The 115,343-nt window shown below is 62.8% G+C and carries 91 protein-coding genes and 7 tRNA genes (2 of these 98 cut by a window edge); 61 read left to right on the top strand and 37 right to left on the bottom strand.

Features of this window, described 5'->3' with window-relative positions; all coding sequences use genetic code 11:
- Nucleotides 1–333: the 3' end of an MATE family efflux transporter gene (locus QD208_RS05870; RefSeq protein ID WP_279836124.1), read on the top strand. It extends 1,047 nt beyond the left edge of the window; the window shows 333 of its 1,380 coding nt (coding positions 1,048–1,380); its start codon lies beyond the left edge, outside the window; the stop codon is at nt 331–333.
- 183 nt (nt 334–516) lie between these two features.
- Here QD208_RS05870 and QD208_RS05865 read toward each other — a convergent pair whose 3' ends face one another.
- Together QD208_RS05865 and QD208_RS05860 are read right to left on the bottom strand one after the other, a co-directional pair.
- Nucleotides 517–804, bottom strand: a complete 288-nt coding sequence (locus QD208_RS05865) for a pyrimidine/purine nucleoside phosphorylase (protein WP_166018755.1) — start codon at nt 802–804, stop codon at nt 517–519.
- Nucleotides 805–907: 103 nt separating this feature from the next.
- Nucleotides 908–1,741 (bottom strand): pyruvate, water dikinase regulatory protein, encoded by an 834-nt coding sequence (locus tag QD208_RS05860; RefSeq protein WP_043331317.1) that lies wholly within the window; start codon nt 1,739–1,741, stop codon nt 908–910.
- A gap of 395 nt (nt 1,742–2,136) precedes the next feature.
- On the opposite strand from QD208_RS05860, the gene ppsA reads away from it, so the two are divergent.
- Together ppsA and QD208_RS05850 are read left to right on the top strand one after the other, a co-directional pair.
- The gene (gene ppsA / locus QD208_RS05855; protein WP_043331316.1) at nt 2,137–4,524 is read left to right on the top strand and encodes a phosphoenolpyruvate synthase; all 2,388 of its coding nucleotides are present in this window, start codon (nt 2,137–2,139) and stop codon (nt 4,522–4,524) included.
- Between the two features lie 417 nt (nt 4,525–4,941).
- Nucleotides 4,942–6,234 carry a dicarboxylate/amino acid:cation symporter gene (locus QD208_RS05850; protein ID WP_213113965.1) on the top strand — a complete coding sequence of 431 codons (1,293 nt, stop codon included), beginning with the start codon at nt 4,942–4,944 and terminating at the stop codon, nt 6,232–6,234.
- A gap of 91 nt (nt 6,235–6,325) precedes the next feature.
- Here the strand turns inward: QD208_RS05850 and rraA are convergent, their stop codons facing one another.
- Nucleotides 6,326–6,826, bottom strand: a complete 501-nt coding sequence (rraA, locus tag QD208_RS05845; RefSeq protein ID WP_043331314.1) for a ribonuclease E activity regulator RraA — start codon at nt 6,824–6,826, stop codon at nt 6,326–6,328.
- A 347-nt stretch (nt 6,827–7,173) separates the two neighbouring features.
- Between rraA and QD208_RS05840 the strand changes: the two genes are divergently transcribed.
- The gene (locus QD208_RS05840; protein ID WP_107336268.1) at nt 7,174–7,794 is read left to right on the top strand and encodes a porin family protein; all 621 of its coding nucleotides are present in this window, start codon (nt 7,174–7,176) and stop codon (nt 7,792–7,794) included.
- Nucleotides 7,795–7,936: 142 nt separating this feature from the next.
- Here QD208_RS05840 and acnB read toward each other — a convergent pair whose 3' ends face one another.
- Nucleotides 7,937–10,540 (bottom strand): bifunctional aconitate hydratase 2/2-methylisocitrate dehydratase, encoded by a 2,604-nt coding sequence (gene acnB / locus QD208_RS05835; RefSeq protein WP_279836209.1) that lies wholly within the window; start codon nt 10,538–10,540, stop codon nt 7,937–7,939.
- Nucleotides 10,541–10,960: 420 nt separating this feature from the next.
- On the opposite strand from acnB, the gene QD208_RS05830 reads away from it, so the two are divergent.
- The 3 genes from QD208_RS05830 (at nt 10,961) to QD208_RS05820 (ending at nt 16,277) form a co-directional block, all read left to right on the top strand.
- On the top strand, nt 10,961–11,455 hold the full coding sequence (locus QD208_RS05830; RefSeq protein ID WP_279836114.1) for a DUF1289 domain-containing protein: 495 nt from the start codon (nt 10,961–10,963) through the stop codon (nt 11,453–11,455).
- Nucleotides 11,456–11,471: 16 nt separating this feature from the next.
- Nucleotides 11,472–12,284, top strand: coding sequence for a tRNA-(ms[2]io[6]A)-hydroxylase (locus QD208_RS05825; protein ID WP_279836113.1), 813 nt, complete (start codon nt 11,472–11,474; stop codon nt 12,282–12,284).
- Between the two features lie 78 nt (nt 12,285–12,362).
- The gene (locus QD208_RS05820; RefSeq protein WP_279836111.1) at nt 12,363–16,277 is read left to right on the top strand and encodes an AAA family ATPase; all 3,915 of its coding nucleotides are present in this window, start codon (nt 12,363–12,365) and stop codon (nt 16,275–16,277) included.
- A 101-nt stretch (nt 16,278–16,378) separates the two neighbouring features.
- Here the strand turns inward: QD208_RS05820 and QD208_RS05815 are convergent, their stop codons facing one another.
- Nucleotides 16,379–17,152: a UDP-2,3-diacylglucosamine diphosphatase gene (locus QD208_RS05815; RefSeq protein ID WP_054555497.1), complete on the bottom strand. Its 774-nt coding sequence runs from the start codon at nt 17,150–17,152 to the stop codon at nt 16,379–16,381.
- 152 nt (nt 17,153–17,304) lie between these two features.
- The gene (locus tag QD208_RS05810) at nt 17,305–17,799 is read right to left on the bottom strand and encodes a peptidylprolyl isomerase (RefSeq protein WP_043331309.1); all 495 of its coding nucleotides are present in this window, start codon (nt 17,797–17,799) and stop codon (nt 17,305–17,307) included.
- A gap of 238 nt (nt 17,800–18,037) precedes the next feature.
- Here QD208_RS05810 and QD208_RS05805 point away from each other — a divergent pair, with 238 nt between their 5' ends.
- On the top strand, nt 18,038–19,717 hold the full coding sequence (locus QD208_RS05805; RefSeq protein WP_279836108.1) for a glutamine--tRNA ligase/YqeY domain fusion protein: 1,680 nt from the start codon (nt 18,038–18,040) through the stop codon (nt 19,715–19,717).
- A gap of 202 nt (nt 19,718–19,919) precedes the next feature.
- Nucleotides 19,920–21,302, top strand: a complete 1,383-nt coding sequence (gene cysS / locus QD208_RS05800; protein ID WP_279836208.1) for a cysteine--tRNA ligase — start codon at nt 19,920–19,922, stop codon at nt 21,300–21,302.
- A gap of 121 nt (nt 21,303–21,423) precedes the next feature.
- Here cysS and mtnN read toward each other — a convergent pair whose 3' ends face one another.
- A complete protein-coding gene (gene mtnN, locus QD208_RS05795; protein ID WP_153636285.1) occupies nt 21,424–22,134 on the bottom strand; it encodes a 5'-methylthioadenosine/S-adenosylhomocysteine nucleosidase in 711 nt (236 codons plus the stop codon).
- An 85-nt stretch (nt 22,135–22,219) separates the two neighbouring features.
- A complete protein-coding gene (gene folD / locus QD208_RS05790; RefSeq protein ID WP_153636284.1) occupies nt 22,220–23,089 on the bottom strand; it encodes a bifunctional methylenetetrahydrofolate dehydrogenase/methenyltetrahydrofolate cyclohydrolase FolD in 870 nt (289 codons plus the stop codon).
- Between the two features lie 607 nt (nt 23,090–23,696).
- Here folD and QD208_RS05785 point away from each other — a divergent pair.
- From QD208_RS05785 to QD208_RS05740, 10 genes are all read left to right on the top strand, one after another.
- Nucleotides 23,697–23,773: transfer RNA gene (locus QD208_RS05785), tRNA-Pro, on the top strand.
- An 86-nt stretch (nt 23,774–23,859) separates the two neighbouring features.
- A tRNA-Arg gene (locus tag QD208_RS05780) sits at nt 23,860–23,936 on the top strand.
- Between the two features lie 94 nt (nt 23,937–24,030).
- Nucleotides 24,031–24,105: transfer RNA gene (locus QD208_RS05775), tRNA-His, on the top strand.
- 68 nt (nt 24,106–24,173) lie between these two features.
- A tRNA-His gene (locus QD208_RS05770) sits at nt 24,174–24,248 on the top strand.
- A gap of 315 nt (nt 24,249–24,563) precedes the next feature.
- On the top strand, nt 24,564–25,916 hold the full coding sequence (gene tig, locus QD208_RS05765; protein ID WP_153636283.1) for a trigger factor: 1,353 nt from the start codon (nt 24,564–24,566) through the stop codon (nt 25,914–25,916).
- 122 nt (nt 25,917–26,038) lie between these two features.
- Nucleotides 26,039–26,659 (top strand): ATP-dependent Clp endopeptidase proteolytic subunit ClpP, encoded by a 621-nt coding sequence (gene clpP / locus QD208_RS05760; RefSeq protein WP_043331300.1) that lies wholly within the window; start codon nt 26,039–26,041, stop codon nt 26,657–26,659.
- A gap of 84 nt (nt 26,660–26,743) precedes the next feature.
- A complete protein-coding gene (gene clpX, locus QD208_RS05755; RefSeq protein ID WP_043331299.1) occupies nt 26,744–28,033 on the top strand; it encodes an ATP-dependent Clp protease ATP-binding subunit ClpX in 1,290 nt (429 codons plus the stop codon).
- A gap of 232 nt (nt 28,034–28,265) precedes the next feature.
- Nucleotides 28,266–30,674, top strand: coding sequence for an endopeptidase La (gene lon / locus QD208_RS05750; protein ID WP_107336273.1), 2,409 nt, complete (start codon nt 28,266–28,268; stop codon nt 30,672–30,674).
- 177 nt (nt 30,675–30,851) lie between these two features.
- A complete protein-coding gene (locus tag QD208_RS05745; RefSeq protein ID WP_043331296.1) occupies nt 30,852–31,124 on the top strand; it encodes an HU family DNA-binding protein in 273 nt (90 codons plus the stop codon).
- Between the two features lie 277 nt (nt 31,125–31,401).
- Complete coding sequence (locus QD208_RS05740; protein ID WP_153636282.1) at nt 31,402–33,216, top strand: SurA N-terminal domain-containing protein; 1,815 nt, start codon at nt 31,402–31,404, stop codon at nt 33,214–33,216.
- A gap of 218 nt (nt 33,217–33,434) precedes the next feature.
- Here the strand turns inward: QD208_RS05740 and QD208_RS05735 are convergent, their stop codons facing one another.
- On the bottom strand, nt 33,435–34,391 hold the full coding sequence (locus QD208_RS05735) for a LysR family transcriptional regulator (RefSeq protein WP_052384231.1): 957 nt from the start codon (nt 34,389–34,391) through the stop codon (nt 33,435–33,437).
- A gap of 264 nt (nt 34,392–34,655) precedes the next feature.
- Here QD208_RS05735 and QD208_RS05730 point away from each other — a divergent pair, with 264 nt between their 5' ends.
- The 3 genes from QD208_RS05730 to QD208_RS05720 all read left to right on the top strand — a co-directional run bounded on the left by QD208_RS05730 (nt 34,656) and on the right by QD208_RS05720 (nt 38,688).
- Complete coding sequence (locus QD208_RS05730; RefSeq protein ID WP_153636281.1) at nt 34,656–35,654, top strand: NADP-dependent oxidoreductase; 999 nt, start codon at nt 34,656–34,658, stop codon at nt 35,652–35,654.
- A gap of 427 nt (nt 35,655–36,081) precedes the next feature.
- The gene (locus QD208_RS05725; RefSeq protein ID WP_107336276.1) at nt 36,082–37,233 is read left to right on the top strand and encodes an iron-containing alcohol dehydrogenase; all 1,152 of its coding nucleotides are present in this window, start codon (nt 36,082–36,084) and stop codon (nt 37,231–37,233) included.
- A gap of 225 nt (nt 37,234–37,458) precedes the next feature.
- Nucleotides 37,459–38,688: a GTP-binding protein gene (locus QD208_RS05720; RefSeq protein ID WP_279836104.1), complete on the top strand. Its 1,230-nt coding sequence runs from the start codon at nt 37,459–37,461 to the stop codon at nt 38,686–38,688.
- A 29-nt stretch (nt 38,689–38,717) separates the two neighbouring features.
- Here QD208_RS05720 and QD208_RS05715 read toward each other — a convergent pair whose 3' ends face one another.
- The 4 genes from QD208_RS05715 to queC are packed head-to-tail and all read right to left on the bottom strand — an operon-like array spanning nt 38,718 to nt 41,345.
- On the bottom strand, nt 38,718–39,005 hold the full coding sequence (locus QD208_RS05715) for a YkgJ family cysteine cluster protein (RefSeq protein WP_153636279.1): 288 nt from the start codon (nt 39,003–39,005) through the stop codon (nt 38,718–38,720).
- A complete protein-coding gene (locus QD208_RS05710; protein ID WP_279836102.1) occupies nt 39,002–39,901 on the bottom strand; it encodes a 6-carboxytetrahydropterin synthase in 900 nt (299 codons plus the stop codon). The genes QD208_RS05715 and QD208_RS05710 overlap by 4 nt, the downstream gene beginning before the upstream one ends.
- 8 nt (nt 39,902–39,909) lie before the next feature.
- A complete protein-coding gene (gene queE / locus QD208_RS05705) occupies nt 39,910–40,602 on the bottom strand; it encodes a 7-carboxy-7-deazaguanine synthase (RefSeq protein ID WP_107336280.1) in 693 nt (230 codons plus the stop codon).
- Nucleotides 40,602–41,345: a 7-cyano-7-deazaguanine synthase QueC gene (gene queC / locus QD208_RS05700; RefSeq protein ID WP_043331289.1), complete on the bottom strand. Its 744-nt coding sequence runs from the start codon at nt 41,343–41,345 to the stop codon at nt 40,602–40,604. The genes queE and queC overlap by 1 nt, the downstream gene beginning before the upstream one ends.
- Nucleotides 41,346–42,078: 733 nt before the next feature.
- Here queC and QD208_RS05695 point away from each other — a divergent pair.
- Nucleotides 42,079–43,806 (top strand): GGDEF domain-containing phosphodiesterase, encoded by a 1,728-nt coding sequence (locus QD208_RS05695; protein ID WP_052384227.1) that lies wholly within the window; start codon nt 42,079–42,081, stop codon nt 43,804–43,806.
- Between the two features lie 236 nt (nt 43,807–44,042).
- Here the strand turns inward: QD208_RS05695 and QD208_RS05690 are convergent, their stop codons facing one another.
- Nucleotides 44,043–45,005, bottom strand: coding sequence for a LysR family transcriptional regulator (locus QD208_RS05690; protein ID WP_043331288.1), 963 nt, complete (start codon nt 45,003–45,005; stop codon nt 44,043–44,045).
- A 374-nt stretch (nt 45,006–45,379) separates the two neighbouring features.
- Between QD208_RS05690 and QD208_RS05685 the strand changes: the two genes are divergently transcribed.
- The 4 genes from QD208_RS05685 to QD208_RS05670 all read left to right on the top strand — a co-directional run bounded on the left by QD208_RS05685 (nt 45,380) and on the right by QD208_RS05670 (nt 50,448).
- Nucleotides 45,380–46,789 (top strand): MATE family efflux transporter, encoded by a 1,410-nt coding sequence (locus tag QD208_RS05685; protein ID WP_339842960.1) that lies wholly within the window; start codon nt 45,380–45,382, stop codon nt 46,787–46,789.
- 410 nt (nt 46,790–47,199) lie between these two features.
- On the top strand, nt 47,200–48,459 hold the full coding sequence (locus tag QD208_RS05680; RefSeq protein WP_153636276.1) for a D-amino acid dehydrogenase: 1,260 nt from the start codon (nt 47,200–47,202) through the stop codon (nt 48,457–48,459).
- Between the two features lie 149 nt (nt 48,460–48,608).
- A complete protein-coding gene (locus QD208_RS05675; protein ID WP_153636275.1) occupies nt 48,609–48,992 on the top strand; it encodes a RidA family protein in 384 nt (127 codons plus the stop codon).
- 229 nt (nt 48,993–49,221) lie between these two features.
- Nucleotides 49,222–50,448 carry a LysR family transcriptional regulator gene (locus QD208_RS05670; protein ID WP_153636274.1) on the top strand — a complete coding sequence of 409 codons (1,227 nt, stop codon included), beginning with the start codon at nt 49,222–49,224 and terminating at the stop codon, nt 50,446–50,448.
- A 134-nt stretch (nt 50,449–50,582) separates the two neighbouring features.
- Here QD208_RS05670 and QD208_RS05665 read toward each other — a convergent pair whose 3' ends face one another.
- From QD208_RS05665 to phhA, 3 genes are all read right to left on the bottom strand, one after another.
- A complete protein-coding gene (locus QD208_RS05665) occupies nt 50,583–51,776 on the bottom strand; it encodes an amino acid aminotransferase (protein ID WP_153636273.1) in 1,194 nt (397 codons plus the stop codon).
- A gap of 1 nt (nt 51,777) precedes the next feature.
- A complete protein-coding gene (locus QD208_RS05660; RefSeq protein WP_054555480.1) occupies nt 51,778–52,116 on the bottom strand; it encodes a 4a-hydroxytetrahydrobiopterin dehydratase in 339 nt (112 codons plus the stop codon).
- A gap of 90 nt (nt 52,117–52,206) precedes the next feature.
- Nucleotides 52,207–53,088, bottom strand: coding sequence for a phenylalanine 4-monooxygenase (gene phhA / locus QD208_RS05655; RefSeq protein ID WP_279836095.1), 882 nt, complete (start codon nt 53,086–53,088; stop codon nt 52,207–52,209).
- Nucleotides 53,089–53,539: 451 nt separating this feature from the next.
- Between phhA and QD208_RS05650 the strand changes: the two genes are divergently transcribed.
- Together QD208_RS05650 and QD208_RS05645 are read left to right on the top strand one after the other, a co-directional pair.
- Nucleotides 53,540–55,093: a sigma-54-dependent transcriptional regulator gene (locus QD208_RS05650; protein ID WP_043331281.1), complete on the top strand. Its 1,554-nt coding sequence runs from the start codon at nt 53,540–53,542 to the stop codon at nt 55,091–55,093.
- A gap of 335 nt (nt 55,094–55,428) precedes the next feature.
- A complete protein-coding gene (locus QD208_RS05645; protein ID WP_052384225.1) occupies nt 55,429–55,950 on the top strand; it encodes a MarR family transcriptional regulator in 522 nt (173 codons plus the stop codon).
- Between the two features lie 164 nt (nt 55,951–56,114).
- On the opposite strand, the gene cfa is transcribed toward QD208_RS05645, so the two are convergent.
- Both cfa and QD208_RS05635 read right to left on the bottom strand, forming a co-directional pair.
- A complete protein-coding gene (cfa, locus tag QD208_RS05640; protein ID WP_153636271.1) occupies nt 56,115–57,293 on the bottom strand; it encodes a cyclopropane fatty acyl phospholipid synthase in 1,179 nt (392 codons plus the stop codon).
- 516 nt (nt 57,294–57,809) lie between these two features.
- Entirely contained in the window at nt 57,810–58,187 is a 378-nt protein-coding gene (locus QD208_RS05635) for a hypothetical protein (RefSeq protein WP_043331278.1), read from the bottom strand.
- A 415-nt stretch (nt 58,188–58,602) separates the two neighbouring features.
- Between QD208_RS05635 and fdhA the strand changes: the two genes are divergently transcribed.
- Nucleotides 58,603–59,811 (top strand): formaldehyde dehydrogenase, glutathione-independent, encoded by a 1,209-nt coding sequence (gene fdhA, locus QD208_RS05630; protein ID WP_153636270.1) that lies wholly within the window; start codon nt 58,603–58,605, stop codon nt 59,809–59,811.
- Between the two features lie 231 nt (nt 59,812–60,042).
- Nucleotides 60,043–61,281: an acetylornithine deacetylase gene (argE, locus tag QD208_RS05625; protein WP_242007671.1), complete on the top strand. Its 1,239-nt coding sequence runs from the start codon at nt 60,043–60,045 to the stop codon at nt 61,279–61,281.
- 42 nt (nt 61,282–61,323) lie between these two features.
- Here argE and QD208_RS05620 read toward each other — a convergent pair whose 3' ends face one another.
- Complete coding sequence (locus QD208_RS05620) at nt 61,324–62,262, bottom strand: LysR family transcriptional regulator ArgP (RefSeq protein ID WP_153636269.1); 939 nt, start codon at nt 62,260–62,262, stop codon at nt 61,324–61,326.
- A 135-nt stretch (nt 62,263–62,397) separates the two neighbouring features.
- On the opposite strand from QD208_RS05620, the gene QD208_RS05615 reads away from it, so the two are divergent.
- Together QD208_RS05615 and hppD are read left to right on the top strand one after the other, a co-directional pair.
- A complete protein-coding gene (locus QD208_RS05615) occupies nt 62,398–63,003 on the top strand; it encodes a LysE/ArgO family amino acid transporter (protein WP_043331275.1) in 606 nt (201 codons plus the stop codon).
- Between the two features lie 358 nt (nt 63,004–63,361).
- A complete protein-coding gene (gene hppD / locus QD208_RS05610) occupies nt 63,362–64,441 on the top strand; it encodes a 4-hydroxyphenylpyruvate dioxygenase (protein ID WP_153636268.1) in 1,080 nt (359 codons plus the stop codon).
- A 126-nt stretch (nt 64,442–64,567) separates the two neighbouring features.
- Here the strand turns inward: hppD and QD208_RS05605 are convergent, their stop codons facing one another.
- Nucleotides 64,568–65,056, bottom strand: coding sequence for an Lrp/AsnC family transcriptional regulator (locus QD208_RS05605; protein WP_043331273.1), 489 nt, complete (start codon nt 65,054–65,056; stop codon nt 64,568–64,570).
- A gap of 557 nt (nt 65,057–65,613) precedes the next feature.
- On the opposite strand from QD208_RS05605, the gene QD208_RS05600 reads away from it, so the two are divergent.
- Nucleotides 65,614–67,338, top strand: coding sequence for a 2-isopropylmalate synthase (locus QD208_RS05600; protein WP_043331272.1), 1,725 nt, complete (start codon nt 65,614–65,616; stop codon nt 67,336–67,338).
- Between the two features lie 457 nt (nt 67,339–67,795).
- The gene (gene gltS / locus QD208_RS05595; RefSeq protein WP_043331271.1) at nt 67,796–68,986 is read left to right on the top strand and encodes a sodium/glutamate symporter; all 1,191 of its coding nucleotides are present in this window, start codon (nt 67,796–67,798) and stop codon (nt 68,984–68,986) included.
- Between the two features lie 272 nt (nt 68,987–69,258).
- On the opposite strand, the gene QD208_RS05590 is transcribed toward gltS, so the two are convergent.
- A complete protein-coding gene (locus tag QD208_RS05590; RefSeq protein WP_054555474.1) occupies nt 69,259–70,755 on the bottom strand; it encodes an SLC13 family permease in 1,497 nt (498 codons plus the stop codon).
- A 523-nt stretch (nt 70,756–71,278) separates the two neighbouring features.
- Here QD208_RS05590 and galE point away from each other — a divergent pair.
- The 15 genes from galE to ihfA all read left to right on the top strand — a co-directional run bounded on the left by galE (nt 71,279) and on the right by ihfA (nt 88,522).
- Nucleotides 71,279–72,301: a UDP-glucose 4-epimerase GalE gene (gene galE, locus QD208_RS05585; protein WP_054555473.1), complete on the top strand. Its 1,023-nt coding sequence runs from the start codon at nt 71,279–71,281 to the stop codon at nt 72,299–72,301.
- A gap of 200 nt (nt 72,302–72,501) precedes the next feature.
- Nucleotides 72,502–73,329 (top strand): 3'(2'),5'-bisphosphate nucleotidase CysQ, encoded by an 828-nt coding sequence (gene cysQ / locus QD208_RS05580; protein WP_107336293.1) that lies wholly within the window; start codon nt 72,502–72,504, stop codon nt 73,327–73,329.
- Between the two features lie 79 nt (nt 73,330–73,408).
- Nucleotides 73,409–75,259, top strand: coding sequence for a sulfatase-like hydrolase/transferase (locus tag QD208_RS05575; protein WP_172978707.1), 1,851 nt, complete (start codon nt 73,409–73,411; stop codon nt 75,257–75,259).
- Between the two features lies 1 nt (nt 75,260).
- Nucleotides 75,261–76,613 carry a UDP-glucose/GDP-mannose dehydrogenase family protein gene (locus tag QD208_RS05570; RefSeq protein ID WP_153636266.1) on the top strand — a complete coding sequence of 451 codons (1,353 nt, stop codon included), beginning with the start codon at nt 75,261–75,263 and terminating at the stop codon, nt 76,611–76,613.
- Nucleotides 76,610–77,743: a glycosyltransferase family 4 protein gene (locus tag QD208_RS05565; protein WP_153636265.1), complete on the top strand. Its 1,134-nt coding sequence runs from the start codon at nt 76,610–76,612 to the stop codon at nt 77,741–77,743. The genes QD208_RS05570 and QD208_RS05565 overlap by 4 nt, the downstream gene beginning before the upstream one ends.
- Before the next feature lie 231 nt (nt 77,744–77,974).
- On the top strand, nt 77,975–78,487 hold the full coding sequence (locus QD208_RS05560; RefSeq protein WP_082388255.1) for a DUF2489 domain-containing protein: 513 nt from the start codon (nt 77,975–77,977) through the stop codon (nt 78,485–78,487).
- A gap of 20 nt (nt 78,488–78,507) precedes the next feature.
- Nucleotides 78,508–79,662, top strand: coding sequence for an amidohydrolase (locus tag QD208_RS05555; protein WP_153636264.1), 1,155 nt, complete (start codon nt 78,508–78,510; stop codon nt 79,660–79,662).
- A 277-nt stretch (nt 79,663–79,939) separates the two neighbouring features.
- Nucleotides 79,940–80,815 (top strand): OmpA family protein, encoded by an 876-nt coding sequence (locus QD208_RS05550; RefSeq protein ID WP_043335655.1) that lies wholly within the window; start codon nt 79,940–79,942, stop codon nt 80,813–80,815.
- 338 nt (nt 80,816–81,153) lie between these two features.
- A complete protein-coding gene (gene thrS, locus QD208_RS05545; RefSeq protein ID WP_153636263.1) occupies nt 81,154–83,052 on the top strand; it encodes a threonine--tRNA ligase in 1,899 nt (632 codons plus the stop codon).
- Between the two features lie 34 nt (nt 83,053–83,086).
- Nucleotides 83,087–83,626, top strand: coding sequence for a translation initiation factor IF-3 (infC, locus tag QD208_RS05540; protein ID WP_082388253.1), 540 nt, complete (start codon nt 83,087–83,089; stop codon nt 83,624–83,626).
- Between the two features lie 100 nt (nt 83,627–83,726).
- Nucleotides 83,727–83,921, top strand: coding sequence for a 50S ribosomal protein L35 (gene rpmI, locus QD208_RS05535; protein WP_043335648.1), 195 nt, complete (start codon nt 83,727–83,729; stop codon nt 83,919–83,921).
- A 45-nt stretch (nt 83,922–83,966) separates the two neighbouring features.
- Nucleotides 83,967–84,320 carry a 50S ribosomal protein L20 gene (gene rplT, locus QD208_RS05530; RefSeq protein ID WP_043335644.1) on the top strand — a complete coding sequence of 118 codons (354 nt, stop codon included), beginning with the start codon at nt 83,967–83,969 and terminating at the stop codon, nt 84,318–84,320.
- 358 nt (nt 84,321–84,678) lie between these two features.
- A complete protein-coding gene (gene pheS, locus QD208_RS05525) occupies nt 84,679–85,698 on the top strand; it encodes a phenylalanine--tRNA ligase subunit alpha (protein WP_166018712.1) in 1,020 nt (339 codons plus the stop codon).
- Between the two features lie 56 nt (nt 85,699–85,754).
- On the top strand, nt 85,755–88,139 hold the full coding sequence (pheT, locus tag QD208_RS05520) for a phenylalanine--tRNA ligase subunit beta (protein ID WP_279836079.1): 2,385 nt from the start codon (nt 85,755–85,757) through the stop codon (nt 88,137–88,139).
- A 26-nt stretch (nt 88,140–88,165) separates the two neighbouring features.
- Nucleotides 88,166–88,522 carry an integration host factor subunit alpha gene (gene ihfA, locus QD208_RS05515; RefSeq protein ID WP_107336300.1) on the top strand — a complete coding sequence of 119 codons (357 nt, stop codon included), beginning with the start codon at nt 88,166–88,168 and terminating at the stop codon, nt 88,520–88,522.
- Between the two features lie 137 nt (nt 88,523–88,659).
- Here ihfA and QD208_RS05510 read toward each other — a convergent pair whose 3' ends face one another.
- A complete protein-coding gene (locus QD208_RS05510; protein ID WP_279836077.1) occupies nt 88,660–90,054 on the bottom strand; it encodes a potassium transporter TrkG in 1,395 nt (464 codons plus the stop codon).
- Entirely contained in the window at nt 90,051–90,704 is a 654-nt protein-coding gene (locus QD208_RS05505; protein ID WP_043335637.1) for a TrkA family potassium uptake protein, read from the bottom strand. The genes QD208_RS05510 and QD208_RS05505 overlap by 4 nt, the downstream gene beginning before the upstream one ends.
- Before the next feature lie 463 nt (nt 90,705–91,167).
- On the opposite strand from QD208_RS05505, the gene QD208_RS05500 reads away from it, so the two are divergent.
- Nucleotides 91,168–92,631 (top strand): sodium-dependent transporter, encoded by a 1,464-nt coding sequence (locus QD208_RS05500; protein ID WP_279836076.1) that lies wholly within the window; start codon nt 91,168–91,170, stop codon nt 92,629–92,631.
- Between the two features lie 143 nt (nt 92,632–92,774).
- Here QD208_RS05500 and lapB read toward each other — a convergent pair whose 3' ends face one another.
- From lapB to QD208_RS05485, 3 genes are all read right to left on the bottom strand, one after another.
- Nucleotides 92,775–93,953, bottom strand: a complete 1,179-nt coding sequence (lapB, locus tag QD208_RS05495) for a lipopolysaccharide assembly protein LapB (protein ID WP_043335632.1) — start codon at nt 93,951–93,953, stop codon at nt 92,775–92,777.
- Nucleotides 93,954–94,259: a LapA family protein gene (locus tag QD208_RS05490; protein WP_279836074.1), complete on the bottom strand. Its 306-nt coding sequence runs from the start codon at nt 94,257–94,259 to the stop codon at nt 93,954–93,956.
- Nucleotides 94,260–94,500: 241 nt separating this feature from the next.
- Entirely contained in the window at nt 94,501–94,797 is a 297-nt protein-coding gene (locus tag QD208_RS05485) for an integration host factor subunit beta (RefSeq protein WP_043335630.1), read from the bottom strand.
- Between the two features lie 269 nt (nt 94,798–95,066).
- Between QD208_RS05485 and QD208_RS05480 the strand changes: the two genes are divergently transcribed.
- Both QD208_RS05480 and QD208_RS05475 read left to right on the top strand, forming a co-directional pair.
- Nucleotides 95,067–95,342 carry a succinate dehydrogenase assembly factor 2 gene (locus QD208_RS05480; protein WP_043335628.1) on the top strand — a complete coding sequence of 92 codons (276 nt, stop codon included), beginning with the start codon at nt 95,067–95,069 and terminating at the stop codon, nt 95,340–95,342.
- Entirely contained in the window at nt 95,302–96,141 is an 840-nt protein-coding gene (locus tag QD208_RS05475; RefSeq protein WP_279836073.1) for a hypothetical protein, read from the top strand. The genes QD208_RS05480 and QD208_RS05475 overlap by 41 nt, the downstream gene beginning before the upstream one ends.
- Nucleotides 96,142–96,177: 36 nt before the next feature.
- On the opposite strand, the gene nadB is transcribed toward QD208_RS05475, so the two are convergent.
- From nadB to QD208_RS05460, 3 genes are all read right to left on the bottom strand, one after another.
- Nucleotides 96,178–97,884, bottom strand: a complete 1,707-nt coding sequence (gene nadB, locus QD208_RS05470) for an L-aspartate oxidase (RefSeq protein ID WP_279836071.1) — start codon at nt 97,882–97,884, stop codon at nt 96,178–96,180.
- Complete coding sequence (locus tag QD208_RS05465) at nt 97,881–99,230, bottom strand: FUSC family protein (RefSeq protein WP_279836070.1); 1,350 nt, start codon at nt 99,228–99,230, stop codon at nt 97,881–97,883. The genes nadB and QD208_RS05465 overlap by 4 nt, the downstream gene beginning before the upstream one ends.
- A gap of 352 nt (nt 99,231–99,582) precedes the next feature.
- Nucleotides 99,583–100,515 (bottom strand): peroxiredoxin-like family protein, encoded by a 933-nt coding sequence (locus tag QD208_RS05460; RefSeq protein ID WP_279836068.1) that lies wholly within the window; start codon nt 100,513–100,515, stop codon nt 99,583–99,585.
- A gap of 71 nt (nt 100,516–100,586) precedes the next feature.
- Here QD208_RS05460 and QD208_RS05455 point away from each other — a divergent pair, with 71 nt between their 5' ends.
- Nucleotides 100,587–101,978 (top strand): class II fumarate hydratase, encoded by a 1,392-nt coding sequence (locus QD208_RS05455; protein ID WP_279836066.1) that lies wholly within the window; start codon nt 100,587–100,589, stop codon nt 101,976–101,978.
- Between the two features lie 104 nt (nt 101,979–102,082).
- Here QD208_RS05455 and glpD read toward each other — a convergent pair whose 3' ends face one another.
- Both glpD and QD208_RS05445 read right to left on the bottom strand, forming a co-directional pair.
- Complete coding sequence (gene glpD / locus QD208_RS05450; RefSeq protein ID WP_279836063.1) at nt 102,083–103,585, bottom strand: glycerol-3-phosphate dehydrogenase; 1,503 nt, start codon at nt 103,583–103,585, stop codon at nt 102,083–102,085.
- 592 nt (nt 103,586–104,177) lie between these two features.
- Nucleotides 104,178–104,969, bottom strand: coding sequence for a DeoR/GlpR family transcriptional regulator (locus tag QD208_RS05445; protein WP_213114877.1), 792 nt, complete (start codon nt 104,967–104,969; stop codon nt 104,178–104,180).
- 470 nt (nt 104,970–105,439) lie between these two features.
- Between QD208_RS05445 and glpK the strand changes: the two genes are divergently transcribed.
- The 6 genes from glpK (at nt 105,440) to QD208_RS05415 (ending at nt 109,342) form a co-directional block, all read left to right on the top strand.
- On the top strand, nt 105,440–106,972 hold the full coding sequence (gene glpK / locus QD208_RS05440) for a glycerol kinase GlpK (protein ID WP_131432463.1): 1,533 nt from the start codon (nt 105,440–105,442) through the stop codon (nt 106,970–106,972).
- Between the two features lie 2 nt (nt 106,973–106,974).
- The gene (locus tag QD208_RS05435) at nt 106,975–107,697 is read left to right on the top strand and encodes an MIP/aquaporin family protein (protein ID WP_249330616.1); all 723 of its coding nucleotides are present in this window, start codon (nt 106,975–106,977) and stop codon (nt 107,695–107,697) included.
- Nucleotides 107,698–107,913: 216 nt separating this feature from the next.
- On the top strand, nt 107,914–108,636 hold the full coding sequence (locus QD208_RS05430) for an aquaporin family protein (RefSeq protein WP_279836059.1): 723 nt from the start codon (nt 107,914–107,916) through the stop codon (nt 108,634–108,636).
- A 388-nt stretch (nt 108,637–109,024) separates the two neighbouring features.
- Nucleotides 109,025–109,101: transfer RNA gene (locus tag QD208_RS05425), tRNA-Val, on the top strand.
- Nucleotides 109,102–109,138: 37 nt separating this feature from the next.
- Nucleotides 109,139–109,215, top strand: a tRNA-Val gene (locus QD208_RS05420).
- Between the two features lie 50 nt (nt 109,216–109,265).
- Nucleotides 109,266–109,342 (top strand) — tRNA-Val (locus QD208_RS05415).
- A gap of 114 nt (nt 109,343–109,456) precedes the next feature.
- Here the strand turns inward: QD208_RS05415 and QD208_RS05410 are convergent.
- From QD208_RS05410 to QD208_RS05390, 5 genes are all read right to left on the bottom strand, one after another.
- A complete protein-coding gene (locus QD208_RS05410) occupies nt 109,457–110,506 on the bottom strand; it encodes an alpha/beta hydrolase (RefSeq protein ID WP_279836056.1) in 1,050 nt (349 codons plus the stop codon).
- Between the two features lie 164 nt (nt 110,507–110,670).
- Nucleotides 110,671–111,159, bottom strand: a complete 489-nt coding sequence (locus tag QD208_RS05405) for a GAF domain-containing protein (RefSeq protein ID WP_131432461.1) — start codon at nt 111,157–111,159, stop codon at nt 110,671–110,673.
- A 207-nt stretch (nt 111,160–111,366) separates the two neighbouring features.
- A complete protein-coding gene (locus QD208_RS05400) occupies nt 111,367–112,185 on the bottom strand; it encodes a MetQ/NlpA family ABC transporter substrate-binding protein (RefSeq protein ID WP_043335679.1) in 819 nt (272 codons plus the stop codon).
- A gap of 160 nt (nt 112,186–112,345) precedes the next feature.
- On the bottom strand, nt 112,346–112,999 hold the full coding sequence (locus QD208_RS05395; protein ID WP_107336314.1) for a methionine ABC transporter permease: 654 nt from the start codon (nt 112,997–112,999) through the stop codon (nt 112,346–112,348).
- On the bottom strand, nt 112,980–114,023 hold the full coding sequence (locus QD208_RS05390; RefSeq protein ID WP_107336315.1) for a methionine ABC transporter ATP-binding protein: 1,044 nt from the start codon (nt 114,021–114,023) through the stop codon (nt 112,980–112,982). Before QD208_RS05390 ends, QD208_RS05395 begins: the two co-directional genes overlap by 20 nt.
- Nucleotides 114,024–114,735: 712 nt before the next feature.
- Between QD208_RS05390 and QD208_RS05385 the strand changes: the two genes are divergently transcribed.
- On the top strand, nt 114,736–115,343 hold the 5' portion of the coding sequence (locus tag QD208_RS05385) for a riboflavin synthase (protein ID WP_054557313.1). 4 nt of this gene lie beyond the right edge of the window; the window shows 608 of its 612 coding nt (coding positions 1–608); its start codon is at nt 114,736–114,738; the stop codon falls past the right edge of the window.

Raw genomic sequence — 115,343 nt, 5'->3', positions numbered from 1 at the left:
CTCGGGCTTGGCGGTGAGTGGATCGCGGCGCGCTTCGCCGAGAGTCAGGAGGTCGCGGGGCTGGTCAGCACCTATCTGTGGCTGATACCCGCCGCCCTCGGGGCCCAGGGCGTGATCATTCTCGCCAATTCCAGCCTCAATGCGCTGCACAAGCCACGCCGCGCGATGATGCTCTCGCTGGTGCGTCTGTTCGCCTTGCTGGTGCCGCTGGCCTGGCTTGGTGGCGCCCTGTATGGCGTGATCGGCATCTTTGCCGGGGTGGCGACCAGTTACCTGTTGATGGGCGGCATCAGTTATCTGGCGCTGCGTTCGGTCCTCAGGCAGCGCGCCTGAGCCTGGTAGCGAGAGGACAGTCGTCGTGACGAAAAAAGCCGCCGTGGCCCGAGAGGGTACGGCGGCTTTTTCATGTCTGGCTTTCAGCGCCTTGGGCGGCTGTTTTCCAGTGCCCCAGGCGTCTTTTTCCCAGTGCCCCAGGCGGCTGTTTTCCAGTGCCTTAGGCGGCTGTTGCCCAGTGCCTTAGGCGTCTTCGTACTTGCACAGATAGGCGGATTCGACCGTGGTGCGTACCTCGAAGCTCTGGTTGGCTTCGACGATGAAGCTTTCACCGGCGGCGAGCTGATACCACTCTTCCGCGCCCGGCAGCAGTACCTGCATGTCGCCGCTGATCAGGGTCATGTATTCGCGTTGGCTGGTTGAGAACACGAATTCGCCGATGGCCATCACGCCGACCGTGGCAGGAAGGTCTGCGCTCTGGAAGGCGATGGAGGCCACCTGGCCGTCGAAGTAGTGGTTGGTGTTGAACATGGGAGGATTTCCTGGGTGAGTAGCGCTGTTGTTGTGGTCGATGTGTCTAGACGTGTTCGACGTGTGTTGTTGTGTTCGACTTGTGATGATCTGGCCGTCGGGGTCAGCGCGGTGAGAAGCGGCGCGCCAGGCCGGTCTCGGCGATCATGCGCGTCGAGATCTCTTCGATCGAGAAGCGCGTGGTATCGATGTAGGGCACCTTGGAGCGGCGGAAGAGTGCCTCGGTCTGCTCGACTTCCTGCAGGCACTGATCGATCGAGCAGTAGCGGCTGTTGGGGCGACGCTCGGTACGGATGGCGGCCAGACGGCGCGGGTCGATGGTCAGCCCGAACAGCTTGTGACGATATTGTGCCAGTGAGGCGGGCATCTTGAGGGTGCCGGACTCGTCCAGATCATCCTCGGTCAGCGGGTAGTTGGCCGCGCGGATACCGAACTGCAGCGCCAGATACAGCGAGGTCGGGGTCTTGCCGCAGCGTGAGACGCCGATGAGGATGACGTCGGCCTTGTCGTATTGATGTGTGCGCGCGCCATCATCGTTGTCGAGGGCGAAATGCACGGAATCGATGCGATTCATGTAGACGTCGTCCTGCCCGATGGAGTGGGTCTTGCCGACGCTGTAGGACGAGTGGGTGTCCAGCTCCTCTTCCAGCGGCTTGAGGAAGGTCGAGAAGATGTCGACCTTGAAGCCGGAGGATTCGGAGATGATGTCGCGGATGTTCTGGTCGACGATGGTGTCGATGATGATCGGGCGCTCGCCGTCATTGGCATGCGCGCTCTCGATGGCCTTGACCAGTGCCGTCGCCTTTTCGGCCGAATCGATGTAGGGCTTGGTCACCATGCGGATGTCGGTATTCTCGAACTGGGCGAGCAGACTGCGCCCCAGTGTCTCGGCGGTGATGCCGGTGCCATCAGAAATGAAGAAGGCGGTTCGGGTCATGACGGGCACTCGTGAAGAACGAATCGAAGACACCAGCCCGCTCAGGCTGTTGCCCCGTGAAGACCCCAAGTGTCGGTGTTCACTGTCGAGCTTGCAATATCCGGCACAGGGCCAGTGGCGCGATATGAGAAATCCCGTGTTCCCGTTCTCTACAAAAGCGCCGCATGACTACATTCCTGTAGCGGCCGTTCCTGGCTTGTCGACATGTTCGCCGACGATGGCGACAGAACGTCTGAAACAGGCTCAGGGTTGTAGTCCTCCTCCACTGACTAGCCGGTTAGACCAATGGCTAATACTAGAGAGAGCTTGTTAGGGTGGCGTCATTGCTGAACGGAAGGCGGTTCATCGTCCTCCATCGGTCATTCGTTTCCATCCATTGGTACCAGGGGGTTCCCTTGTCACAGCAAGCCACATCCGAATACGTCGTCGATTTCGATCAGCTCGGCATGAACGATGTTGATCGCGTTGGCGGCAAGAACGCCTCGCTCGGTGAGATGATCTCCAATCTGGCCGATGCCGGTGTCACCGTGCCCGGCGGCTTTGCGACTACCTCCTATGCCTATCGCGAGTTTCTGGCCCACGAAGGCCTCGACAAGCGTATCAATGCCGCCCTCGATGCCCTCGATGTGGATGACGTGGTCGAACTGGCGCGCGTCGGTGCCGAGATTCGTCAGTGGATCATCGACACGCCGCTGCCGCCGGCCTTCGAGGCCGAGATGGAACGTGCCTATGCCGAGCTTCAGGCCAGGCACCCGAACCTGAAGGTCGCCGTGCGCTCCTCCGCTACCGCGGAAGACCTGCCGGATGCCTCCTTCGCCGGTCAGCAGGAAACCTTCCTCAACATCGAAGGCTTCGACAACATCAAGCGTGCGGTTCACGAGGTGTTCGCGTCACTGTTCAACGACCGCGCCATCTCCTACCGCGTGCACAAGGGCTTCGACCACTCATTGGTCGCGCTGTCTGCCGGCGTACAGAAGATGGTGCGCTCCGAGACGGCCGCTTCCGGCGTGATGTTCACCCTGGACACCGAATCCGGCTACCGCGACGCCGTCTTCGTCACCGGCTCCTGGGGCCTGGGCGAGACCGTGGTGCAGGGCGCGGTCAATCCTGACGAGTTCTACGTCCACAAGACCACGCTGGCCGCCGGCCGCCCGGCGGTACTGCGCCGCAACCTGGGCTCCAAGCTGATCAAGATGGTCTACACCGACGACACCAGTGCGGGTCGCTCCGTCGAGACCGTCGACGTGCCGGTGCCGGACCGCCACCGTTTCTGCATCAGCGATGCCGATGTCGAGGCACTGGCGCGCCAGGCCATGATCATCGAGAAGCACTACCAGCGTCCGATGGACATCGAATGGGCGCGTGATGGCGACGACGGCAAGCTCTACATCGTCCAGGCGCGTCCGGAAACGGTCGTCAGCCAGGAAGAGGGCGGCAACCTCGAGCGCTTCCAGCTGCGCGAGAAGGGCCGCACTCTGGTCACCGGGCGTGCCATCGGCCAGCGTATCGGCCAGGGTGCGGTGCGCGTGATCGACAACCCGGAGCAGATGGACAAGGTGCAGGTCGGCGACGTGCTGGTCACCGACATGACCGATCCGGACTGGGAGCCGGTCATGAAGCGCGCCTCCGCCATCGTCACCAACCGTGGCGGACGTACCTGCCACGCGGCGATCATCGCGCGTGAGCTGGGCATTCCGGCCGTGGTCGGCTGTGGCGACGCGACCTCGGTGCTCGCCGAAGGCCGCGAAGTGACGGTCTCCTGCGCCGAAGGCGATACCGGACACGTCTATGACGGTATCCTCAACTTCGATCGCACCGTCACCAGCGTCAACGAGATGCCGGAGATTCCGTTCAAGATCATGATGAACGTCGGCAACCCGGACCGCGCCTTCAGCTTCTCGCGTCTGCCGAATGCCGGCGTGGGCCTGGCGCGTCTCGAGTTCATCATCAACCGCATGATCGGCGTGCACCCCAAGGCGCTGCTCGACTACGCCACCCTGCCCATCGATCTGCAGCAGACCATCGATGCGCGCACCGCCGGCTACGCAAGCCCGGTCGACTTCTACGTCGACAAGCTGGTCGAGGGCATCTCCACCCTGGCGGCCGCCTTCCATCCGCAGAAGGTCATCGTGCGCATGTCGGACTTCAAGTCCAATGAGTACGAGAACCTGATTGGCGGCAAGATGTACGAGCCGGGCGAAGAGAACCCGATGCTGGGCTTCCGTGGCGCCTCACGCTACGTGTCCGACACCTTCCGCGACTGCTTCGATCTGGAATGCCGTGCCCTCAAGCGCGTGCGTGACGAGATGGGGCTGACCAACGTCGAGATCATGGTGCCCTTCGTGCGCACCACCGGCGAGGCGGAGCAGGTCATCAAGCTGCTGGGCGAGAATGGTCTGGTGCGTGGCGAGAACGGCCTGCGCGTCATCATGATGTGCGAGCTTCCGACCAACGCGCTGCTGGCGGATCAGTTCCTCGAGCACTTCGATGGCTTCTCCATCGGCTCCAACGACCTGACCCAGCTGACCCTGGGACTGGATCGCGACTCCGGCATCGTCGCTCACCTCTTCGATGAGCGTAACCCGGCGGTCAAGCAGCTGATGTCGATGGCGATCCGTGCCTGCAAGGCGCAGGGCAAGTACGTCGGCATCTGTGGTCAGGGCCCGTCGGACCATCCGGAGCTGGCCAAGTGGCTGATGGAAGAGGGCATCGACAGCGTCTCCCTCAACCCGGATTCCGTGCTGGAAACCTGGTTCATGCTGGCGGACAAGGAGCTGGTGTAACCCAGGCTTCCCAGGATGGTGACCTGACGCGCTGAGGCGCAGATGGTCGTTGTCACCCAGGGCGCCCATCGCACTCAATGTGCGGTGGGCGTTTTTCGTTTCGTGCCTGAAACCTGAATGATTGGTCAGTTCAGGCATTAGACCAATGGGGGAGAAAGCAGCACAAAGGCGTCAGTTGGTAACAAATAGCAACAAAATGATCTCGATTGCGCGACTAAATGATTATCTTTCTACCTTATGTAAAAAAGGCAGTCATTTATAATCCCAGCCACCCCGCTGACCACAATATCCATGGTGGCGATGAATCCATGGTGACTATGAATTCATGGTGACTATGACGGCAGGCCTCACCGGTAGCCAGCACTGCGGTGGCACGCAACAACCGACCTTTCAGACACAATCCAAGGTAGTCGTAACGTGAAACAGTCTTTATGGAAAAACATCGGCGTCCAGGTAGTCATCGCCATGATCCTGGGTGCAGGTGTCGGGGCGTACATGGGCGAAGACGCCTCGATGTTCGCGCCACTGGGTGAGCTGTTCATTCACCTGATCAAGATGCTGGTCGTGCCGCTGATCGCGGTCTCCATCGTGTCGGGAGCCGCCAATCTGGGCGACAGCCCTTCTGCCGGCAAGATCGGTATCTCCACCTTCGCCTTCTTCATGCTGACCTCTGCCGTGGCCGTGATGCTGGCGCTGGTGATGGGGCATGTCTTCCAGCCGGGCAGCGGGGTGGACCTGGAAAGCGCCAAGGGCATGTTCTCCAATGCCTACGCTGACAAGGGCAGCGTGCCGGGCGTGATGGACACCATTCTGGGCATGGTGCCGACCAATATCTTCGGGGCACTCACCGATGCCAATATCCTGCAGATTCTGGTGTTCTGCCTGTTCCTCGGCATTGGCCTGTCCAAGACCGGTGAGCGTGGCAAGCCGCTGATCGAAGGCCTGAACACCGTCATTGAAGCCTTCGTGTGGATGATCAACGTGGTGATGCTGATCGCGCCGATCGGCGTCTTCGGCCTGATGGCGGACGCCGTCGGCACCTTCGGCTTCGATGTACTGACGCTGGTGATGAAGCTGTTCCTCGTCTACATGGGCGCCATCCTCATCTACGGCTTCGTGTTCTACCCGCTGGTGGTCAAGTTCGGCTCTGACGTGCCGCTGGGCCGCTTCATGTCCGCGATGAAGAAGCCGCAGGCCGTCGCGCTGTCCACGGCGTCCTCCATGGCGACCCTGCCGGTCAACATGGAAGTCTGCGAGAAGGAGCTGGGCCTCAAGAACGCCACCTCTGCCTTCGTGCTGCCGCTGGGCGCGACCATCAACATGAGCGGCAATGCCATCTATTACGGGCTGGTGGCGATGTTCTTCGCCCAGGTCTTCAATGTCGACCTCGGCTTCTCCGCCTACGCCGCCATCGTGTTCACCGCGACTCTGGGTGCCATCGGTCAGGCCGGGGTGCCGGGGCCGTCCTTCCTGGTGGTCGCCGTACTGCTGGCCGCCGGTATTCCCATCGAGGGCCTGCCGCTGCTGTTCGCGCTGGATCGTATCTTCGACATGACGCGCACCGCGCTCAACATCACCGGTGACGCTGCCTGCGCCGCCGTGGTGGACCGCTTCGCGCGTGCCGATGATGCGGCTGCGGCCTCTCAGGCCAGTGCTCAAGCCGGCTCACAGACCGACTCATCCAACGTAGAGCCTGCCAGCACTCGCTGAGTCCGCGACCTTGAACGCGAAACGCCCCCGCAACCTGCCTGGTTGCGGGGGCGTTTTCATTGCGGCGTGCACCGCGGCGCGAGACGGCGACTCAGGGAGTCGGCTGGGTACGGATCAGCGCTTCCTTGGCGGTGATGACGCCATTGTTGTCGGCGTAGAGATAGTCGCCCGGCACGATGGTGACGCCGGCGAAGGTGACCGGGATATCGCGCTGGCCTTCGCCGCGCTTGATGCTGGGGCGCGGGTAGCAGCCCAGTGCCTGCACGCCGAGATTGGTGGCGTGGATCTCATCCACATCGCGGATGCAGCCATACATGATCACGCCGGCCCAGCCACTCTTGGCGGCCTGTTCGGCGAGCATGTCGCCCAGCATGGCGCAGCGCATCGAGCCGCCGGCATCGACGACCAGGACGCGGCCTGCGCCGGGCTCCGCGACGGCTTCCTTGACCAGCGAGTTGTCCTCGAAGCACTTGATGGTCACGACTTCGCCGCCGAAGGACTCGACGCCGCCGTAGTTGATGAACAGTGGCTCGAGCACCTGCACGTCGGGGAACTCATCGCAGAGGTCGGGGGTGGAGATGGGATGCGTCATGTCGGATTCCTTGTGCTGGGCGGCCGGGGCAGGCCGCTTGAGGGACGGAGCGCTTTGATTGCTGCAATGCCACAACCCCGAGAATGCCCGATACGCCAGGGCTTTGCATCTGTGCGAAGGGCTAAGCGGGCCTCGGGCACGCGCAAGCGGGGGGAGCGGGAAGGTCATGAGGACATGTTGCTGACTGGCGACGTGACAAGTAGTCAAAACGCCACTCTTGAAACACTGTTCTATATCTACCACGATGCTCCTGCAACCCATGACAGGCGCGGTCTTGTCGTCAGTACCTGGCCGTCAGTACCTGGCCGGCAGCTGCCTGTGCCACCCATTGGATCAAGGAGCAATACATGAGCAAGTCACGTCTTCTGGCCGCCCCGTTGGCTACCGTTTCCTTCGCCGCTCTCGCTCTGGCGCTCAGTGGTCACGCTCAGGCGGCAGGCAATGCCAGCGAAGGGCTCTACATCGGTGCCGGTACCGGCTTCTCCAGCCTGGAGAACGATGATTCCGATGAGGCCGGTGACTTCATCGAATCCGGCAGCGATGACTTCGATGTCGATGATGACGACAACGTCTACAAGGCCTTCGTGGGCTATCAGTACAATCCGTACTTCGCCACTGAGGCCTTCTACACCGACCTGGGGACTGTCCAGCTCAAGGGCAATGACTTCAGCAATACCGATCTCGAGTCCAAGGCCTACGGTGTCAACGTGGTGGGTATCCTGCCCATCGGTCAGTACTTCTCGCTGTTCGCCAAGGCGGGGATGGCGAAGTGGGAGACCGATGTCGATGGCAATCTGGGCAATTCCAGCGTCGATCTGAAGGACAACGACGGCTTTGATCCGGTCTATGGTGCCGGTGCACAGGTCAATCTGGACCCGTTCCTGATCCGTGCCGAGTACGAGCGCTATGACTTCGACAGCGATTATCAGGTAGATGCCTTCACCGCCTCGGTCGGCTACAAGTTTTGAGGCAGGGCGCTTGCACCACTGAGCTTGTCGCAGGCATGAAAAAACGGGCCGTCCCTTGAGGGGCGGCCCGTTTCGTTGTCTGGCTGACGCCAGTGCTGCTGTCAGAGGGGAGTCATGCAGTGGCGCATGACTCCCCGCCTGATCAGGCTTCTTGGGTGACCGGAATCACGTTGGAAGCGGCGTTCTGGAACTCTTCGATCTCATGGAAGTTCAGGTAGCGATAGATCTCGCCCGCCATGGCATCGAATTCGCCCATGTAGCCCTGATATTCCTCGACGGTCGGCAGACGACCGGCCACGGCCGCGATGGCCGCAAGCTCGGCAGAGGCCAGGAAGACGTTGGCGCCGTCGCCCAGACGGTTCGGGAAGTTGCGCGTGGAGGTGGACACCACGGTGGACTTGGCAGCCACACGTGCCTGGTTACCCATGCACAGTGAGCAGCCCGGCATTTCCATGCGCGCGCCGGCACGGCCGTAGATGCCGTAGTAGCCTTCCTCGGTCAGCTGGTGCTGGTCCATCTTGGTCGGCGGTGCCAGCCACAGCTTGGTCTTCAGGCTACCGGCCGGCTGCTTCTCGAGCAGCTTGCCTGCGGCGCGGAAGTGACCGATGTTGGTCATGCACGAGCCGATGAAGACTTCGTCGATCTTCTGACCGGCGACGTCGGACAGCAGACGGGCATCGTCGGGGTCGTTCGGCGCACACAGTACCGGCTGGTCGATCTCGGCGAGGTCGATCTCGATGATCTCGGCGTATTCGGCGTCCTTGTCGGCACGCATCTGGCTCGGGTTGGCCAGCCACTCTTCCATGCCCGCGATACGACGCTCGATGGTACGGGCATCGCCGTAACCGTTGGCGATCATCCACTTGAGCAGGGTGATGTTGGACTTCAGGTACTCGGTCACGCTCTCGTCGGACAGCGTGATGGTACAACCGGCGGCGGAACGCTCGGCAGAGGCGTCGGAGAGCTCGAATGCCTGTTCGGCCGTCAGATCTTCCAGACCTTCGATTTCCAGAATGCGGCCAGAGAAGGCGTTCTTCTTGTTGGCCTTGTCGACGGTCAGCAGGCCCTGCTTGATGGCGTACAGCGGGATGGCGTGGACCAGGTCACGCAGGGTGATGCCCGGACGACGTTCGCCCTTGAAGCGCACCAGGATGGATTCCGGCATGTCCAGCGGCATCACGCCAGTGGCGGCGGCGAAGGCCACCAGGCCAGAACCCGCCGGGAAGGAGATGCCCATCGGGAAGCGGGTGTGGGAATCACCACCGGTGCCGACGGTGTCCGGCAGCAGCATGCGGTTCAGCCACGAGTGGATGATGCCGTCGCCCGGACGCAGGGAGACGCCGCCGCGGTTCATGATGAAGTCGGGCAGGGTGTGGTGAGTCTCGACATCGACCGGCTTCGGGTAGGCAGCGGTGTGGCAGAAGGACTGCATCACCAGGTCGGCCTGGAAGCCCAGACATGCCAGATCCTTCAGCTCGTCGCGGGTCATCGGGCCAGTGGTGTCCTGGGAGCCGACGGTGGTCATCTTCGGCTCGCAGTACATGCCCGGACGCACGCCTTCCAGGTTGCAGGCCTTGCCGACCATCTTCTGTGCGAGGGTGAAGCCCTTGCCGGTGTCCTTCGGCTGCTCCGGCAGGCGGAAGACGTCAGACGCCTCCAGACCCAGCTCGGTACGCGCCTTGTCGGTCAGACCGCGACCGATGATCAGCGGGATACGGCCGCCAGCACGCACTTCGTCCAGCAGGACCTGAGTCTTGAGGGAGAAGGTGGAGATGACTTCGTCGGTGTCGTGACGGCAGACCTTGCCTTCGTACGGGTAGATGTCGATGACATCGCCCATGGCCATCTTCTCGACGTCCATCTCGATGGGCAGGGCGCCGGCATCTTCCATGGTGTTGAAGAAGATCGGGGCGATCTTGTTGCCGATGCAGAAACCGCCGGCGCGCTTGTTGGGCACGAACGGGATGTCGTCGCCGAAGAACCACAGCACGGAGTTGGTGGCGGACTTGCGTGAGGAGCCGGTACCGACCACATCACCGACGTAGGCGACCGGGAAGCCCTTGGCCTTCACTTCCTCGATCTGGGCCAGCGGGCCGACGACGCCATCTTCCTGCGGGTTGATGCCTTCACGCGGGTTCTTGAGCATCGCGTTGGCGTGCAGCGGGATGTCCGGACGTGACCAGGCGTCAGGCGCCGGAGACAGGTCATCGGTGTTGGTCTCGCCCGGCACCTTGAAGACGGCCAGCGAGATCTTCTCGGCCAGCGCCGGCTTGGACAGGAACCATTCGGCGTCGGCCCAGGACTGCAGCACGGCCTGGGCGACGGCGTTGCCGGCCTTGGCGCGGTCAGCGACATCGTGGAAGGCGTCGAACATCAGCAGGGTGTGCTTGAGCTGTTCGCCGGCTTCCTTGGCCAGGCTTTCGTCGTCCAGCAGCTCGACCAGCGTGGCGATGTTGTAGCCGCCCTGCATGGTGCCGAGCAGCTTGACGGCATGTGTCTTGTCGATCAGCGGAGAAGCGGCTTCGCCACGTACGATGGCGGTCAGGAAGCCAGCCTTGACGTAAGCGGCTTCATCAACGCCCGGGGGAATGCGATTGGTGAACAGATCGAGGATGAACTCTTCTTCACCGGCCTGCGGATTCTTGAGCAGTTCGACCAGTTCTGCGGTCTGCTCGGCAGTCAGCGGCTTTGCCGGAATGCCCTGCTGGGCGCGTTCTTCAACCTGTTGACGGTAGGCTTCAAGCACGTGGGAGACCCTCATCTGTAATCGTGTCGAAATGCGCGGGCCAGTCGTCTTGAAGACGCAGGGCGGGGCACCTCGAGGCTTCTTGCGGGTAATTCAAGCGTCTTATTGCGAGCGAATCAGGCGCTACGGGGCGAATGCGAGTCTACTCAACTTTGTCGACAATGTTAAGGAGCGCCCAGTGGCGGGGGCTGAGACTTTGGTCGCCTATTACGGCATAACATTCTGATATTTCATCTGATTGTCAGGAAATCACGCTGAGCAAACACTATGCGGCAACCCTGATGACGCGCTGATGACGCCCAGCGCAGTGCTGACAAGAGGCCCTTTGGGCACCGACGGCGCGATGCTGTCGGCTCTCAGGTACGCACGGTATGATGGGGGTTACCCCGAATCACACTTTCCGCCTCCCCCGAGGGCAACATGAGCCGTATTCTTTCTCCTTGCGTAGGTGTCTGCTCCACTACGGTCGGCGATAGCGTCTGTCGCGGCTGCCAGCGTCATGATCATGAGATCCTGGCCTGGTTCGGCTATGACAGTGACCAGCGCGCCAAGCGCATGCTGGCACTGGATGAGCTGCGAAGTCAGGTCGCCGCCCGCTGGCTGCGCGTCGCCGATGACGCCATGCTGGCCGAGCAGCTGACCCGCCATAGCATCCGTTTCCGTGCCGATCAGTCGGCGCTGTCACGCGCCGTTGAGCTGCTGCGCGTCGGGCGCACCCGCATCAAGGACCTGTCGGCATATGGCATCGCACCACTGGCCCATGCGCGAGAACTTGAGCCCGAACAGCTTTTTGCCCATATAAACGATGAAATCATGGTGGAAGCGGCAAAGCGTGCCGATAATGATATGAACTCCGTCGTTGAGGTGTCTCCTGTCAGTCAGCAGCAGACGCAAGCGAGCGAGACAAAAGACTGACGTGACAATGAATTCAATGACCGACGTGACCGAGCGCAATGTGATTGCGCCTGAGCAGAGCAAGCAGCATGATGATGTTCATGCTGGGCGGTATGGCGAGAGTGAGGCTGGGGCGCGCGTGATCGCAGCGTCGCAGGGGCCAAGCGATGAAGATACCGATGCCTTGCTGCCGGCGTCGCTGCTGGCCTTTCTACCCTGCAGGACGCCCCTGAGCTGGGTCGAGGCGGCGCTTGAGAATCCGGAGCTTTTGCTGATCGACCATGCGCAGTGCGAGAAGAAAGCCGCCTCCACTGCCATGAGCCTGATGTACCGCTACGTGAACCGGCCACTGCTGTTGACCAAGATGTCACAGCTGGCGCGCGAAGAGCTGCTGCACTTCGAGCAGGTGGTCGGGCTGATGGAGAAGCGGGGCATCGTCTATCGGCATATCAAGGCCTCGCGCTATGCCGAAGCCCTGCGCCAGCAGGTCAGGGACGAAGACCCGCAACGCCTGGTGGACATCCTGCTGATCGGCGCCCTGATAGAGGCAAGGTCGTGTGAGCGCTTCGCGCGCCTCATCCCGTATCTGGAACCAGAGCTTGCAAAGTTCTATCGCACTTTGGTTAAGTCAGAAGGACGTCACTATGAGGATTACCTCATGTTGGCAGAGCAATACACCAATGAACCACTGGAACCCCGTCTCGCGGTGCTACGTGAAGTGGAACGAGAGCTGATTGAAACCCCCGACGCTGTCTTCCGCTTCCACAGTGGTCAGCCGAGCGCACGACGGGCAGCGCGCGCCTCGGCCAGGGTGGGTCGGGACGCGATGGATCAAGGCACGAGAGACTAAGGCAAGGATCAAGGACAGGGGATCACCGGCGCCGTGGCAGGGCTGGCGTTTCGTTCGCGACTTTGAAATGGATGACACATGACGCAGGAAACATCTGGTCAAGCTCAACTGGCACTGCTGGGACATTTCCAGCTGACGTTGGGTGATGACACGCTGACTCAGTTCAGCTACGACAAGGTCAAGGCGCTACTTCTGCATCTGCTGCTGCATGATCAGGCCGTCTCCCGTGCCGGGTTGGCGGAGTTGCTCTGGCCGGATCAGGGGCTGTCCTCCGGACGGACCAACCTTCGCCACGCCTTGCACTGTCTGCGTCAGAGTCTCGGCGAAGAGGCCGACAACCTGTTGACGGTGTCGCGCCAGACCATCGCGCTCTCGCTGCCGGAGCACTGGGAGCTTGACCTCGACGAGCTCAACGGCCTGCTGCTGGCACCGCCCTCCGTCGCCACCCTGGGGGAGATTCTCACCCTGTATCGTGGCGACCTGGTCGAGGAGCTTTCCTTGACCCAGTGCCCTGACTTCCAGCGCTGGATGATCAAGGTGCGTGGCGAGTGGCGTCAGCGCGTCATCCAGTTCGCCGAGCGGGTGCTGGCCACGGACGAGCCGCTGCCCGATGACGTGCTGCGCACGCTGGTCAGTCGCTTCTCCGGTTACGGCCCCTTCCATGAGCGTCTCGTGCGTCAGCTGGCCGAAGGCGGCCAGTCGGCCGCGGCCCATGAGCAGTTCAATGCCTTCCTGCAGCAGCTGGCGCTCTCCGGTCAGCAGCCGGACCCCGGCTTCCTGCAACTGGCGCGCTACTGGTCCGATGGCAAGAGCGAGACCATGAGTGCCATGACGCCGCAGGGCGCCATCTCACGGACCCTGTCGCTGGACAGCGCACCGCTGCGCGAAGAGGAAATCGATCACCGTCAGCTGTCGGTCATGGCCATTCGCCTGAGCGTCAAGGACAGTCATCGTGACCGCGTCTGGGCGCGTGCCTGCCTGACGCTGCAGATCGAGCTGTTGCGCTGGCTGGAGCAGCAGTGTCATCACCTGGGCGGCTTCTGGCTGCCGGGCGCCACGGGTGGCGTGGGCCTGGCATGCTTCGGTACCCACGGCCCGGCGCATCAGCTCGCCGAGCTGGTCGCGCTCTATGAGCACTGCAGCAAGGCGATCCCCGACGAGATCGCCAAGCTGTGGGACGGCGAAGGCAAGCCGCCGGCCTTCTCGCTGTCGGCGGGCCTGCACTCCGGTCAGGTCATCTACCTGCCGGAGCGCCAGCTGGCCGACCCGCTGGGGCAGGTCACGCAATATTCCCTCGAGTTGATGACCGCCGCCGAAGGCAGCGAGCTGGTGATCTCCCAGGAGGCCAGTCAGCACATGCCGCCGGCACTGGACCTGCAGCCCCGCTTGACCTCGCGCCTGTTGGCCGCTGACGGTCGCGTGCGTCTGCGTGCGCTGGTGCTGGGCAGCAGTGTCGCCACTCGCGAATCCTCGCTGCCGACCTTGATCGGTCGCGAGGGCGAGCTGCGTCGTCTGCGCGATGCGCTGGCCCGCGCCAGCATCGGCCTGCGCCAGAGCGTGCTGGTCAGTGGCAACTCCGGCATGGGCAAGTCGGCCTTGATGGTCAATTTCCGTCAGCTGGAGCAGAGCCAGGATGTCGGACTGTGCTGGATGCCGACCACGCGTCTCTCGCAGCTTGAGCCCTACAGTGTCGTGACGGCGCTGATTCGCTGGCGTCTGGACGGCAATATCGATCGCGAAAGCGTCGAGCAGCTGTTCGAGTCTTCCGAGGCGTTGCAGGGCATCAGCGAGGAAGTGCGTCGCTCCTTCCACGCGGTGCTCGGCACGGCGGAAGATACTGCCGAAGACGAAGTGCTGATCCAGTCCAGCGAGACGGTCGAACGCGTCGTGCGCGTGCTGCATCTGGTGATCGAGAAGTCAGCCAGCCTGCGTCCGCTGGTGATGATGATCGATGACCTGCAGTGGCTCGACGAGCCGTCGCTCAAGGTACTGGCTGGCCTGCAGGCGCGTCTGCCGATCAACATCGGCTTCATGCTGGCCGCGAGCCACAACGGTCGCGACAGCCTGGCGGTCAAGCTCAACTGGGACCAGCACATCGCACTGGGTCGCCTCGATCCGATGCAGGTCTCACGCCTGCTGTCGCATCTCTCGCGTCGCTATCGCCTGCACCTGAGTCCGCGCATGCGCAGTCAGCTCATCGAGCGCTGCGATGGCGTGCCGCTCTACCTGCAGGAAATCTGCCGTCGTCTCGACATGGACCGCCGCGAAGGGCGTCCGGTGCAGCTCGACGAGTTGCCCAAGGGCCTGATCGGCCTGCTCTCCAGTCGTATCGATCAGCTGGAAGAAGGGCGCGATGTCGCCCACGCCGCCGCGGTATTGGGGCGTGTCTTCAAGCTGAGCTTCGTGCGCCAGAGCTGTGAGTTCGAGGAGGGCCGCCTCAAGCGCGCCATCGAGAACATGCAGCGCCTGGAGATCATCGAGGCATGCAGCAGCGACAGTGAATTCGACTACCAGTTTACCCATCAGCTGATCCAGGAAGCGGCCTATCTGTCGTGTCCGCGGGATGTGCGGCGCCGGATTCACCATCAGGTGGTCGCGCTGATCGAGGACAAGTATCCCGCCTGGATCAGTCGTCACCCCGGCTACTTCGCCGTTCACCTGCGCAAGTCGCAGAACTTCAGCCGTGCCGCGCGTTACTTCGAACTCTCGGCGCGCGAGGCGCTCAAGATCAGCGCCAACCGCACCGCGCTCAAGATGGCGGACAACGGCCTGGCCTGCCTCAAGCATGTCGATGGTCAGGAAGAGCGCGAAGTCAGCCTGCTGACGGTACGTGGCCAGTCCGGTTTTGCGCTGGAAGGCCATGGCTCACGCATCGCCCACGAGAGCTTCGTGCAGGCACGCAACCTGCTCAGCAGCCCGGCGCTGGTCGAGGACGACGAGCCGGACCTCGAGCAGGCCTTCATCGTCAAATGGGGCCTGTGGGTCGGTTGCAGCGAGCGTCATGCCCACGCCGATGCCTTCGCGTTGGCCTCCGGCCTCAGCGAGCTGGCGGAAGAGCTTTCCGATGATCGCTATCGTCGCCTGGCCGATTATGCGCGTGCCCACTGCGAGTTCTGGGCCGGTCGCGTGCGTGTGGCGGGCGAGCACCTGGATGAGATCGATCCGGTCAACCATCCGATGGTGCTCGAATGGCTGCCGTTCAGCGATCACCCGCAGGTGGCGGCCTCCTGTCTGCAGAGCTGGACATCGTGCCTGCGCTGCGACTACGTGAAGGCCGAGCAGCAGGCCGAGGCGGCGATTCGCATGGCCGAGCAGATCGGTCAGCCCGGTTCGCTGGCGATGGCGTTGATGTTCTCCACCTCCCTGTATCGCCAGCTGGGCCACACCCATCTGGCGACCCAGCGCGCCGAGCGGGCCCTGGAAGTGACGCGTTCAGCGGACCTTCACCTGTGGCACATGGCAGCGCATGGTGTGCTGGGCTGGGCGCGGGCGATGAATGGCGACCGCGATGGCCTGTCCATGCTGCAGTCGAGCATGAACGAGTTCGCGGAGCTGACCGGACGCGAGCGTCATCAGCGCCCCAACCTGTGGTACATGGATGCCGTGATGGCGCTGGGCGAGAACGCTGCCGCTGAGGAATACATGGAGAAAGTGCTGCTGGTCGCCCAGGAGCGCAATTCCTTCTACCTGTCAGAAGTCAGCTATCTGGTCGCGAGCCTGCGCAGTGCTCAGGGGCTGCCGCTGGAGAAGGTACGCTCCCTGATCGAGCAGGGGCTGTCCTACTCCATCGAGCAGGAAAACACTCACCATGAAGCCATGGGGCTTGCCACCTGGCTGCGTCTGGTCGATGCCCATGATGCCGAGCGGTGTCAGCGTCTGAAGGTGTTGCTGGAAGAGCTTCCGAGCGCCGATGCCCCCGCGGTACTGGGCTGGCATCAGCTGGTGGAGATCGCCGAGGGGCGTGCGCGCCGCAAGGCATCGTCACCGGCCTGAGCGAAGCGTCTGGCGCAGCGAAGCGCCTGATACTGTGAGAGCGTAAGAAAAAAGCCCCGCTGCCGTGATCGGCAGCGGGGCTTTTTGGTGTGTGCAAGCGATCAGCCGTGGGTGATCGCATCCACCAGCGGCAGCGCAAATTCACGCAGCTCCGGCCCCTGGCCACGGGCGATGATGTCGAAGGCCTGAGTCGGGCGCCAGTCGCCGAGCACGATGCGGCGCGCCGGCTCGCCATCGATCTCGAGTTCATGCACCGCCGGGCGATGCGTATGGCCATGGATCAGCGTGCGCACGTCGTGCTCACGCATCTCGCGCACCACTTCCTCGGGCGTGACGTCCATGATCGCCTCGTCCTTCTCGCTGTTGGTCTCGCCGGACTGCATGCGCAGTGACTGGGCCAGCGCCAGACGCTGCTCCAGCGGCATGGCCAGAATCTGCGCCTGCCACTGAGGGTCGCGGGTCATGGCGCGGAACTTCATGTAGGCCTCGTCGCGGGTGCACATGCTGTCGCCGTGCATCAGCAGCACGCGCTCGCCGTCCAGCTCGATCACGCTCGGGTCGGGTAGCAGCGTCACGCCGGCCTCGGCCGCGAAGGTCTCGCCGACCAGGAAGTCGCGATTGCCGTGCATGAAGAAGATCGCGGTGCCGCGCTCGGCGATGCGCTTGAGCGCAGCGCTCATGCTGTCGGTGAAATCGTTGCGATAGTCATCGCCGACCCAGACCTCGAAGATGTCACCCAGCAGGAACAGACGCTCGACGGCAGGCTGGCAGGTTGCCAGGCGTGCCAGATAGTCGAGGAAGCCCTGGGCGATCTCGGGCGTGTCGGGTTGCAGATGCAGGTCGGAGATGAAGAGGGTGGTGGCAGTCGTGTTCATGGTCGGGGTCCGCGAAGGTGGGCGGTCAGCAGGGCATCGCAAGGGCGCACTGCCGTGGGAGTTCATAACGCAAACCGCCCAGCCTGGCACTCGCGATCACGAGGCAAGGCCGGGCGGCAGGCACGCCTTGCGGCGTGATCAGGCGAAATCGCTTATTCGGTGATTTCAGCGCTGGTGATGATCACGTCTTCTGCCGGCACGTCGGCGTGGCCGTCGCGACGGGTGGTCTTGACCGCTTCGATCTTCTCGACCACGTCCATGCCTTCGACGACCTTGCCGAACACGCAGTAACCCCAGCCCTGGCTGGTCTTGCTGGTGAAGTTCAGGAAGTCGTTGTCATTGACGTTGATGAAGAACTGGGCGCTGGCGGAGTGCGGGTCCATGGTGCGAGCCATGGCCACGGTGCCGCGGTCGTTCTTGAGGCCGTTGTCGGCTTCGTTCTCGATCACGCCATTGGTCGGCTTCTGGTTGAAGTCGGTGTCAAAGCCACCGCCCTGAACCATGAAACCCGGAATGACGCGGTGGAAAAGGACATTGCTGTAGTGGCCTTCACGCACGTACTGCTCGAAGTTGGCCGCGGTCTTCGGGGCCTTCTCGTGGTTGAGTTCGAGGGTGATATCGCCGTAGTTGGTGTGAAGAACGATCATTCGGGCTTCCCGGTCATCTGTCTTGCTCAAGTGTCAGGCAGGCGCGGCTTCATGGCATCGCCTGCGGGCGTCGCGCTATAATAGCGGCTTTGCATCCAGACACGAAAGCCTGAGCGGGCGGCAGGCGCGTGGATGCAGCCCCGATCATCCGTCTTGTTGTCCTTGCGCACGTTCGTTCAACCACATGACGACCCGCAATACGACGCCCAGGAACCACACAGAGGTGCAGCGAAACTTCATGAGTACCGAGACCCAGAGCGCCCCGAACTTCGTGCTTAACCAGATCCGCGAAGAACTCGAGGCCGGCCGTGCCGATAAGGTTGTCACGCGTTTCCCGCCGGAGCCCAACGGCTTCCTGCATATCGGGCACGCCAAGTCGATCTGTCTGAACTTCGGTCTGGCGCAGCAGCTCGGTGGCGATTGTCACCTGCGCTTCGATGACACCAACCCTGCCAAGGAAGAGCAGGCCTATATCGACGCCATCAAGGAAGACGTCGAATGGTTGGGCTTCGAGTGGGCCGGCAAGGTGCGCTTCGCTTCCGATTATTTCGACCAGCTCTATGCCTGGGCCCAGCACCTGGTGCGTGAAGGCAAGGCCTATGTCGATGACCTGTCGCCGGACGAGATTCGTGAATATCGTGGCACGCTGAAGGAGCCGGGTCGCCCGAGCCCTTACCGTGAGCGTAGCCCCGAGGAAAACCTCGATCTGCTCGAGCGCATGAAGAAGGGCGAATTCGGCGAGAGCGAGAAGGTGCTGCGTGCCCGCATCGACATGGCGGCGCCCAACATCAATCTGCGTGATCCGATCCTCTATCGTATCCGCCATGCCAGCCATCACCAGACCGGCGACAAGTGGAAGATCTACCCGTCCTACGATTTCACGCATGGTCAGTCCGATTCGCTGGAAGGCGTGACGCATTCCATCTGTACGCTGGAATTCGAGGACCATCGTCCGCTGTATGAGTGGTTCCTGGCCAACCTGCCGGTGCCGGTCACGCCGCGTCAGATCGAGTTCGCGCGTCTGAACCTGGATTACACCGTCACCTCCAAGCGCAAGTTGAAGCTGCTGGTGGACGAAGGTGTTGTCGATGGCTGGGATGACCCGCGCATGCCGACCATCTCGGGCATGCGTCGTCGTGGCTACACGGCCGCTTCCATTCGCAAGTTCTGCGACATGATCGGCGTGAGCCGCGCGGATGGCGGCATGGTCGAGATCGGCATGCTGCACCACGCCATCCGTTCCGACCTGGAAGACAACGCGCTGCGGGCCATGTGCGTGCTCAATCCGCTCAAGGTGGTGCTGACCAACCTGCCGGAAGGTCACGAGGAAGTCTTCGAGGTGCCCGGTCATCCGGCACGTGACGACATGGGCACGCGCCAGATTCCGCTGACCCGTGAGCTGTGGATCGACGCCGATGACTTCATGGAAGATGCGCCGAAGAAGTTCTTCCGTCTCGCGCCCGAGAAGGAAGTGCGTCTGCGCAACGGTTACGTCATCCGCTGTGATGAAGTGATCAAGGATGAGGCCGGCGAGATCGTCGAGCTGCGTTGCAGTGTCGACCTCGATACCCTCGGCAAGAACCCGGAAGGCCGCAAGGTCAAGGGTGTCATCCACTGGGTCAGCGCCGAGCACGCAGTGCCGGTCGAGGTGCGTCAGTACGAGAACCTGTTCCTGGAAGCCGAGCCGGACCGTGACAAGGATGTCGACTTCCTTGAGCACCTCAATCCGAACTCGCTGAGCATCGTCAAGGGCTTCGGTGAGCCGAGCCTGCGCAATGCCGCGCCGGAAACGCGTTACCAGTTCGAGCGTATCGGCTACTTCGTCGCCGACCGCCATGACTGCGTCGATGGCGCGCTGGTCTTCAACCGTACCGTCAGCCTGAAGGACGGTTGGGCCAAGGCCCAGAAGAAGGGTTGATGGCAGCCAGGCCTCCTGCGGGAGGTCTGCTGGCATGACTTTTGACCCGCTTCACGGCCCGCAGGCTGATCCTGTACCTTCGATGACGAAGCTGCATGACCGGTCTGCGGGCCGCTCCATTTCGCAAGGCTGACAGCGCACTGTCAGCAAAGTAGCCAAGGGCGATGACTGAATGATTTCACTCGAAGATGCCGCGAGCACACTGTCCATCTACAGTACCCTGAGCCGGACCAAGGCACCCTTCGTGCCATTGGAAGGCAACAAGGTGCGCATGTACGTCTGTGGCGTGACGGTCTATGACCTCTGTCACATCGGCCATGCGCGTGTGATGGTGGCCTTCGACATCATCACGCGTTACCTGCGTGCGCGTGGCTATGACGTCACCTATGTGCGCAACATCACCGATATCGACGACAAGATCCTCAAGCGTGCCGACGAGAATGGCGAAGCCTTCGAGGCGCTGACCGAGCGCATGATCCAGGCGATGCACGAAGACGAGGGGCGTCTGGGGATCCTGCGTCCTGATCGCGAGCCACGGGCGACCGCGCACATCGGCGATATCATCGCGATGACCGAGACGCTGATCGACAAGGGCTTTGCCTACGCGGCCAGCAACGGTGATGTCTACTACCGTGTGCGTCGTTTCGAGGGCTACGGCAAGCTCAACAACCGTCAGCTCGATGACATGCAGTCCGGCGCGCGCGTGGAAGTGGAAGAGGCCAAGGAAGACCCGCTCGACTTCGTGCTGTGGAAGGCCGCCAAGCCGGGCGAGGCCAGCTGGCCGTCTCCCTGGGGCGCGGGCCGTCCGGGCTGGCATATCGAGTGCTCCGCGATGTCGACCTGCTGCCTGGGCAACACCTTCGATATCCACGGCGGCGGGCCGGACCTGACCTTCCCGCATCACGAGAACGAGATCGCCCAGTCCGAAGCCGCCACTGGCCAGCAGTATGCCAATGTGTGGATGCACGCCGGCGCGGTGCGTGTCGGGCAGGACAAGATGTCCAAGTCGCTGGGCAACTTCTTCACGATTCGTGATGTGCTGGAGCAGCACAACCCGGAGGTGGTGCGTTATCTGCTGGTGGCCAGCCACTACCGTAGTGCGATCAGTTACGAGGCCAACTCGCTGGATGAGGCGCGTCGCTCGCTGGAGCGCTTCTACAATGCGCTGGAGAACGTCACGCCCGAACAGGGCGAGGCGTCAGGCGACTGGCGGGCACGCTTCGTGGCTGCCATGGATGACGACTTCAATACGGCCGGTGCGCTGTCGGTGCTGTTCGAGCTGGCTCGCGAGCTGAACCGTGCCAAGAAGGAGGCACCGCAGCAGGCGCCGGCGCTGGCCTTCGAGCTGACCGCGCTGGGCGGCCTGCTGGGGCTGTTCGGCCAGGACCCGGCGGTCTTCCTCAAGGGCGATACTGCCACATTGGCGTTGTCGGAAGACGAGATCCAGGCGCAGATCGAGGCGCGTGCTGCCGCCAAGAGGGCCAAGGATTTCGCGGGTGCTGATCGTATCCGTGACGAGCTGGCCGCTCAGGGCATCATCCTCAAGGATTCCCGCGAGGGGACGACCTGGGTGCTGGAAGGCTGATGCAGTTGGCGTGACGCATTGTCGCCGCGAAAATGTCACCGCGAAAAAAAACCGCCGTCCCGAGAGGGGCGGCGGTTTTTTTTGGCCAGTCGGGCGGGGATCGCTCTCAGGCAGCGGCTGATCAGCTGGCGAGGCGCTTGACCATGGCCTCGATCATGCGCGAGGACTGACGTGCGGCGACGTGCAGGAATTCCTCGAAGGACTGGCTGTTGTTGTCCTTGCCGGCGATGTCAGACAGCGCACGGATGACCACGAACGGCATCTCATAGACGAAGCAGGTCTGGGCGATGGCGGCGGCTTCCATCTCGGCGGCCAGCATGTCCGGGAAGCGTGAGCGAGTCAGCGCGACCAGCTCCGGGTCTGCCATGAAGATGTCGCCGGTGCAGATCAGGCCTTCACGTGCCTTGATCTCGCCCTGGGCTTCGACGCACTCACGCGCGATCTTCACCAGTGCCGGGTCTGACGGGTAGGCGGCCGGCATCTGCGGCACCTGGCCGTATTCGTAGCCGAACACCACGGCATCGACATCGTGGTGACGCACTTCGCTGGAGATGACCACGTCGCCGATCTCCAGATCAGAGGCGAAGCCCCCGGCGGAACCGGTGTTGATGATGGCGTCCGGCTGGTAGCGCTCGATCAGCTGGCAGGCGCCCACGGCGGCATTGACCTTGCCGATGCCGGACTGCAGCAGCACTATCTTGAGGCCGTGCAGCTGGCCGACGTGGAAGGTGGAGCCGGCATGTTGAGTCGTGGTGCTGTCTTCCAGCAGCTCGGCGAGGATGGCGACTTCCTCGGCCATGGCGCCGATGATGCCAAGTGTCTTGAGGGACATGGTGAAATCCTGAAGCAGGGCCTGCGGGGTATCCTGTCATGCGATGCCCCGCGGCCAGGGGAGGTGTCAGCGAGAGGGTGCGTGCTTACTTGCCGGCCAGCTGGGCATCGTGCAGCTCGGCGGCGAACAGGGTGTTCTCCAGCAGCGAGGCAACGGTCATCGGGCCGACGCCGCCCGGTACCGGCGTGATCCAGCCTGCGCGCTCCGCCGCCGGGGCGAACTCCACGTCACCGACCAGCGAGCCGTTGTCGAGGCGGTTGATGCCCACATCGATGACGATGGCGCCTTCCTTGATCCACTCACCCTTGACCAGGCCCGGCTTGCCGACGCCGACCACGACGAGGTCTGCCTGGCGGACCTTGCTCTCCAGGTCCCTGGTGAAGCGGTGGCAGACGGTGGTGGTGCAGCCGGCCAGCATCAGCTCCAGTGACATCGGGCGACCGACGATGTTGGAGGCGCCCACGATGGTGGCGTCCATGCCGCGCACCTGCAGGCCGCTCTCGGACAGCAGCGTCATGATGCCCTTGGGAGTGCAGGGGCGCATTACCGGCAGGCGCTGCGCCAGACGACCGAGGTTGTAGGGGTGGAAGCCGTCCACGTCCTTGTCGGTACGAATGCGCTCGAGAATCGGGCGTGAATCGAGATGCGCCGGCAGTGGCAGCTGCACCAGGATGCCGTCGATGCTGGTGTCGTCATTCAGCTGGTCGACCAGAGCTTCCAGTTCCTGCTGCGTGGTGTCAGCGGACAGGCGGTGCTGGGTGGAGAGAATGCCAGCCTTCTCGCAGGCGAGGTGCTTGTTGCGGACATAGACCTCGGACGCCGCGTCTTCACCGACCAGCACGACGGCAAGCCCCGGAATACGTTCACCGGCATCACGACGCGCATCGACCTGACGGCCTACCTGTTGGCGTACGCGTTCGGCAATGGCCTTGCCATCTATCAGTTGTGCTGACATCAGCGATCATTCCTTCTCGTGGGCGATAAATGCAGGAGGGACAACGATGGCCAATTTTCGCATGCCTTGCCCTCCAGTCAACGCCGAATGACGACCTTGGTCGAAAGCTGTCATGGCCGTCAGGTCTTTCACGGGCGCCCGACAGGCCAGAAGGCGGCGCCAGGAGGCAGGCGAGAGTGGGGTCATGCCATGCGGTTGTCGCCTTGACGCTCCCTCTGTAGAGGCGCAAGCAGAGGTAGAAGCAAAGAGAGAGAGACAAAGGGTGAAGCAGAGAGCGGGGTAAGGAGAAGGGTGGGGCAGATGGGAGAGGGCGGATCGCAGAGAGGCAGAAGGCGCGAAGACGATAGTCAGTCCACCGGCGGCGCTCAGCCGTCGCAAGTCATCACTGCGTCAGTGGCAGAAGCGATGACAGGTAAGGCGTCTTGTATCAGCAAGGAGAGATGTTGGGGGCTGCAGGGATGAAAGCCCGCGACATGACATTGGCATGACAGCGCGAGGGGCAAGCGAATCTTTTGGAAAGAATTCACGTAAGGGCTTGACCACAGACGAAAGTTCGGTAGAATACGCCTCGCATCGACGGGGTTCGACGGTCGGTTGAAGACGGTTTCGGGATATAGCGCAGTCTGGTAGCGCGCCTGCTTTGGGAGCAGGATGTCGGGGGTTCGAATCCCTCTATCCCGACCACTTGAATACAACGTATCGCAAGGCTTCGGTCTTCTGGAACAGTATTCAGGGCTTTGTCCGGAGGTTGACTCGCAGCATTAGTTTCTGCGCCTATAGCTCAACCGGATAGAGCAACGGCCTTCTAAGCCGTAGGTTGCAGGTTCGAGTCCTGCTGGGCGTGCCATCGAGATAGCGATTCGTTATCGAAGTGGATGTCGGAATGCTCTTCATTGAGCCTGATGACTGCGACCAGACGATGTGAAGATGTTCATGCAGTGGTGGGTGTAGCTCAGTGGTAGAGCCCCGGATTGTGACTCCGGTGGTCGTGGGTTCGAACCCCATCATCCACCCCATTGCATGTCAGCTTGAGCAGTATCAACGAGATGGAGACGGCAGGCTTTCTGTCCAACCTCCAGAAGTGGTGGGTGTAGCTCAGTGGTAGAGCCCCGGATTGTGACTCCGGTGGTCGTGGGTTCGAACCCCATCATCCACCCCACGTCTCGATGAATATCAGGATGCTGCCTGGCCCACTTGGGCGGGCGGCATGCCGCAAAAGGGGGAGAAGGCCAATGGCTTTCTCCTCCTTTTTTTTGGTTTTTTCGCACTGCTCCATGCATGACGATTCCGGGTTGCCGGGCGCTCCAGGTGCCTGTCTGGCGGGTAGGTGGAGCAGAAAATGGCCGGGGTCCTTGAATAACTTGGACCAAGGCACCATATGAAAGGGTCATATCCGCGCTTGCCAGCGCGTGGCGGGGTTTCTACAATCTTCGCCTTTATGATTCGAACGCCACCAGTGGGTAGAGGAACTTTCATGCAAGCTTCTGTCGCAACGACTTCTCCGATCGAGCGCACGGTCACCATCACGGTGCCGGCTTCTGAAGTCGACCAGGCCGTCAACGCCCGTCTTCTGGAAACCGCCAAGACCGTTCGTCTGAACGGCTTCCGCAAGGGCCACGTGCCGATGGCAGTGGTGCAACAGCGTTACGGCAAGGACGTGCGCAACGAAATCGTTGGCGAGATCATGCGCCAGCATTACGTGACCGCCGTCACCGAAAACGAACTGAACCCGGCTGGCTGGCCGAAGATCGACGCGACCGTCGATGAAGCCGGCAAGGATCTGGAGTTCGTCGCGACTCTGGAAATCTACCCGGAAATCGAACTGAAGCCGATCGAAGGCGCTGAAATCGAGCGTCCGCAGGCTGAAGTGACCGATGCCGACGTCGAAGAGATGATCGAGACCCTGCGCAAGCAGAACGCCTCCTGGACCGACGTCGAGCGCGCTGCCGCTGACGGCGACCAGGTCAAGATCGACTTTGAAGGCTTCCTCGGTGAAGAGGCCTTCGAAGGCGGCAAGGCAGAAGGCCACGAGCTGGTGCTGGGCTCCAACAGCTTCATCCCGGGCTTCGAAGAGCAGCTGGTCGGCGCTGCTGCCGGCGACGACAAGGAAATCAAGGTTTCCTTCCCGGCTGACTACCAGGCCGAGCACCTCGCCGGTCAGGAAGCGACCTTCAAGGTCAAGGTCCACGCCGTCAAGGCTCAGGAACTGCCGGAAGTGAACGAAGAGTTCATCGCCCAGTTCGGCCTGGAAGCTGCCGATGTCGAAAGCTTCAAGGTGGAAGTGAAGAAGAACATGCAGCGTGAGCTGAAGAACGCGATCGAGAATCGCGTCAAGCAGCAGGTGCTGGCCGAACTGACCAAGGCCAACGACATCCTCGTGCCGCAGGCTCTGGCCGACCAGGAAATCGACGGTCTGAAGCGTCAGGCTGCACAGCAGTTCGGTCTGGGCGAAGACTTCGACGTCTCCCAGCTGCCGGGCGAGCTGTTCCAGGACCAGGCGGTCCAGCGCGTCAAGACTGGCCTGCTGCTCAGCGAAGTCGTCAGCAGCAACGAGATGGACGTCAGCGACGAAGAGCTGAATGCTCGCGTTGAAGAAATGGCTCAGCAGTACCAGGACCCGGCTCAGGTCACCGAGTACTATGGTTCCAACGAACAGGCTCGCAACCAGCTCAAGTCCGTGCTGCTTGAAGAGAAGGCCGTTGACAAGCTGCTGGCACAGGCTCAGGTTAAGGACGTTGCCATGTCCTACCAGGAAGCCCTGCAGGCTGCACAGCAGCAGGAAGAAGCAGAAGAAGAGTCTGCTGAAGCCGAAGGCGAGCAAGCCTGAAGCTTGGTTGACCCCTAGTGCTTGCTAGACCAGGACCCGGCTACGGCCGGGTCTCTGGTCAGTGGGCGGGGTAAAGTGGCATGCTCAATGGATATCAATGTCATCGGATGAAGGAAGCCCCCATGAACGACTTCGACATCAAGAATGCTGGCGGTCTGGTTCCGATGGTTGTCGAGCAGAATGCTCGCGGCGAACGGGCCTATGACATCTATTCCCGCCTGCTGAAGGAACGGGTGATCTTCCTTGTGGGTCCGGTTGAGGATTACATGGCCAATCTGGTCGTGGCTCAGCTGTTGTTCCTCGAGTCTGAAAACCCGGACAAGGACATCCATCTGTACATCAACTCGCCGGGTGGCTCCGTGACTGCAGGGATGGCGATCTACGACACCATGCAGTTCATCAAGCCCGACGTGTCCACCGTGTGCATCGGCCAGGCAGCCAGCATGGGTGCCTTGCTGCTGGCAGGCGGTGCCGCCGGCAAGCGCTACGCGCTGCCGAATTCCCGCGTCATGATCCACCAGCCGCTGGGCGGCTATCAGGGTCAGGCCACGGATATCGAGATTCACACCAAGGAAATCCTGACCATCCGTGAGAAGCTCAATCGCATTCTCGCGCACCACACTGGCCAGGACTTCGACACCATTGCCAATGATACCGACCGTGACAACTTCATGGCGGCCAATCAGGCAGTGGAGTACGGCCTGATCGATGCCGTGCTGGAACGCCGTCCCGACGTGGAGTGATCCGCGTAAACGGCTGACCTGACGTCGGCAAACATGCATTTCCGGCGGCTCCCCGGGGAGTCGCCGCCATTGAGAGGTACGCGAATGGCTGACGGCAAAGGCAAGGACGAGAACGGCAAACTGCTGTACTGCTCCTTCTGTGGCAAGAACCAGAATGAAGTGCGCAAGCTGATCGCGGGACCTTCCGTCTACATCTGCGACGAATGTGTCGATCTGTGCAATGACATCATTCGCGAAGAGGTCCTCGAAGCCGACGCCGAAGGTGATGATGATCGCCTGCCGGCGCCGCGTGAGATTCGTTCCACTCTCGACGATTACGTGATCGGCCAGGACCGCGCCAAGCGTGTGCTGTCCGTGGCGGTGTACAACCACTACAAGCGTCTGCGTGCCGGTCAGAAGGCCGCGGATGAAGTGGAGCTGGGCAAGTCCAACATCCTGCTCATCGGCCCGACCGGTAGCGGCAAGACGTTGCTGGCCGAGACGCTGGCGCGCCTGTTGAACGTCCCGTTCACCATCGCGGATGCGACCACCCTGACCGAAGCGGGCTATGTCGGTGAGGATGTCGAGAACATCATCCAGAAGCTGCTGCAGAAATGCGATTACGATGTCGAGAAGGCCGAGCGTGGCATTGTCTACATCGATGAGATCGACAAGATCTCACGCAAGTCCGACAACCCCTCCATCACGCGTGATGTCTCGGGTGAAGGCGTGCAGCAGGCACTGCTCAAGCTGATCGAGGGCACCACTGCCTCGGTGCCGCCGCAGGGCGGTCGCAAGCACCCTCAGCAGGAATTCCTGCAGGTGAATACCGGCAACATCCTGTTCATCGTCGGCGGTGCTTTCGCCGGGCTGGACAAGGTGATCCGCGAACGCGCCGAGAAGGGTGGCATCGGCTTCAATGCCGAGGTCAAGAGCAAGCAGGACGAGAAGACCGTGGGTCGCGTGCTGGCAGACGTCGAGCCGGGTGATCTGGTCAAGTTCGGTCTCATTCCCGAGTTCGTTGGCCGCCTGCCGGTCATCGCGACATTGACTGAGCTGGACGAAGATGCCCTGGTGCAGATTCTGACCGAGCCGAAGAACTCGCTGGTCAAGCAGTACTCGCGCCTGTTCGAGATGGAAGATGTCGAGCTGGACCTGCGCGAAGATGCGCTGCGTGCCGTGGCTCGCAAGGCCATCGAGCGTCGTACCGGCGCACGTGGTCTGCGCTCGATCCTCGAGTCCGTGCTGCTCGACACCATGTATGACATCCCGTCCGAGGAGAGTGTCAGCAAGGTGGTGGTGGATGAGTCGGTGATTGCCGGCGACAGCAAGCCGCTGCTGATCTACTCCAAGAACGAAGAGAGTCAGGGCAAGGTGGCCGGCAAGGACGGCTGAAACGTCCGGGCCTGAGTCGCACCAACGGGGGGCCGCAAGGCCCCCCGTTGCGTTTGCGCTCACAAGCCATCCTTACTGTGATGCATTCGCGGGTCACGCACGGCTTCATTCAGCGTTGAGTTACCGCCAGGCGTGTCGGGATCATTGCAAAATCATGACCTTGCCCCCATGGTCTCAGTATCAAAGTGCCGTGTGAGGCGGCCCACCCACAGAATACCGAGGAACGTCTGCCATGGAGCAGAACGAAGATCAGACCCTGACACTTCCGCTGCTGCCGCTGCGGGATGTGGTGGTCTATCCCCAGATGGTGATTCCGCTGTTCGTCGGCCGGGAAAAGTCGATCCAGGCCCTCGAAGTGGCCATGGAAGGCGACAAGAAGATCCTGCTTGCGGCGCAGCGTGAAGCCAGCCAGGACGACCCGACGGCGGAAGACCTGTTCGCCATCGGCACCGTTGCCGACATCATGCAGCTGCTCAAACTCCCTGATGGCACCGTCAAGGTGCTGATCGAGGGCAGTTCGCGCGCCGATATCCAGGCGATTCGCCTGCACGACGACGGCCACAGCATCGCCGACGTCGCGCTGCGTGACAGCCAGCCGCTGTCCGAGCGAGAGCAGGAAACCCTGGTGCGCGTGCTGCTCAACCAGTTCGAGCAGTATGTGAAGCTTTCCAAGAAGGTGCCCAACGAAGTGCTGGGCAGCCTGCAGGGCATTGAAGACCCGAGCCGTCTGGTGGACACCATCAGCGCGCATCTGTCGCTGGGCATCAATGACAAGCAGGCGCTGCTCGAGATGGACAAGGTGCGTGACCGCATCGAGCACCTGATGACGCTGATCGAAGCGGAGATCGACCTGTTGCAGGTCGAGAAGCGCATTCGTACCCGCGTCAAGGAGCAGATGGAGAAGTCGCAGCGCGAGTACTACCTCAATGAGCAGATGAAGGCCATCCAGAAGGAAATGGGTGAGCTGGATGACGTGCCCAACGAGGTCGAGCAGTACGAGCGTCGCATCAAGGACGCCGGCATGCCGAAGGAGGCAGAGGAGAAGGCCACCCAGGAGCTCAACAAGCTCAAGATGATGGGGCCGACTTCTGCCGAGGCGACCGTGGTGCGCACCTACCTGGACTGGCTGTGCGACGTGCCGTGGAAGAAGCGCACGCGTGTGCGTCATGACATCGACCACGCCGCCAAGGTGCTGGACGAGGACCACTACGGTCTGGATGAGGTCAAGGAACGCATCCTCGAGTATCTCGCCGTGCAGAAGCGCGTCAAGAAGCTCAAGGGGCCGGTGCTGTGTCTGGTCGGTCCGCCGGGTGTCGGCAAGACCTCGCTGGGCAAGTCCATCGCACGTGCCACCAACCGCCAGTATACCCGTATGGCGCTGGGCGGCGTGCGCGATGAGTCCGAGATCCGCGGTCACCGCCGCACCTATATCGGGGCACTGCCGGGCAAGATCATCCAGCGCATGGCCAAGACGGGCGTGAAGAATCCGCTGGTGCTGCTCGACGAGATCGACAAGCTGGGCATGGACCACCGCGGTGATCCGGCCTCGGCGCTGCTTGAGGTGCTGGACCCGGAGCAGAACGACAAGTTCGCCGATCACTACCTCGAGCTTGATTACGATCTGTCCGAGACCCTGTTCATCTGTACGTCCAACTCGATGAACATTCCGGGCCCGCTGCGCGACCGCATGGAAATCATCCGTCTGCCGGGTTACACCGAAGACGAGAAGCTGGCCATCGCGATGCGCTACCTGGCGCCCAAGCAGCTCAAGGCCAATGGCCTGAAGCCGGGCGAGCTGACCTTCAGCGAAGCCTCCGTGCTCGAGCTGATCCGTTACTACTCGCGTGAAGCCGGTGTACGTGAACTTGAGCGCCAGCTCGCCAAGGTCTGCCGCAAGATCGTGCGTGAGCGTGTGGTCGCCGAGGCAAAGGAGGGTGCACTGTCCTCCATGCACCTCGAGGCCGAGCAGGTCGAACACTACGCGGGTGTGCGCAAGTACAGCTTCGGCCTTGCCGATGCCGAGGACCAGATCGGGCGTGTCACCGGCCTGGCCTGGACCTCCGTCGGCGGTGAGCTGCTGACCATCGAGTCTGTCGTCACGCCGGGCAAGGGCCGTGTCAGCAAGACCGGGTCACTGGGCGACGTCATGAAGGAATCGGTGAGTGCGGCCCACACCGTGGTGCGTGCGCGTGCCGAGGCCTTCGGTATCGAGGCTGAGCGCTTCGAGAAGGAAGACCTGCACATTCACGTGCCGGAAGGCGCCACGCCCAAGGACGGCCCCAGTGCGGGCGCTGCCATGGTCACCGCGATGGTATCCGCTTACTGTGGACGCCCCGTGCGCTGTGACGTGGCAATGACCGGTGAGGTCAACCTGCGCGGCGAAGTCATGCCGATCGGTGGCCTCAAGGAGAAATTGCTGGCGGCGCGACGCGGTGGTATAAAGCTTGTGCTGATTCCCGAGGAAAATCGCCGTGACCTCAAGGAGGTTCCGGACACCATCAAGGATGCACTCGATATTCGGCCGGTGCGCTGGATCGACGAAGTGCTTGAGGTGGCTCTAGCAGAAAAGTCTACTGCTGAGAAGGACGATTCTCGTTCAGACGATGCCAGTGGTCGTCAGACAATGATCAGTACACATTGACGGGATTTTTTTGGCCATGCCGCTGTCGAAACGGCGGCGTGGTGCGGTTTTGCGCGTGAGGTTGCTTGACAGTCGTTTGAGGGCGTTGCTATAAACTCCGCTTCGTCGCGATCGCGTTTAGCACCCGTAATTTTCGCGCTGATTTCTGGTAATTTTTGCAAATTCAAGGGGTGAAGAGTGAATAAATCCGAGCTGATCGAAGCCATTGCTGCATCTGCCGATATTCCGAAAGCAGCAGCTAGCCGTGCACTCGATGCGATGGTCGACACCGTCACTGATAGCCTGAAGAAGGGTGAGACCGTGGCACTGGTCGGGTTCGGCACCTTTATTGTCAAGGAACGTGCTGCACGTACTGGCCGTAACCCGCAGACTGGCGCTCCGATCGAGATCAGTGCTGCCAAGGTGCCGAGCTTCAAGGCTGGCAAGGCACTGAAAGACGCCGTCAACTGAGGTCTGCCTGCTTCGCAGGCACCCGGTGGCGCGGTACCGGTTCGGGAGTGGTCTGATGACTGCCGAACCGGCACCAGAACATCGAAGCGCATCGCCTGGCGATGCGCTTTTTTTGTGGCTGAACCCGGCCATGTCGGCAGGGCGCAAGCGTTTGATGACCCTGGCGAGTCAGTCAGTCGTGCAAAGTCACCTGCATCTGTCTGCGGCATGCGTATAATCATCAGTCACTGAGTCGCGGCCCTTGTGGCCATTCCAATCCCTGTAGTTCGAGGCCTGCATGCTGCAACGAATTCGAGACCGGTCGCATGGCTGGGTGGCCAAGACGATCGTTGGTTTCATTGTCGTCACCTTTGCCTTCTTTGGTGTTGAGTCGATCATTGGCGCCTTCACTGCCAGCAGTGACGACGTGGCCACGGTCAATGGCGATACCATCAGCCGTCAGGCGGTGGAAACCGAAGTCCAGCGTGCCATCCGTTCTGGCCAGGTAGCGCCGGAACAGGAGCGCGAAGCACGCAATCAGATCATCAACCAGATGATCGATTCCCGCCTGCTGGATCAATACGCCGAGGAAGGCGGCCTGCACATGTCCGATGCGCAGCTCGATCAACTGATCGTGAGCATTCCGGACTTCCAGGACGACAAGGGACGCTTCGATGCCGACCTGTTCCGCAATCGTCTGGCCAGCGCCGGCTACTCTCCCACCTCCTTCCGCCAGCAGCTGAGCAGCGACACCCTGCGCCAGCAGTTGACCGACGGCTTCGCCGCCAGTGCCTTCGTGCTGCCGGGCGAAGAAGAGAAGCTCAGCCAGCTGCAGCGTCAGACGCGCACCTTCCGCTATGCCACGCTGAGCAGTGCGGACCTCGATGCGCCGGTGACAGTCAGCGAAGACGAGCTCAAGGCCTGGTATGACAGCCACCAGGACAACTACCGTCGCCCGGCACAGGTCAAGCTGGCCTACGTGCTGCTGGACCAGAACGAGCTGGCCAGCGGTGGCGATATCAGCGAAGACACGCTCAAGGCCGAATATGCTGCCAAGCGTGCCGACGCGCCGCGGGAAATCGCGCACATCATGGTCGAGAAGGGTGACGATGATGCGGCGGCGCGTGCCAAGCTCGAGGGCGCACGTGACGCACTCGCCAACGGCGAAGACTTCGCCAAGGTGGCGGCCGAGGTCTCCGAAGACAGCTCCACGGCCGAGGACGGCGGTGAGCTTGGCGTGATCACCCGCGGTATCTTCGGTGAAGACTTCGATGACGCGGCCTTCGCGCTGGATGAAGGTCAGGTCTCGGATATCGTCGATACCGGCGACAGCCTGCACCTGATCAAGGTGACCGGTCTGGACATCGCGCCCTTCGAGGACATGCGTGACGAGCTGCTGACGCAAGCCCGTCAGGCCGCTTCCCGCGATACCTTCAACGAGAAGGCGCAGCAGCTGAAGGACGAGAGCTTCGCGGCGGATGATCTGGCCAGCGTCGCCGAGGATCTGGACCTGCCGCTGAAGAAGACCGACTGGGTCGCGCAGGAAAACGATGACGAACTGCTGTCCGAGCCGGGTGTGATGGCGGCAGCCTTCGGTGACGAAGTGCTGGAAGAGGGCTACAACAGTGACGTCATCGAACTGGATGACAGCCGTCGTCTGGTGCTGCGCGTTCTCGAGCAGCGTCCGGCCACCACGCTGGCGCTGGATGAGGTCAAGCAGCAGGTTCAGCGCGAAGCCAAGGCCGACAAGACTTCCAAGGCACTCGAGGCACTGGCCGAGAAGCGTCTGGAGACGCTGCGCCAGGGCGGATCACTCGAGGGGATCGACTGGCAGCAGGCTGACGACGTCAGCCGTCAGGCCAGCACCCAGCTGCCGCAGAGTCTGGTCAAGCAGGCCTTCACGCTGGCGCACCCGGAGGATGGCCAACCGGTCTATGGCAAGGCGTCGCTCAGTGGTGGCATCGCGCTGATCGCCCTGACCGAGATCGGCGAGGCCGAGCCGGGCGAGATGGACCAGTTCCTCTCGCGTCTGGCCAAGCGTCTGCGTGCTCAGGCCGCTGTCACGGGCCTGCAGGAATCTCTGCGTGAGCGTGCCGAGATCGAGCGCAACTGATCGAGCGCAAATGAGCCAGGCAACTGGCGTGGGCAGCTTTCCCTGCCAATGAGACCGTCACCCCTTGGGGTGGCGGTCTTTTTTTGGTTCAAGCCATTGGTTCAGGCCAATGGGCTCAAGCCTCAGACGCTCAGGTATCGAAGCTCAGGCCGCGAGGCTGCGTGCGGGTGTGGCGCCAGGTCACGAGCTTGGTGTCAGGTCACGAGTCATGTATCAAGTCACGAGCCCAGCCGCTGACGCAGGCGCTGGGAGAGTTCGCGGTGACGGGCCTGAATGCCCGTGGAGAGCGTCTGGCGCAGCCAGCGGTGGCCGGCGTCATGGTGCAGGCGTTCGTGCCACACCAGCCAGTAGGAGAAGCGATTGAGGGTGATGGGCAGCGGACGCAGGGCCAGCGGCAGCTGATCGAGCATGCTGATGGCCAGACAGCCCGGCACGCACAGCAGCAGGTCGCTGTGGCAGCTGACACTGAAGGCGGCCAGAAAATGAGGCTGGCGCATGACGACCTGACGACTCAGTCCCAGTTCCGCCAGCTTGAGGTCCACCGCGCCTCGCTCATCGCCACCCATGCTGATCAGTTGGTGACTGGCGGCGAGGAAGTCCTCCAGGCTCAAGGTCTCCTTCGCTGCCAGCGGATGGTCCTTGCGCATCACGCAGACGAACTGGTCATCCCCGATCTCGCGACCATGCACGCCGGCCGGCACCCTGGCGGTGGGCACGCACATCGCAAGCTCCGGCCCGCCTTCTTCCAGCTGTTGTTCGACATTGCCGCCATAGGCCTGGATATCCAGACGGATGCCGGGCGCCTGCTCGTGCAGCGGGGCGATCTGGGGCGCCACGAAGGCGTGCATGCCGTAATCGGTGGTGGCCAGCTGAAAGCGACGCTGGCTATCTTCAGGCGAGAACTCGGGCGGTGCCAGCAGGGCGCCCAGCTCCTGCAGCAGGCGGGCGAGGGGCTGCCTGAGGGCCTCCGCGCGCGCGGTGGGGCGCAGACCGCGTTGTGCGCGCACGAACAGGGGGTCATCGAAGGCCTCGCGCAGCCGGCCCAGGGTGCGGGACACCGCAGGCTGGCTCAGGTTGAGGCGCTCAGCGGCCCGCGACACGCTGCGGGTTTCCAGCAGCGCATGCAGCGCGACCAGTGTATTGAGATCATGGCGAGCAAGTTCAGCCAGATGCATGGCAAGCGGTTCCCGGTAGCGAGGCGGCCCAGTCACTGGGATGAAAGCGTGCAGTTTCAACCGCACATGATATCAGTCTCATGCATACCGGGATTCAGTTTCTGTCATTGGTGTGATATCGGGAGCGCGCGTAATCTGGAAGCACTTCGTCGCCGAGCAACGCTTGCGGCGGCCAGTCGTCACAGGGTTGAGGCCACGGGCCAGCGGCCTGATGGCGATTCTGATCACATGTCGTTTGACCAGATCATTCGCAAGGAGCATTGCATGCAGACACGCTATTACACGATCACCGACTATCCGAAAGGCACCCCGGAGCGCGATCTGTTCCAGTTGCGTGAGGAAGAGCTGAGCGAGCTCGGCGAAGGCGAGGTGCGCATTCGCAACAGCTGGCTGTCCGTGGATCCCTACATGCGTGGCCGCATGAGCGGCGTGAAGACCTATATCGACCCCTTCGAGCTCAATGAGCCACTGCAGGGCGCAGCCGTCGGTGAAGTGATCGAGTCACGTGACTCTCGCTTCAAGAGCGGCGACAAGGTACGTCACATGGGCGGCTGGCGTGATATCGCACAGCTCTCAGGTGACCAGGTCGAACCGCTGCCAAGCATCGATGTGCCGGAGCAGGCCTACCTGGGCGTGCTGGGCATGCCGGGCATGACCGCCTGGACCGGCCTCAACATCATCGCCGAGATGAAAGAGGGCGATAACGTGCTGGTCAGCGCGGCCTCCGGTGCGGTCGGCTCGCTCGCCGTCCAGCTGGCCAAGGCCAAGGGCGGCACCGTCGTCGGCATCGCCGGCAGCCAGGAAAAGCTGGATTGGCTGGAAGCGCGGGGCGTCAAGGCGGTCAGCTACAAGGGCAAGGACGCCGAGCAGCTGACGAAGGCGCTCAAGGAAGTCTGCCCGGACGGCTTCGATGTCTACTACGAGAATGTCGGCGGTGATTGCCTGGTGGCGGCGCTGAACAACCTGAATGTCGGCGCACGCATCGCCGTCTGCGGCATGATCTCCAGCTACAACGATACCGAGGCGGCGCCTGGCCCCTCGAACATCTCGATGATCCTGATCCGCCGTGCGCGCATGCAAGGCTTCATCGTCTTCGATCACTGGCAGAACTTCAGCCGCTTCCTCGAAGAGGTAGGGCCGCAGGTCGCCAAGGGCGATATCGACTACGAAGAGACGGTGGAAGAAGGGCTCGAGCAGACGCCGGACGCCTTCCTCAAGCTGTTCTCGGGTGGCAACAAGGGCAAGATGCTGGTGCGTCTCTGATCTTAGAACTGAGTGCTGAGAGCTGCGACAGTATTGCTGAAGACCCGAACACCTGAGCGCCGTGCGAATGCGCGGCGCTCAGGCAGTCACGAAAGGCTCGCTGCGGCGGGCCTTTTGCGTGGGTGGCCAGGCGTTTGTCATCACGCATTCCTGTTCATCACATATTACTGGTCATCACGCATTACTGGTCGTCAAATATCACTGGTCGTCAGTATTGGTGACTCTCACGAACCAAAGACGTGCGGCCTGCGCTCTACTTTGGTCTTGGTCACTGCTCTAGAATGCAGACCATCGTTCGTGGGCAGGTGACGTCATCGTCGCGCTTTTCTGTCATTTGCCCACATATCACTCTGTGTCAGGTGGCGCCTGACCACGGCCCTGTCACTTCATGTAGCCGTGTCGCCCCTGACTCCGCGAGGAGAGCATCATGCAGGACTTTACCTATCAGAACCCGACCCGCGTGCACTTCGGTGCCGGCCAGATCGCCAAGGTGCGTGACGAGATTCCGGCGGATGCCCGCGTGCTGGTCACCTACGGTGGCGGGTCAATCAAGCGCAACGGCGTGATGGATCAGATCGAAGCCGCACTGGAAGGCCGTCAGTGGTGGAGCTTCGGCGGCATCGAGCCGAACCCGAGCTATCACACCCTGCTCGAAGCCCTGGAAGTCATCAAGCGCGAGAAGATCGATTATCTGCTGGCGGTCGGAGGTGGCAGCGTCGCCGATGGCAGCAAGTTCCTCGCGCTCGCCGCCTGTCACGCCGGTGATCCGTGGGAGATTCTCGCCGAGGGCAAGCACCCCGAGACGGCGCTGCCGCTGGGCGTGGTGCTGACACTGCCGGCCACCGGCTCCGAGTCCAATGGCAACGCCGTGGTCACCAACTACGAGACCCACGACAAGCTGCCGATGTTCAGTGAGCTGGCCTACCCGCGCTTCGCGGTGCTGGACCCGGCCACCACCTTGACCCTGCCGGAGCGTCAGAGCGTGAATGGCGTCGTCGATGCCTTCATCCACGTCAGCGAGCAGTACCTGACCTATCCGGTCAATGCGCCGGTGCAGGACCGCTTCTCCGAGGGGCTGCTGATGACGCTGATCGAGGAAGGCCCCAAGGTGCTGAGCCAGCCGGATGATCTGGCCGTGCGCGCCAACATCATGTGGGCCGCCAACCTGGGCCTCAACGGCCTGATCGGGCGTGGCGTGCCGCAGGACTGGGCCACCCACATGATCGGTCACGAGATCACTGCACTGCACGGTGTCGATCATGGTCGCACCCTGACCATCGTGATGCCGGCGCTGTGGGAAGAGCTGTTCGAGGCCAAGCGTGCCAAGCTGGCGCAATACGGTCGCCGCGTCTGGGCGCTGGAGGGCGATGAAGAGAGCGTCGCGCGCGCCGCCATCGACAAGACCCGTGAGTTCTTCACTCGTCTGGGCGCGCCGGTGTCGTTGAGCGAAGCCGGTATCAGTGCCGACAGTATCGATCAGCTGGTCGACAATCTGACCCGTCACGGCTTCACCGCCATCGGTGAGCACGGCGATATCACGCCGGATGTGGCGCGTCGTATCCTGACCCGCGCTGCCTGATCACGCGCGTCAGTCAGACTCGAGTGTCAGCCTCAAACCCCTCGTCACCCCTGGTGGCGAGGGGTTTTGCGTATCTCCCTCCTTGTCTCCCCCCTTGTTGCAGCTTGCCGTCCGCCAGATCGCGTCACGCCAGAAAGCCGGATTCGCTTGTCGAGACTTCGTCGCCGGCCGGTTTTTGTTACTCTATAACCTTTTGCACGCCCTTCATCTTGCGGAGATTTCAGCATGTCTGTGGCTTCACGCGGCGCCAGAAGTGGCGACGCCCCGACGGAACCAGCTCCGATTCCGGTGCATCTGATCACCGGCTTTCTGGGAACGGGCAAGAGCAGTTTCATCCAGGCATTGGTCGCGGCCAAGCCGGCGGATGAGCACTGGGCGATCCTGGTCAATGAGTTCGGGCAGGTGGGGATCGATCAGGCACTGTTTGCCGGGCGCGAGGATGTCAGCGTCAAGGGGCTGCCCGGCGGGTGTCTGTGCTGTCAGCTGGCCTTCGTGCTGCAGGCGGGGCTGGTCAGCCTGATTCATCAGACGCGTCCTGACCGTCTGATCATCGAGCCCTCGGGGCTGGGCCATCCGGCGGGGCTGATCGATGTGCTGCGCAGTGAGGGGCTGGCCTCGGCGCTTGCGCTCGAGGAAGTCATCACCCTGCTGGACCCGCGCGCACTGGACGATACCCGCACGCGCGAACACGGCACCTTCCAGGACCAGTTGACGCTGGCGGGCGGCGTGGTGCTCAGCAAGCGTGATCTGGCGACTGAGCAGCAGCTGGCGGCCGCGCATGAGTTTCTGGCGGGGATGTGGCCGCGCAAGCGCTGGGTCGGTGAACTGGGCAGAGCCGACGGCGAAAGCCAGCCGCCGCAGGCTCGCATGGCCGGTCAGAAGGTCGCACTGATCGATTGGCTGCTGTCAGCAGAACGCGCGCCTCAGTGCCCGGGCGGCGGGCACGTAAGCGCAGCGCGTGAAGACCAGCCCGAGATCAGCATGCCGTCCGCCCATCGCGCTGCACGGGATAGGGCGCGTCTGGCGGCGCAGGCCAGTGATGAGCCGTCCGCCTCAGGTGTGATGCCGCTGCCCGGCGCACCGGTGATCGAACAGGCCGAGGGGCTTGAGCATGCCAGTCTGGGCTGGCGAATCGCCGCAAGCGAGGTCTTCGACCTCGATCAGCTGACCCAGTGGCTGGATGGCCTGCCGCGTGAGTGGCGCATCAAGGGCATCTTTCATACCCAGGATGGTTGGCGCAGCTATAACCGCGCCAATGGGCGTGCCGAGCTTGCGCCGTCCAGTTGGCGCGAGGATTCGCGGCTTGAGCTGATTGCACCGCTGGGCGGGCAGGGCCAGGAGCAGGAACGGATGGTGGCTGCGTTGCCGCTTGAGGATTCCCGTCAGTTGAATGCGGCCTTGCTGGCCTGTCGCAGCGACGGCGCCGCCAGGCCCTTCAACTTCTTCGGCGAGTGAGCTGAGGCGTATGCCTCAGGGCGCGCCTTTCACGTCAGGCGTTCCCACTCGCCGATCAGGCGCAGGGCCTCTTCGCGGGAATCGCCACACAGCTCGTGATCGAAATCGAAGTCGCCGCACACCGCCGGGCGCTGCGGCGTGCCGAACAGCTTGCACAGGTTGTCGTCATCCAGCTGCACGCAGCGCACCCCCGCCGGCTTGCCATTGGGCATGCCGGGAATCGGGCTCGAGATCGAGGGGGCGATGCAGCAGCCGCCGCAACCGGCACGACAGCCGGGAGCGGCAGCATCTGCAGAAGGGGCGGCGGTCTGCGTCATGAGGTGGCGGACGTGTCTTCGTGCTCGGGAAGGACGAGCGGCTCGCGCGCCGTCTGCGGGGTATGCCGCGCGATGGCGCCCTTGTTGATGCCCTCGTAGGCTTCGACGCGGATGCTGTCACCGCTGTCGAGGGCGATCTGGCGCGCCAGCCAGTCGGCGATCCACTCGATGGTGGTCGGTGTCGGCAGCAGCCAGACCTGCTTGCGCGGCAGGCGGATGCGGAACCTGCCCTGCGGCGCTTCATAGCTGAATACCAGCTCACGTCCCGGGCGGTCGATCAGATCGCCTTCCTCGGCCAGGTAGCGGTCGTTGAGCTTCTCGGCCCATTCGGCTTCCAGCGCCGTGTCCTGCACACCATTGCGCTCGATGATCAGCGGCGAGCGATGCCCATGCGCGATACGCTGGCAGTTGCCACTGTGATGACGCAGGCCATGACTGTAGGTGTAGGCGGCGCCGTCGATGATCTCGTCTCGCAGACGCACGCGCAGCGCCTCGACGCGCGGTGGCAGGCGGCGAGTCAGCAGCTTCTCGAAGTGGTTGGCCAATACCTCGGTGGTGACCTCGGCCACCGGCAGCAGGCAGAAGGCCTGACGCGGGCCGCGCACTTCCATGGCGTAGGGCTGGGTGAAGCGCAGGCACAGTCCTTCCGGGCAGTCCGTGACGCTCACGCCTTCGGCCTGACTGGGCACGATCAGGGTGTGATCGGCGTCCTGATCGATCATGCGCTTGGCCCACGGCTTGACGTCGCCGAAGTCGAACAGCATGCCGTCATGGCCGACGGCGCCGTCCAGCTCCAGGTCCAGGTGCTGGCTGATGCCGAACAGGCCGCGGGTATTGCTCCACACCGAGGCATCCACCGCGGTGAGGGCCCTGACGAACAGGGTCTTGGGAGTCATTGCGGTCATCAATCGATACCACTGATCTTGTGAGTCTGCAGCGAGAGCTGCCACTGGGGATTGCGCATGCAGTAGCTGACGCACTGATTCATCGGCGTGTCGGACGCCAGCACCTCGCGGTAATGCTCGCGGGCCGCGGCAGGCGCGGGCAGGGCGTCGAGGGCGGCGGTATCCAGTGGCTGCAGATAGAAGTGCGCGAAGTCCAGGCTGACGAAGCGCTCCGGCAGGGCCTCCGGCTGCGGGTAGACGAGCTTGAGCTCATCGCCGCCGGTGAGGACCAGCTCGCTTGCGCCCTTGGGGCTGACACACAGCCAGTCGATGCCGGCAGGCGGCTCGACGGTGCCGTTGGTCTCCACCGCGATCTCGAAGCCGCGGGCGTGCATCGCGTCCACCAGCTCACTGTCGAGCTGCAACAGCGGCTCACCGCCAGTGAAGACCACATAGGGCGTGGCGATGCCGGTGTGCTCCGGCCACAGGCTGGCCAAAAAGTCCGCCAGCGCGTTTGCGGTGCGGAACTTGCCGCCATTCTGGCCGTTGGTGCCGACGAAATCGGTGTCGCAGAAGCGGCAGACCGAGGTGTCGCGGTCCTGCTCGCGGCCACTCCACAGATTGCAGCCGGCAAAGCGGCAGAACACGCTGGCGCGCCCTGCGCGAGCACCTTCGCCCTGCAGGGTGTAGAACGCTTCCTTTACCGTATACATCAGAGTGTGCCTGCGCCCTTGGCCGAGTCGGTCGTTTCGTAACCGAGCGGATCGCTCAGCCCATGGGCGGCGAAGGCCTCGAGACGCTCACGGCAGCTGCCGCATTCCCCGCAGGCCAGTTCGCGGCCTTCGTAGCAGGTCCAGGTCTGGGCATAATCGAGCTGCATGGCGATGCCGGCGGCAAGAATCTCGTCCTTGCTCGCGTGCAGGAAGGGCGCGCGAATCTCCACCGGCGAGAAGTTGGCGATCGCGGCGACGGCGTTCATCTTGTCGACGAATTCCGGACGGCAATCCGGGTAGAGCACGTGATCGCCACCGTGGGCACCATAGAAGCAGACCTCGGCCTCGATGTTGACGGCCTTGGCGATGGCCAGTGACAGCAGGATCATGTTGCGGTTGGGCACTACGGTCGAGGTCATGGAGGCCTCGTCGTAGTCGGCCTTGGGCATCGCCTGGTCACTGTTGGTCAGCGCGGAGTTGTCGATCAGGCCATGGATGGCGCGAATGTCGACGACTTCGTGGGCGACGCCCAGCGACTCGCAGACCTGGCGTGCGACGTCGAGCTCACGCGAGTGACGTTGGCCATAATGGAAGGAGAGGGCATGTACCTCGAAGCCTTCCTTCAGCGCCTGGTGCAGGACAGTGTAGGAGTCCATGCCACCGGAGTAGATGACGACGGCGCGGGGGCGCTCTGCAGAGGAGGCAGAAGCGGGTACAGCGGAATTCTGGACGTTGAGAGTCATGACGGAGAATTTCTTTGACCGATGGATTCGGCGCCCGGGATCCGGTCCGGGCGAAACGGGCGCCTATCCTACTCTTCCGCACGCCTTGATGCCACTCGTGTACTGGCGCGGGCCGCGGATACACCGCCTGTCGCCAGGTTCGGAAGCGGCCATGGCAGCCAAGCGTTGAGTCGGCGAGAAAATAGCCTTGGTACCCGCACCACAGGCTGGCATAGACTCGGAGTATTAGCGAAGCGTAGAGAGAGTCGTCTGCGTGCTGCACGCTTGTCCACCTAGTGCTTTCCCTGACGGCACGAACTTCGGGATGACGGGTTGAGGAGCAGGTTGAGGAGTCGGCCGAATGGCTCCGGGAGTGGCTCTCGCAATGGCGCCTGGAGCAGCGTCAAGTGACAGGCTAAGCGGGGAGGCGTCTGGCGTTCAAAAGGGCGCTCAAAAGGGCGATCAGAAGAGACAAAGTGCAGCAGTCTGGCGCCTGGTGATGTCCATGGGAGGAGTAGCATGGTCGTCCGGACATTGCCGCATTAGTCATGCGGCCCCGGGCCTTGCGGCAGCCAGCGGCGACAATGAAAGCAGGTGTAAGCAGATAAGCGCGAGAACAGCCGGAAGCGTGAATGACGTGTCATGTCCCGGCGGTGTTGTCCGCGTTGCGCCAGCCAACGGCCAGCATCACTGGCGACAGGCGGCCCTTGCGGGGCATCAAGCCATTTTCCTTATGACTGCAGGTGGAGTGAGCGTGCCTCTCGATATCTTGATCAAATTGCTGTCGTCCATCGAAGAGCCGTTGTGGATTCATGACCGCTTCGGCCAACTCGCCTGGACGTCGCCGCGCGCTCGACAGGAAGACAGGGTGCCGGAGCTGCCATCTCCGCTGCCCAAGCAGCCGGAGCCTTGTGGCATCAGCGGCCAGCCCGGCTTCTGGTTGATGGGCATCACCGGCGAGCTGGGAGAATGGCTGCTGGTGCAGAAGGCCAATCTGCCGTGGCGCATGGCGATCTTCGATGCCGAGTGTCTGGTGGCCAACACCTGTGGCTGGCAGGAGCTGTTCGGCACCGAGCGGCCGCGTCTCGAGCCGGTCAGCGAGCGGCGGGTTCGCCTCAAGGCGCCGTTCTCGGGGCTGGCGGAGGCCCGTGCGGCCGGGGTGGATGACAAGGTCTTGATCGCCCTGCGCCGCCTGCAGCCCATCAACCTGCTGTCGCGCGATCGCTTCAATGCCCAGATCGATGAACTGCTGCTGGAAGAAAGCGTCGACGGCAGCATCGATGGCGGCATCATCTACCTGTCGCTGACCCACCTGGAAATCATCAACTCGGCGCACGGTGCCGAACGCATCGATCCGCTGCTGGAGCGGGTGGCAGAAGCCATGTCCCTGCAGTATCGCGACGCCCTGGTCTGCCGCCCGCTGGGCAATGCCTTCGCGCTGTTCTTCGTCGGGGATGAGGCCAGCCTGATCGCGCGTGCCAACGAGCTGTGCGAAAGGCTGGTGATGCTGATGCGACTGGATGGCAAGGCCCTGCCGGTCACGGCGCGGGTCGGCATCAGCCTGGCGCCGCAGCACGCGCGGCGTGCCCATCGCCTGATGCACCTGGCCGAACTCGCCATGTTGCACGGGGAATACGATGACATCGATGTCTGCGGCCCCCTGCACGTGTTCTCGCCCGGCGCGCATATGCAGCACCTCAACGACTATCGCCTGACCAGTGACCTGCGCGAGCATCTCGAAGAGCTGGATCTCGCCTTCCAGCCCCAGTTCGACCTCGCCAGTGGCGAGGCCGTCGGCGTCGAGGTGCTGGTGCGCTGGGACCACCCCGAGCTCGGCACCATCGGACCGGGTCGCTTCATCCCGCTGGCGGAGCAGTATGGCTTGATCGGCACCGTCGGCGCGCGGGTGATGGACACGGCCCTCTCGGCGACGCGTGATCTGGTGACGCCCAACGGCAAGCCGCTGTCGGTGGCGATCAATGTCTCGGCTCAGGAGTTTCGTGACCCCGGCTTCCCCGAGCGCGTCTCGGAGGCTCTGGCGCGTCATGACTTCGCGCCAGAACGCCTGGAGCTTGAGATCACCGAATCCTCACGCGTGCCGGATCTCGATCGCGTCGTGGAGCGACTCACCGGCCTGATCGAACGCGGCGTGCGCCTGGCGATCGATGATTTCGGCACCGGCTTCGCGTCACTGCTCTACGTGCGCGACCTGCGCGCTTGCCGCCTCAAGGTCGATCAGCGCTTCGTCGGTAGCCTTGACCATGATGCCCGCGACCGCGCCATCGTCTCCCACGCGATCTCGCTGGCCGACAGTCTGGGCATGGAGGTGCTGGCGGAGGGCGTCGAGACCGCAGAGCAGGAGCGCCTGCTGGTCGAGATGGGTTGCCATCTGGTGCAGGGCTTCCGCTATGCACGGCCCAAGCGCCTGCCGGAGCTGGTCGAGTGGCTCAAGCGCAAGCCGTCGATCCATCCCTGCCCCTGAGTACTTTTGGAGGGCGCCTGATGAAGAGTTCTGAAGTGAAAGGCGCTTGAAATGAAAGGCGCTTGAAATGAAAGGCGCTTGAAATGAAAGGCGCTTGAAACGAAAGGTGTCTGAAATGAAAACGCCCGCCACGCAGTGACTCTGCATGGCGGGCATTTTCATGGCGAGCATTCGGATCTGGCAGTGGCCGCGGGAGGTGACGGCGTGCGTTCAGACTCGAGAGTCGTGGCGACGTCTCACTCGCTGCAACCGCTACCGTAGCCGTACATGTTCTCGAAGCCTGGAATGCGCTGCTCCCAGACGGGCGGCGTGCCGACGACCTCCTGCAGGCAATCACTGAAGCGACGCGTCTTCTGCGGCAGGTACTGGCGGTGCGGGTAGACCAGGTGGATCGAAGGCAGTGGCTTCATCGGCACGTTGGTCAACAGCGGCACCAGCTCGCCGTTCAGGATCTCGTCCTTGATGTTGATCGCGGACACCATGCCATAGCAGGCACCCGACTTGATGGCACCGATCAGCACGTCGGCATCATTGACCTTGAGGCGCGAATCCAGCGCCACCTTTTCCTCGACACCGCTCTCGGTGCAGACGCGCAGGCGATCGAGAATGAAGCCATCGCGGGAATACACCGCTGCCGGCAGGCCAGACAGATCGGCGGGGGTCTGGGGCATGCCGTGACGCTCGATGAAGGCCGGCGAGGCACAGATCAAGTGACGGTGTGCAGCCAGCGGACGCGCGATCAGGTTGGAGTCTTCCAGCTCCGACATGCGAATGGCCAGGTCATAACCGCCGCCGATCAGATCGGTCAGGTGGTCTTCCAGGCGCACTTCCACCTGGGTATCCGGGTAGCGCTCCATGTACAGGCGCACGGCCTGGGCGACATAGGTGCGCCCGAAGTGGCTCGGGCTCGTGATCTTCAGGATGCCGCGCGGGCCATCCTGATAGGCGCCGGCCACATCGTCGGTATCTTCCAGCACTTCACGCAGACGCAGTGCGTGCTGATGGATCTCGCGCCCCGCATCCGTCAGGGCCAGCGAGCGAGTCGAGCGATTGAACAGGCGAATCTGCAGTTCTTCTTCCAGACGGCTGATCTGCTTGGAGACCACCGAGCGGTTGACCTGACGATGGTCAGCCGCCTTGGAAAAACTCTGTGCTTCTACCACATCGAGAAACAGCAACAAACGGGATGCTTTATCCACGGTCTGACCTCTCGTGATGCCATGGGGAGGGGAACACTCTGCCAGCCATCCGTGAGGCAGTCAGTGCATATAAAGCGACGGTCCAACTTCGGTAGCAGTCGATAATCGGTGACATTGCATGGGTCATCATCACGAATCCAGGTGACGGAAATCCCTGACAAGGTGAGTTTATCACGGTCACTGTTTCCTCTAATACCACGCATCAACGCGTTTCTCGCTCTTCCTGTTGCCGACAATGCATCAAAGACATGTCCCACTGAACCTATCTGGGGTCCGGCGAAATCCCTAGAATCATCCCCCCAGCGTCACGGAAGTGTTCCGACGCCTTATACCTTCATCCAACCAGCCATGCTCGACATGCTGGGAGTGAGTTCATGTCTTCTTCTATGTCCACCGACGCCTCTGCAAGATCGACCCCGCCAACGTCGGAAACGCCGACGACTCGTGAGCTGATGTCACGCCTGTGGCGCAGCACCTTGCCGATGACACTCGGCATCATGGGATTGCTGGGCTTCAACCTGGTCGATGCCGCCTTCGTCTCGCATCTGGGCACCGCGCCACTGGCCGCGCAATCCTTCACCTTCCCGCTGACCTTTCTGATCATCGGGGTGCAGGTCGGCATGGGCATCGCGATCGCCGCGATCGTCTCGCGTACCCTGGGCGCCGAGGATGAGGCGCGTGCCCGGCGTCTGGGCGGTGTGGTGCTGCTGGGATCCGGTGTGTTGATGGCACTGCTGATGCTGCTGTTGTGGGTCATCAGGGTGCCGGCCTTCGAGTTGCTGGGTGCCAATGCCACTGAAATGACGCTGATCGAGGTCTATTGGGGCCCATCGCTGATCGCCAGCTGGCTGGGGGCCATGGCCTATGTGCTCTACAGCCTGTTCCGCGCCCACGGCGATACGCGTCTACCGGGCGAGATGATGCTGCTGACCAGTGTCTTCAACCTGGTGCTGGACCCGCTGCTGATCTTCGGCGCGGGACCGCTGCCCGGCTTCGGTCTGGCGGGCGCTGCCTGGGCGACCGTACTCTCCTTCGGGGCCGGGCTTGCCATCACGGCATTCAAGCTCTCGCGTCGTGACTGGATGGAATATCGCGGTCTGTGGGCCGAATGGCAGGCCTCGCGCCGCCAGCTGGCGGGGATCGCGATACCCGCGATTCTGTGCCAGATGATGCCGGCACTCTCCGCGATGCTGGTCACCGCCATCGTCGCGGGACTGGGTCAGACGGAGGTGGCCGCCTGGGGGATCGCCTCACGCCTGGAAACCTTCTCGCTGATCGTGGTGCTGGCCCTGACCATGTCTCTGCCGCCGTGGCTGGGGCGCTGTTATGGCGCCGGCCGTTGGCAGGAAATTCGCCGCCTGATGAACCTGGCCGCCCGCGTGGTGGTGATCTGGCAGCTGGTGCTGGGCATCATCGCCGCAGTGCTGGCGACACCGCTGGCCTATGTGCTGGTGGGCAGTGACGAGGTCTCGGCGGCGCTGGCGGTCCTGCTGCCGTGGATGTTGCCCAGTTACTCCTTCCTCGGCATCTGCATGCTGGTCGTGTCGGCTGCCAACGCGCTGGGGTGGCCGCTGCGTGCCACGGTGTTGTCCTTCGTGCGTCTCTTCATCTGCTTCATGCCGGCGGTATGGCTGGGGGCACATCTGGATGGGCTGCGCGGTGTCGCCATCGGCTCGGCGATCGGCAACCTGCTGGCGGGTGTGGTGGCATGGCGCGTCTATCGTCAGGCCCTGGGCGACCGTGGCAAGTCAGTGCGTCGCCATGCCTATGTCGCGACGACCTGATCGCCCGGGCCCCCATGGCGTCCAGCACGAGCGCTCCCTTGAGATGTCAGGCGCCATTCAGAAGATTCTGCCCGGAAGGTCCTGCTGGAGACCCTGCCAGTAGACCTTGCCAGAAGCCCCGTCAGCAGTCCCGCTGAGAAGCACCGAAAGCGGCCATTCCAAAAATGGCCGCTTTTTTGTTTTTTATCACTGCCATGATGCGAAATTTACCTGCTTATTTTCTGATATAGGGTCTCATAACAGAATATTAACCGTGGTTTGCGCCTCTATACTGGATGCATTCAGGCCAAGCCACTGTGAGTCGCCTTGTCGACCGGTGCCGGCCTTCATCGTCTTTATTCGCTGCCGAGTGCGCGAATACGCCTGTCATTTGCCGTGGGGCGCGGCTTGCAGTCATGGGGTAGGCCAACATGAAGATTCTTGTACTCGGTAGCGGCGTCGTCGGTGTCACCAGTGCCTATTATCTGGCGCGTCAGGGGCATGAGGTCACGATCGTCGACCGTCAGGCCAGCCCGGCGATGGAAACCAGCTACGGCAACGCCGGTCAGGTCTCCTTCGGCTTCTCCTCGCCGTGGGCGGCGCCGGGCATTCCGCAGAAAGCCGTCAAGTGGATGTTCCAGGAGCATGCGCCGCTCAAGATCCAGCCGCGCATGGACCCTCAGATGGCCAAGTTCATGGTCAAGATGTTCGCCAACTGCAACGCCGACCGTTATGCCGTCAACAAGGAGCGCATGGTGCGTGTCTCCGAGTACAGCCGCGCCTGCATCAATGCCCTGCGCGAAGAGACCGGGCTGCGCTACGAAGACCGTCAGAAGGGGCTGTTGCAGCTGTTTCGTACCCAGGCGCAGGTCGATGCCGTGCAGAGCGACATGAAGGTGCTGGCAGGCTGTGGCGTGCGCCATCAGCTGCTGGACGCCGACGCCTGTGCCACGGTGGAGCCGGCACTGACCCGCGTACCGGGCAAGTTCATCGCCGGCCTGCACCTGCCGGATGACCAGACCGGCGATTGCCATCTGTTCACCAACCGGCTGGCGGATTACTGCCGCGACACCCTGGGCGTCAATTTCGTCTTCAATACCACCATTCAGCGCATCCAGCGCAGCGGCAGCCGCATCGAGAAGGTCATCACCGACCGTGGCGAGATGACCGCAGACAGCTACGTGATGTGTCTGGGCAGCTACTCGCCGTTCCTGGCGCGTGATCTGGATCTGGACCTGCCGATCTACCCGGTGAAGGGCTACAGCCTGACCGTGCCGATCATCAATGCCGATGCCGCACCGCAGTCCACCGTGATGGACGAGACCTTCAAGGTCGCGCTGACGCGCTTCGATGATCGCATTCGCGTCGGTGGCACCGCCGAGCTGGCCTCGTTCGATCTTTCCTTGATCGAGAAGCGCCGTGCGACCATCAACATGGTGGTGCGTGATGTGTTCCCGGAAGCCGGTGACTATGCGCGGGCGGAATTCTGGGCCGGCCTGCGTCCGATGACGCCGGATTCCACGCCGATCATCGGTGGCACCAAGTACGACAATCTGTGGTTGAACACCGGACACGGCACCCTGGGCTGGACCATGAGCTGCGGCAGTGCGAGTCTGTTGGCGGACCTGGTGGATGGTCGCAAGCCCTCCATCGATCCCAATGGTCTCAGTCTTGGTCGCTACGCTGCCTGATGCTCGGCGCAGTGTCTGTATCTGTGACAGTGTCTGTATCTGTGTAAGTGTCAGTGGCTGCGCCAGGGCACTGCCAGGCAGTGCGTACTGCCGTGTAGTCGTCTTTTTTCGAGTGTCTCTCCGTCAACTGATTGAACAAGGAATTGCGCATGACCAAGCAGATTATCTCTACCGAGTCCGCACCGGCTGCCATCGGCCCGTATTCCCAGGCGGTGCGCACGGGTAATCTGGTGTTCCTGTCCGGCCAGATCCCGCTGGACCCGGCGACCATGGAAGTAGTGGAAGGCGGTTTTGAAGTCCAGGCAGACCAGGTATTCCGCAATCTCAAGGCGGTGTGTGAAGCCTCCGGTGGCAGCCTGGATCAGCTGGTCAAGGTCAATCTGTTCCTGACCGATCTCAGCAACTTCGCCGTGGTCAACACGCTGATGGAGCAGTACTTCAGCCAGCCGTATCCGGCGCGTGCGGCCGTCGGCGTCAAGGAGCTGCCCAAGGGCGTGCTGTTTGAAGCAGAAGGTGTACTGGCACTCTCCTGATCGCTCGCCGATTGTCGGTCTGAACGAAAGACTGGCGCGATCGATGCCTTGTCCCTCACTCCCCTCGCTGATTCATCAGCGGGGGGAGTGTCGTTTCAGGGGGCGTGACGTCCTGCAGGCAGCTTGAGCGTGACATTTGGCGCCAGCATGATTAGCGTAAGGCTAAATAAGCCAGCGCCCAGCGCTGACTCTCGGAGCATCGCGGACGAACCCTTCAAGGAGCAACACCATGGCGCAGTCAGACACAGGCACCCGTGAACCCGGCATACGGCTGCGTCAGCTGGAAATGCTGTGGGCGGTGATCGAGTGTGGCTCGATGAAAGGCGGTGCCGCGCAACTGGGGATCAGCGTGCCGGTGGTCTCGCGGGGCTTGGCACAGCTCGAGCAGACGCTGGGCTATTCGTTGTTTCTGCGTGAGGGTGGCAAGCTGGTGCCGACCCCGGAAGCCGAGCGCCTGACGCCATCACTCGCCCGGATGTTCAGCGCTCAATCCGAGCTCAGGCGACTGGCCTTCGGGCCGGGCAGCGGCAAGCGTCCGCGTCTCGTGCTGGCGGTCACATCTGGTCTGGAGGCCTTCAGTGCCGGTTGGCTGACACGCATCGCGGCCAGTGAAGCCTTGAGTGAGTGGCTGCCCAGCCTGGAAGTGCTCGAGGTGTCACAGCATGATCTCGCCATCCGCGAGGGGCGGGTCGCGATGGCGGTAAGCCTGGAAGCACCGCCGGAGCCCCAGGGCGGCAAGCGTGCCAAGACGGCGGCGGCACGCGCCCGCGAGCTCAAGGCCAGCCTGCGTCAGCGTGCGCGCGAGGAGACGACACTCATCGAAGGCGATGACGACGAGGCAAAGCCTACCGCCAAGGCCGCCATGCCCGAGCTGGGGGATACGCCGGAGTTGCCGTTTGACGTCGAGGATGATGCGCACAATGCCGAAGGGACCGCTTCCCGCAGTGGGAAAAGTGAAGAGGCCAGTGACGAGGCGCAAGCCGAGGCACCGCCCGCGCTGAAGCTACCCTTGATGTTGCTGTGGCCCTCACGCTGGCCGCTGCTGGACAAGCCGCTGACCCTTGCACGCCTCAATGAACGCCCCTTCGTCGACCTGCCGGAAACCAGCAGTCAGGGGCGCTTGATTCGTGGACTGCTCAAGCGTGAGCGCGTGACGCCAGCGAGTCTGCTGGAAGTCGCCACGCCGGCCAGCGCCGGGCGTCTGGCGCGCGCGGGCAGTGCCGCCACCATCATTGATGCGCTGTCGGCGCTGCAGGTGCTCGAGGACGCCAGAGGCGACCTGATCGGCCTGCCGCTCTCGATGCGCAGCGAGCGCTATCTGGAGCTCAAGTGGCAGTTGCCGACGGCCGAGGAAGGGGAGTCGCTGCACGCGGTGCAGGCCTTGCTGGTCAGCCTGCTCGAAGAGGAGGTGGCGGCGAGTCTTGCCCGCTTGCCGCTGGCAGACGAGGAAGGCTGATGGCGCAGGCATCTGGCGGAAGCCTTGCCTCAGAGTAGAGAGCAGACCAGACAGCAAGTCAGACAACCGACCATTAAAAAACCCCGCCGATTGGCGGGGTTTTTCTTGTCTTTCACGACAGCGTTCGCTCGGGCTCAGCCCTTGACGACGGTCGCGATGGCCTTGGCCACGTAGGGCAGGTTCTCGGTGGAGAAGCCGGCCACGTTGGCACGCCCGGAGCGCACCATGTAGATGCCGAACTCGTCACGCAGGCGATCGACCTGTTCCGGCGAGAGGCCGGTGTAGGAGAACATGCCACGCTGTTCGGCGATGAAGGCGAACTGCTCATCCAGACCATACGGCTTGAGCGCCTCGACGAAGTCACGACGCAGGCCGTTGATGCGCTCACGCATCTCGGTCAGCTCGCTTTGCCACTCGCCGCGCAGGGTGTCGTCCTCGAGGATGTCGATGACCACCGCACCGCCATGCGCCGGCGGATTGGAGTAGTTCTCGCGCGCGGTGATCGCGGCCTGGGAGCGCACGTCGAGCATGCTCTCCTCGTCCTTGGCGATCAGGATCAGGCAGCCGGTGCGCTCGCAGTAGATGCCGAAGTTCTTGGAGCAGGAGCTGGTGATGATGGCTTCATCGACATTCTCGGCCAGCAGGCGCACGCCGTAGGCGTCTTCTTCCAGGCCGTCACCGAAGCCCTGGTAGGCGAAGTCGATCAGCGGCAGCAGCTTGCGCGCCTGGACGACCTCCAGCACCTGGTCCCACTGCTCGCGGCTCAGATCGAAACCGGTCGGGTTGTGGCAGCAGGCGTGCAGCAGTACCACGTCACCTTCCGGGATGGTCTTGAGCGTCGCCAGCATGCCGTCGAAGTCGAGGCGGTTGTTCTCGTCGACATACGGGTAGCTGTGGCGCGTGACGCCAGCGGCGTCGAAGATGCCCAGGTGGTTCGGCCAGGTCGGGGTGGACAGCCAGATATCACGGCCCTTGAGGTTGCTGGCGATGAAGTCCGCGGCCAGACGCAGGGCACCGGTACCGCCGGGCGCCTGGGTGGCGCTGGCGCGATTGGCGGCCAGCACCGGCGACTCGGCGCCCAGCACCATCGGCAGTACGACCTTGCCGAAGCGCGGATCACCGTGGGAGCCGATGTAGGTCTTGGTGGCCTCGTTCTCGACCAGGCGGCTCTCGGCCTGCTTGACCGCACGCATGACCGGCGTATTGCCGTTGGCATCGCGATAGACGCCCACGCCGAGGTCGACCTTCTGCGGGTTGGTGTCCTTGTTGAAGGCTTCGATCAGGCCGAGGATGGCATCCCCGGGTACACGCGCAATCTGCTCGAACATCTTATTTCGCTACCTCGTCGGTTCTGGCGGCCATGATGAAATCGTTCTTGTGCAGACCCTTCATCTCGTGGGACCACCAGGTCACGGTGACCTTGCCCCACTCGGTGAGAAGTGCCGGGTGGTGCCCGACTTCCTCGGCAATCTCGCCTACGCGATTGGTGAATGCCAGTGCCTGCTTGAAGTTGCGGAACGTGAAGCACCGTTCCAGTTGCATGATGCCATCGCGATTGAGCAACTGCCACTCGGGAATGGCGGTCTTGAGCGTCTCGATGTCGCTATCGCTGACCTTGGGCGCATCGAAGCTGCAGGCTTCACAGGACTGTCTGGCGAGTTCGGTCATGTCACTATTCTCCGGCTTGAGGAAAGAGGGGGCTGGTGAAAAGGCGTACCCCTTGGGGCAAGGGCGTCGGTGCGATCAGCGTCTGTGCGATCAACGTGGTGGGAAGCGCGGCGTCTTGAGGCCGAGAGCCATCGCCTCGTGGACCAGCGCCATGATGTCGCGACTGGCGAGCTCATGCAGATCGTCCAGTGACTCCAGGACATAGTAGAGCGGCTGCAGGATGTCGATGCGATACGGGGTGCGCAGTGCCTCGACGGCATCGAAGGGTAGATGCGCGGGGCGCTCGAGACTGTCCGCAAGCTCACCCAGGGCGTAGCGGGTCTCGCGCGGCGAGGAGATGATGCCGCCGCCGTAGAGGCGCAGGGCGCGACTGCCATCGGGTTGAGTCTCGCGCAGCATGCCGAATTCCACCGTCATCCAGTAGAGGCGGGCCAGATAGACGCGCTCTTCCTTGCTGGCGGCGAGACCAAGGCGTCCGTAGGTGGCGGTGAACTCGGCGAAGGCGGGGTGGGTGAGCATCGGGCAGTGGCCGAAGATCTCGTGGAAGATGTCCGGCTCCTGCAGGTAGTCGAGTTCTTCCGGGGAGCGGATGAAGGTGGCGACCGGGAAACGCCGCTCGGCGAGCAGCTCGAAGAAGCGCGTAAAGGGGATCAAGGCCGGCACGCGAGCGGTTCGCCAGCCGGTGGCGGCCTCGAGGACACGATCGATCTCGCCGAGCTGGGGGATGCGGTCCTCCGGCAGGGCAAAGCGCTCGAGCCCTTGCCGATACTCGCGACAGACACGCCCCTCGACCAGCGCCATCTGGCGCGCCATCAGTGTCTGCCAGGTGGCGTTTTCCTGATCGCTGTAATGGATCCGGCCCCGGGCATCCGGCTCATGGGCCACGTAGCGGGTGCCCTTGGCCTTGGTTTGCGAGCCGGGCTGAGCTTCCTGGGATGTCTGTGGCCAATGACTACCCTGCGGTGCGTTCATGCAACCTCCCCAACCAGATGGCGGCGCTGCCGAGCAGGCTGCCGTGTTGTCATTATGGCGTACATGCCAGTCCTTGCATGTCGATGACAACGCTAGGCCTTGTCGGGTGGCGTTGACCAGTGGTCAGGCGTGGCTCTGCGCCGCAGATAACGCTGCGTTGGCGCGGGTCTTGTCACATAATTGTGACACTGGAGCGGTAATCGGGCGCATCCGGTGCCATTCGGGCGTTCGTGCACTGCTGTGTCGCCGTCTTTTGTAAGGAATGCTTTACGACGTTTTTGATAACGCTTACGTTAACGTCACTCAGTCGCCCGTCGCCAAGCTGTCCGTCGCCAAGCTGTCCGTCACTCGAGCGGCGCCGCCAGGCCGGCGACACCATTTCGATGACAATGCCAACAAGAATTCCAACGACAATGCCAACAAGAATTCCAACGACAATGCCGAGAACGCCATGCGCCTCAAACTGACCTGCCAGAATCGAATCGGGATTCTGCGCGACATCCTGGCCCCCTTTGCCGATTACGGCCTCAACGTGCTGCGCGGTGAGGTCGGCGGAGAGGCCAACAACTCCATCTATCTGCATGTGCCCAACATGCTGCGCATGCAGCTCTCGACCCTGAAGCCGACCCTCGAGGAGATCCCCGGGGTCTTCAAGGTCAGTCGCGTCAGTCTGATGCCCACCGAGCGACGCCATCTGGAGCTCAATGCACTGCTGTCATCGCTGTCAGACCCGGTGATGTCCATCGACATGGATGGGCGCGTGGTGGCGGCCAATCGCGCGGCGGGCAAGTTGCTCGGAGTGCGCATCGATGAGGTGCCGGGGCTGGCACTGACGCGTCATGTCCAGGATGTCGACCTGCCGGAACTGATCCGGCGCAACAATGCCCGCGTCAATGGCCTGCGCCTGCGGGTGGGGGAGGAGACCTTCCTCGCCGATATCGCGCCACTGCACACCGAGAACGAGGATGTCGCCTCGCTGGCGGGCGCCGTGGTCACCCTGCATCGTGCAGACCGCCTGGGCTCGCGTATCTATCAGATCCAGCGCACCGAGGTGCGTGGCTTCGAAGCGATATTCCAGGCGAGCCGTCAGCTGTCGGCGGTGGTCAAGGAGGCCCGCCGCATGGCACCGCTGGATGCGCCGCTCTTGATCGAGGGCGAGACCGGCACCGGCAAGGAGCTGCTGGCGCGTGCCTGCCACCTGGCAAGCCCTCGCGGCCAGGCCCCCTTCATGGCGCTCAATTGCGCGGGGCTGCCGGAATCGATGGCCGAGACGGAGCTGTTCGGTTACGCCCCGGGCGCCTTCGAGGGCGCACGGCCGGAGGGCAAGCTGGGCCTGCTGGAGCTGACCAGCGGCGGCACCATCTTCCTGGATGAGGTCGGCGAGATGAGTCCACGCATGCAGGTCAAGCTGCTGCGTTTTTTGCAGGACGGCGGTTTCCGGCGCGTCGGCAGCGATGAGGAAACCTTCCTCGATGTGCGCGTGATCTGCGCCACCCAACAGGACCTGCCGGCACTGTGCAGCGAAGGGCGCTTCCGCCACGATCTTTTCCACCGCCTCAATGTGCTGTGTGTGCAGATTCCGCCGCTCAGGGAATGTCTGGATGGGCTCGAGGAGCTGGCGCGACATTTCCTCGAGCGGGCAGTGCGTCAGATCGGCGCTCGCGTGCGGGATATCTCGCCCGAGGCCATGGCGCGTCTGCAGGGCTATCACTGGCCGGGCAACGTGCGTCAGCTGGAGAACGTGCTGTTCCAGGCTGTCTCGCTGTGCGATGGCGAGGTGATCGAGGCGCAGCATTTGCGTCTGACCGGCGAGGCGCGTGATGAGGGGTTGGACAACATCGACCTCACCGGCAGCCTGGGCGATATCCATGACGAGGTCGAACGGCGCATCCTGGCGCATCTTTACCCGGAGTATCCGTCCAGCCGATTGCTGGCCAAACGCCTGGGGGTCTCACATACCACCATCGCCAACAAGCTCAAGCGTCACGGCATCGCACAGGAATGACCCGCGGCGCAGGTGATGGCGGCAGAGAAGAGACAACAGGGCGAGAGGAAAGCAGACGAGCCGCAAAAGGAGAAGGGGAAGAAGGGGAAGAAGACAAGTCAGAAGACAGAAGCGGAGAGGCGCTTAAATGCGTGTTTGAATATCGGAATTGGTGAATTGTTTTGCTCGCTAATAAAGGGTATGATTCTCATATTGTTAGCAAGCTAATATAGATGGCGTCTGATATCGGCGGCAACAGCCGCCCTGACGCCGCACCAATCAAGGCTCTCGTGGGTCTTCCGCTCAGTACCGATGAGGGGAAGTGTCATGGGAGCCTTCATGTCGAGAGATGATACATGAACGCACATTCTCCGGGGACGGATTCGACACAGGAAATCCCGTTTCACGAGCAGATCAAGCCCTCGCTGGGTGGCCAGGTCGGTCGGGTCCACCGTCTATGGCGCACCGCCATCACTAGCGCGGTGCGTAGCCTGGACATGACGGAATCGCGCTGGACGGTCATGGTTCATCTGGAAAAGCTCGGCGAGGGCTGTACCCAACAGATGCTGGCCAGTGAGCTGGGCATCGAGATGCCGTCGCTGACGCGCACCCTCAACCAGCTCGAGGCTCAGCAGCTGATCGCCCGCGTGCCACACGAGACCGACAAGCGGGCGCGTTGCCTGTGGTTCACCGAGCAAGGCCGCCAGTGCCTGACCCAGTTGACGGAGCGCATCGAGCGAGTGCGTGCCGAGCTGTACGTCGGCTTCGATGACGAAGCGCTCAATGCCTTCGCCCGCACTCTGCTCCAGTTCGAAGACAATGCCAGTGCCAGCATCGCGCGCTCCCAGGCTGAATATCAGCGGAGTCGTCAGGGGTGACATCCGATCAGCGCTTTCGGCGCTGGTTGCGGTCTGCATCGCGATGCTGCTGATCTACCTGATGCATGCGCTGCTCAATCGTTTCGCGGCGACGCGTCTGATTCGCCCCGCCGCTTGAGGCAGTCGTTCCCGGTCGAGACTGCCAGCGCCCCGCGAGCGGCAAATCAGCGTGGCGCGTCGTAGCGCCCTGCGGTGCCGTGGGTGAACACCACCTGCCACAGCTGCAGCTGGCGGGCGCGGAAGGCGCCTGCGCAGGCGCCGAGATAGTACTCGAACATGCGCTTGTCGCGCGGTGAATAGGTATCGGCCAGCTCATGCCAGTGCTGGTCGAGATTGGCGCGCCACGCCATCAATGTCGGGTCGTAGTCGGCGCCGAAGTTGTGCCAGTCCTCCATCACCAGATGCGCTTCGCTGGCGCGTACCAGCTGGCTGGCGCTGGGCAGCACGCCATTGGGGAAGATATAGCGGTTGACCCAGGGGTCGGCCGAGATATCGCTCTGGTTGGAGCCGATGGTGTGCAGCACGAAGCGTCCGCCGGGGCGCAGCAGGTGCGCGGCATGGGCAAAGTAGGTGGCGTAGTTCTTGTGGCCGACGTGTTCGAACATGCCAATCGAGGCGATGGCATCAAAGCTGCCCACCCTGCGCCGGAAGTCAGGGTCGCGATAGTCCTTGAGCAGGATTTCCACCGGTAGCCCTGCGCAATGCTCACGCGCCAGCGCGGCCTGTTCGGCGGAGATGGTGATGCCGACGACCTCCACGCCGTAATGGCGCGCGGCGTAGGCGGCAAGGCTCCCCCAGCCACAGCCGATATCCAGCAGCCGCATGCCGGGCGTGAGCCCCAGCTTGCGACACACCAGATCCAGCTTGGCCTGTTGCGCCTTGCCCAGGTTCTCCACGCTCACCGGCAGGTCTTTCCAGTAGCCGCAGCTGTAGCACAGGGTGTCATCCAGCATGCGCGTGAAGAGGTCATTGCCGAAGTCATAATGCACCTTGCCGACCACGCCGGCGCGGCGGCGGCTCTGCAGGTTGATCACCCCGGCCTGCAGGCGATAGGCGATGCGCTCGCTGGTGGTGTGGGCGCGGCTGCCCAGGCCATGTCGCAGCAGGCGACAGATCATCTCGTCGATCTGCTCACAGTCCCACCAGCCTTCCATGTAAGCCTCGCCCAGTCCCAGGCTGCCTTGCTGCAGCACCCGTCGGAAGAGGTCCGGATGGCGAACGCGAATGTCCCAGGGGTCGGGCCCGTTGAGCCTGACGCCGGAACCTGCCAGCAGATGTTCGACGGTGCGTCGATGACGGGTGTCGGGGAGTGCAACGGGGGCTAGGCGTTGTTCGATACTCATGGAAAAGCCTCCTTGACGGCGCGCGGGCGCAGAGAGTCCTGATGGGTTCGTCATGGCGTATGGCAGTGATCGACAGTCCCCGGGCGATAGGGCTGTCGAACGTCTCGCATGGCAATGCGCGAGCTTCATGCTGCGAGATGCATGCAGCGAGGTTGCAGGTACAGCGTCCGAGTCGCCACTGGCGTGCCAGCCGGGTGGCTAGTAACAACTTTCTTCACCAGGTATGCGCGGCGATCAGGAGCGGCGCTGGGACAGCTTTCGTCTCAGCATAGTCAAGAGTCGTCTAATGGGGCGGTGCAATTGACTGATTTGTGGGGCAACCGATGGTTGCGGCCTTGGAACTCAAGTGCCGCAGTGTCGGTTTCCCTGGGTTATCGCCTGGTGTCGGAACGCAAGAAAGCCGCCCCTGGGGGCGGCTTTCTGACGGATGCTGTGCTTTCGCTTTCACCGTCGTTGCGGCTTTCGCTTTCGCGTTCGATCGCGCTGTCAGGTCACGCTACCTGACGGGGGAACGCCTCAGCGGCAGCGCACGGTCCAGACGACCTTGTAGCCTTCGCCTTCATGGGTGGCGGCAGCCATTTCGGTGTCTTCATTGACGGTGCCACCTTCCAGTTGGTCATTGCCATCGGCGGCCTTGGCGGTGGCGTCGTGCGGGCCGAAGACGCGCGAGTCGAGCACATCGTACTTGTCGCGGTCCTGCTCTTCACACACCTCGAGCGCGCGTTCCTTGACCTGCGCGATGGCATCATCGCGGTCTTCATCGACGGCGCTGACTTCATAGCGCGTGTCCTGCTTCTCGATCACGCTGGTGTTGCCGCAACCGGCGATGAAGGCGGAGCCGACGAGGGCCAGGGTCATGCAGGAATTGCGCAGGGCGTTGGATGTCAGGGTCATGATCTCTCCTTGAAGTGTCTTTCAAAGCTGTCGTAAACGGGCTCGGGTCGCAATATCTGTCGTCAAGATGACGCTGACATCAGTACTGGGGGGTATGGGCGCGTGCTTCAAGTGTCGAGATGCATCGACGCTGGTTGTCGCCTGCCGCCAACAGCAGAGGCGCGGGGGCACTGGCGAGTGGGCTTGCGGGCAGCCGAAGTGACACTTTGGTCGTGAACTGTCTCATTTAGGCATGTCGATGCCTCATCTGGACAGCCAACCTGTGACAACTGACCTAGTCTGCATAAGCCCTACCGGTTGGACGCCACCGACCGAGGGCTGGTGGCCGATGCAGGAAAAGAGACGGGCGGCGCAAGCCAGCTTGTCTGCCTGTCGCCGGCCACGTGCCAAACCCCATGCCAGCCAGGAGCACGTCATGTCAGCCAATGCCAATCGCGGAGTCGTATACCAGGGAGCGGGGAAGGTGAGCGTCGAATCACTGGACTATCCGACCCTGGCGCTGGGAAATCGCAAGTGTGAACACGGGGTCATTCTCAAGGTCGTCTCGACCAATATCTGCGGCAGTGATCAGCACATGGTGCGTGGCCGCACCACGGCGCCGCAGGGCCTGGTGCTGGGCCACGAGATCACCGGCCTGGTCGTCGAGGCCGGGCGCGATGTGGAATTCATCAAGGTCGGTGACATCGTCTCGGTCCCCTTCAACATTGCCTGCGGCCGCTGCCGCAACTGCAAGGAAGGCAAGACGGGGATCTGTCTGAACGTCAATCCGGCGCGTCCCGGCGCGGCCTACGGCTATGTCGACATGGGCGGCTGGACTGGCGGTCAGACAGATTACGTCATGGTGCCCTATGCCGACTTCAACCTGCTCAAGTTCCCGGATGCCGACCAGGCGATGGAGAAGATCCGTGACCTGACGTTGCTGTCCGATATCTTCCCCACCGGCTTCCACGGCTGTGTGACCGCGGGTGTCGGGCCGGGCTCCACGGTGTATGTCGCGGGTGCCGGGCCGGTCGGGCTGGCGGCGGCCGTGTCGGCCCAGCTGCTGGGGGCGGCCTGTGTCATCGTCGGCGACATGATCCCCGAGCGTTTGCAGCAGGCCGAGAGCTTCGGCTGCGAGACCATCGATCTGCGTCAGGAAGGCTCGATGGAAGACAAGGTCGAGGTGATTCTCGGCGAGCGCGAAGTGGATTGCTTCGTTGACTGCGTCGGCTTCGAGGCGCATGGCTGTGGTTGTGACCACGGCCGCGAGCAGCCGGCCACGGTGCTCAACTCGGCGATGGCGCTGACGCGTGCCGGCGGCCAGATCGGCATTCCCGGGCTTTATGTCACCGAAGACCCGGGCGCCGAGGATGAGGCCGCCAAGGTCGGGGCGCTGTCGATGCGCTTCGGGCTGGGCTGGGCCAAGTCCCACTCGCTGCACACGGGCCAATGCCCGGTGATGAAGTATCACCGCCCGCTGATGCAGGCGATCCTGTTCGGGCGCGTCAATATCGCCGATGCGGTCAATGTGCAGGTCATCAGTCTGGAAGAAGCCCCGCAGGGCTATGCGGACTTCGATGGCGGCGCTGCCAAGAAATTCGTCATCGACCCCCACGCCATGGTGCGCAACGGCCGTGCCGCCTGATGCCATCACGGCCTGAATCCCGCCCGTAGCGGAGTTCTGCCGCCACAGACGACGCCGCCACGCCCTTTCATCGGGTGTGGCGGCGTCGTCTTTTTTGAAGCGTGCCTGCCAGTCGGATGTTGCAGCCAGGCCCTTGTTGTCGAAGAAGCGCTGCGCTATACCGGTGGGCATATGAGGCCAGCGCGCTGCGTATGGTGCTCTCCGCTCTGATGTATCTGCACAGGAATGCCCATGTCCGCTTCAGCGTCCCCCATCGCCAATACCGCCAGCCTGATGCCGCAGCACGCCGATTTCTCCGACTGGCCCAACAGCCGCGACTGGCTGGCGCATCTGGTCAGCTTCAATACCGTGTCGCGCGAGTCGAATCTGGCGTTGATCCATTGCCTGCGCGACGCCCTGGAAGTGGTCGGCGTCAGTGCCGAGGTCATCCACAACGATGGCGGCGACAAGGCCAATCTGCTGGCGGTGATCGGGCCGGAGGTCGAGGGTGGTGTGGTGCTCTCCGGGCACACCGATGTGGTGCCGGTGGAGGGTCAGGCCTGGGACAGTGATCCCTTCACGCTGCGTGAGGCCGAGGGTCGCCTTCATGGGCGCGGTTCCGCCGACATGAAGGGCTTCATCGCCTGCTGCATGGCGGCGGTGCCGGCGCTGGTGAATGCCCAACGTGCGGGCACGCTGAAAAAGCCGGTGATTCTTGCCTTCTCCTATGACGAGGAGATCGGCTGTCTGGGGGCGCCGCGCATGATCGCACGCCTGCGTGACCGCCTGCCGCGTCCGGCGGCGGTGCTGGTGGGCGAGCCGACCATGATGGCGATCGTCGATGCCCACAAGGGCATTACCGATCTGCGCACCACGGTGACCGGCAAGCCGTCGCATTCCAGCCTGGTCTATCAGGGGGTGAGCGCCATTCATCTGGCGGCGCGCATGGTGACCTTCATCGAGGACCGCATGCAGGCGCGCATCGACTGCGGCCATCTGGACGAGCGCTTCGATGTGCCCCACGCCAGCCTGCACGTCGGGCGTATCGAGGGCGGCACGGCGGTCAACATCACCGCCGGGGAGTGCATCTTCGACTGGGAGCTGCGCCATCTGCCGGGCGAGGATGTCGAGGCGATGCTGGCGGAGATCGATGCCCACGCCGAGCGTCTGGTCGCTCCCTATCGGGAGCGGGCGCCAGAAGTGGCGATCCGCAGTGAGCGCACGGTGGAAACGGTGCCTTCACTCGGGCATGGCGATCGGGACCCGGCCATTCGCCTCTGCCAGCGTCTGCTGGGCGATGAGCGGGCCAGCGAGGCCGTGGCGTACACCACGGAGGCGGGACAGTTCCAGAGCGAAGGCTGGCCGACGGTGGTCTGCGGGCCAGGCTCCATCGGGGTCGCGCATCAGGCCAACGAGTACATCGAGCTCAGCCAGCTGGCGGCCTGTGATCGCTTCCTGGCCCAGCTGGTGCGTGAGCAACAGGGCGGCTGAGCCCCCTTTTTGCCGGGCCTGATGCACGACTGACACGTACTCTCACAGCATGCCGGGGCGGGGCGTCTCCTGCTCCGCCATCGGGCGCAATACCGTGGCACATTCCCGCAGCAGGTGATCGGTGAGCTTGTCCAGCGTGCTGCCACCGTGGCGCCAGTGATGCCAGTAAAGCGGTACATCGAGGGCATGGTTCGGCGCGATATCCACCAGCTCACCACTGGCCAGCAGATGCGCCGCCTGCTGCTCGGGAATCATGCCGTAGCCCATGCCGCTCAAGGCCAGACGCACGAAACCTTCCGACGACGGGCAGAGATGGTGAGGGAAGGGCTCATCGAAGCCCATGGTCGACAACAGCCGGTGCTGCAGGCGGTCATCACGGCCATAGACGATGGCGGGCATGCTGCGCAGAGTCTCGGCCGGCAGAATGGGCGGGATGGGATGGCCTTTCTTTGCGATATGGCGCTGCACGAAGTCCGGGCTGGCCAGCGCCCGATAACGCATGCTGCCCAGCGGGTGGGAGCGTGCACCCTGCACCGGGCGCGGCGTGGCACAGATGCAGCCCGCGACTTCTCCATCACGCATGCGCCTGAGCGCCACTTCCTGATCCTCCACCAGCATGTCCAGCAACAGGTCACGCTCGCGACAGAAACTGCCGGTGACGGTCGGCCACCAGGTGGCCAGCGAATCGGCATTGATGGCGATGCGCAGTCGCTGCTCGCTCTCGCCGAGGGCGGGAATCTGGTCGAGCAGATCATGCTCCAGCAGACGCACCTGCTGGACATGATTGAGCAGGCGCCGCCCGAGCGGCGTCGGCCCCAGGCGCGGTGTACGCACCAGTACCGGCTGCCCCAGCCGTGCCTCCAGCAACTTGATGCGCTGCGAGACCGCCGACTGCGTCAGTCCCAGTGCTCGCGCCCCGCGTTCAAAGCCCGCCTGATCGATGACGGCCGCCAGCGCCTCCAGCAGTTTATAGTCCAGCATCAGTATTCCTTATGATCCATTCCCTGAATCAATTTCCTTGATGGGTTCATCCTAGCGTACTCTGCCTGCCTCAGCACTGACAGCCGTGGCAGACATCGTCAGTCACGGCAACGACACGACGAAAGGACAGGCGATATGTGGTGGTCATTCTTCAATGGGGCAGGGGTAGGCGCAGGCTTGATCATCGCCATCGGGGCGCAGAATGCCTTCGTGTTGGGACAGGGGCTCAAGCGCGAGCATCAATGGTGGGTGGCGGGGCTCTGCGCGCTGTGTGATGGCGTGCTGATCATCGCCGGCGTGCTCGGGCTGGGCGCGCTGATGCAGCAATCGCCGCTGTTGATGAGCATTGCCCGCTGGGGAGGGGTGGCGTTTCTGCTCTGGCAGGCACTCAAGGCGTTGGGGCGCATGCGCACTGGTGGCCAGCTGACGGCGAGCAACGCCCTCAAGGCCAATCTCGGCAAGGTGCTGGCGGCAACCTTGGCCGTCACGCTGCTCAATCCCCAGGTCTATCTGGATACGCTGGTGATGCTGGGCGCGATCGGCGCGCAGCAGCCGTCCCCGCAAAGTTTCATCGTCGGGGCGAGCCTGGCCTCCTTCGGCTGGTTCTTCGGTCTGGTGGCATGTGCCGGTTGGCTGGCGCCACGTCTGACCAGTCCGCGTGCCTGGCAGGTCATCGAGGCCTTCATCGCCACGATTCTGCTGTGGGTGGCCTGGCAGCTAGGCAGCGGTGCCTGGCTCTAGCGGCCAACGCAAGGCGGGCAAGAGGCAACAGCAGGCGTGACGCGCCGATAGGTGTAAAGAAAGCATGACGCAGTGTCAGGCGCTGGCGGCAGTGGGAGCGCCCCGAGTGGGCAGTGTCGAGATGGCCGTCAGCGCCATGGCAGGGTTTCGTTACATGTCTGGCGTGGGAAGAGGCCGGACACGGCACCAAAGCAGGCGCAAGGCGAATGGGCAGGGCGGCAGGCAAGGCATAGATTTCCGATAACGGAATCGGGACACGACAGGTGATGCGCGCGACGTGTTCGCCTGTCGTGAAGGATGTTGCCCGCCTTTTCTTTACCTTGCCTGCCCTGTCGGCAGCCTGACTCAGGAGCCTCTCATGAATGCACCGGCGCGTATCGAACAGCACAATCCCATCGGCACGGACGGCTTCGAGTTCGTCGAATTCACGGCCCCGGATGCGGCCGGCATCGATGCCCTGCGCAAGTTGTTCAACCAGCTCGGATTTACCGAGACCCGTCGCCATCGCTCCAAGCAGGTGTTCCTGTTTCAGCAGCACGGCATCAATGTGGTGCTCAACGCCGAGCCGAACAGCCCGGCGGCGGAATTCGCGGCGATTCACGGCCCGAGTGCCTGTGCGATGGCCTGGCGCGTGGCGGATGCCGAGCAGGCGCATCGCTACGCCCTGGCGCACGGTGCGCGCAGCGTCGAGCATCCGGTCGGGCCGGGCGAGGTGGGCATCCCGGCGGTGCAAGGCATCGGCGGTTCGGTGCTGTACTTCGTGGACCATCACCGCGAGCGCTCGATCTACGATACCGACTTCGTCGCCATCGACGGCGCAATCGAGAATGCCAACAGCGTCGGCCTGCATACGCTGGATCACCTGACCCACAATGTCGGGCGTGGCCAGATGGATGTGTGGGCCGACTTCTATGCGCGTATCGCCAACTTCCGCGAGATCCGCTATTTCGATATCGAAGGCAAGATGACCGGGCTCTTCTCGCGCGCGATGACGGCGCCCTGCGGCAAGATGCACATTCCCATCAACGAGTCAGCGGATGATGACTCCCAGATCGCGGAATTCATCCGCGAATACCATGGCGAGGGTATCCAGCATCTGGCGATGGCGACGGATGATATCCATGCCACCGTCAAGGCGCTCAAGGCCAATGGCGTCACCTTCCTGACCACGCCGGCCACCTATTATGAGAAGGTCGATGCGCGGGTGCCCAACCATGAAGAGAATGTCGAGGACCTCAAGGCATTGAATCTGCTGGTCGATGGCGCGCCGGGGGAGGGCATTCTGTTGCAGATCTTCACCGAGACGGTGATCGGACCGATCTTCTTCGAGATCATCCAGCGCAAGGGCAACGATGGCTTCGGCGAGGGCAACTTCAAGGCGCTGTTCGAATCCATCGAGGAAGACCAGATCCGCCGCGGCATCATCGGCGCCGAGTGATCCACCCATTCCGGCACGCCCTGATCAGGGCGTGATCACGATGGCATCCTCATCAACACGAAAGCCCCGCCGGTGATAGCCGGCGGGGCTTTCGTGTTGCTGAAGGCTTGATTCAGACAGTCAGGTTCAGGAGGTCGTCGGGACGCGCTGGTGATCGATCACCTGACGCAGCACGAAGCTTGAATGCACGCCGGTCACCCCCTCGATCCGCGTGATCTGCTTGAGCAGCAGGTCGTGATAGTCATCCATGTCCTTGACCACCACCTTGAGCTGGTAGTCGGCTTCCTGGCCGGTGATCAGCAGGCATTCCATCACCTGGGGCAGCGAGGCGATGGTGTCCTCGAAGTTGGTGAAGCGCTCCGGGGTGTGGCGGTCCATCGAGATATGCAGCAGCGCCATCAGGCTGAGTCCCAGCTTGCGGGCATCTATCTGGGCGCGGTAGCCGGTGATCATGCCGCTTTCTTCCAGCGCACGGACACGGCGCAGGCAGGGCGACGGGGACAGGCCAATGCGCTCCGCGAGTTCCTGATTGCTGATGCGACCCGAGTGCTGAAGCTCGTCAAGAATGCGACGGTCGAAGCGGTCCAGTGTCGGGAGAGGAATATTCTGGCTCATTTTCGCAATCCATTGGCGGTGAAGATGTGAATGGTGAAATAATCTGCTTTTATGATGGCGATGTCATGTGGTTTTCGCAATCGTCCGCCCTGATATGCGGCATATACTGTAATCACTGCTCAGCGATGAAGACGCCCGCTCGGGTCGTGGCTGTCGCATGACACGACGCACGGCGCGAACGACAGACCTGAGCAGGATGAGCCACCGGCGCTGGCAACACGCCTCTTGCAACCGGTGAACGCGGAACGCAGTCGACTTCTGATCGAAGCGAGGCTGCCGAAACGGCTCTGGTGGTGATCCCACCGTCCTTCTCTCCGCGCTGGAGACCGTGATCCGGTCCCGGAGCTTGCGGCGGGCAGTGACGTTACGCTGCCCCCGACTTGCTTGCTTGCCCTGCTGACGGCAAGCTTTCGGATGCAAGGCCTTCACGCCTTCGTCATCTCACATTTACTCAGGCGCCCCGATTGGGACACTGTTGAGTGCGAAAGGTGCCATCGATCTCCCGTATCGGGCCTCGATTGCCGGTTTTTCGCACCCAGACCGCCAAGGACACGACCATGACTGCTGCATCCACGCCAAGTGCTGCCTTCGACCACACCAAATATCGCCCCGTGACCCCTGTTGCACTGACCGACCGCCAGTGGCCGTCGCGTACCGTGACCCAGGCGCCGCTATGGGCGAGTGTCGACCTGCGTGATGGCAATCAGGCGCTGCTCGAGCCGATGACGGTCGAGCAGAAGAAGCTGATGTGGAAGCTGCTGGTCAAGATCGGCCTCAAGGAGATCGAAGTCGGTTTCCCCTCCGCCAGTCAGCTCGATTTCGACTTCGTGCGCTGGTTGATCGAGGAAGATCAGGTCCCGGAAGGCGTCAGCATCCAGGTGCTGGTGCAGGCGCGTGAACATCTGATCGCGCGTACCTTCGAATCGCTGGTCGGTGCGCGTGATGCCGTCGTTCACGTCTACAACTCCACCTCCACCGTGCAGCGTGAGCGGGTGTTCGAGATGGACCGTGACGGCATCAAGGCCATCGCCGTCGAGGGTGCGCAGCTGGTCAAGGACTACGCCGAGCGCTATCCGGACACCAACTGGGTGTTCCAGTACTCGCCGGAGAGCTTCACCTCCACCGAGATGGATTACGCCGTCGAGGTGTGTGAGGCGGTGATGGATGTCTGGCAGCCGACGCCGGAAAAACGCTGCATCCTCAACCTGCCGGCCACGGTGGAAGTGGGCCCGGCCAATCACTTCGCCGACCAGGTCGAGTACTTCATCAAGCACCTGAGCCGTCGTGACTGCGCGATCATCTCGCTGCACACCCACAACGACCGAGGTGGCGCCGCCGCTGCCGCCGAACTTGGCCTGCTGGCCGGGGCTGACCGCATCGAAGGCACCTTGCTGGGCAACGGTGAGCGCACCGGCAACATGGACCTGATCACCCTGGCGATGAACCTCTACAGCCAGGGCATCGATCCGGAGCTGGATCTCTCCAACCCGGACGAGATCATCCAGGTCTACACCGAGTGCACCAATCTGCCGGTTCACCCGCGTCACCCGTGGGTCGGCGAGCTGGTCTACACCGCCTTCTCCGGCAGCCACCAGGACGCCATCCGCAAGTGCCTCAAGAAGCAGCAGCCTGACGAGCCGTGGCAGGTCGCCTATCTGCCCATCGACCCGCAGGATCTGGGCCGCGACTTCCAGGCGGTGATCCGCGTCAACAGTCAGTCCGGCAAGGGTGGCATGGCCTTCCTGCTCGAGCGCGATCATGGCATCAGCCTGCCGCGCTGGATGAGCCTCGAGCTTGCGCCGCACGTGCAGAAGGCCAGCGAGCAGGTCAGTGGTGAGCTGTCCAGCGACCAGATTCGCGCGATTCTCGATGCCAGCTTCAAGCGTGAAGCGCCGCTGAGTCTCAAGGGCTATCGTCTGGATCGCGAAGGGGCCGAGCAGCTCACCGCGACACTGGTCGATGACAAGGGCGAGCAGATCGCGCTGGCCGGCGAAGGCAACGGTGCCATCTCCGCCTTCATGGATGCCTGGCAGCGTCACACCGGTTCCACCGTCAGCGTGGTGGACTACGGTGAGCACGCCCTCGGCGAAGGCAGCGATGCCGTCGCGGTGGCCTTCGTGATGCTCAACCTGGATGGCAAGCGTGTCTGCGGCATGGCCGAGGATGGCGATACCGTGAGCGCATCGCTCAAGGCCGTGCTGTCGGCGGTCAATCGCGGCCTGGAAAGCAGTGCACGCAGCGAAGCGGAACGTGCCGAGGAGGCCGGTCCGGTCGCTGTCTGACGACAACACGCCTCATGCGTGACTGATCAGGGGCTTTTTTGCCTCTCTCGAGACCCTCGCTCATCAGAGCGGGGGTCTTTGCGTTTCGTGGCAGGGCAGAAGTTGCCCGGCTGGCGCTCACGCCCGCCGTTGCTGGGCTGACGCGGGCAGGCTTGCGTGGAAAATACGTGTCATGCTCGCCAGGCCGCTATAGACTTTTGTCTGATGTTGACGGCTCAGTCAACATCCGGGCTTGCACCGGTGCCCACCCTGCGTATCATCGCTGCACCCGCATAATGATAACGATCTGGTGGCAGACCGGATTCGAGAACACAACAATTCCAAGCGGTGCAAAGGCAAATCCCCTGATTGAAGAGATAATGGATGCGTCCCCATCCCTGCTCTGATCGGGCATCGCCAGTGCACCTCTCGTTCAGGAGGTCCGCTAGAACAACCCACAACTACTCATCGGTATCGCATGATTCAACTTGATGCTATCACCACCCTGTTGCTGGCGGCGCTTGTCCTCGTCGTTGGCCATCTGATCGTCGAGCGCGTGCGCGTGCTGCGCGAATTCAATATCCCCGAGCCTGTGGTCGGCGGCCTCATCGCTACCATCATCGTCACCGGCCTGCGCGGCTTGGGTTACGAGTTCCAGTTCTTCGGCGGTCTCCAGACTCCCTTCATGTTGCTGTTCTTCGGCTCCGTTGGCCTGTCGGCCGACGTTCGCATGATTCGTGCCGGCGGCAGCAAGCTGGTGCTGTTCCTCGCGCTGGTCATCGGTCTGCTCATCCTGCAGAACCTGCTGGGTGTCGGTGTTGCCAGTCTGTTCGGTCTTGATCCGGTACTGGGTCTGCTCGGCGGTTCCATCACCATGTCCGGTGGCCACGGTACCGGCGCGGCATGGGCCAACGTCTTCGCCGACGAATATGGCATCAATGGCGCGATGGAAGTCGCGATGGCCTGTGCCACCTTCGGGCTGGTGTTCGGTTCCCTGATCGGTGGGCCGACGGCGCGTTTCCTGATCAATCGCATGAAGCGCGAAGGGCAGGACATCAACGCCCAGGTCAGCGATTCCGAATATGACGAGACGGAAGTCCAGCATCCGCTGAATACGTCCAATGCCCTGAAGACACTCTTCATGCTGCTGCTCGGGGTCGTCTGTGGCCAACAGCTGCAGTCACTCACCTCGGGCACCGCCTTCTCGCTGCCGACCTTCGTGTGGGTGCTGTTCAGCTGTATCGTCATCGGCAACGTGGTGCGCGCCTTCGGCGACAAGCACCTCAATACCCACGCCGTGGATGTGCTGGGCAATATCAGCCTGTCCATCTTCCTGGCGCTGGCGCTGATGACGCTCAAGCTCTGGGATCTGGCCAATCTGGCACTGCCGATTCTGGCCATCCTGCTGGCACAGGTCGCGCTGGTGTTCCTCTACACCACCCAGGTCACCTTCCGCCTGATGGGCAAGAACTATGACGCTGCGGTACTGGTCGCGGGTAACTGTGGTTTCGGCATGGGCGCCACGCCGACGGCGATCGCCAACATGCAGGCGGTCACGCAGCACCACGGGCCGTCGCGTCTGGCCTTCATCATCGTGCCGGTGGTGGGTGGTTTCCTGATCGATATCGCCAACTCGCTGATCATCAAGGGCTTCCTCGGCTTCTTCTGAACATGACAGCAGGTGTCATGAGGAGAAGTCGCAGAATCTGCCTGGCATGAACGACAACGCCGGACTCCATTGGAGTCCGGCGTTGTCGTTTGGGGGGCTGAGGCTTGCAGGTTGCGATGTCTCAGGCTTCAAGGGCTCAGGCTTCAAGGGCTCAGGCTTCAAAGACGGTGAGAAGCTCGTCAGGCGCTTGTGTTCTCGCCCTCGTTCTCACCCTCACTTTCACCTTCGCTCGCACCTTCGCTCTCCTCCAGGCCCCGCGCCAGCACTTGCCTCTACACCCACAGTGCCACGATCAGGCCATAGGCCAGCAGCGTGACGACCACGGTACCGGCCAGGTTCAGGAAGAAGCCGGCGCGCATCATGGTCTGGATCTTGAGGTGGCCGGTGGCGAACACGATGGCGTTGGGCGGCGTCGCCACCGGCATCATGAAGGCACAGCTGGCCGCGATGGCTGCCGGCACGGTGATCAGCAGCGGATCGATGTCCAGTGACAGCGCCAGTGCCCCCAGCAGTGGCAGGAAGGCAGCTGCCGTCGCGGTATTGGAGGTGACCTCGGTGAGGAAGATGATCACCACGACCACGATGGCGACCAGGCCGATGAGCGGCAGCACGCTGAACATCGACAGCTGGCCGGCGATCCACTCGGCGAGACCCGAGCTCTTGATCACGCCGGCCAGTGCCAGACCACCCCCGAACAGCAGCAACACGCCCCAGGGCAGGTCACGTGCGTCTTCCCACACCAGCAGGCGGCGGCCGCGTGAGGTGCCGGAGGGAATGGCGAACAGGCCCACGCCAATGGCCATGGCGATGCCGGTGTCCGACAGCCAGGCAAGGCCCATCTGATTGATCAGCGGACGGAACATCCACAGCAGGGCAGCCACCAGGAAGGCGACGCCGACACGTTTCTCGGCGCTGCTCATGGCGCCCAGTGCCTTGAGCTCGCGGCTGATCATCTCGCCGCTGTCTGCCGTCTCGGACTTGAAGGAGAAGGGCGTGCGCGTCAGCCACCACCAGGTGATGGCGCACATCGCGATGGCGACCGGCAGGCCGACGACCATCCACTGGGCGAAGCCGATCTCGATGCCTTGATCACTGGACAGGTAGCCTGCCAGCAGGGCATTGGGCGGTGTGCCGATCAGGGTCGCGATACCACCGAGGCTGGCGGAGTAGGCGATGCCCAGCAGCAGGGCGGCGGCGTAGCGCTTCAATTCCGGGTCATTGCTGTCGCGCTCGTCCTGACCACTGGACATCAGGCTGACCACTGACATGCCGATGGGCAGCATCATGATGCTGGTGGCGGTGTTGGACACCCACATGCTGATGAAGCCGGTGGCGATCATGAAGCCGGCGATCTGGCGGCGCGGCGAGTGACCGGCAAGCTTCAGCGTATGCAGGGCCACGCGGCGATGCAGGTCCCAGCGCTGCATGGCGATCCCGAGCAGGAAGCCACCGAGGAACAGGTAGATGGTCGGGTTGGCATAGGCGGCGGTGGTGCTCTTGATGTCGTCGATGCCAAGCGCCGGCACCAGCACGATGGGCAGCAGCGAGGTCACCGGAATCGGCAGGGCCTCGGTGGCCCACCAGGTGGCCATCAGCAGGGCCAGGCCGACGCAGAGCCAGGCGCTGTCCGGCATGTCACCCGGTGCCGGTGTCAGCCAGGTCAGCAGCAACAGGAGGGGTCCGAGTATCAGGCCGATGCGCGCCGCGAGTGGCGCTTGTGGCGGCGTAGTGGATTGATCAGCGACGTGATCGGGAGATTGCTCAGGCATGTCGACTCCAGAGAAGCCGGTCGGCGACTGGCTTCCTCATCATGGTGGTCATCGTGTTGTTGGTATGGGTCATGGTAGGTGATGGCGAGTTGTCGTGTTGGTGTTATTCATTACATGTCGCGCATGTTCCCGCGGCCGGGGTGACGTGCACGACGTGTCATGTTGCCTGCCTTGTCGGAAAGTCGCTCGCGAGTCGATCAGCCGGGCGCTCAGGCGGCAAGGCGCGGCCATTGTCTCAGCATTGCGGCGCGGCTCAATAGCCTTCATTGCCTGTTTTGAAACTCCGGCAAGTGAAATCTTGACGCCGCGCAAGCGCGACGCTTGATCCGAGGCGCTCACACCTCGGGCCAGGCCCAGTGTGACGCCATCTTGCACGGGTCAGGTTGCTGTCTGGCGACAGACGCTGTCGTTGGCTGTGGACTTGTGAGCGCAAGGGCTGGAAGGTAGGGTTAGCAGCCATGAACAGGGCCAGCGCAGGACAACTGCGTGGCCCACTGTCGCGTTACTTTCACAAGGAAGATGATTGATGATTCTGGTCACGGGTGGTGCAGGCTACATCGGCTCTCATACGGTATTGGCGCTCATGGAGGCCGGCCATCAGGTGCTGGTGCTGGACAACCTGTCCAATGCCAGTGAAGCCTCTCTTGCGCGTGTGGCGACGCTTGCCGGGCGCGAAGTGCCGTTCGTCGAAGGGGATATCCGCAACGGCGCGCTGCTCGACAGCCTGTTCGAGCGTCACGATATCGAGGCCGTGGTCCACTTCGCCGGGCTCAAGGCGGTCGGCGAGAGCGTCGCCAAGCCGCTGGCCTACTACGACAACAACGTCAACGGCACCTTGGTGCTGTGTGACGCCATGGCGCGTGCCGGCGTCAAGCGTATCGTGTTCTCTTCCTCCGCCACCGTGTATGGCGATCCGGCCTCCACGCCGATCCGTGAAGACTTCCCGACCTCCGCGACCAACCCCTATGGCCGCTCCAAGCTGATGGTCGAGGAAGTGCTGCGCGACCTGGCCGTCGCGGATGACAGCTGGCGCATCGCGCTGCTGCGCTACTTCAACCCGGTGGGCGCCCACGAATCCGGCACCATCGGTGAAGACCCCAACGGCATTCCCAACAACCTGGTGCCGTATATCAGCCAGGTCGCCGTGGGCCGCCTCGAGGAACTGGCCGTGTTCGGTGATGACTACCCGACGCCGGATGGCACCGGGGTGCGCGACTACATCCACGTCGTCGACCTGGCCGATGGCCACCTCAAGGCGCTGGACTACCTGGCCGGTGATGCGCGGGATGGCGTTCACACCTACAACCTGGGCACCGGTACCGGCTACAGCGTGCTGGACATGGTCAAGGCATTCGAGAAGGCCAGCGGTCGTCCGGTGCCGTATCGCATTGCACCGCGTCGCGCCGGTGATATCGCCGAGTGCTGGGCAGAGCCGGACAAGGCCTTCAACGAGCTGAAGTGGAAGGCCGAGCTGGGTCTCGACCGCATGATGGCCGACAGCTGGCGTTGGCAGTCACGCAACCCCAACGGCTATCGCAGTGCCTGAAAACTGATACTGCATGGTCAGTGCGCCGAAGTTGACCAAGCTTGAGTTGACCGAGCTTGAGTTGACCGAGCTTGAGTTGACGGCGCTTGTGTGAAGACCTCTCGAAGCGGTCGCGGGCAGCATCCGCGGCCGCTTTTGCGTATGATGACGGCGGGCCGAAGGGCCCGTGTCGACTCCTTCGAATTCTCTGCGAGACCCCCATGACCCAGTCTGATGTCACCCTCGATCTTGAACTGCTGACGGCCATTGAACAGCTTTGCCGTGAAGCGGGGCAGGCGATACTCGCCGTTGCCCGTGGGGGAGAGCTCGGCACGCGTGCCAAGGCGGATGACAGCCCCGTCACGGCGGCGGATATGGCGGCGCATCATGTGTTGGTCGAGGGGCTGGCCCGTCTGACGCCGCAGATTCCGGTGCTCTCGGAGGAGAGCGACAAGGCCGATATCGCGGCGCGGCGTGACTGGCAGACCTTCTGGCTGGTCGACCCGCTGGATGGCACGCGTGAATTCGTCACCGGCAGCGGCGAGTACACTGTCAACGTGGCGCTGATCCAGGGTTCGCGCAGCGTGCTAGGGGTGGTGGATGCGCCGGTGCTGGAGACGACCTGGAGCGGGCTCGCCGGTGTGGGGGCCTTCCGGGAAGACGCCACTGGGCGTGTCGCGATCACGGTCAGCCCGGAGCCTGAGGTATTGAGAGTCGTGGCGAGCAAGTCGCATCTCGATGCGCGCACGGCGGCGCTGATCGAGCGACTGACACCGGTGGAGAACGTCAGCTGTGGCAGCTCGCTCAAGTTCTGTCGCATCGCGGAAGGCAATGCGGATCTCTATCCGCGCTACGCGCCGACCAGCGAGTGGGACACCGCGGCGGCCCAGGCCGTGCTGGAAGCGGCCGGCGGCCAGGTCTTCGATGCCGAATCATTGCCCGCACAGCCGCGTCGTCTGGACTACAACGCCCGCGATACGCTGGTGAATCCCTTCTTCATCGCCTGTGGCCAAGCGGATGGTCGCTGGCGCCAGGCGCTGGACGTCTGAGGGTGGCCGGGGCTCGACGGCTCGTGCATCCATTGGCCCGCGTGAGGGCTGAAGCGCTCATGTCATGGCGAGGACGCGCATGAAGGGCCTGCTGCAGCGCCTCGTCCGTCGCCTGTTTGCGCGCAGCGATCAGGCGAGCAAACGGGCCGGGGTGATCTCCGCCATCACGCTGGCCCTGCTGGCGAGTCTGGTGCCGTTGATCTATCACGGCCTGCTCGAGGGCGGCCTGATCCTGTTCGGCAATCTGTTGCTGTGGCCGTGTCTGCTGGCGGCGCTGCATCGTCCGCGCTGGCGTTGGCCGGCGCTGGGGCTGATGGCGGCGCTGGGCGTCAATCTCTCCGCAAGCGTGGTCAGCGCCGTCTATTACGATTCCCGCTATGGGCTGGCCTTCGCGCTCAGCTCGCTGGATACCAGCCGCAGCGAATCGATGGCGATGCTGTTCAAGTTTCCGCTGGCCCTGATCGTGCCGCTGGGGTTCTTCCTGCTGGCGCTGTCGCTGGGCAATCGCTTCGGGGCGGGGCTGGCTCGCGCCCGGCTGGGCGGGCGCAGCGGAATCGCCTTCGTGCTCTGGATGCTGATGCTGCTGGTCGGTAGCTGGCAGTGGGGCCGTGCCAGCGTGCCGTTGGCCATCACGACGCTGTCGGTCTCGCCGGGCTGGAACCTGGCCACCACCTCGCATGCCTGGTGGGAGAAGGAGCGCTACAAGGCGCTGATGGCGGATGACTATGATTTCGGTGGCGTCTCGCGCAGCCCCGAGGTGTCGGATGATGCTGTCTTCGTCCTGATCATCGGCGAATCCCAGCGCCGCGATCAGCTGTCGCTGTATGGCTATTCCCGCGCCACGACGCCGAATCTCGATGCGCGTCGCGATGAGCTGGTGGTCTTCGATCAGGCCATCGCGCCGGCGCCGCAGACCGTGCTGGCGGTACCGATGCTGGCCAGTCTGACCGACCCGCGGACCTTCTCGCCGCGCTACCTGGACGCCAATCTGATCTCGCTGGCCAATCAGGCCGGCTATCATACCGAGTGGCTGTCGCGCCAGGGGCTCGATATCACTTCCGAGCGCACCTGGATCACCGCCATCGCCCAGCGTGCCGATGTCGCTCGCACCATCATGACCGACTATGACGATGGCTTGCTGGATGCACTGGATGAGGCGCTGGCGCGCGAGGTCGAGGGGCCGCGGCTGATCGTGCTACATCTCTACGGCAGCCATCCACCGGCCAGCCTGCAGTACCCGGATTCACTGCGCTATTTCCTGACCCCGGACAGCCGCTCGCCGCTGACCGATGCCTACGATGACAGCATCCGCTTCACGGATCAGGTGATCGAGGGTGTCTTCCAGCGCCTCGAGGGGCGACCCGCTGGCGTGCTCTATCTGTCGGACCACGGCCTCGAGCATGACCCGCTCAGTGACGCCTATGTGCATGGCGGTGATCGCCCCAGTCAGGCGCCGTACCGCATTCCGCTGTGGCTGTGGCAGACGGGGCAGGCGCCCAATCCCGCGCGCGAGCTGACGCGCCTGCGTTCGCACGCCGATGAGCCTTTCGCCAGTTTTGACCTGCCCTATCTGGCCAGCGACTGGCTGGGCATCCGTTTCTCCGGTGACAAGCCGTGCCTGTCGCCCTGGGCGGTCTGCTATCAGCCACGTGAACGTCATCCGGTGCTGGACCAGCTGGGACGATTGAACTTCTATGAAGCCCTGCCGTCGGACTTTCTTTCCCGACCTCTGGCGCCGGGTGCCGAAGAGCTCGAGGAAGCGGTCGAGGCGACCACCGAGCTGCTGGAGCGCCCGGAGTTCATGTCCGGGCAGGGCGCGAAACGCGACGGGCGAGCCCCGCAGCCGGATTCCCGCGTGACGCCGTCGGAGGATTCATCGGCGTTCACCTTGTCACCTGCTTCATTACCTTCAGAAACCCTCAAGGACTGACATGAAAATCACTGTCTTCGGAACAGGCTACGTAGGCCTGGTGACTGGCACCTGTCTGGCCGATGTCGGCCATGACGTGATCTGCATGGACGTTGATGCGGCCAAGATCGATGGCCTCAAGCAAGGCGAGATCCCCATCTTCGAGCCGGGGCTGGAGAGCATGGTGCTGCGCAATGTCGAGGCCGGCCGTCTCAACTTCACCACTGACGCCCGTCAGGCCGTCGAGCACGGCGTGCTGCAGTTCATCGCCGTGGGCACACCGCCGGATGAAGACGGCAGCGCCGACCTCAAGTACGTGCTTGCGGTGGCCGGCACCATCGGCGAGCACATGAATGACTACAAGGTCATCATCGACAAGTCCACCGTGCCGGTGGGTACGGCAGACCGCGTCACGGCGCGAGTCGCCGAAGTGCTTGCCGAGCGCGGCGAAAGTGTCGACTTCGATGTCTGCTCCAACCCGGAATTTCTCAAGGAAGGCGCGGCGCTGGAGGACTTCACGCGTGGCGCGCGCATCGTGGTCGGCACCGATTCCGAGAAGGTGCGTGAGCGCATGCGCGAATGCTACGCGCCCTACAACCGCAACCATGAAAAGCTGATGTTCATGGATGTGCGCGCCGCCGAGCTGACCAAGTACGCCGCCAACGCCATGCTGGCGACCAAGATCAGCTTCATGAACGAGATTTCCAACCTGGCCGAACGCCTGGGTGCGGACATCGAGGAGGTGCGTCGCGGCATCGGCAGTGACCCGCGTATCGGCTACCACTTCATCTATCCCGGTTGTGGCTATGGCGGTTCCTGCTTCCCGAAGGACGTCCAGGCACTGGCGCGTACTGCCAGTCAGGTCGGTTATGACGCCGAGCTGCTGACTGCGGTCGAGTCCGTCAACAAGCGCCAGAAGGTCACGCTGTTCGACAAGCTGTCGCGGGCTTTCGATGGCGACCTCAAGGGCAAGACCATCGCCGTCTGGGGTCTGGCCTTCAAGCCCAACACCGATGACATGCGTGACGCGCCGAGTCGCACGCTGATGGAAGCGCTGTGGGCCGCTGGTGCGACCGTGCAGGCCTATGATCCGGAGGCCATGAAGGAATGCCGCCGCATCTACGGCGAGCGCGACGACCTGGTGCTGGTCGCGGACCGTCAGCAGGCGGTCAAGGGCGCCGATGCACTGGTGGTGTGCACCGAGTGGAAGGAATTCCGCACCCTGGATGGCGAGTGGCTCAAGGCGCAGCTTGGCTTCCCGGTAGTGGTCGATGGCCGCAACCTGTTCGAGCCCGCCGCCATGAAGGCCGCTGGCCTGATGTACTACGCGGTCGGTCGCGGTGACTCCATGCGCCGCGTGCAGGAGGCGTCGTGAGCACTGGTGCAGGCAAGCTGGCCGCGATCGCCATTCGTCAGGTCGAGAAGAATACCGGTGCCAGCCGCAATGCCTTCGAGCAGGCGGATGCGTTGCGCGCGCTGGGCTATCGCGTGGTGATTCTCGCCGAGCGCGGCAAGCCTGAACTGGCTCGCTCCCACGGCGCGGAGCTGGTGCGCCTGTGGCGGTGGCCCTTCAAGGGGGCGTATCGACGTTTCTGGTTCAATCGTCGTGTTCAGGCCTGGGCCAGCCGTCATGCGCCCGACCTGCTGATCAGTCATGGTGACTGCGAAAGCCCGGATACCGTCTATCTGCACAATTGCGTGCACCTTGCCTCGCAGTGCATCCATGGCCGTGAGCTGCCTCGCGACCACGAAGTGGCGGCGATTCATGATCACGTGCTCAAGGGTGGCAAGTTCCGTCAGGTCGCGGTCAATTCGCGCATGATGGGCGAGGATCTGATGGCGCGCTACGGTATCGCGTCTGAGCGGATCGAGATCAGCTACCCGGGCTATGATCCGGAGCAATTCACGGTCGAGCGTGCGCGCGCAGGGCGCACCGCCCAGCGTGAGGCATTGGGCGTGGCCGAGGATGAGCTGCTGGTCGGTCTGGTGTCATCCGGCAACTTCACCAAGCGCAACGTGGCCGGCTTCGTGGCGATGGCGGCACTGATGGAGCAGGCCTCACCGGGCCGCTATCGCTTCCTGGTGGTAGGCAAGGATGATGCCGCGCCTTACCAGCAGCAGGCCAGGGAGGCGGGCATCGCCGAGCGCATGATCTGGCGCTCGACCATTCCCGAGGTCGAGACGCTCTATGGTGCGCTGGACCTGTTCGTGATGCCGGCCCATATCGAGGAGTTCGGGCGTGTCGCGCTGGAGGCGATGGCCTGTGGTGCGCCGGTGCTGCTCAATGCGCGGGTCGGCTCGGCCGAGTTGCTCGATGATTACCCTGAGCTGGTCATGGCGGCAGAGTCCACACCACAGCAGTGGGCCGAGCGCTGCACCCATCTGCTCGAGAGCGATACGCAAGCGCTGAGCGCTGCGCTGGCCAGTCTGGCATGCAATTACTCGCATCAAGCGCAGAATCTCAAGCTCAAGGCCAGCTTCGAGGCCTTGATGGCGGGGCGGTGAAGGTACGCGCTGACAGATTGACCGCTCGCGTGCCGGACGAAGCATGAGTGCGACAGAGAAAAGCGTGCAAGAGTGAATGACACGACTGGCCCCGTATCCCTGATGCGGGGCCTTTTGTTGACGCAAGGCGTGGGCGAGGGTGGGCTACGTGGTCATCGGTCGCAGTGCCCCGCCTTGGGTGTCGCGTGTGCAGTCCCTATACTCATGGCTTGTTTACCGCAGGAGAAAGGCATGTCCCTGACTATCAGCATCATTCTGGCCGTCATCGCGATCATCATCATCGCGGGATTGGCGTTCTATGCCCTCAAGCTGCGCCGCGAGGTCAAGGTGCGTGAGGCGCGTCGCGAGCAAGAGCTCATCCAGGCGCGCGCCAACTGTCTGGAAAGCCTCGAAGCCATCGCACGCGCCATGCAGGCCGGGCAGGTCGACATGGTGGAAGGCGGTCTGCGCTGCAAGGTGTTGATCGAGATTCTCGATACCAGTCTGGCCGAAGATGACGTGCTCTCGGTCTTCGGTGTCCTGCATGGGCGGGTCTCACACCTGCATACCCATTCGGCGCGCAAGGAGCTGTCGCCGCGTGAGCGTCTGGCCGAAGACAAGGAGCGCATCGCCGTCGAGGAAGCGCTGGCGGAGCCGCTGCAGCTGGCGGCGAGTCGCGTGCTGAGCAACATGGAGTTCTGGCATCAGCATTACCTGGGGCGCAAGCGTCCCGCTTCGCCAGCAGATCTGGGGCAGGCCGTCTGATGAGTCTTCACGAGGCAGGCATGAACACGACACTTTCCTTGCTGGGCACGCCGCTGGCCGAGCTGCGTCACGCGCTGCACCGCTCACCGGAACTCTCCGGACAGGAAGCCGCCACGGCGGCCTGCATCGCCGGCTGGATGGAGGAGGCCGGCGCCGAGGTGGTCAGCGGGCTGGGCGGGCATGGTCTGGCCGCCATCTTCCGCGGCGCCGAGCCAGGCCCGCGCGTCATGCTGCGCTGTGAGCTGGATGCGCTGCCCATCGATGAGGCGCCGCGCGGCGACTGGTCCTCCTGTCATCCGCATGTCGGGCACCTGTGCGGCCATGACGGCCACATGAGCTGGATGCTGGGCGTGGCGCAGCGCCTGGCGGCGTCTCCGGTCGCCAGGGGCGAGGTGGTGTTGCTGTTCCAGCCCGCCGAGGAAACCGGCGAAGGCGCGCGCGCCGTCGTGCGCAGCAAGGCCTTTGCCGCGCTCAAGCCGGACTATCTCTATTCGTGCCACAACTTGCCGGGGCGCCCCCTCGGGGAAGTCAGCGTGCGCGACCATGCCTTCACCTGCGCCTCACGCGGCATGATCGTGCGGCTTTCCGGGCTCTGTGCACATGCGGCCCACCCGGAAAATGGTCGCAGCCCGGCGATGGCCATGTGTCGCATCATGCAAGGCCTGTCGCGTCTGCCGTTGCAATTTGCCGATGAGACCGGACTTGCGATGGTGACCCTGATCCATGCGCGCCTGGGCGAGGTCGCGTTCGGCACCTCACCGGGCGACGCCGAGGTGATGGTCACCCTGCGCACCGAGAGCGATGACATGATGAAGGCACTGGCCGAAGCGGCGGTGTCACTGGCGCGCAGCGAGGCGGAAGAAGACCGTCTGGGCATCGACGTGGACTGGTGTGACACCTTCGATGCGACCTGGAATTCGCCTGAGGCGAACGACATGATTCGTCGCGTGGCACGACAGCAAGGGCTTGATTGCGTGGAACTTCCTCAGGCACATCGCTGGTCCGAGGACTTTGGCGTGTTGGCACGTGACTGCCATGCCGCCATGTTCACATTTGGCGCAGGTGAGGAAATGCCCGGCCTTCACCACCCCGATTACGATTTTCCTGATACGCTGTTGGCGCCCGGCGTCGAGATTTTCGAGGGGCTGGTTCGCCAGCACCTTGGAAGAGAGTAAAACAGGGGTTTTACAGCGTCGCCATTCTGATACAGTTAGTGTCAAAGTTTTTCGACGTTGCAAAAAACACTGTTTTCCTTCACCGTATGCCTGAGGATCGGTACCGTTTTCAAGGGAAACAGACCCGATCAGAGCTGGAAGGACGCACCTGCATGTGCTTTCTTCTTAAAGGAAGATTTGAATAAAATTCCTTTCATCGTAACGAGTTCGGCTCTTATACTGAGTCGATACGTAACACCCTCGTTACATATTGCGCTGTGTTAAGAAGGAGTCTTACATGAAAAGATCTACGACTGGCCTGGTTCTGGGTTCTGCATTGGTTGTTGGCCTGTCTGGCTGCGCAAGCTCTGCTTCCCAGTCTTCATCTGCTGAGAAGCCCTGGTACAGCCAGCCGTTCGTCTGCGGTCTGGCCGGTGGCCTGATCGGTGGCGGGATTGGTTACGGCGTCTCTGGCGACAGCGACGAAGACACCGGCGCTTCTCTGGGTGCTGTCGGCGGCGCGACTGCCGGCGCACTGCTGTGTGCTGACGATGCTCCGAAGTCCATGGACGACGATGGCGACGGCGTGCCGAACGACCGTGACGAATGCCCGGGGACTCCGGCAGGCGTCGCTGTTGATGCGAAAGGCTGCCCGCTGGACACCGACGGTGACGGCGTTGCTGACTACAAGGACCAGTGCCCGGGTACTCCGGCCGGCGTCACTGTTGACGCGAAAGGCTGCCCGCTCGATTCCGACGGTGACGGCGTGCCGGACTACCAGGACCAGTGCCCGAACACCCCGGCCGGCGCCAAGGTCAATGCCCTGGGCTGTGTCGCTGACCTCGTCCTGCGTGACGTGAACTTCGAGTTCGACTCCGCCAAGCTGACTGCCAACGCCGAGAAAGTGCTGAACGGTGTGGCGGCCAAGCTGGTCTCCAACGAGAACGTCCGCGTTCGCGTCGAAGGTCACACTGACTCCGTGGGTTCTGACTCCTACAACAAGCAGCTGTCCCAGAAGCGTGCTGACTCCGTGAAGGCCTACCTGGCTTCCGAAGGTGTTGGCGCCAACCGTATCCAGACTGTGGGTTACGGTGAAGAGCAGCCGGTCGCCAGCAACGATACCGCTGCAGGCCGTGCCGAAAACCGTCGTGTCGAGCTTGCTGAAGTCAAGTAAGCCGAACGCGGTAAGCTGAATCAGACGGGGCGCCTCAGGGCGCCCCGTCTGCGTTCGTGTCGTGCATGGTCTTCAGTGGCTCAAGCGTATCTTTACGACTTTTGAACGGGCTGCTAAGGTCTTGCCTCGTTCATGTTCCCGCGTTATGTGTCCACACCCTGACTGGTCGCTCGATCATCATGGGGCAGTGGGCGGCGCCCCAGGCATTGTAGGCCGGGGTCAGTAGCGTGAGGGGCGTGATCGTCATTGCCCCCATTTCGAGCCGACGTTCCGCGTTCGGCCAAATTCGCTTCACGTGACCCTTGGTAAGGGCCACCACTGAACGCAAGGAATTCTTCATGCCTATCGTTACTCTGCCTGACGGCAGCCAGCGTACCTTCGATACCCCGATTTCCGTGATGCAGCTGGCCGAGTCCATCGGCCCCGGTCTTGCCAAGGCCTGCGTGGCCGGCAAGATCAATGGCGTCGAGGTCGATGCCGCTGACATGATCACCGAAGACGCCAACGTCGCCATTCTCACGGCGCGTGATGCGGAAGGCCTGGACGTGATTCGTCACTCCTGCGCGCACCTGATCGGTCATGCCGTCAAGCAGCTCTACCCGGAGGCCAAGATGGCCATCGGCCCGGTCATCGATGACGGTTTCTATTACGACATCGACTTTGGCCGCTCGATCACCCCGGAAGATCTCGAGACCATCGAGAAGCGCATGAAGCAGCTGATCGACAGCGAGTACGATGTGGTGCGTGAGTATGTCTCGCGTGACCAGGCCATGGCCGCCTTCGAGAAGCGCGATGAGCCGTACAAGCAGGAGATCATCGAGGGCATCGGCGAAGGCGACACCATCCGCCTTTACCACCATGAAGAATACACCGACATGTGCCGCGGCCCGCACGTGCCGAATACCCGTCACCTCAAGCACTTCCAGCTGCTCAAGCTGGCCGGTGCCTACTGGCGTGGTGATTCCACCAAGCCGATGCTGACCCGCATCTATGGCACCGCCTGGCCGGACAAGAAGCAGCTCAAGGCCTACCTCAAGCGTCTCGAGGAAGCCGAGAAGCGCGATCACCGCAAGCTGGCCAAGAAGCTGGACCTCTTCCATATGCAGGAAGAAGCGCCGGGCATGGTGTTCTGGCACCCGAATGGCTGGACCATGTACCAGGTGCTCGAGCAGTACATGCGTCGTATCCAGCGTGCCAATGGCTACCAGGAGATCAAGACGCCGCAGGTGGTCGATCTTTCGCTGTGGAAGAAGTCCGGGCACTGGGGACATTACAACGAGCTGATGTTCACCACCGAGTCCGAGAAGCGTGAGTACGCGGTCAAGCCGATGAACTGCCCGTGTCACGTCCAGGTCTTCAATCAGGGCCTGAAGAGCTACCGTGACCTGCCGCTGCGTCTGGCCGAGTTCGGCTCCTGCCACCGCAACGAGCCGTCCGGCTCTCTGCATGGCCTGATGCGCGTGCGTGGCTTCACCCAGGATGACGCCCACATCTTCTGTACCGAGAATCAGGTCGAGTCCGAGGCCGAGGACTTCATCCGTCTGACGCTGGAAGTCTACCGTCAGTTCGGCTTCGAAGACGTCGAACTGAAGCTCTCCACCCGTCCGGAATCCTTCATCGGTGAGCCGGAAGCGTGGGACAAGGCCGAAGCCGGCCTGCAGGCAGCACTGGATGCGACTGGCCTGCCGTGGGAGCTGCAGCCGGGTGAGGGTGCCTTCTATGGACCAAAGATTGAATTCTCTCTGCGAGATTGTCTGAATCGTGTCTGGCAGTGTGGTACTCTACAGCTCGACTTCAATCTGCCTGAGCGTCTCAGTGCCCAGTTTGTCGATGAAAGTGGAGAGCGTCGCATGCCGGTCATGTTGCACCGCGCGATTCTCGGCTCCTTCGAGCGCTTCCTCGGCATCCTGATCGAGCACCACGCAGGCGCGATGCCATTCTGGCTCGCCCCGGAGCAGGTTGTCGTAATGAATATCACGGATTCCCAGGCAGAATATGCCAAGGATCTGGTCTCCCGCCTCGAGAAACATGACATCCGTGTCAAAGCAGACTTGAGGAACGAGAAGATCGGCTTTAAAATCCGTGAGCATACTCTGCAGAAGGTTCCTTACCTCATCGTCGTTGGCGACAAGGAAGTGGAAGCTGATGCAGTAGCTGTCAGAACCCGTTCCGGTGAAGACCTCGGCACCATGAAAGTTTCAGAATTCATGGAACGCCTGAAGGAAGAACAGGTCTGACAGTAACGAATTTCAGCCAAACGGAGACGCAACGATCAAGCGGAATAATCAGCGCGGACGCCCCCAGGAAAAGCGGGCTCCCATCAATGACCGTATTCGTGCGGACGAAGTCCGCCTCATCGACGCAGATGGCGAGCAGGTTGGCGTAGTGTCAACCAAAGATGCGCTTGTCAAGGCCGAAGAGGCAGGGCTCGACCTCGTCCAGATTTCCAATGCCGACCCCATCGTCTGCAAGATCATGGATTACGGCAAGTTTCTTTTCGACGAGAAGAAACAGAAGAATCTGCAGAAGAAGAAGCAGAAACAGATCCAGGTTAAGGAAGTCAAATTCCGTCCTGGTACCGATGAAGGCGATTATCAGGTCAAGCTACGCAACCTGACTCGCTTCATCGAAGGCGGAGACAAGGGTAAGGTAACCTTGCGCTTCCGTGGTCGCGAAATGGCGCACCAGGACATCGGCCGCAAGCTGATGGAACGGATCGCCGGCGACCTCTCGGAGCTCGTGACCGTCGAGTCCTTCCCGAAAATGGAAGGCCGTCAGATGATCATGATTCTCGCGCCGAAAAAGAAGTGATCCATAGGCAGTAAAACGGACATATCAGGGTCACGCCTGCGGGCGTGGCTCTTTTTGTCGGCCCTGGATTTTCTCAAGAAACCGAGCGGAGTTAATACTCATGCCGAAGATCAAGACTAACCGCGGCGCTGCCAAGCGCTTCAAGAAGACTGCCAACGGCTTCAAGCACAAGCAGTCCTTCCGTAGCCACATCCTGACCAAGAAGTCGACCAAGCGTAAGCGTCAGCTGCGTGGCATGAAGCAGGTTCACGCTGCAGACAAGGCGCTGATCCAGCGCATGCTGCCGAACCTGTAAGCCGTCCTTACCTCGGTCCAACTTTCTTAATATCAGGAGTACGCTATGTCCCGCGTCAAGCGTGGCGTCGTCGCACGTCGCCGTCACAAGAAGATCATGAAGCAGGCCAAGGGTTACTACGGAGCGCGTTCACGCGTCTTCCGCGTAGCCAAGCAGGCTGTCATCAAGGCCGGCCAGTACGCTTACCGTGACCGTCGTGTCCGCAAGCGTCAGTTCCGTGCCCTGTGGATCGCGCGTATCAACGCTGCGGCCCGCATCAATGGCATGTCCTACAGCCGCTTCATCGCTGGCCTGAAGAAGGCCAATATCGAGATCGACCGCAAGGTCCTCGCCGATATCGCGGTTCACGAAAAAGCTGCCTTTGCTGCCATCGTCGAGAAGGCCAAGGCTGCTCAGTAAGTGACCGGATCAGATGTCGCCCAGTCCCGGCGAGCCGCTCAGGTGGCGAATCGGGCCGTGACTGTCGAATGCTTGCATTGGACAACTCAGGCGGTATCGAGATGACGTGTTACGTCACAGGGGAAGAGCAGCCGCTCTTCCCCTGTTTTTGTTTGGCCTGCCGTCAGAGAACCGGCGGTGGGTCAGCAGCGACATGAACGGGATTGGCCGCGTTGTGGGCCGGTCTCTGGCAAGGGCGCGATCGTCTGTGTGACTCACCGCAGGCGGAGCGCTCTCCCTGCCGACCTTCGGGTCGGCGCGACTTCCATTGGTGGCGGACATTGCCGCGCCAGTGACTCAAGCGATCGGAGCTGAACGGATGGAACATCTTTCCACCCTGGTGGACGAAGCACGCACCGCGATCCAGGCGGCCGAAGACGTCCAGACCCTCGACGAGGTACGGGTACGTTTTCTCGGCAAGAAGGGCGAGATCACCGCACTGCTCAAGGGCCTCGGCAAGCTGTCCCCCGAAGAGCGTCCCAAGGCCGGTGAGACCATCAACGAAGCCAAGCAGCTGCTGAGTGGCGAGTTGGATGCACGTCGCAATACGCTGGAAACGGCGGCGCTCAATGCGCGTCTTGCCGCCGAGCGCGTCGATGTGACCCTGCCGGGCCGTGGTGAGCCGGTAGGCGGCCTGCACCCGGTCACCCGCACGCTTGAGCGTATCGAAAGCTTCTTCTCGCACATCGGTTACGGTGTCGCTGAAGGGCCGGAAATCGAAGATGACCATCACAACTTCGAAGCGCTGAACATCCCGTCGCATCACCCGGCGCGCGCGATGCATGACACCTTCTATTTCGATGCCACGCGTCTTCTGCGCACTCACACCTCACCGGTGCAGGTACGCAGCATGAAGGCCAGTGAGCCGCCGCTGCGCATCGTCTGCCCGGGTCGCGTCTATCGCTGCGACTCCGATCTGACCCACACCCCGATGTTCCACCAGGTCGAGGGTCTGCTGGTCGACGAGAATGTCAGCTTCGCCGACCTCAAGGGCACCGTCGAAGAGTTCCTGCATGCCTTCTTCGAGCGTGATGACCTGGAAGTGCGCTTCCGTCCGTCCTACTTCCCGTTCACCGAACCGTCCGCTGAAGTCGATATCCAGTGCGTGATGTGTGCCGGTGACGGCTGTCGTGTCTGCTCCCACACCGGCTGGCTCGAGGTGATGGGGTGCGGCATGGTGCACCCGGAAGTCTTCCGTCACTCCGGTATCGATAGCGAGCGCTTCCGCGGCTTCGCCTTCGGCATGGGCGCGGAGCGTCTGGCGATGCTGCGTTACGGCGTCAACGACCTGCGGTTGTTCTTCGAGAATGACCTGCGTTTCCTTCGCCAGTTCAGCTAGGCACTCATTCACGTATCGCGCCTTGAGGGCGTGAACTTACGGAACAGGACAGCAAGATGAAATTTTCCGAACAGTGGCTGCGTGAGTGGGTGTCGCCGGAACTGAACACCCAGCAGCTGGCCGATCAGGTCACCATGGCCGGTCTGGAAGTCGATGGTATCGAAGCGGTCGCCGGTGAGTTCACCGGTGTGGTCGTGGCCGAGGTCAAGGACAAGCAACCGCACCCGGAGGCTGATCGCCTCAATGTCTGCCAGGTGGATGATGGCAGTGGTGCACTGGTGCAGGTCGTCTGTGGCGCGCCGAATGTCGCCGCTGGCCAGAAGGTGCTCTTCGCTCAGGTCGGCGCCAAGCTGCCGGGCGACTTCAAGATTCGCAAGGCCAAGCTGCGCGGTGTCGAATCCCGCGGCATGATCTGTGGTGCCTCCGAGCTGGGCCTTGAAGCCGAAGCCTCCGACGGCATCATGGTGCTGGCCGCGGATGCGCCGGTGGGCCGTGATGCCCGTGACTTCCTGAATCTTGACGACAACGCCATCGAGGTCGATCTGACCCCGAACCGCGGCGACTGCCTGAGCGTCAAGGGTCTGGCGCGCGAAGTCGGCGTGCTCAACCGTCTCGCCGTCACGGCGCCGAGCATCGAGCCGGTCGCCGCCCAGATCGACGATACCTTCCCGGTCACCGTCAGCGCGCCAGAGGCGTGCCCGCGCTATCTGGGACGTGTCGTGCGTGACGTCAATGTCGCCGCGACCTCGCCGCTGTGGCTCGAGGAGCGTCTGCGTCGCAGTGGTATCCGCAGCATCGACCCCGTCGTCGACGTCACCAACTACGTGCTGCTCGAACTCGGCCAGCCGATGCACGCCTTCGATCTGGCACGTCTGAACGGTGGCATCGAGGTGCGCATGGCAGCCGCTGAAGAGCCGCTAACGCTGCTCGACGGTCAGGAAGTCGCGCTGCGTGACGACACCCTGGTCATCGCCGACGAGAAGGGGCCGCTGGCCATCGCCGGCGTGATGGGCGGCGAAGGCAGTGGCGTGAACGCCGAGACGCGCGACATCTTCTTCGAGTCGGCCTTCTTCGCGCCGTTGAGCGTCGCTGGCAAGGCGCGCAGCTACGGCCTGCACACCGACAGCTCGCATCGTTTCGAGCGTGGTGTGGACGCCCAGCTGCAGCGTGATGCCATCGAGCGCGCGACAGCCCTGCTGCTCGAGATCACCGGCGGCAAGCCGGGCCCGATCATCGAGGTCGCAAGCGACGCAGCGCTGCCCAAGGCCGCCGACATCAGCCTGAGCGGCGCCAGTGTCGAGCGCACGCTGGGCATGGCGCTGCCGGATGACGAGATCGTCGAGATTCTCGAGCGTCTAGGCATGCAGGTCGCCGCGAATGGCGATAGCCAATGGCAGGTGACGGTGCCGAGCTGGCGTTTCGATGTCAGCATCGAGGCTGATCTGATCGAAGAGCTGGCACGCATCCACGGCTACAACAATCTGCCGGTCAGCCGTCCGAACGCGCGTCTGGCGCCGGCCGTGGCCAACGAGACCACCCAGCCGCTGACCAGCCTGCGTCGTCAGCTGGTGGCGCGGGGCTATCAGGAAGCGATCAGCTACAGCTTCGTCGCCCCTGAGCTGCAGAAGACGCTGGACCCGCACGGGGTGGCGCCGGCACTGGCCAACCCGATTTCCAGCGACATGGCCGTGATGCGCAGCTCACTGCTGCCGGGGCTGGTCAAGGCGCTGAGCCACAACCTCAATCGTCAGCAGTCGCGCGTGCGCCTGTTCGAGACCGGGCTCGTGTTCCGAGGTGAGCTGGCCTCCCTCGAGCAGACGCCGATGATCGGCGGCCTGATCACCGGTGCACGTCTGCCGGAAGGCTGGAATGGCGGTCGTGACAAGGTCGACTTCTTCGATCTCAAGGGCGATGTCGAGGCACTGCTGGCACTGGGCGGCAATCTGGATGCCTGGCGCTTCGAAGCCGCCGAGCATCCGGCACTGCACCCGGGCCAGTGCGCTCAGCTGTTCTTCAATGGTGAGCCGGCGGGCTGGATGGGTGCCCTGCACCCGGCGGCGCGCGCCGAGCTTGGCCTGAAGGTCGAGGTGTTCGTGTTCGAGATCACGCTGGCCTCTGCCTGCGCGGGCCGTCTGCCGCGCTTCGCGCCGCTCTCCAGGTATCCGGAAGTGCGTCGCGACCTGGCCTTCGTGGTCGAAGAGGGCGTTCACGTGCAGTCGCTGCTCGACGCCATCCGCTCGCAAGCCGGTGAATGGCTGACGGACCTGCGCCTGTTTGACGTCTATCAGGGGCAGGGGGTAGCCGATGGTCACAAGTCGCTCGCCCTGGGCTTGACCTGGCAGCATCCTTCGCGCACGCTGAATGATGAGGAAATCAATCAGTTAGTCGATGCGATCGTCACCGATGGCCAAACACGTTTCGGGGCGGCGCTGAGAGCATGAGTCGCCACTTGAACGAGGGAGCGGACATGGGAGCGTTGACCAAGGCGGAACTTGCCGAGCATCTGCACGCAGAACTCGGCATGTCCAAGCGCGAAGCCAAGTCGATGGTAGAGGTATTCTTCGACGAGATTCGCGGTTGCCTGCGGGAAAATGAACAGGTGAAGCTGTCCGGTTTCGGCAACTTCGATCTACGTGACAAGCGCGAACGTCCGGGGCGCAATCCCAAGACAGGCGAGGAGATTCCGATCTCCGCGCGTCGCGTGGTGACATTCCGCCCAGGTCAGAAGCTCAAGGCCCGAGTGGATGAGTACGACGGCGAGACGCACGCACATCAGCGTCTTGAAGAGCATGATGACCACGATGATCATGATGATGATCACTGAGGTCATTGCCTGACCTCACCCGCCGCTCCCTGAGCGGGTGACCATGCTCACGAAAGCCCCGACGCCCTGCGTCGGGGCTTTCGTCGTTCTGAGGCGTCGTTCTGAGGCGTCGTTTCTTGTGTTATCGCTGTGCGTCATCAGCCGATCGAAAGCTCGGTACGCGCATAGCTGATGCCGGGGCGGCTGCGGGTCGCCAGCAGGTAGCCGAGGGCGAGTGGTCCGGTGCGGCCCAGCAGCATGGTCGCGATGATCAGCAATTGCCCGCCGGGCGAGAGCTCGGGCGTCAGGCCGTGGCTCAGGCCGACGGTGCCGAAGGCCGAGACGGTCTCGAAGGCCAGCGACAGAAAGGCGTGGTCCGGGTCGGTGATGGTCAGGCCGAACAGCATGCTGAAGATCAGCAGCATCGCCGCCAGTGCCACGGCGATCGACTTGAAGACGGTGTCATCGCCGATGCGGCGGCCGTGCAGGGTGGGGGAGGGCTCGCTGCGCAGAAAGGCGCGCGTGGTCAGCAGCAGCACCACGAAGGTGGTCAGCTTGATGCCGCTGGCCGTCGAGCCGCTGCCGCCGCCGATGAACATCAACGCCATGGTCCACAGGGTCGAGGCTTGTGTCATCTCGGCGGATTCGATGACGCTGAACCCGGCGGTGCGCGGTGTGATGGCCATGAAGGCAGCGGCGAGCAAGCGTTCGCCATGACTGGCCATGGCGCCCAGCGTGCCGGGGTTGCGCCACTCAAGCGCCAGTATCACCACCAGACTCAGCAGGTTGAGCGCCACGGTGGCCTCGATCACCAGGCGTGTCTGCACCGAGAAGCGTGACGGCTGCAGCAATACGCGCCAGCCATGTTGGCGCCGCCGCTCGCGCAGCTCGCCGATGACGGCAAAGCCGATGCCGCCGGTCATGAACAGAATGCCGATCACGCTGCTGGTCAGGGGATTGGCCGCCTCGCGCATCAGGCTGTCCGGCCACAGGGTGAAGCCGGCATTGTTGAAGGCCGAGACCGAGTGGAAGAGGCTCAGCCAGAGCCCCTCCTGCCAGCCGTACTCGGGCACCCAGTCCAACGCCAGCAAGGAGGCACCTGCCAGCTCGAGCGTCAGCGCAAAGGCGGTGATGATCTTGAGCAGGCGGCCTATCTCGCGTGAGCTGCTGCGATTGAGCGCCTCGCGCAGCAGGCTGGTCTGATGCATCGGCAGGCGCTGGCCCAGCATCACCAGCGACAGGGCGGCGATGGTCATGAAGCCGAGTCCACCGAGCTGGATCAGTATCAGCACGACGGTCTGGCCCGCGAGGGTGAAGTCGCTGAGCGGAGTGACGGAGAGGCCGGTGACCGTGACGGCAGAGGTCGCGGTGAACAGCGCCGACAGCCAGCTCAGCCCTTGCTGGTGCATGCCGGGCAGTTTCAGCAGGCAGGCGCCCAGCATGCCGAGGCCCAGAAAGCCGCTCAGCAGAATCTCCGGCGGCGACAGATGGATGATGGGCCCGCGTGGGCTGCGGGTCAGGGGGCGGAGATAGCGCCGGTAGCGCTGCCTCATAGATGTGCTCCCAACTTGCGTAGCGCGCTCAGCTCGCCGATCAGAACCAGGTGATCGCCGGCGGCCAGTCGCGTGCTGCCAGAGGGTTGGCGATCGAGGGTCTTGCCCTTGCGCAGCGCGATCACGCTGATGTCGTCATCGATGGGCAGCTGATCGAGCTGCTGGCAGTCATCGCCCAGTCGTGCGCTGACCTCCAGCTCGACCACGAACTGGTGATCGCCGAGATGGATGAAGTCGACCATGGCATGGTAGGCGAGGCTTTCCGCCACGCGCACGCCCAGGTCGTACTCGGGATGCACGATGTGGTCGACACCCAGACGGCTGAGCAGCTTGTGGTGTGCATCCGAGGTGGCCTTGACCCACAGCTCCCTGGCGCCGAGCTCCTTGGCCAGCAGCGCGCAGATCAGGCTCTGTTCCATCGAGTCGGCCAGATCGATCAGGACGGCGTCGTACTGCTCAAGCCCCAGCTCCTGCAGGGCATGTTCATCGGTGGGGTCCGCGATCACGGCCTGGTTGAGCAGGTCTGCCACGGCATTTAGGCGCTTCTCATCGGCATCCACGCCGAGCACTTCATGATCATGGCGCCTGAGCTCCCGCGCGACGGTGCTGCCGAAATAACCCAGTCCGATAACCGCGAATTGACGATGCATGACGACTCCTTGTCTGCGCTGCTGGGTGAGCCCGGGCGCTCTTTGTCCCGACGCTCTCTGGCCAGGCACTCTCAGGCTTAGCACTCTCTGGCCCAGTCCTCTCTAGCCCAGCACTCTCTAGCCAGAGCGTTCTGGTCGGCGTCTCTTGCATGAGCCTACTCCAGTGATGCGGTGATGTCGGGTCCTTTTGCGGCGCGGTGCGTCTCAGGCGAGGTTGCTTGTCAGGCTTGGGAAGCAGGCATCGTTTCAAATGTTACCAATTTGAAGCATCTAATGTAGAGTGATTGCCGTCGTGTGGTGATGGCGGTTTCGCAGAGGAATTCTGAGGGAATCGTGGTGATTTTCGATGGGAATCGCGGACGAACCTGCTTCATATCAGTAAAATGGTCTGTGTGAGCACCCAAGGCGGCCAGGCGTTGCGTCGATCACCACTGGCTCACAACAATAACTCGTAAGGTATTCCATGACGGCAAGACAGCAACCCAAGAATCTCTGGATCAGTCGCTGGGGCTTCATCCTTGCAGCAACCGGTTCCGCGGTAGGGCTGGGCAATATCTGGAAGTTTCCCTATATCACCGGTGAGTACGGCGGGGGCGCCTTCGTGCTGGTGTATCTGGCCTGCATCCTCGCCGTGGGCGTGCCCGTGATGATGGCGGAGATCGCCTTCGGGCGGCGCGGGCGCGGCAGCCCCATCGAGGCGATTGCCAATCTGGCGCGTGAAGCGGGGGCCAGTCCGTTGTGGAAGGTCTTCGGCTGGATCGCGATGCTGGCCGGCTTCATGATCCTGTCGTTCTATGTCGTGGTGGCGGGGTGGTCGTTCAGTTACCTGTGGAAGATGGCCAGTGGCGCGCTGTCCGGACACAGCGTCGCGGAGCTGGGCGCCATCTTCGAGGCCGGCAACGCCAACCCCTGGGCGCTGGGTGGCTGGGCCACGCTGGTGACGGTGGTGACGATGCTGATCGTCGGCCGCGGGGTGCAGGAAGGCGTCGAGAAGAGCGTGCGCTGGATGATGCCGGGCATGGTGATCATGCTGCTGATCATGATCGGCTATGCCCTGACCTCGGGCAACTTCTCGGCAGGCTTGCACTTCCTGTTCGATTTCGATGTCACGCGCTTGAGCAGCGAGGGGGTGCTGGCCGCGCTGGGGCATGCCTTCTTTACCCTGTCGCTGGCCTCCGGTGCCATCCTCACCTACGGCTCCTACCTGCCGTCGGGCACTTCCATCGCCCGCACCACCTTCACGGTGGCGATCGCCGATACCCTGGTGGCGCTGATGGCGGGACTGGCGATCTTCCCGATTATCTTCGCCAATGGCATGGACCCGTCCTCCGGGCCGGGGCTGATCTTCATGAGTCTGCCGGTGGCCTTCAATCAGATGCCCTTCGGACAGCTGTTCGGGGTGCTGTTCTTCGCCATGCTCTCGATCGCCGCCCTGACCTCCGCCATCTCGATGATCGAGGCGACCGTCGCCTGGCTGAGCGAGAACCGCAACATGAGCCGCACCAAGGCCTCGTGGCTGGCCGGCAGTGTGCTGTGGCTGGTGGCGATGTTCGCGATGCTGTCGTTCAATTTCGGCGCGGACTGGACACTGGCCGGCAAGCACTTCTTCGACTGGCTCGATTACCTGACCTCGCGCTGGATGATGCCGATCGGTGGCATCGCCATGGCGCTGCTGGCCGGGTTCGTCTTCAAGAGCAGCATGCTGCGCGATGAGCTGAATCTGAGCGATGCCGGCTATCGTCTGTGGCTGTTCATGATTCGCTATGTCAGTCCGGTCTGCATCCTGGCGATCTTCGTCGATGCCCTGGGCGTCGCAGAGCTGTCATTCGGCGACTGGCCGTATTTCGTGGCCGTCATCCTGGCAGCCTGTCTCGTGGGCGAGCTGCTCTCGCCGCGCCTGCGCGAGCGTGCCGCCGAGCAGGGCTGATATGATCGCTGGCGTCAGTTCGATAGCGCCAGCCCGGAAGCCATGAAAGCGGCATGAAAAAGCCCCCTGCAGCGTGCTGCAGGGGGCTTTTCGTTCTGATGTCTGTGGTCTGTTTGCTGGTATCTGTCTAACAGCTGGCGCCGTTACTCGCCTTCCAGGCCGGTGATCGGCTTGACCGTGCCCCAGTGGCGGCACTTCGGACATTGCCAGAGCAGCATCGAGGCTTCGAAGCCGCAGCGATGACAGCGATGGCGAGGACGCGCCTGGATCAGTTGCTGGGTATGACGCTTGAGCAGATTGAAACGCTCGGTCTCGCGCTCATCGGCATCCAGCAGGTAGAGATCGAGCAGGTAGTCGACGCCGCGCAGGCTGGGGTGACGATGCAGCTGCTCGCTGGCGAAGCTGGCAGCGGCCTCGACGCCCTCGCGGCGCTCGATCAATTGCGCAAGGCTGATGACTGTCGTGGTGTAGGGCGCGCGCTCGACTTCCTGATGCAGCAGGCGTACCAGGCCGCTCTCGTCATCCAGCATGCGAAAGGCGTTGCCCAGTGGCTCGAGGATGATGGGGGTGAAGCCGGTGTCCTGACGCGGAATGCGCTGCAGCAGGCGGATGCACTGCTTGTAGTTGGCATGATCGAATTCGATCTCGGCCAGCATCCAGTTGGCGCGTACGCATTTCTCGTCGGTGGAGAGCGCCTGCTTGAGGCGCTTGCGGGCCATCGCCTGGCTGCCTTCGGCGATATCCAGCGCGGCCAGTTCGCAGTGCCAGTGGGCCGCCGCGCGGCGGATGCCGCCTTCCTGGCGCAGAATGGCGTGGGCGACTTCGAGTGCGGCCTCCCATTCGCGTTCCCGCTCGAGGAGGTCGATCAACAGGCGGCGGCCGGCACGCCGATGGCTGTCGTGCTGCGCTTGCTTGAGGAGGGTTTCCAGCAGCTTCTCGGCGCGGTCATAGACACCGCTGCGCATGAAGTCGCGGGCCAGTTCCAGCTGGACACGCTCGCCCTGTTCGCTATCCAGGGCAGGGCGGGCCAGCAGGTTCTGGTGAATCTTGACGGCACGATCGACTTCGCCGCGACTGCGATAGAGATTGCCCAGCGCGATGTGGGTATCGACGGTGTCGCTGTTGACTTCCAGGGCCTGAACGAAGGTTTCGATGGCACGATCAGGCTGCTCGTTGAGCAGATGATTGAGGCCGACGAAGTAGTCGCGGGACAGGGTGGCAGGAGCCGGTGCTTGTTCATCGGGGCGACGATCACGCCGCCCCAGCCAGAATCCGATGGCGATGGCCGCCATCAGCAATCCCAGCAATATCAGATCAGGCATTTATGCCACTTCCTTGATCTCCTGGATGCGCAGTTGGTCCAGTTCCTTGCGTTGCTGCTGGTTGCGACGCTGGGCACGAGTCAACAGCGTGCGCAGGCGCAGGTACATGCCGGTCATCGCGACCATGCCAAGCACGACGCCGACGGCCAGCGAGAACAGCAGCCACATGGAAAGGGATGCAGCAGGCAGCTCTACCCAGATGAGGTCGAGGGACACGGCTTGCTGGTTGTGAACGGCAAAGAGAATACCGACCAGCAGGACGATCAGCAGGATCACGGCCAGAACGAGACCTTTTAGCCAACGCATAACGGTTTCCTTGTCATGAAATGCAGTCGTGAATCATCTGGGAGCGAGTGTATCACTGCCCATCGCGCGAGTCTTGGCGGCGACGCCGTGAGGTGGGTGGCTGTCGTCTCTGGCATGACGGCTTGAGCAGATGTCGGCCGGCGCTGAGCCAGCCGGCCCGTCACGCCGGGTCTTCCTCTGCGGGCAGCGCTGTCAGTCAGCCGCGCCGTCGTCTTCAGCACTGTCATCAGTCGCGCTGTCGTCAATACCCCAGGGCGCGACTGGCATCGACCTGCTCGCGCAGCTCCTTGCCGGGCTTGAAGTGGGGGACGAACTTGCCATCCAGGTCCACCGGCTCACCGGTCTTGGGGTTGCGCCCCAGTCGTGGCTCACGGTAGTGCAGCGAGAAGCTGCCGAAACCGCGAATCTCGACGCGACCGCCGTGGGCCAGGGCGTCTGTCACATCATCGAGGATGATGCGAACCGCGGCCTCTACATCCTTGAGCGACAACTCAGGCTGTCGCATGGCTATCTGTTCGATCAGCTCGGACTTGGTCATCGGATCTCTCCATGCCTGCACCTTTCTCGCGAAAGGCGTTCGTGATGCGGCAGCCGGGCGACCTCTTGTCACCGGACAGGCACACGCATCCTTGTGATTGTTATCTCCTCAGCATAATGGGCAAATCCTGAGAAAACAACGCACTAGGGACATCATTGCCGATCACGGCACGGATTGCCAATTCCTGCCCGAGCAACGGGTCAACGGATGCCGCTGACGCCCCCCTCGGGTATACTGCGCGCATTGATGTGACGACTGAGGTTCAGGCAATGGAAGATGTGATTCGCAAGCGGCTTCATTGGCATTCGCGTCGCGGCATGTGGGAGCTCGATCTGCTGCTGCTGCCGTTTCTGGAGCAGCGTTTCGACGCCTTGAGCGAAGACGACAAGGCGCTCTATGTGCAGCTGCTGGCCGAAGAGGATCAGGACCTCTTCGTGTGGCTGATGAAGCGCGACCCGTGCGGCAATGCCGAGTACCAGCGCCTGATCAACATGGTGATCGCCAATGCCGAGAATGGCGAGCGCGATCAGTTCAAGGGCCTCTAGACAGGCGTTCGCGACCCACGCCAGCCTGCGCGTCGGGCTGTTGGCGGCGAGTCTCGCCTTGTGGGTCTGGCTTGCCGAGCTGGCGACTGGCCAGTTCCTTGTCAGTACGTGGTGGACCTGTCAGTGGCAATTTCTACGCAATGCCCTGCCTTTCGAGGCGGGGCATTGTGCGTTTGAGGGGCTCGCTCAGCTGCCGGATGGCGTCATGGCGCTGCTGGGCGTGATGGGGCTGGGCTGGCTGCTGCAGGCCGGAGAGCTGGTGTCGTGGTGGCGCCAGGCTCGGCGGCGCCTCAAGGACCCCGAGGCGCGAGTCTGGCTGGCCCTGGGGGGCAGCCTCTGCGCCGATGCGGCGCTTGCCAGCGGTGGCCAGGCGCCAGTGCCGGAGCATGAGGCTGAAGCCGAGACCGAAGCCAGCGACATCCCGCCTGCGTTAGATGCGCGCCATCGTCACCCGGAAATGCAGCTCTGCTGGTGGTGGGCCGATGGTGCCTCACGCAGCTGGCAGCCCGTCAACGTGCGCTGTCTGTGGTGCTCACCACGTCTGTTGGGGCTCGAGATCTCGCCGCAGGGTTTCGGGCCACAGGGGGTGGAGCTGCAAGGCTTGAGAGCGCAGGGCGCGGGCCAGCAGCACCTGAAAACCCAGCGGGTATGGCTGTGGCCGGATAGCGCCTCCAGCGAAGACCTTCACCAGCTGCGGCTGTGGTTGCTGTGGCCGCCCTTGCCGCATGGTTTGCCGCGTCAGCCGCCGCCATTGGAGGCCCTGCGGCGCGTCGCTGCCCAGGGAGCCCACCCACGCTGAGCCTGCTCATGGGCCTTAAGCCTTCTCAAGAGCCGCTCAGCTTGCGGCAGCGAAGGCCGAGAGCCGAATGACGCTATCGCGGGCACGCGGCGCCGGCATCGGGAAGTCGCGGATGAAGTGCAGGCCACGTGACTCATGACGTTGATGGGCGCACAGCAGCAGCAGCGGTGCCAGCGTCAGGGCCTGATAGAGCGCAAGATGATCGAGCCCTGCACGCGGCGCTGAAGCTTGCCTGTGCTGCTCGGTCTCCGCCGTTTGCCCCGCCTCCAGCGAGACCCACTGCGCTATCTGCTTCAACGCCTCCCTCAGGCCGTGCTGGCTGCGCTCGATCCCCGCTTGCAGACTCATCAGCTGGCGCAAGCTTTGCAGGCGTGTGCGCGCCTCGTCGGCGCTCAGATGCATCACGCAGCGCCAGACCTGACCATTGTCGGCGAGCTGTGTGAGCAGGGCGGCGTGTTGCGGCATCAGCGAGTCGAGCGTGCTCATCAGGCGTGGCTCGTCGGCGCGGCGCGGCTGCCCAAGTGCTTCACCACAGGCGCGCGCCTGCACCAGGCACTCGAGCAGCGAGTTGCTGGCCATGCGGTTGGCGCCGTGCAGGCCCGTGCAGGCGACTTCGCCGATGGCCCACAGGCCCGGCAGGTCGCTGGCGCCATCCAGTCCGGTGGCGATGCCGCCGCAGCTGTAGTGGGCGGCAGGGACGACGGGAATCGGTGCATGACGAATATCGATCCCGCGTGCCAGGCAGTGCTCGGCGATGGTCGGGAAGTGGTGCTCGATGGCCTCGGCCCCCAGCGCGCTGATATCCAGACAGACATGCTCGAGGCCGTGCGTGCGCATCTCGGCGAGGATGGCACGTGCCACGACATCACGCGGCGCCAGCTCCAGACGCGGATCATGATCGGCCATGAAGCGATGTCCATCCGGACGCAGTAGCAGTCCCCCTTCGCCCCGCACCGCCTCGGAGATCAAAAAGGGCGTGCCATCGGGGTCATGCAGGCAGGTGGGATGAAACTGCTGGAACTCCAGGTTCATCAGGCTGGCGCCGGCGCGGGTCGCCATCGCCATGCCATCACCGACGCTGGCGCTCGGGCTGGTGGCGTGGGCGAACAGGCCGCTGGCGCCGCCGGTGGCCAGTACCAGGTCATTGGCCGCCAGCCATTGGCGCTGGCCCGTGCCATCCATCACCCACAGACCGCTGGCGCGACCCGCATTGACCGCGATGTCGACGGCCAGCAGGTCTTCGAGAATCTCGATGTTCGGATGGGCTTCGACATGGGCGCTGAGCGTATCGAGCAGCGCTCGGCCGGTGGCGTCGGCGGCATGGATGATGCGGCGGCGACCATGCCCGCCTTCACGGGTGAGGTGGAAGGGGTAGCTGGCGTCGGCGTCGGCCGGGGTGAAGGGCACGCCGAGTGCGATCAACCATTCGATGGCCTCCCGCGAGTGACCGACGGTGAAGCGCACCGCACGCTCGTTGCACAGGCCATCGCCGGCAATCAGGGTGTCGGCGACATGGGATTCCACATCGTCCTCGGGCGCCAGCACCGCCGCGATACCGCCCTGCGCCCAGCGGCTGGCGCCCTGTGCCTCACGCGCCGGACGCAACAGCGTGACGCGGCGGGTGCGCGGGCCGGGGGGCAGGCGATTGGCGAGGCTGAGTGCCAGGGTCAAACCTGCCGCGCCGCCACCGACGATCAGCACGTCATGCTGGCTTGCGGGAGTCACTCCGGATACTGAGTTCATGTGTCTTTCCTGGCAGTCTCATTGCCGGCCGAGTCCGGCTGGCGCCTGTCGTGGCGGTCTGGCTCATCGCTGCTGTTGTCACTGATGCTGTCATCACTCGCTGGCGCTTTGCTGGCCGTCTCATTATTGGCCGTCGCTTTGCTGGCCGGCGCTTCGCTGACCGAGGAGTGATGCTCGCCAGCGCGGTTCTCGCGTCTGATGGGGGCTGCCGTATCGCCCGGTGTCGGGTCTTCCGGCAGGAACAGGCGGCGTGCATCACTGATCAGGCCATGGCCCGGCAGTCGGCGTTGCAGGCGCTGGCTCGGCAGACGCTCCAGCAAGGCCAGGCGCTCGCCCAGGGCTTCGGTCAGGCGTGCCAGCTCGCGATTGAGCCACAGGTAGCCTGCCGGGCTGAACAGCGCGCGGCCGTTGCGGCTCTCGACATTGCGGACATCGGCATAGCGTTGCAGGTCGAAGGGCGTCACCGTCAGTTCGATGCTCTGGCCGGTGCGCACCTGGAAGGCCAGGGTCCCCAGGGCGCGGGCCAGACGATGCTGGGCATCGCGCAGGCCATCCAGCCCCTCGATGAATTCATGCCCTTCGCGGGTGTTCCAGTGGGTTTCCTGCAGCAGTTCGATGGTCGAGATCATGCGGCGCTCGAAGGACAGGATTTCCTCGATGTCGGCACGATTGATGCGGCCTTCCTGAGCGACGGCATCGACCAGCCCGCGCTGCTTGACCAGCTGCGCCGAGGTGGCACGCACCAGCGCGAGACCCTCATTGACGCCCTCACGCTCGGCCTTGGTATGACCGTGGTAGAGGCGTGCCAGCTTGTCGAGGTTGTCGGCCAGCAGGAAACGGAAGACATCCGTCGCCTTCTGGGGCAGCAGCACCATGCTGACCACGATGCTGATCAGGGTGCCCAGCACCACATTGAAGACGCGCCATAGCCCGATGCCGAGATCATGATTGCCATCACCGATCACCATCAGCAGCGTGACGCAGAACAGCAGCGAGCTGTAGCCATAGCGATTGCTGAAGGTGGCATTCAGCGCCAGGGCGATGCCGACGATGCTCCAGAAGGGCACCACGCCCGGCAGCGGCTCGGCGACCAGAATCAGGATCAGGCCCCACAGGCCGCCAAGCAGCGTGCCGACCAGACGTTGCCAACCCTTGTCGATGACACCGCCGACGTGGGGCAGGTTGCCCATGACCATCACGGTACTGACCAATGCCCAGGAACTGTGCGGCAGGCTGAACAGTTCGATGATGGAAAAGCACAGCGTCAGGGCGACGGTCACACGCAGGATATGCAGGCGCTGGCGGTGCAGATAGGTGAAGTAAGGGTTGTGCGAGAACCATTTCATCGGGCGTATCTCACTGTGCTTGTCATGAGGAAGAGGCTACCCGAGGGTGGAGGGGTTCAGTCATCGTGACCGAGAATGAGGTGAACATCTGGAGCGACAGGGTCCCGTTGCTGGAGAAGATGAGGTGGTGGTCGACATTGATGGGAATGCAGTGGAGGCGTGGTATCTCCACTGCGCTGCTGATTCAGGCTCGAGGTGGCTCAAGGCTGCGGTGGCGCAAGACCATGGTGGTTCAAGACTGTAGTGATTCAAGACTGTAGTGATTCAAGACTGCTGCCTCTCACGCGGGAGATATTACCCCAGACGCCGGCGGTGGCAGGCGTCTGGGGTGCCTCGAGTGCCTGTGAGGATGTCAGGTGAGCTCTTTCAAGGCGTTGACGATATCTTCGGGTTCCGAGCGTGTCCGGTAATCGACATCGACGTGACGCCAGCTCACGGTTCTGTCTTGTGCGATGACGAAGGTCGCCGGGATGGGCAATACACTGCCATCACCGTTGTTGATGGCATCCAGATCGAGTTCTCGGTCCACGCGCATGTGTTCCATCAGATAGTCCGGCACCTTCCAGGCGACGCCATAGCGAGAGGCGACCTCTGCGTCCTGGTCTGACAACACGTGGAACTGCATCTCATCGATCTCGGTTTCGGAGAGCGAGTCATCCGGCACCTGTGGGCTGATGGCGACCAACTGTGCGCCGTGAGCACGAATGTCATCGAGTCGCTCATTCAGGGCTCTCAGCTGCAAGCTGCAGTAGGGGCACCAGTCACCACGATAGAAGGTGACCACGACCGGGCCTGATTCGAGCAATTCCTCGAGAGACACTGCCTGGCCTGCGGCGTTGGGCAGCGCGAACCCGAGTGCCTTCTCGCCCACGGAGAGAGCATTCGCACCCTGTTGCAAAGCCTTGGCGTTTTCGATGATCTCATCGACATTCTTCATGAAATCAGGCTTGGCCTGGCGCCCAGCTTCAACCTTCGCTTCAGTCTGCTCTTTCAGGCTTTTCATGCTGTCCTCGCTAAGGTGGTAGTGGGCCGCTGGAAAGGGCCAGCCATAGGCCCTCGCATGCTCGGTAGTGTAACCGAGGCCCCGTCTTGCGTAACAGAGGATTGGTGACAAGCCATCTCGCAAGCGTGCGTCCGTGCCGTTGCAGGGCGGGTGATGACGGAGCCCGGCAATGAATGTGTAATTGTTATTGATAATCACTACCATCAAGCGGCTTGATTGGTATCCTGTGCGTCCCCAAGTGATCATCAGGGGATCGAAGCTGGCGATCAGGTCATTGATCAAGTTGTTGCCAGCCGCCCATCAGTGACGCCAGCCAGGTGCGACGTCATATGCAACAGCACAGGGAGACAAGCATGAGCAGCCAGACCCGCCGTGAACGCGACAGCATGGGTGAACTCGAAGTGCCGGCCAGCGCACTCTATGGCGCCCAGACTCAGCGAGCGGTCGACAACTTCCCCGTCAGCGGCCAGCCGTTGCCTGCTGCCTTCATTCGTGCCGTGGCGCGTATCAAGCTGGCCGCCGCCGAGGTCAACCGTGACCTGGAGCTGCTGGATGACGTGCGTGCCGAGGCGATCATCAAGGCGGCGCGTCAGATCATCGACGGCGAGCATGCCGATCAATTCCCGGTAGATGTCTTCCAGACCGGTTCCGGCACCTCGACCAACATGAACGTCAACGAGGTGCTGACGCAGCTTGCCAATCAGCATCTGGGCGACAAGGACGTGACCGTCGGCGCCAACGACCACGTCAACATGGGCCAGTCGAGCAATGATGTCATCCCGACGGCCATTCATCTGTCCGCCGTCATCGCTGTCTCGGACACCCTGTTGCCGGCGCTGCGCCATCTGCATGAGGTGATCTCCCGCAAGGCCTCTGAGGTGGACGATGTCGTCAAGACCGGCCGCACTCACCTGATGGATGCGATGCCGATTCGCATGAGTCAGGAGCTGGGTGCCTGGCAGGCGCAGGTCGGGCAGGCCATCGAGCGCATCGAGCAGGTGCTGCCGCGCCTCGAGCGCCTCGCCCAGGGAGGCACCGCCGTCGGCAGTGGCATCAACGCGCATCCGGAATTCGCCGAGCGCATCGCCGACCGCCTCTCACACCAGACCGGCCATGCCTTCCGTCCCGCCGAGAGCTTCTTCGCGGCGCTGTCCTCCCAGGACACGGCAGTCGAGCTCTCCGGCCATCTGCGTACCTACGCCGTGGCGATGATGAAGATCAGCAACGACCTGCGCTGGATGAATTCCGGTCCGCTGGCAGGGCTGGGCGAGATCGAGCTTGAGGCTCTGCAGCCGGGCAGCTCCATCATGCCGGGCAAGGTCAATCCGGTGATTCCCGAGGCGGCCGCTCAGGTGGCGGCGCAGGTGATGGGCAATGACGCCACCATTGGCATCGCCGGGCAGAGCGGCAACTTCCAGCTCAATGTCATGCTGCCGCTGATCGCCAACAACCTGCTGTCCTCGATCACACTGAGTGCCAATGTCAGCCGCCTGCTGGCGGACAAGGCCATTGCCACCTTCAGCGTGCGTCAGGACAACATCGAGGCACCGCTGGCCAAGAACCCGATTCTGGTCACGGCGCTCAATCCGGTGATCGGTTACAACGAGGCGGCGCGAGTGGCCAAGGTGGCCTATCAGGCCGGGCGTCCGATTCTGGATGTGGCCGAGGAAGAGACTGAGCTGTCACGCGAGGAGCTGGAGCGTCTGCTCGACCCGGCCAAGCTAACGGCGGGCGGTATCCAGTAAGTCGTCAATACATGACCTGAAATTCCGGCTGTCCCTGAACGAAAAGCCCGCCCCTCCGGCAAGGAGGGGCGGGCTTTTTTTGCTGTTGGCTCAGCCGGTTTTCATCAGGCGGCGCGTGCCAGCAGGCGTTCCTTGAGGTAGTCGCCGATGCGCGTCTTCTGCTCATCGCTCAGGCGCAGCGTCAGCTTGGTGCGGCGCCAGACGACGTCCTGCACCTCACGCGCCCATTCGTGCTCGACCAGGTAGTCGATCTCGGCGGCGCTCAGGCCTGCGCCGAAGTCCTCGCCCAGCTCCGCCTCGCTCTTCTTGCCGTCGAGGAAGTGCAGGCACAGGCTGCCGTAGCTTGAGGCGAAGCGTCGGGCGCGTGCTTCGCCGAGGAACGGGTAGTCGCGCTGCAGCTGGCGGGTGAAGGCTGCGCGGCTCTCGATATCGCCACCGGGCAGGGCCTGCTCGTGGGTCCACGGCTCGCCCATGCTCGGCAGCAGCGGCTTGAGGTCTTCGAGTGCCGATTCGGCCAGCTTGCGATAGGTGGTGATCTTGCCGCCGAAGATGGACAGCATCGGTGCGCCGCTGTCATCCAGGTGCAGGGTGTAATCACGCGTCATCGCGGACGGGTCCGCCGACTCGTCGTCACACAGCGGGCGCACGCCGGAGAAGGTCGAGACCACGTCATCGCGGCTCAGCTTGCGCTTGAAGTGATGGTTGACCACCTCGAGCATGTAGTCGGTCTCATCGCTGGAGCAGGCCACCTCGGAGGGGTCGCCCTTGTAGCGCACGTCGGTGGTGCCGATCAGGCTGAAGTCTTCCTGATAGGGCAGCACGAAGACGATGCGCTTGTCCTTGTTCTGCAGGATGAAGGCGCGGTCATCGGTGTTGATGCGCGGCACGATCAGGTGGCTGCCCTGGATCATGCGGATGCCGTAGCGCGGCGTGCGTTCGGTGGCGCCCTTGATGAAGGACTCCACCCACGGGCCTGCCGCATTCACTAGGGTGCGTGCGCGACGGATGAAGGTCTCGCCGCTGCTGACATCTTCAAGCGTCAGCTCCCAGTGGCCTTCGACATCACGGGCGCCGACACAGCGGGTGCCCGTCATGATCTCGGCGCCTTGCTCGCGCGCCTGCAGCGCATTGGTGATGACCAGACGAGCATCATCGACCCAGCAATCCGAGTATTCGAAGCCCTGATTGATCTCGCTGACCAGCGGACTCTGCTCGCCGAACTTGAGGCCCTTGGAGGCTGGCAGGGTCTCGCGCTTGCCGATGTGGTCATACAGGAACAGGCCCGCACGAATCATCCACGCCGGACGCAGATGCGGCTGGTGCGGCAGGATGAAGCGCAGCGGCCAGATGATATGCGGCGCCTTCTTGAGCAGTACCTCGCGCTCCTGCAGGGCCTCGCGCACCAGACGGAATTCGTAGTGCTCCAGGTAGCGCAGGCCGCCGTGGATCAGCTTGCTGCTGGCGGAGGAGGTCGCGCTGGCGAGGTCATTCTGCTCGCACAGGGCCACGCTCAGGCCACGGCCGCTGGCATCGTTGGCGATACCGGCGCCATTGATGCCGCCGCCGATGATGAAGAGGTCAAGAAGTGCATCGTTGTCGCGGGACATGGGCTGCTCCTGCTCGTGCCCGGCGCTACCGGGTGGGGCGAATGAGTCTGCACCGGCAAGGTGCGCGATAATAGGTTTTCGAAAGTGAACATAGCTTAGCAAAAGTCGAACATCAAGGGGATTCTTCTGCGCTGATGGCTTTCGGAAGTGATCATTTGGGCGAGTGTCTGGCAACCGAGGATTGCCTGATATTCAACCTGTTGTCTTGCCGGTGTTTTTTCTCAGTCTCTGATCATGGCGTGACATTTTCATGAAGCGCCTGGCTGTCATGTTGCCGCGCGGGCGGCGCAGACCATGCCCGCGGTGACTGATCAAGCGTCATGACACGATATACGGAGACGAAGCGGTGCCGCTGGGCAGCGCACAGTCAGCAGCTGGTTAGCTTTCGTGATATGCGAGGTTCATCGGTGCAAAGGGGGCAAAAGGGGGAAAAGGGGCGAGGGGGAAGGAGGAAAGGGGGCAAGAAGGAAAAGAGGGCAAGGGATAAGGGGTGAGAGCCGGGCCAGGCTGCACGACGGCGTATTGCCTGGCCCTGATTGCGCGATGACTAGTCGGTGAGGCGACTAGTGGGTTGGATGGCGCGGCCTGGTGCTCAAGCGCCACCACTCTCGTCCGACGACTCGTCACCGGCGACATGCAGCGCGACCTCGTGCTGACGCATCAGGGTCAGGATGCTTTCCGGGGGCTGGATGTCGGTGAAGAGCGCATCGAGCTGGCTCAGGTTGCCCTGACGCACGACCGCATTGCGCTGGAACTTGGAGTGATCCGCGATCAGGAAGACCTGGCGTGAGTTGTGGATGATCGCCTGGGCGACACGCACTTCCTGATAATCGAATTCCAGCAGCGAGCCATCTTCATCGATGCCGCTGATGCCGATGATCCCGAAGTCGACCTTGAACTGGTTGATGAAGTCGATGGTGGCCTCGCCGATGATGCCGCCATCGCGGGAACGCACCATGCCGCCGGCCACGATGACATTGAAATCCTCCTTGTGCTGGAGGATGGCCGCCACGTTCAGGTTGTTGGTGATGACTTCAAGCCCGTGGTGATCACACAGCGCCTCGGCCACCATCTCGTTGCTGGTGCCGATGTTGATGAACAGCGAGGCGTGGTCAGGAATCTGCCTGGCCAGGGCCGCCGCCATGCGCCGCTTGGCGCCCAGGTTCAATGTCTTGCGGGTGCTGTAGGCGGTGCTGACGGTGCTGGACTCAAGCCCCGCGCCCCCGTGCACGCGCTTGAGCGCGCCGGCCTCGGACAGCTGATTGAGGTCGCGACGAATGGTCTGCGGCGTGACCTCGAAGTGACTGGCCAGCTGCTCGATTGAGGCATATCCCTGACGCGTGATCAGTTCGACAATGGCGCGATGGCGCTTTGGCTGCATCATCCTGCTCTCTTGTTGTCAGCGGCTGCGGATCGTGAGTTCACTTCATGTCAGGAAGTGCGCATCACGGTTGCCGTTGGGGAGTGGGGTCGTCCAGTGAGGCTACATCCTAATCCAACAGGGGGGCGTCAGTGCAATTTGACGAATGGCGTCAAGGTGTTGCGAAGCTGCAACAGCCCATGTCGGCGCATTGGGCATGAGACCAAGGTACAATGATATTGATTGGTAATACGTTTGTGATAGCGCGCATTTGGCGCTAACGTTTGCAGCGATATTCGAAGACGAACATTTCGTGTTCGGTTGTGATGGTTCAAGAGGAAGTGTTCTCGCTGCGCCTGCCAAGCGCGGAAAGAACAAAGCCAACCCGCTTTCTCCTGTCGCCCTCACATGATACCCGAGCCAATATAGTGAAGTACCGCAGTCTCCGCTGACGTGTACTCTCAGAAGCAGCCTCGAAGCCAAGGACAGTCATAATGTCTAGCCCCAAGCCAGAGAAAGACTCTCGCGTCGATGGACCCACGCGCATTCTCGCGATCGACCAGGGTACCACCAGCTCCCGCGCCATCCTGTTCGATCGTGAAGGGACGGTGACAGGTCTGGCCCAGGAAGAATTCCCGCAGCATTTCCCGGACAGCGGGTGGGTCGAGCACAACGTCGATGATATCTGGGGGTCGGTGAAGCGCACTGTGCGTCAGTCGCTGATCAACACCAATGTCGGCGCCGAGCAGGTGGCCGCCATCGGGATCACCAACCAGCGTGAGACCACCATCGTCTGGGACCGCGAGACCGGCGTACCGGTCTACAACGCCATCGTCTGGCAGGACCGCCGCACCCACGAGTACTGTCGTGAGCTTTCCGATGCCGGTCATGGTGACATGATCCAGCAGAAGACCGGTCTGCTGATCGACCCGTATTTCTCCGCGACCAAGCTGCGCTGGATTCTCGAGAATGTCGAAGGCGTTCGCGCACGCGCCGAGAAGGGCGAGCTGGCCTTCGGTACCGTCGACAGCTATCTGATCTGGAAGCTGACCGCCGGCAAGCGTCACGTCACCGATGCCACCAACGCCTCGCGTACCTGCCTGTTCAACATCGTCGATCAGTGCTGGGACAGCGAGCTGCTGGAGCTGTTCGGTATCCCGGAAAGCCTGCTGCCGCAAGTGCTGGATTCCAGTGATGATTTCGGTACCACCGACCCGCAGCTGTTCGGTGCGGCGATGCCGATTCGCGGCGTGGCCGGCGATCAGCAGGCGGCGCTGGTCGGTCAGGCCTGCTTCACGCCCGGCATGAGCAAGAGCACCTATGGCACCGGCTGCTTCATGATCATGAACACCGGCGAGAAGATGGAGCTGTCCCGCAATCGTCTGCTGACCACGGTGGGCTATCGCCTCAATGGCAAGCCGACCTATGCCATGGAAGGTAGCATCTTCGTGGCGGGCGCAACCGTGCAGTGGCTGCGTGATGGCCTGAAGCTGTTCTCCGATGCCTCCGAAACCGAACCGCTGGCGCGTGCGGCCAAGGCCGACCACGGCGTCTACATGGTGCCGGCCTTCACTGGCCTGGGGGCACCGCACTGGGACCCGCAGGCGCGTGGCGCGATTCTGGGGCTGACCCGTGGCACTGGCATCACCGATATCGTGGCGGCCGGCCTGCAGTCGGTGTGCTATCAGACGCGTGACCTGCAGGAGTGCATGCTGGATGACGTGGCCATCAACTGCGCGAATCTGCGCGTGGATGGCGGCATGGTCAGCAACAACTGGGTGATGCAGTTCCTGTCTGACATGCTGGGCGTGAAGGTGGATCGTCCGCGCGTGCTGGAAACCACGGCGCTGGGCGTCGCGTATCTGGCCGGCCTGCATATCGGCTGGTATGAAAGCCTGGATGAGATCAGCGAGCTGTGGCATTGCGAGCGGACCTTCGCCCCGGAAATGGCGGAAGAGCAGCGTGAGCGCCTCTACGCCGGCTGGCTGGAAGCGGTGGAAAGAGTGAAAAGCGACGGAGGCCACTGAGCATGTGGACCGATGTCATGACAGGCGAGTTTCTCGGCTGTCTGTTCCTTATCCTGTTCGGCGGTGGTGTGGTCGCCAATGTGGTGTTGTCTGACACCAAGGGCAATGGTTCCGGCTGGATCGTGATCACCACCGGCTGGGGCTTTGCCGTGATGATCGGCGTGTTCGTGGCCGTCTCGACCGGTTCGCCCCAGGCGGACCTCAATCCGGCGGTGACGCTGGCCAAGTATCTGCTCGGGGTGCATGCCACCCTCGTTGATGTGGCGCGACATGTCATCGCGCAGATGCTCGGTTGTTTCGCCGGTGCCGTGATGGTGTGGCTGGCCTATCTGCCGCACTGGAAGCGCACCAGCGATGCTGGCCTCAAGCGTGCGGTGTTCTGCACCGACCCGGCAGTCGAGTGTCGTCTGGGCAACATGCTCAGCGAAGTGATCGGTACCGTGGTGCTGATCTTCGGTATCGGCGCCATCGTCGGTTCCGGCACCATCAGCGCTGGCCTGCTGCCGTATCTGGTCGGCATGCTGGTATGGGCCATCGGCCTCTCGCTGGGTGGCGCGACCGGTTATGCCATCAACCCGGCACGTGATCTGGGCCCGCGTATCGCGCACTCCTTGTTGCCGATCCACGGCAAGGGCGCCTCCGGCTGGGGGTATGCCTGGGTGCCGATCGCCGGCCCCCTGGCGGGTGCCTTGATCGCGGCCTCGATGTGGCATCTGCTGCTGTAACAAATCCTTGCCGCAATCCGCTGGAGCAGCCCCCTGCACCTGTGGCACTGTAGCCTGACTTCGCCCCGTCCCTCGACGGGGCGAAGTCATTTCGGGTCTCCGCCTTTTCTTGCCATCACCCGGCGATAGCACCACTTCATCGTCATGGGGCGCGTTCGTGCGGGCGAGAGGTGGCGGTAGACGACTGACAGGGGGCAAGTGGCGGAGGTCATCAAGATGTGGACTGACGTCATGACGGGCGAGTTTCTGGGCACCACCTTCATGATTCTGCTGGGAGGTGGCGTGGTCGCCAATGCGATGCTCAGGGGCACCAAGGGGGCGGGTTCCAGCTGGTTGATGATCAATGCCGGCTGGGGATTTGCCGTGATGGTCGGGGTGCTGGTCTCGACCTCGACAGGGTCGCCCTACGGCGATCTCAATCCGGCGGTGACGATCGCGAAATACCTGCTGGGCGTGCATACCGACGAGCTCAAGGTCGCCAGGATGATGCTGGCGGAGCTGCTGGGCTGCTTCATGGGGGCGGTACTGGTGTGGGCGGCCTATTACCCGCATTGGGAGGTGACCCGAGACCCGCTGCGCAAACGCGCGGTCTTCTGTACTGATCCGGCAGTGGCCAACAAGACGGCCAATGTCATCAGTGAAGCGATCGCGACGGTGGTGCTCATCTTCGCCATCGGCAGCATGGTCGACAGCGCGCTGATCACGGATCAGGCGCTGCCGTATCTGATCGGTGTGCTGGTCTGGGCGATCGGCCTGTCACTGGGTGGGCCAACCGGCAACGCGATGAATCCGGCGCGCGATCTGGCGCCGCGCATCGCGCATTGGGTGTTGCCGATTGCCGGCAAGGGCAGTTCGGGCTGGCAGTATGCCTGGGTGCCGATCGCTGGCCCCTTGCTGGGGGCCGTGTTGGCAGCTGCGCTGCGTCGGGTCTTCCTCTAGCCGTCGAGGCGCTGCGGCCAGCCATTGTCGTGTCCGTGCGCTGCCAGCCAACCTTGTGCCATTCGACAAGAGTGGCTGGCGGCGTAGGGCAGAGCAGAGCAGGGCAGAGCAGGGCAGGGCAGAGCAGGGCAGATCAGACCGGGTGAGTTCTTTTCAGGCCTGGCCGCGATGACGTGCCTCGCTTGCGTGCCACGCGCGCGGCCGGTCCGTGCTCGTTCTGTGTCCGCTCTATGCCCGTTCTATTTGCCTGATCATGGCAAGGCGGAATGGCGAGAAAATTTTTTATCATCAGGGGGTTGCATCAAAACGGGAGTTGCGTAGAATACGTCCTCGCTGACAGGGCAAAGCACTTCGCATCACACTGCTTCGCGTTTCAGCATGCTGACATAGGACCATAGCTCAGTTGGTTAGAGCGCCACGTTGACATCGTGGAGGTCGGCGGTTCAAATCCGCCTGGTCCTACCAGCATCGGCACTGATGGCAACATCGCGCCACTTGATTCAGGACCATAGCTCAGTTGGTTAGAGCGCCACGTTGACATCGTGGAGGTCGGCGGTTCAAATCCGCCTGGTCCTACCAAACCGTTCCACGGTATGTTTCAAGTGTTCCTGTGTCATCTGCCACACTTCAGGACCATAGCTCAGTTGGTTAGAGCGCCACGTTGACATCGTGGAGGTCGGCGGTTCAAATCCGCCTGGTCCTACCAGATTCCAGAAAACGCCCGGCTCATCGAGTCGGGCGTTTTCGTGTGCGTGTCATGAAAATCTGCCGCGAGGCTGGCGTGTGACCAGTGCGTAACATCTGGCGAGAGAGGCGCCGCTCAGGCAAGCTTAGTGTCGAGGAATTCGCGTGCTTCCTTGAGGGCGGCATTGGCAGCGCTCAGCAGCGGAGCGAAACCGACGAACACATGTGGCATGTCCGGCCACAGACTCAATGTGACGGGCGAGCCGCAGTCCTGCGCCTGAGTGGCGTAGCGACGGCTGTCGTCGAGCAGGATCTCCGCCTCGCCGCACTGGATCAGCGTCGGAGGCAGGTCAAACAGATTTCCCTCCAGCGGCGAGATGCGCTGATCGCTCATGTCGGTGCCGTCCTGCACATAGGCCATGCTCACAAAGGGCAGCAGATTGGGGTCGAGGATCGGGTCCACCTCGGCCTTGCGCGCCAGCGAGGCGCTGCCCCAGCTGAGGTCCGTGGCGGGCGAGAAGGCGATCACCGCATCCGGCAGCCGCTCGCCTGCGCTCTTGAGCGCATTCACGACCGCCAGCGTGAGGTTGCCGCCCGCGCTGTCACCGGCCAGCAGCAGGTGGTCCTGCGGGTATTCGTCACACAGCCAGCGCCACGCGGCCAGCACGTCCTGCAGGCCGGCCGGGAAGGCGGCCTCTGGCGCGAGGCGGTAATCCAGGGTGTAGGTCTCGGCGCGTGCCGCTCGCCCCAGGCGGCTTGCCAGAGGACGATGGCCGGCAGGCGAGCCTGCGATCCAGCTGCCGCCATGCACATACAGCAGGCGACGCGGGCGCGCTGGTGCGTCATCGGGTGCCGGCAATATCTCACAGACACGCTCTCCCTCGCCACCCGGCACCATCGCGAGGCGCGGTGTCACGCCGGTGTCGAGAATGCTGGCGTCGGCGGCGAAGTAAGCCTCTAGCAGGGTGCGCTTGGCACCGAGGTCATTGCCGGTGCGCGCCGTGAAGGCCTTGATACACTCAAGATGCTTGATGACTCGCTCAAGGCCGGCATGCGCATCGTCGTGATTTTGCAGCGAGGCCTCCGCATGTGGGGGCGGCGAATCCGGGGAGGAGGGCGATGTAGAGGTTGATGTGGAGGGCGAAGTAGAGAGCGACGAGGGATGAGATGGCGACCGGGATGACATGTTTGGCTCCTGTCGGGGGCGAGAGCTCTTAACCTGTCATCTCGTACGGGGCTGTGCAAGGCCTGGCAGGCCACAACGCAAACCGCCCGCCGTGCGGGTGGCGCGGCGGGCGGCAGAGCGTGATGCTGACGTTCAGGCTGCCTGTCAGGCGGGCGCTCAGTTTGTCAGGCAGGAACGCTGTCGAAGTCGCTGGAGGCGATGAAGATCTCGACCAAGCGCTCGATGCCGGCCTGATCCTCTTCGTCGAAGCGCTCGGGGCTAGGGCTGTCCAGGTCCAGCACACCCCACAGCACTTGCTGGCCGTCCTGCTCGATGAGCACCGGGATGACCAGCTCGCTGCGCGAGGCGGCGTCACAGGCGATATGGCCCGGGAAGGCGTGTACATCCGCGACACGCTGGGTGGTGCGCTCGGTGGCGGCGGCGCCACACACGCCCTTGGTGAAGGGAATCGGGTGGCAGGCCGGCTGACCCTGGAACGGCCCCAGGTGCAGGATCTGCGGCTGACGCTGTACATAGAAGCCTGCCCAGTTGAGGTTCTCCACCGTCATGTTGACGAAGGCAGCCGTCTGGGAGGCGTTGGTCAGCCAGTCGCGGGTATCGAGGATGGCATCCAGCTGGCGGGCCAGCAGTGAATAGTCGGGGCGAGTGGCCATGAGGGCTCCTGAGGGATAGGTAAGGTGGCGAGATGGCGCAAGAATGCGGTCGCGGGTCGCCTGTTTCAAGCGTGTCCTGCGCGTGTGTCTTCTCGCGCAGCGTCGGCATCTGGGCGCGATGAGATGCGTGCATCCACCGGATGCAAAAGCGCCGACCAGTGGTCGGCGCTTTGCGTTCAGGCGTCTGTCAGTGACGTGGGGTGAGGCTTACTTCCAGCCCGGCACCGCCGCACCCTTGAACAGCTCTTCCGCCTTGGCTTCGACTTCCGGCGTCTGGTAGGCCTTGACCAGCTTCTGCACCTTCTCGCTGTCTTCATCGCCCTGACGCACGACGATCAGGTTGACGTACGGAGACTCGGCGCCTTCACGGATCAGCGCGTCTTCCGGCTTCAAGCCAGCCGGCTGGGCGAAGGTGTTGTTGATGAAGGCCAGGTCGACGTCCGGCAGGATGCGCGGCAGCTGGGCAGCCTCGATTTCCTTGAACTGGTAGTCATGCGGGTTCTTGGCGACGTCGATCGGGGTCGCTTCGAGGTTGCCCTTGTCGGTCAGCTCGATCATGCCCAGATCGTGCATCAGGATCAGGGAGCGGCCTTCGTTGGACGGATCGTTCGGCAGGGCGATGGTCGCGCCGTCCGGCAGTTCGCTGATGTCTGCGTACTTCTCGGAGTAGGCGCCGATCGGGTACACGAAGGTCTTGCCGGCGCTGGCGAACTTGTAGCCACGCTCACGCACCATGGATTCCATGTACGGCTGATGCTGGTAGGCGTTGGCGTCCAGAGAGCCATCGGCCAGCGCGGCGTTGGGAGACACGTAGTCGGTGAACTCGGTGATCTCGACGTTCAGGTCGTACTTTTCCTTGGCGATCTCGGCCGCGACCTTCATCACTTCGGTTTCCGGGCCTGCGACGGTACCCATCTTGAGGGTGTTCTCGTCGGACGCGTCGTTGCCACAGCCTGCCAGCAGGGTGGCGCCGAGCAGGGTGGCAGCGCCGGCAAGGCGCAGCGGGGAAGAAAGCGTGGTCAGCATGTTGCGCATCGATGTTCTCCTTGTGATCCGACGTGACCGGCGGGGTCCGCGGGATGTTATGAGTGACGGCTCATGGTGATGAGCCGTCACGATACCGAAAGCCGTGTGATTTGTAGATCGAACGCCACTTCTATGTCAGTCACCGCTCATGGAGCGACGCTTACTTGTGGTTCGACTTGCGCACCAGATGGTCGCCCAGGCTCTGGAAGCCCTGCACCATGACGACGAGGATGACCACGGTCACCAGCATCACCATCGGGTCGAAGCGGTTGTAGCCGTAGCGAATGCCGAGATCCCCCAGGCCACCGCCACCGACGGTGCCGGCCATGGCGGAATAGCTGATCAGCGTCACCACGGTGATGGTCAGGCCATTGATGATGCCGCCGCGTGCTTCCGGCAGCAGTACCTTGGTGATGATCTGCATCGGCGTGGCGCCCATGGCCTGTGCGGCCTCGACCAGCCCCGGGCCGACTTCATTCAGCGCGCCTTCGATCAGGCGGGCGACGAAGGGAATCGAGGCGATGGTCAGCGGCACGATGGCGGCATTGGTGCCGATCGAGCTGCCCGCGATCAGGCGTGTCAGCGGGATGATCGCCACCATCAGGATGATGAACGGCACCGAGCGACCGATGTTGGTGATGATGCTCAGCACGCTGTTGAGTGCCGGGCGCGCGAGAATCTGGCCGGGGCGCGAGGTATAGAGGGCCACGCCCAGCGGAATGCCGAGTGCCGCGGAGATCAGGCCTGCCACCGCGACCATGTACAGGGTCTCGAGGGTGGAGGACAGGACGAGTTCAAGCAGTGCGGGTGACATGACCGAGCACCTCCACTTTCAGGTCGTGGGATTCGAGATAATCGAGCGCTTGCTGGGTCTGGCGGCTGTCGCCCATCAGTTCGGCGATCATCAGGCCCAGGGTGCGGTCCTGAATGGATTCCACCTTGGCCTGCAGGATGCTGACATCCACCTGGCATTCACGCGCCAGACGCGAGATCAGCGGAGTGGAGACGGCGTCGCCGCTGAAGGCCAGGCGCACCACCGGGTGGGTGTGCGGGCCGGCGGTGGCTTCGAGGCGCTCGACCAGCGCGCGTGGCGGCTCAAGTTCCAGGAAGTCATTGAGGAACTCGCGACCCAGGCGGGTCTGCGGTGCGGTGAAGAAATCGCCTACCGAGGCCACTTCCACCAGTTCACCGCCGCTGATCAGGGCGACCTGATCACAGATGCTCTTGACCACTTCCATCTCGTGGGTGATCAGCAGGATCGTCAGGCCCAGCTTGGTGTTGATGTCCTTGAGCAGCTCAAGGATGGAGGCGGTGGTCTGCGGGTCGAGCGCCGAGGTGGCCTCGTCGCACAGCAGCACCTTGGGGCGGCTGGCCAGCGCGCGGGCGATGGCCACACGCTGTTTCTGACCCCCGGACAGCTGGGCAGGATACTGGCCGGCCTTGTCGCTCAGGCCGGTCAGCTCCAGCAATGGCTCGACGCGCTTTCTGATCTCGTCTTTCGAGATGCCAGCCAGCTCCAGCGGCAATGCCACATTGGCGAAGACCGTGCGTGAGGAGAGCAGATTGAAGTGCTGGAAGATCATGCCGATCTGGTGACGAGCGCTGCGCAGGGCGGACTCGTCGAGCTCGGTCAGTTCCTGGCCATCGACGACGACGCTACCGGCGGTGGGGCGTTCGAGCAGATTGACGCAGCGAATGAGGGTCGACTTGCCGGCACCGGACAGGCCGATGACACCGGTAATGGCGCCTTGAGGAACCGTGAGGCTGGCATCCTTGAGCGCGACCACGGCCTTGTCACCACTGCCGTAAGTCTTGGAGACGTTCTTGAGTGTGATCATGGGGGTCCGAGTGGTTAAGGCACCAACCGGATTGCGGGCGAAGGTCTGTAGAGGACAGAACGTTCTGCCGGCGTCTGCGCACATGGCAGACAGCGAAGAGGGGAGCGATCCAGTGGGGAGAAAAAAGACCACCCAAGACGGGTGGCCATCAACGCTGGACACACCCTTTTAGCAGAACTTGCACCCCGTGAGACCAGCTCTCGTGGTGGGCGCCCGCAATCCGGGTACAAATCGGCGCCAAACAGATTTGAGGCGCATTCTATCAGTCACCTTGGGGGTGTCAACGACTTTGGTCTTGCGCTGGACGTTTATTCGAACTGTCGTTCGATATGGCAATTTGGCGATGCGCTCTGTAAGCCATTTCTTACAAGGCTCTTGTCGTGACGCGGGTTTCAACAGGCATCGACGGCTTTCCTGTCTTGACGGTCAGTCGGGGATGAGTTGCGGCCCGCTCCGCGCTCGCCGTGACAGCCGTGCTCGCCTGTTACGGGAGACGGGAGACGGGAGACGGGAGACGGGAGACGGGAGACGGGAAGCGGGTGGCGAGGGCGGCAACGCCGCGCACCCCCGCGGCAGACAACGCCAGCATGTCGACGGCTAGTCCACCATGCTAGGATTTCGGCTGGGCATGCCGGCCATCTCGCTGCTGCATGCCGTCCCTTATTCACGGCTTCTCGACAGCAAGAAGCAGCAGTGCAAGGAAAGATCACGCATGTTCACGGGTATCGTACAAGGCATGGCGGAAGTGGTGGCCATTGAAGAACGCACTGACTTTCGCACGCATCAGGTCCGGTTGCCGGCGGGACTGGAGGCGGGGCTGGAGCTGGGGGCCTCGGTGGCCCATAACGGTTGCTGTCTGACCGTGACGGCGCTTGAGGGTCAACTGGCCAGCTTTGACCTGATGCGCGAGACGCTGCGTCTGACCAATCTGGGCGAGCTCGAGGTGGGCAGCGTCGTGAACGTGGAGCGAGCGGCACGCTTCGGCGACGAGATCGGCGGGCACTCGATGTCCGGGCACGTGATGGCGATGGTGACCATCGATGCCATCGAGGCCACTGCCGACAATCGTCGTATCTGGTTCCAGGCGCCGGCCGAGCTGATGCGTTTTCTGTTCGACAAGGGCTATGTGGGACTTGACGGTGTCAGCCTGACGATCGGCGAGGTGCAGGGCACACGCTTCTGCGTCAATCTGATTCCCGAGACACTCGAGCGCACCCTGATGGGCGTGCGCGCCGTCGGTGATCAGGTCAACCTTGAAGTCGACCCGCAGACCCAGGCCATTGTCGAGACCGTCGAGCGGGTCATGGCCTCCCGTCTGGC

It is taken from the genome of Cobetia sp. 29-18-1 (assembly GCF_029846405.1).
GTDB classification, from domain to species: domain Bacteria; phylum Pseudomonadota; class Gammaproteobacteria; order Pseudomonadales; family Halomonadaceae; genus Cobetia; species Cobetia amphilecti.
The sequence above is the reverse complement of the archived record's forward strand: the minus strand, read 5'-3'. Positions and strand labels throughout refer to the sequence as shown.

What these genes read in the sequence shown, in the direction of transcription:
- QD208_RS05865 (WP_166018755.1), bottom strand. Translation starts at nt 804, where the DNA reads ATGTTCAACACCAACCACTACTTCGACGGCCAGGTGGCCTCCATCGCC.
- QD208_RS05860 (WP_043331317.1), bottom strand. Translation starts at nt 1,741, where the DNA reads ATGACCCGAACCGCCTTCTTCATTTCTGATGGCACCGGCATCACCGCC.
- rraA (WP_043331314.1), bottom strand. Translation starts at nt 6,826, where the DNA reads ATGACGCATCCCATCTCCACCCCCGACCTCTGCGATGAGTTCCCCGAC.
- QD208_RS05840 (WP_107336268.1), top strand. Translation starts at nt 7,174, where the DNA reads ATGAGCAAGTCACGTCTTCTGGCCGCCCCGTTGGCTACCGTTTCCTTC.
- QD208_RS05830 (WP_279836114.1), top strand. Translation starts at nt 10,961, where the DNA reads ATGAGCCGTATTCTTTCTCCTTGCGTAGGTGTCTGCTCCACTACGGTC.
- QD208_RS05825 (WP_279836113.1), top strand. Translation starts at nt 11,472, where the DNA reads ATGACCGACGTGACCGAGCGCAATGTGATTGCGCCTGAGCAGAGCAAG.
- QD208_RS05820 (WP_279836111.1), top strand. Translation starts at nt 12,363, where the DNA reads ATGACGCAGGAAACATCTGGTCAAGCTCAACTGGCACTGCTGGGACAT.
- QD208_RS05815 (WP_054555497.1), bottom strand. Translation starts at nt 17,152, where the DNA reads ATGAACACGACTGCCACCACCCTCTTCATCTCCGACCTGCATCTGCAA.
- QD208_RS05810 (WP_043331309.1), bottom strand. Translation starts at nt 17,799, where the DNA reads ATGATCGTTCTTCACACCAACTACGGCGATATCACCCTCGAACTCAAC.
- QD208_RS05805 (WP_279836108.1), top strand. Translation starts at nt 18,038, where the DNA reads ATGAGTACCGAGACCCAGAGCGCCCCGAACTTCGTGCTTAACCAGATC.
- mtnN (WP_153636285.1), bottom strand. Translation starts at nt 22,134, where the DNA reads ATGTCCCTCAAGACACTTGGCATCATCGGCGCCATGGCCGAGGAAGTC.
- folD (WP_153636284.1), bottom strand. Translation starts at nt 23,089, where the DNA reads ATGTCAGCACAACTGATAGATGGCAAGGCCATTGCCGAACGCGTACGC.
- tig (WP_153636283.1), top strand. Translation starts at nt 24,564, where the DNA reads ATGCAAGCTTCTGTCGCAACGACTTCTCCGATCGAGCGCACGGTCACC.
- clpP (WP_043331300.1), top strand. Translation starts at nt 26,039, where the DNA reads ATGAACGACTTCGACATCAAGAATGCTGGCGGTCTGGTTCCGATGGTT.
- clpX (WP_043331299.1), top strand. Translation starts at nt 26,744, where the DNA reads ATGGCTGACGGCAAAGGCAAGGACGAGAACGGCAAACTGCTGTACTGC.
- lon (WP_107336273.1), top strand. Translation starts at nt 28,266, where the DNA reads ATGGAGCAGAACGAAGATCAGACCCTGACACTTCCGCTGCTGCCGCTG.
- QD208_RS05740 (WP_153636282.1), top strand. Translation starts at nt 31,402, where the DNA reads ATGCTGCAACGAATTCGAGACCGGTCGCATGGCTGGGTGGCCAAGACG.
- QD208_RS05735 (WP_052384231.1), bottom strand. Translation starts at nt 34,391, where the DNA reads ATGCATCTGGCTGAACTTGCTCGCCATGATCTCAATACACTGGTCGCG.
- QD208_RS05730 (WP_153636281.1), top strand. Translation starts at nt 34,656, where the DNA reads ATGCAGACACGCTATTACACGATCACCGACTATCCGAAAGGCACCCCG.
- QD208_RS05725 (WP_107336276.1), top strand. Translation starts at nt 36,082, where the DNA reads ATGCAGGACTTTACCTATCAGAACCCGACCCGCGTGCACTTCGGTGCC.
- QD208_RS05720 (WP_279836104.1), top strand. Translation starts at nt 37,459, where the DNA reads ATGTCTGTGGCTTCACGCGGCGCCAGAAGTGGCGACGCCCCGACGGAA.
- QD208_RS05715 (WP_153636279.1), bottom strand. Translation starts at nt 39,005, where the DNA reads ATGACGCAGACCGCCGCCCCTTCTGCAGATGCTGCCGCTCCCGGCTGT.
- QD208_RS05710 (WP_279836102.1), bottom strand. Translation starts at nt 39,901, where the DNA reads ATGACTCCCAAGACCCTGTTCGTCAGGGCCCTCACCGCGGTGGATGCC.
- queE (WP_107336280.1), bottom strand. Translation starts at nt 40,602, where the DNA reads ATGTATACGGTAAAGGAAGCGTTCTACACCCTGCAGGGCGAAGGTGCT.
- queC (WP_043331289.1), bottom strand. Translation starts at nt 41,345, where the DNA reads ATGACTCTCAACGTCCAGAATTCCGCTGTACCCGCTTCTGCCTCCTCT.
- QD208_RS05685 (WP_339842960.1), top strand. Translation starts at nt 45,380, where the DNA reads ATGTCTTCTTCTATGTCCACCGACGCCTCTGCAAGATCGACCCCGCCA.
- QD208_RS05680 (WP_153636276.1), top strand. Translation starts at nt 47,200, where the DNA reads ATGAAGATTCTTGTACTCGGTAGCGGCGTCGTCGGTGTCACCAGTGCC.
- QD208_RS05675 (WP_153636275.1), top strand. Translation starts at nt 48,609, where the DNA reads ATGACCAAGCAGATTATCTCTACCGAGTCCGCACCGGCTGCCATCGGC.
- QD208_RS05670 (WP_153636274.1), top strand. Translation starts at nt 49,222, where the DNA reads ATGGCGCAGTCAGACACAGGCACCCGTGAACCCGGCATACGGCTGCGT.
- QD208_RS05665 (WP_153636273.1), bottom strand. Translation starts at nt 51,776, where the DNA reads ATGTTCGAGCAGATTGCGCGTGTACCCGGGGATGCCATCCTCGGCCTG.
- QD208_RS05660 (WP_054555480.1), bottom strand. Translation starts at nt 52,116, where the DNA reads ATGACCGAACTCGCCAGACAGTCCTGTGAAGCCTGCAGCTTCGATGCG.
- phhA (WP_279836095.1), bottom strand. Translation starts at nt 53,088, where the DNA reads ATGAACGCACCGCAGGGTAGTCATTGGCCACAGACATCCCAGGAAGCT.
- QD208_RS05650 (WP_043331281.1), top strand. Translation starts at nt 53,540, where the DNA reads ATGCGCCTCAAACTGACCTGCCAGAATCGAATCGGGATTCTGCGCGAC.
- QD208_RS05645 (WP_052384225.1), top strand. Translation starts at nt 55,429, where the DNA reads ATGAACGCACATTCTCCGGGGACGGATTCGACACAGGAAATCCCGTTT.
- cfa (WP_153636271.1), bottom strand. Translation starts at nt 57,293, where the DNA reads ATGAGTATCGAACAACGCCTAGCCCCCGTTGCACTCCCCGACACCCGT.
- QD208_RS05635 (WP_043331278.1), bottom strand. Translation starts at nt 58,187, where the DNA reads ATGACCCTGACATCCAACGCCCTGCGCAATTCCTGCATGACCCTGGCC.
- fdhA (WP_153636270.1), top strand. Translation starts at nt 58,603, where the DNA reads ATGTCAGCCAATGCCAATCGCGGAGTCGTATACCAGGGAGCGGGGAAG.
- argE (WP_242007671.1), top strand. Translation starts at nt 60,043, where the DNA reads ATGTCCGCTTCAGCGTCCCCCATCGCCAATACCGCCAGCCTGATGCCG.
- QD208_RS05620 (WP_153636269.1), bottom strand. Translation starts at nt 62,262, where the DNA reads ATGCTGGACTATAAACTGCTGGAGGCGCTGGCGGCCGTCATCGATCAG.
- QD208_RS05615 (WP_043331275.1), top strand. Translation starts at nt 62,398, where the DNA reads ATGTGGTGGTCATTCTTCAATGGGGCAGGGGTAGGCGCAGGCTTGATC.
- hppD (WP_153636268.1), top strand. Translation starts at nt 63,362, where the DNA reads ATGAATGCACCGGCGCGTATCGAACAGCACAATCCCATCGGCACGGAC.
- QD208_RS05605 (WP_043331273.1), bottom strand. Translation starts at nt 65,056, where the DNA reads ATGAGCCAGAATATTCCTCTCCCGACACTGGACCGCTTCGACCGTCGC.
- QD208_RS05600 (WP_043331272.1), top strand. Translation starts at nt 65,614, where the DNA reads ATGACTGCTGCATCCACGCCAAGTGCTGCCTTCGACCACACCAAATAT.
- gltS (WP_043331271.1), top strand. Translation starts at nt 67,796, where the DNA reads ATGATTCAACTTGATGCTATCACCACCCTGTTGCTGGCGGCGCTTGTC.
- QD208_RS05590 (WP_054555474.1), bottom strand. Translation starts at nt 70,755, where the DNA reads ATGCCTGAGCAATCTCCCGATCACGTCGCTGATCAATCCACTACGCCG.
- cysQ (WP_107336293.1), top strand. Translation starts at nt 72,502, where the DNA reads ATGACCCAGTCTGATGTCACCCTCGATCTTGAACTGCTGACGGCCATT.
- QD208_RS05575 (WP_172978707.1), top strand. Translation starts at nt 73,409, where the DNA reads ATGAAGGGCCTGCTGCAGCGCCTCGTCCGTCGCCTGTTTGCGCGCAGC.
- QD208_RS05570 (WP_153636266.1), top strand. Translation starts at nt 75,261, where the DNA reads ATGAAAATCACTGTCTTCGGAACAGGCTACGTAGGCCTGGTGACTGGC.
- QD208_RS05560 (WP_082388255.1), top strand. Translation starts at nt 77,975, where the DNA reads ATGTCCCTGACTATCAGCATCATTCTGGCCGTCATCGCGATCATCATC.
- QD208_RS05555 (WP_153636264.1), top strand. Translation starts at nt 78,508, where the DNA reads ATGAACACGACACTTTCCTTGCTGGGCACGCCGCTGGCCGAGCTGCGT.
- QD208_RS05550 (WP_043335655.1), top strand. Translation starts at nt 79,940, where the DNA reads ATGAAAAGATCTACGACTGGCCTGGTTCTGGGTTCTGCATTGGTTGTT.
- thrS (WP_153636263.1), top strand. Translation starts at nt 81,154, where the DNA reads ATGCCTATCGTTACTCTGCCTGACGGCAGCCAGCGTACCTTCGATACC.
- rpmI (WP_043335648.1), top strand. Translation starts at nt 83,727, where the DNA reads ATGCCGAAGATCAAGACTAACCGCGGCGCTGCCAAGCGCTTCAAGAAG.
- rplT (WP_043335644.1), top strand. Translation starts at nt 83,967, where the DNA reads ATGTCCCGCGTCAAGCGTGGCGTCGTCGCACGTCGCCGTCACAAGAAG.
- pheS (WP_166018712.1), top strand. Translation starts at nt 84,679, where the DNA reads ATGGAACATCTTTCCACCCTGGTGGACGAAGCACGCACCGCGATCCAG.
- pheT (WP_279836079.1), top strand. Translation starts at nt 85,755, where the DNA reads ATGAAATTTTCCGAACAGTGGCTGCGTGAGTGGGTGTCGCCGGAACTG.
- ihfA (WP_107336300.1), top strand. Translation starts at nt 88,166, where the DNA reads ATGGGAGCGTTGACCAAGGCGGAACTTGCCGAGCATCTGCACGCAGAA.
- QD208_RS05510 (WP_279836077.1), bottom strand. Translation starts at nt 90,054, where the DNA reads ATGAGGCAGCGCTACCGGCGCTATCTCCGCCCCCTGACCCGCAGCCCA.
- QD208_RS05505 (WP_043335637.1), bottom strand. Translation starts at nt 90,704, where the DNA reads ATGCATCGTCAATTCGCGGTTATCGGACTGGGTTATTTCGGCAGCACC.
- QD208_RS05500 (WP_279836076.1), top strand. Translation starts at nt 91,168, where the DNA reads ATGACGGCAAGACAGCAACCCAAGAATCTCTGGATCAGTCGCTGGGGC.
- lapB (WP_043335632.1), bottom strand. Translation starts at nt 93,953, where the DNA reads ATGCCTGATCTGATATTGCTGGGATTGCTGATGGCGGCCATCGCCATC.
- QD208_RS05490 (WP_279836074.1), bottom strand. Translation starts at nt 94,259, where the DNA reads ATGCGTTGGCTAAAAGGTCTCGTTCTGGCCGTGATCCTGCTGATCGTC.
- QD208_RS05485 (WP_043335630.1), bottom strand. Translation starts at nt 94,797, where the DNA reads ATGACCAAGTCCGAGCTGATCGAACAGATAGCCATGCGACAGCCTGAG.
- QD208_RS05480 (WP_043335628.1), top strand. Translation starts at nt 95,067, where the DNA reads ATGGAAGATGTGATTCGCAAGCGGCTTCATTGGCATTCGCGTCGCGGC.
- QD208_RS05475 (WP_279836073.1), top strand. Translation starts at nt 95,302, where the DNA reads ATGCCGAGAATGGCGAGCGCGATCAGTTCAAGGGCCTCTAGACAGGCG.
- nadB (WP_279836071.1), bottom strand. Translation starts at nt 97,884, where the DNA reads ATGAACTCAGTATCCGGAGTGACTCCCGCAAGCCAGCATGACGTGCTG.
- QD208_RS05465 (WP_279836070.1), bottom strand. Translation starts at nt 99,230, where the DNA reads ATGAAATGGTTCTCGCACAACCCTTACTTCACCTATCTGCACCGCCAG.
- QD208_RS05455 (WP_279836066.1), top strand. Translation starts at nt 100,587, where the DNA reads ATGAGCAGCCAGACCCGCCGTGAACGCGACAGCATGGGTGAACTCGAA.
- glpD (WP_279836063.1), bottom strand. Translation starts at nt 103,585, where the DNA reads ATGTCCCGCGACAACGATGCACTTCTTGACCTCTTCATCATCGGCGGC.
- QD208_RS05445 (WP_213114877.1), bottom strand. Translation starts at nt 104,969, where the DNA reads ATGATGCAGCCAAAGCGCCATCGCGCCATTGTCGAACTGATCACGCGT.
- glpK (WP_131432463.1), top strand. Translation starts at nt 105,440, where the DNA reads ATGTCTAGCCCCAAGCCAGAGAAAGACTCTCGCGTCGATGGACCCACG.
- QD208_RS05435 (WP_249330616.1), top strand. Translation starts at nt 106,975, where the DNA reads ATGTGGACCGATGTCATGACAGGCGAGTTTCTCGGCTGTCTGTTCCTT.
- QD208_RS05430 (WP_279836059.1), top strand. Translation starts at nt 107,914, where the DNA reads ATGTGGACTGACGTCATGACGGGCGAGTTTCTGGGCACCACCTTCATG.
- QD208_RS05410 (WP_279836056.1), bottom strand. Translation starts at nt 110,506, where the DNA reads ATGTCATCCCGGTCGCCATCTCATCCCTCGTCGCTCTCTACTTCGCCC.
- QD208_RS05405 (WP_131432461.1), bottom strand. Translation starts at nt 111,159, where the DNA reads ATGGCCACTCGCCCCGACTATTCACTGCTGGCCCGCCAGCTGGATGCC.
- QD208_RS05400 (WP_043335679.1), bottom strand. Translation starts at nt 112,185, where the DNA reads ATGCTGACCACGCTTTCTTCCCCGCTGCGCCTTGCCGGCGCTGCCACC.
- QD208_RS05395 (WP_107336314.1), bottom strand. Translation starts at nt 112,999, where the DNA reads ATGTCACCCGCACTGCTTGAACTCGTCCTGTCCTCCACCCTCGAGACC.
- QD208_RS05390 (WP_107336315.1), bottom strand. Translation starts at nt 114,023, where the DNA reads ATGATCACACTCAAGAACGTCTCCAAGACTTACGGCAGTGGTGACAAG.